We start from the raw sequence: 112616 nt of genomic DNA, 5'->3' as shown, positions 1-112616 counted from the left end.
GGGCGATCTTCATCGAGCAGCTCGATGAGGTGCCGTCCGGCAACACAGTGATATTCAGCGCACACGGCGTCTCCAAGTCCGTGCGCGCCGACGCCGAGGCGCGCGGCCTGCGCGTCTACGACGCAACCTGCCCGCTCGTCACCAAGGTGCACGTGGAAGTCGCGAAGATGCGCGACGAGGGGCTCGACATCGTCATGATCGGGCACAAGGGCCATCCGGAGGTGGAAGGCACGATGGGGCAGGTGGCCGAGGGCATGTATCTTGTAGAAGACATCGCCGATGTCGAGGCGCTCGAGCTGCGCGACCCGCAGCGCGTGGCGTTCGTCACGCAAACCACGCTGTCGGTGGACGACGCGGCCGAAATCATCGCCGCGCTCAAGGCGCGCTTTCCCGCCATTCGCGAGCCGAAGAAGCAGGACATCTGCTACGCGACGCAGAATCGCCAGGACGCCGTCAAGTTCATGGCGCCGCAGTGCGACATCGTGATCGTGGTGGGGAGCCCGAACAGTTCGAACTCGAACCGGCTGCGCGAAGTCGCCGAGAAGCGCGGCATTCCCGCCTATATGGTGGATGCGCCCGAGCAGATCGATCCGCGGTGGCTCGCCGGCAAGCGGCGCATCGGGCTCACGGCCGGGGCGTCGGCTCCCGAGGCGCTCGCGCAGGAGATCATCCGCCGCCTGCACGAACTAGGTGCGCGCAACGTGCGAGCGCTCGAAGGCATCGAAGAGAACATTGCGTTCCCGCTGCCGCGAGGGCTCGGCCAGCCGGCCTGAGACCGCCGTTGCCTGCCTCCCCGCGAAACGCGCCATCGGGCGCGTTTTTTTATGCCTGCGCCGGGAACGCAAGCCCAATAATCGGGGACGTATCATCGGAAAAAGCCGGTTAACCGCTCGGTTGCCGAGGTTTTTATCAGTATTTTCGCTAGCGCGCGGCGCTGAATCGCGTGGTGTGACCCCGAATTTTCGACGCAATTCGATCGGTTTCGGCGACGGTGCACCAGCACGGGGCGAGATTTTTATGCCACCCCTTAAATCTTTTTCAGTGGATCCGATGCCCACCCGACAAGGCATTGCGCCCACAACCCGCAACACATGATGCGGAGCCCGTCGCCATTTGGTGCAACTGATGCACGAAAATGCGGCGCAACCAAGGTGCAACCCGAGCCCTGCCGCTATCAAGAAATATGGTTGCAATGCAGGAAAACCCTGCCGGTTCAACAATATTGCCAGTCGCATAATTGGCGTTACAATGCGCGCGTTCTGAAGGTTGGGCATCGATGAAAAGGCCTTCAGGCAAGCATTCCGGAAGGCGCAGGAGACCTCATTAATGCAATTCGAGTTTGCTTGTGCCGTGTCTTCGGCGACTGTGGTTGCGCCACGCAATGCGTGGCGCGGACGCGGCGCCCGGGCAGGCACCAGCGCAACACCGACCCAAACTGGCATGCAGCTTGCTTTTGCATGCACCGGCGTTGTTGTGCCGGTTCGCCGCTTCGGTGTGACGGATCTCGCGGGCGAGATCGCGGAATGCCTGGGCGGCCCAGAAGAGGGAGTCATGGCGTTCGACGTATTCACGACTGCCGGCCGTGAGGCCTGCCGCGTGTCCATCGCCGCGAATATGACGCGTAGCTGATTGAACCCGACGGCACCGAACCATCCGACGGTGCCGTTTTTGCATCCGCTTCCGGCGAGCCTGCCGCTGCAACACAGCGGCAATGCGAACCAGGGCGGCCAACCGTTACCGGTTTTTACTTCAATACCCGAAAGTGTCGTTGCGGTTCCGTAAAACATCGCCCACCGGCCGATGACGAGCGCGAATCCGGTTGCACGGGCTAAGGAGCATTAAATGGATATTTTCATCCAGCAGATCCTGAATGGGCTGGTGCTTGGCAGCATCTACGCCATCATCGCACTGGGCTACACCATGGTGTACGGGATTCTGGGCATCATCAACTTCGCGCATGGCGATGTGCTCATGGTGGGCGCGATGGTCGCGCTTTCCGCGATCACCGTGATCCAGAATCATTTCCCGGGCCTCGGGCACATTCCCACGCTGTGCATTGCGCTCGTGGTCGCCGCCGTTGTTTGCGCGCTCGTCGGCTACACGATCGAGCGAGTCGCTTACCGGCCGCTGCGCCGCGCTCCGCGCCTCGCGCCGCTCATTACCGCAATCGGCGTGTCGATCCTGCTGCAGACGCTCGCGATGATCATCTGGGGCCGCAATCCGCTCGCCTTCCCGCAGCTGATCTCGACCGACCCGATCAACGTCATCAAGCCGAGCGACACCGGCGTCGGCGCCGTGATCTCGCCCACCGAAATCGTCATCATCGTCGTCGCGTTCCTCGTGATGGCGGGCCTGCTGCTGCTCGTGCACAAGACGAAGCTCGGCCGCGCCATGCGCGCCATCGCCGAGAACCCCGGCGTCGCGAGCCTGATGGGCGTGAACCCGAACTTCGTGATCTCGGCCACCTTCATGATCGGCTCGGCGCTCGCGGCGCTCGCCGGCGTGATGATCGCCTCGGAATACGGCAACGCCCACTTCTACATGGGTTTCATCCCCGGCATGAAGGCCTTCACGGCCGCCGTGCTGGGCGGCATCGGCAACCTCGGCGGCGCGATGGTCGGCGGCGTGGTGCTCGGTCTCATCGAGCAGCTCGGCGCGGGTTACATCGGCAATCTGACCGGCGGGGTGTTCGGCAGTAACTATCAGGACGTGTTCGCATTCATCGTGCTGATCGTCGTGCTCGTGTTCCGTCCGTCGGGGCTGCTGGGCGAACGTGTCGCGGACCGCGCATAAGAGGGAGTAGCACAACATGACTTCAATTCAACCGATCGAGCCGTCCACGACGCTCATTCCCGAAAAGAACACGACGAAGACGCTCGCCGTGGGCATCGTGACGGCCGTCGTCGTGGCCGCGCTGCCCTTCGTGGTAGGCGCCGCGGGCGGCAACTACTGGGTGCGCGTGCTCGACTTCGCGATGCTCTACGTGATGCTCGCGCTGGGCCTGAACGTGGTCGTGGGCTTCGCCGGCCTGCTGGACCTGGGCTATATCGCGTTCTACGCGGTGGGCGCCTATACGGCCGCGCTTTTGACCTCGCCGCACCTCACCACGCAGTTCGCGTGGATCGCCAGCTTGTTTCCGGGCGGCCTGCACACGCCGTACTGGATCGTGGTGCCGTGCGCCATGGCGCTCGCGGCGGTTGCGGGTATCCTGCTCGGCGCGCCGACGCTGCGCCTGCGCGGCGACTACCTCGCGATCGTGACGCTGGGCTTCGGGGAAATCGTTCGTATCTTCATGAACAACCTCGACCGCCCGGTGAACATCACCAACGGGCCGCAGGGGATTACCGGCGTCGCGCCGCTGCAGGTCTTCGGCTTCAACCTCGCGCAGCCGCACGAGGTGCTCGGCTTCACGTTCACGTCGGTCTACATGTACTACTACGTGTTCGTGATCTGCGCGCTGCTCGTGATCTGGGTGTGTACGCGTCTGCAGCACTCGCGCATCGGCCGCGCGTGGGCCGCCATCCGCGAAGACGAAATCGCCGCCAAGGCCATGGGCATCAACACCCGTAACGTCAAGCTGCTCGCGTTCGCGATGGGCGCGTCGTTCGGCGGTCTTTCGGGCGCGATGTTCGGCGCGTTCCAGGGCTTCGTGTCGCCGGAATCGTTCACGTTCTGGGAATCGGTCGTCGTGCTTGCCTGCGTGGTGCTGGGCGGCATGGGCCACATTCCGGGCGTGATTCTCGGCGCCGTGCTGCTCGCCATTTTCCCCGAGTTCCTGCGCTCGACCATGGGCCCGCTCCAGCACGCGCTGTTCGGCCATGAAATCGTCGATACGGAAGTCATTCGCCAGTTGCTCTACGGCCTCGCCATGGTCGTCATCATGCTGTACCGCTCGGAAGGCCTGTGGCCCGCGGCGAAGCACGAAGACAAGATCGCGAAGATCGCCAGGCGCGCCGGCAAAAAGCCGATTCGCGCATAAGGGCAGCCCTGCATGGGACCGGAGTCCGCGCTGAAGCGCGGACTCCGGTCGACACGGAGAACTATATATGAGCAACAAACCTATCCGACTGTCCGTGAAGGGCGTGAACAAGCGCTTCGGCGGCCTGCAGGCGCTCTCGGACGTCGGCCTCCAGATCGAGGAAGGCACGATCTACGGCCTGATCGGCCCGAACGGCGCCGGCAAGACCACGTTCTTCAACGTGATTACGGGTCTCTACACGCCCGATTCGGGCGAATTCAAGCTCGACGGCGTCGAGTACAAGCCCGAAGCCGTCTATCAGGTGGCGAAGGCGGGCATTGCGCGCACGTTCCAGAACATTCGCCTGTTCGGCGGCATGACGGCGCTCGAAAACGTGATGGTTGGCCGCCACGTGCGCACGAAGCACGGCCTGATCGGCGCGGTGCTGCAAACGCCGTCGGAGCGCAAGGAAGAGCGCGAGATCAAGGAGCGCGCGATCGAACTGCTCGAATACGTGGGCATCGCGCAGTACGCGGACTACACGTCGCGCAATCTCTCGTACGGTCACCAGCGCCGTCTGGAAATCGCGCGTGCGCTCGCGACCGATCCGAAGCTGCTGGCGCTCGACGAGCCCGCGGCCGGCATGAACGCGACCGAGAAGGTCGAACTCACGCGCCTGCTCGACAAGATCCGCGCCGATGGCAAGACTATCCTGCTGATCGAGCACGACGTGAAACTGGTGATGGGCCTGTGCAACCGGATGACAGTGCTCGACTATGGCAAGGTGATCGCCGAGGGTCTGCCGCAAGACGTGCAGAAGGACCCGAAGGTGATCGAGGCTTATCTGGGTGCGGGGGTTCACTGATGTCTACGCCAGTTCTGAAAATCAAGGGTCTGCAGGTCAACTACGGCGGCATTCAGGCGGTCAAGGGCGTGGACATGGAAGTCCGCGAGGGCGAGCTCGTCACGCTGATCGGCGCGAACGGCGCGGGCAAGACCACGACCATGAAGGCGATCACGGGCCTGAAGCCCTATTCGGCGGGCGACATCGAATACCGTGGCCAGTCGATCAAGGGCGTGCCGGCGTTCGAGCTGCTCAAGCGCGGCCTCGCGATGGTGCCGGAAGGGCGCGGCATCTTCGCGCGCATGTCGATCCTCGAGAACATGCAGATGGGCGCGTACCTGCGCAACGACAAGGACGGCATCCAGAAGGACGTCGAGCGCATGTTCGGCTTCTTCCCGCGCCTGAAGGAGCGCGCCACGCAGCTCGCGGGCACGCTCTCGGGCGGCGAGCAGCAGATGCTGGCCATGGCGCGCGCCATCATCAGCAAGCCGAAGCTTCTCCTGCTCGACGAGCCTTCGATGGGCCTCTCGCCGATCATGGTCGAGAAGATCTTCGAAGTGGTGCGCACGATCTCGTCGGAAGGCATCACGGTGCTGCTCGTGGAGCAGAACGCGCGTCTCGCGCTGCAGGCGGCGAACCGCGGCTACGTGATGGACTCGGGCCTCGTGACGATGGAAGGCGAGGCCAAGCAGATGCTCGACGATCCGAAGGTGCGCGCGGCGTATCTCGGCGAGTAAGGCGTTGTCATGCGGTCCTCACGGGCCGCATGAAAGCAAAAGCCGCACGGGTTTCGAGCCCATGCGGCTTTTTTTTTATGGCACGAGGGGCGCAGTTCAGTCGACCGTTTCGGACTCCTGCGCGGCGAGCCGCTTGCCGAGACTCACCACGGCATCCGCGCGATAGCCGAGCCGGTCGTAGAACGCGAGCACCTCCGGCTTGTCGTCGAGCACTTGAAGGTTGAGCTTCAGGCATCCCATCGCGGCAAGCGCGCATTCCGCATGACGCACGAGCCGCGTGCCGACGCCGCGGCGCCGCGCTTCGGGCGCGATCGCGACGGAATAGAGCCAGCCGCGATGTCCGTCGTAGCCCGCCATCGCCGTGCCGACGAGCGCACCGTCACCATCGCCGCCGTCAAGAACCGCGACGAAGAACAGCTCCGGCTGCACGCCGAGCTTGTTCGCGATCGACAGACGCGGATTACGGTGCGGCCGGCTCGCGTCGTTGTATTCGGGAAACGCCTGCAGCCAGAGCGCGAGCACCGCTTCGGTATCGGTTTCGCTGAACGCGCGGATCGTGACGGACATCGCTCGTGCTCCGCCCGGTTACAGCGAGTCGAGAATCGTGCGCAGCATCGCCATCATCTGGTCGATCTCCTGGGTCGTCACGTTGAGGGCCGGCATGAAGCGCAACAGATTCGGGCGCGCGGCGTTGAGCAGCAGGCCATCCGGCTGCATGAGGCGCGCCTTCTCGACGATCTGCGGACCGATGTCCTTGCCGAGCAGCAGCGCGCGCAGCAGGCCCTCGCCGCGCTCGCCCTCGAAGCCGCGCTCGGCCGACAGTTCGAGCAGCTTCTCGCGCAGGTACTGGCCGCGCGCGCGCACGCCTTCGAGGAAGCCGGGCGCGACCAGTTGCGAGATCACCGAATAGCCGACCGCCGTCATCAGCGGGTTGCCGTTGTACGTGCCGCCCTGGTCGCCGGCCTCGAACACGGCGACTTCCTTCTTCGCGAGCAGCGCCGCGAGCGGCACGCCGCCGCCGATGCCCTTGCCGAGCGTCATGATGTCCGGTTCGACGCCCGACAGTTCGTAGGCGAAGAGGGTGCCGGCACGGCCGCAGCCGCTCTGCACTTCGTCGACGATGAGCAGGATGCCGTGCTTGTGCGTGAGCGCGCGCAGTTGCTGCATGAATTCGCGCGTGGCGGGGATCACGCCGCCTTCGCCCTGGATCGGTTCGAGCATCACGGCGGCGGTTTTCGCGTTGATGAGCTTTTCGACCGAGGCGATGTCGTTGAGGTCGGCCTTCGGGAAGCCCGGCACCTGCGGCGCGTAGAGCGTGTCCCAGCCGGCCTTGCCGCTCGCCGACATCGTCGCGATCGTGCGGCCGTGGAAGCTGTGGTCGAACGTGATGATTTCGTAGGCGCCGTCGCGATGCTTCCTGCCCCACTTGCGCGCGAGCTTGATCGCGCCTTCGTTTGCCTCGGCGCCGCTGTTGGCGAAGAACACCTTGTCGAAGCAGCTATGCTCGGTGAGCAGGCCCGCGAGCTTCGCCATCGGCTCGTTGTAGAAGGCCGGCGACGGGTTGATGAGCAGGCGCGCCTGTTTCTCCAGCGCCTCGATCATGCCTTCGTTGCAGTGCCCGAGGCTGTTGACGGCCCAGCCCTGGATGAAGTCAAGATAGCGCTTGCCTTCGTTGTCGTAGAGCCACGACCCCTTGCCATGCGTGAAAACGATTTCGGGCCGGTTGGTGATGTACATCAGCGACTCGATCGGGTATTCGGAAAAATTCATGGCGACAGGCTCCGCGTTTGGGCTGCAAAAAAGGTTGAAAAGATACGGCGGAAAAACAAAAAGCCACGGACTGGCCGTGGCTTTCGTGATTCGAACTTGCTGTGCGTTGACATGTGCAACGCGCGTCCGCGACTAGCCAGGCCCTAGAGATGGGGCGAGCGGCGACGTCGAAGGGCGGGCGGGATGCAGTTCATGGGCGCAAGAATACGACAAGCCGAACGGCGATGTAAACCGCCAATGTGCGGGCAGCCGAAGAATTTTTCGTGACGGCTGCCCGCGTTCGCGTGCATTGCACGCGCAACGACCGGCTCGTGTTCCCCTTTAGACCGCGTTCGCGAGGTCCGCGGCGCTCGTGAACGAGTCCGCGTAGAACTCGTTTTCGGGCAGGCCGTGGTGCTGCGTGAAATCGCGCTGCGCCGATTCGACCATCACCGGCGCGCCGCACGCGTAGACCTGGTAGCCCGAAAGATCGGGCAGATCCTCGATCACGGCACGGTGCACGAAGCCCGTGCGGCCCGTCCAGTTGTCGCCGGCGGCGGGCTCGGAGAGCACCGGCACGAAGCGGAAGTTGGGGATGTCCTTCGCCCATTGCTCCGCGAGATCCATCAGGTACAGGTCCTTCTTTTGTCGCGCGCCCCAGTAGAGCGCCATCGGGCGGTTCAGGTTCTTGTGGACCGCGTGCTCGACGATTGCCTTGATCGGTGCGAAGCCGGTTCCCGAGGCGAGCAGCACGATGGGCTTGTCCGATTCCTCGCGCAGGAAGAAAGTGCCGAGCGGCGCTTCGAAGCGCAGGATGTCGCGCTCCTTCATCTGCGTGAAGACGTGGTCGGTGAACTTGCCGCCCGGCATATGGCGGATGTGCAGCTCGAGCGGCCCTTCTTCGTGCGGCGCGGTGGCCATGGAGTAGCTGCGTCGCGTGCCGTCCTTGAGGATGAATTCGAGGTACTGGCCGGCGAGGTACTGCAGGCGCTCGTTGGCGGGCAGTTGCAGCTTGAGGACGATCACGTCGTCGGCCTTGCGCTCGATGGCGGCGACGCGGGTAGGCAGCTTGCGCACCTGCACGTCGCCCACGCCCGCCACTTCGCGGATGTCGATTTCGAGATCGCTTTGCGCCGTCGCGCAGCAGAAGAGGGCCATGCCGCGCGTCTTTTCGTCATTCGAGAGCGCCGAGACCGCGTGAGCGCGCTGCTCGACCTCGCCGCTGCAGACCGTGCCCTTGCACGAGCCGCATGCGCCGTTCTTGCAGCCGTACGGCAGGCCGATGCCCTGACGCAAGGCCGCGTTGAGAATGGGTTCATCGGGCTCGACCTGGAATTGCCGGCCGCTTTGCTTGAGCGTTACGTTGAAAGCCATATTCAGGGAAGCGTAAGTCTGTATCCGAGGGTTGAATCCGGTCGCGGGTCGCTTCCGGGCAGAGTTTCCAGGCAGTTTCCGGTCGGTTCCCGCGTTTCCTTGCCGGCCGTCGCCGCGAGGCCCCAGCCGCTAAAATAGGTCCACCATGATTGCCACACGAACCTTGCGCCGTGCGCGCATCCTGATTGTCGGTTGCGGCGACGTCGGCCTGCGCTGCGTCGCCCGGTTGCGCGGGCGGCCGGACCGCGCGCGCGTTTTCGCGCTCACGCGCAGACCCGAGCGCGTCGAGGCGTTGCGGGCCGGGGGCGCGGTGCCGTTGCGCGGCGACCTCGATGCGCGTGCGAGCCTCGTGCGGCTCGCAGGCCTCGCGAGCGTCGTGCTGCACCTCGCGCCGCCCCAAAAATCCGGCGATGACGACATGCGCACGCGCCGCCTGATCGCTGCGCTCACAGCACGCCGGCGCGCCGTTGCGCGCCCTGCGCCGGCGGGGGTTTCGAGTTTCGCTCGTCGCGCCGCTTCTGGCCACGCTGCAGCTTTGGGACCGCCCGCTATTGTACCCGAGCGAACCAGGCGGCCCCGTGGCGCCCGGCGCAAGCGCCCGACGCTCGTCTACGCGAGTACGACCGGCGTATATGGCGATTGCGGCGGGGCGCGAATCGACGAAACCCGCGTGGTACAGCCCGCCAACGCCCGCGCGATACGCCGCGTATCGGCCGAGCAGCAACTGCGGCGCGCGACCGCGCGCGGCGCGCTGAGCGCCACCATCGCGCGTATTCCGGGTATCTACGCGGCGAACCGCTTGCCGCTCGCGCGGCTCGAAAAGCGCACGCCGGCGCTCGTCGCGCCCGACGACGTCTACACGAGCCACATCCACGCGGACGACCTCGCGGCCGTCCTTCTGCGCCTCGCGACGCACGGCCGGCCCGCGCGCACGGTTCATGCCTCGGACGACAGCGAACTGAAGATGGGCGAGTATTTCGACCGCGTAGCCGATGCCTTCGGCCTCCCGCGCGCGCCGCGCGTGAGCCGCGCCGAGGCCGAGCGCGAACTCGAACCGGTCCTGCTCTCGTTCATGCGGGAGTCGCGCCGGCTCGCCAATACGCGGCTCAAGCGCGAATTGCGCGTGCGTTTGCGTTATCCCGATGTGGATGCGTTCCTGCGCACGCTGCCGCCGCACCCGTGACTTCGGGTGGGCGGCGCGGCGCAAAGCGTGCCGTTCACGTGATGGCCGGCAGCGCTTCGAGCAGGAGGAAGCAGAGCAACGCTCCGATGAGCGCTCCGATCAGGTTCGGATGGTATCGATGCCGCATATGCATCGACGCGAGCAGTCCGCCAATCAGAACCGCTCCAAGCGCCACGAATGCCATCAACACGAATGAAATTTCGAATGTGCCGTTGACGATCATGATGCCCCTCCTTGCAGCTTGTAATCGTTCTTGGAACGAGTATAGGGCGGAACATCAGCGAGGACATGCTGCAGCGCGGCGTAACCGCGGGCCGGCTTGGGGCAGGCGGCGCGGTCCGGTTGGCGAACGCGCGCAGGGCGCGCGCGCGGCGCGGCTGGTGGTTTACCCCTTGTTGCGCAGCGCGTCGAGCGCGGCGGCATCGAGCCACTGCCAGGCTCCCGGGGCAAGACCGGCGGGCAGCGCGAAGCCGCCGATGCGCTCCCGGTGCAGCGTCTCGACACGGTTGCCGGCCGCCGCGACCATCCGTTTGACCTGGTGATACTTGCCTTCGAGCACAGTCAGTTCGAGTTCGCGTTCCCCGCGCGCGCGCGCCGCGACGGCGGCGCTCGGCTCGTGCTCGCCATGTAGCAGAACGCCCTCGCGCAGGGCCTTTAGCTGCGTCTCGTCGAGCGGATGGCGTGTCCCCGCCACGTAGACTTTCGGCACCTTGCGTTTCGGCGACGTGAAGGCGTGAACGAACTGGCCATCGTCGGAGAGCAGCAGGAGGCCTGTCGTATCCTGATCGAGCCGGCCGACGCATTGCACGTTGCGTCCGGCGAACTGGGGCGGCAGCAGGTGGAAAACGCTCAGATGATGCTGCGGATCGCGCGAGCACTCGTAGCCGGCGGGCTTGTTCAGCGCGATGTAGGCGTGCTCGTGAAACGGCCATGGCGTGCCGTCCACGCTGAAGACGAGGCCCGCCGTATCGAACGTCGCGAGCGGGTCGGTGCACGGCTCGCCCGCGACGGCGACGCGGGCGTCGGCGATGAGCGTGCGACACTGGCGGCGCGAGCCGAAGCCCTGCGTAAAGAGAATGCTTTCGAGATTCATGACGGACGGCCAACGGCGTGGAGCGGGGTATTGTAGCCGCGCGAGCTGGCGGCGCCCGCTTTGCCGATCCGTCACGCGCGGCTGGACTACGCGTTTGGGGAGGATGGCGTAACGTAGCGCAGGATTATCGGCCGGTCTGGTCGATCCGGCGGGCTTGCACGCCTGCGATCCACCCCCGTTTTCTTCTCGCGCAGTGCCGGGCCTCGGCGCGCGCTGCGCCGTACGGCTCTCCTGGAGAACACCATGGCGAAGACGATTGCGGATCATCTGGCGAAAACGCTTGAGGCGGTGGGTATCGAGCGCATCTGGGGCGTGACCGGCGACAGCCTGAACGGCTTGTCGGCGAGCCTGCGCAAGCTCGGCACGATCCGCTGGATGCACACGCGGCACGAGGAAGTCGCGGCCTTCGCGGCGGGCGCGGAGGCTGCGGCAACCGGACGGCTCGCCGTGTGTGCCGGCAGTTGCGGCCCAGGCAACCTGCACCTCATCAACGGTCTCTACGATTGCCATCGCAACCGCTCGCCGGTGCTCGCGATCGCGGCCCACATTCCGTCGACGGAAATCGGTCTCGGCTATTTCCAGGAGACGCATCCGACCGAACTCTTTCGCGAGTGCAGCCACTACGTCGAACTGGTGACGAATGCCGCGCAATTTCCACGCGTGCTCGATACCGCCCTGCGCACGGCGATCGACCAGAGGGGCGTCGCGGTCATCGTGCTGCCCGGGGACGTCGCGTTGCTCGAAGCGCCCGACGAGGAACCGGCCTGGGCCCAGGCGGCGCGGCCCGCGACCTTGCCATCGTTGGCGGACATCGACCGGCTTGCCGTGCTGCTGAACCGCTCCGAAGCGGTTACGTTGCTGTGCGGCAGCGGCTGCAAGGGCGCGCACGACGAAGTGGTGGCATTCGCCGACGCGCTCGGCGCGCCGACCGTGCACGCGCTGCGCGGCAAGCAGTACGTCGAATGGGATAACCCGTACGACGTCGGCATGACGGGGCTGATCGGCTTCAGCTCGGGCTATCACGCGATGATGTCTTGCGACACGCTCGTCATGCTCGGCACCGATTTCCCGTATCGCAACTTCTATCCGCCGCACGCGAACATCGTGCAGATCGACCGCGACGCGGCCGCGCTCGGCAAGCGCGCGCCGCTTGCGCTCGGCCTCATTGGCGACGTGCGCGAAACGCTGCGTGCGCTCGCGCCCAAGCTCACGCGCAAGACCGACCGGCGCTTCGTCGAGCACGCGCGCGAGCACTATGCGAATGCGCGCAAGGGGCTCGACGACCTCGCGCGGCCGGCGGCCGCGGGCAAGCCGCTGCATCCGCAGTATGTGGTCTCGCGTATCGACGCGCTTGCCGAAGACGATGCGATCTTCACCGTCGACGTCGGTACGCCCACGCTCTGGGCCGCGCGCTACCTGACGATGAACGGTCGGCGCCGCCTGCACGGCTCGTTCAACCACGGCTCGATGGCCAATGCCATGCCGCAGGCGCTCGGCGCGCAGGCTGCGCATGCAGGGCGCCAGGTGATCTCGCTGTCCGGCGATGGGGGCCTGTCGATGCTGCTCGGCGACATACTGACGGCGCGCCAGCTCGATCTGCCGATCAAGATCGTCGTCCTGAATAATGGCTCGCTTGGCTTCGTCGCGATGGAGATGAAAGCGGGCGGTTACGTCGAGACGGGCACTGATCTCGTGGCCACCAACTTTGCGGATATCGCAAAAGGAGCTGGGCTTTTCAGCGTGCGCGTGGAGACGTCCGAAGCGCTCGACGATGCGCTTCGCGCGGCGTTCTGGCACGCGGGGCCCGCGCTCGTGGACGTGGTGACGACGAGGCATGAACTGGCCATGCCGCCGAAGCTGCAATGGGCGCAGGCGAAAGGGTTCAGCCTCTACATGCTGCGTGCGGTGCTGAGCGGGCGCGGGGACGAAGTGGTTGAACTCGCGCAGACGAATTTGCGCTGAAAAAAACATAAACCCGCGAAGCGTCGTGCTGTCGCGGGTTGGCGCTGCTTGCCGAGGTAGGGCGTACCGGGGTCAGTCGGTGATGGCGATTCGGGTGCTGTCGTCGGGATTGGCGCGAAATTCATCGACGCGGCCCGCACGTACGTCGAGCAGCAGCCGCTCCAGCGCTTCGAGCTTGGCTGACTGGTTGGCGCCCGATTTGATCAACGTCGCGACGGCGTGTCCGGAGAGGGACTCGTGAGCCTCGAGGAGAACACGGATGGCCTCCTCCCGTGTCATGAAAATGCGGTCCATCGTGCGCTTCCCGTTTGCGTTTGCTGTTCAATAATTATCGCAAAAAGTCGATAACGGCGGCACCGGGGCGCTGCGAGGCGCGCCGCTTTCGCAGATTGCTTGATATTCGTCCAACCCCGCGGCGGGCCGGGGCCGCGCGGCAGAAAACCCGCGAAGTTTTGGTTGCGGGTAAGGACGGCGCACAGCCGGCCACGTCATTAGGAATGGCGTCGTGGGCCGATGCTCCGATGCCCGTGCCGCCGGCCGGCTGCGCGGTATTAGCCGCTTTGCCTTGTCGGGTGGGCGTTTATGGGGGATGGGCTGCATTCTGCTGCTGGCTGGAATAATGCCTTCGAATACTAGGGGTTAACCCTGAACCTTAATGCTCCTAGACTTTGTTCATCGGATGCAGACACGTTGTCGCACCGCTCACAAAAGTTGATGGAGGTAGTAATCATGAAGTCCCTGATCCAGGCCGTTGCAGTTGCCGTCGCCCTTGTTGTTCCGGTTGCCTCGTTCGCACAATCGGACGGCCCGGTGACCCGCGCCCAGGTGCGCGCCGAACTCGTCCAGCTTGAGAAGGCCGGTTATCACGTTGGTGATGGCGATCAAGCGCACTACCCGGACGCAATCCAGGCCGCCGAAGCGAAGGTGGCTGCGCAGCAAGTCGCTGCAAATGGTGGCCAAGGTGGTTATGGTGGTGCCGCAAGCGGCTCGTCGGATGCCGGGCAAGCGCGTGACGGCCGGGTTTCGTCGTACTCGGTTCCTGTGTACAACCACCATTAAGCAGTACTTTGTCCAGCAGGCCGCCTGAGCCGCTACCAGACCAGCCTGCCGTTAAGCGTGAACATGCGCGCTCAGGGATGAGCGCGTAGTGCGCCACGCGATACCTCGAATACCTCCCGCCGTCGGTTATCCGATGGCTTCGCTCGGGCCATACGGCCTGGGCGCTTTTTCGGATGAGGTTCGATCAGATCGGTCTGAGGCAGTTTTTTTGCGTGGTCATCTATTGTCCCTGTCGAGGATTGTCAGTGGGCGGCTTTGTCGGCTCCCGGATCTCTCTAACCATGCCGGCGCCGGGAAGCGCTATCGCAAGATGAACGCGTAGGACACCCCCGGAAAACTTCCGCTTGGGGGAGTTGTGCTGATGATAGTTGGGAGTAGAACAACAAAAAACCCGCGAAGCCTTGTGCTGTCGCGGGTTTTTGTACTTCGCCGGAACTTGCTGGAATATTCTTTGGTGCTCGGGCCGGAATGAAATATTGGCGGCAAAGCATTGCCAGATAAGGAAGTTGCTCTCTTTCTTTCTCGGAAAACCCCCAAAACGACCCCCAGTCCAACCCCGCTGCGCACTTCACGATACCGCCTGAAAGTTGGCTCGACACTTCTATAAGTGGGCAGTAATCGTACAATCTCGACTGACAAATCCAAACTTCGGGCTCGGAGAATCTGCATCTTGCCCGTCAGACAAAAACAGACCAACGCAACTGATCGCGCCGATGACCGAATCAATTGAGCCTCGACGGCAGCAGACAATCATTGACGTGGTTCATTGGGAGGCGGACGCTGAATTTGGCGTTTTTCCGCAGGGCGCACGGGCGAAAGAGGCGGTATTTTCACCGGCTGAAGTACCCGATCCCTGCATCACCCCAAAGAAGCGCTATCTGTTCAAGAGGTCTAAGAAAAGCTACCCGGATCAGTTTTGGGGAGAAATCGTGGCCTATCGTGTCGGATGCGCGATGGGCCTGTGGGTGCCCCCAGCATTCGCCGCAGTCAACTCCGGTACGGGCTATTCAGCGGCACTCATTGAATGGTTCTATGACCCGCCGCAACGGTTTGTACATGCTGGCGACTTCATGCAACGGCTCATAAAAGACTTTGATCGAACACGCGGTACTCAGCATAACCTCGCAAGCTCCGAAGTACTGATGCGTGCCTTTGTCAAAGCTGAGCTAATCCAAGAGAATTGGAAGCAGTGGCTGGCGGACATGTTCGTTTTCGACACCGTCATTGGAAATACCGATCGACATCAGGATAACTGGGGCTTCATCTTTGACGGATCGGGAACTTGCAGACTAGCCCCGCTTTTTGACAACGGAACCAGTCTCGGGCATGAGCGATTTATTGAGCGGATCGCCTCATGGGGCGATCGCGAGATCGCAAGCTATGTGGCCAAGGGGCACCATCACATGGGACTTGATCGCGCTGCCGGTTGCATGTCTTCGACGCATATAGCACTAGTTGAACACGCCTTGGCTGAGTGGCCAGAAACGCACACGACAATTGTGGAACGGTTAGACTTGCTTGAAGGATGTCTACCCGACCTCCTGAACGACCTTACTGCCCTGGCAGGTGATGTGCCTCTCATCCGAGGACGCGCGCATTTCATGCTCCGTTTGATAGCACATCGACTTGCCTTGCTTCGGACAGTGACGCAATGAACCTTCTACACGACATCCGCGAACCTAGCCGCCTGTTGCTTACTTGGCAGCCTGGCGAAGCAGAGCCACATGCGCGCACTCGGCGCATAGTCGGCGAAATCGTAGCGGAAGGCGACGAATTGGTGCTTCGATACCTTCACGGGACGCCGGATTACGTAGCTGCCGAGGCATGCGGCTTCCAAGGCTACCCGGCATTCCGCCCTTCTGCGCGAGAGCACCGTCAGGGTGTGCATGAGGCATTCAGTCGACGTCTTCCCCCTAGGAAGCGCGAAGACTTTGGTGATTTTCTTGCAAAGCATCGGTTACCTAATCCGTTTCCGTATTCCGATCTTGCACTTCTCGGTTACACGGGAGCAGCTCTGCCGAGCGACGGGTTCGCTCTTGTCCCCGATTTTTCGGGCACGACAGAGGCTTTTGAGTTCATCATGGAACTGGCCGGGGTACGACATGTCCATGGGCTGAATATGTCGGGGATCCGGAACGGCGACGAAATTAATTTCGCGATCGACCGTGAGAATCCGGTTGATCGAGATGCGGTATTCGCCCTGCATCGTGGAAAGCCGCTGGGATATGTGAACCGTGCGCTTAGGGCGAGCTTGAGCAAGTGGGCCGCGAAGGGAAGTCTGTCCGCAAAGGTGGACAGGCTAAATGGCACGACCGATCGCCCGCGCGTCTTCGTGCGTCTTTCATTTCACCCTTGGAAATAGTGAAGCGGCGCCATGGCACCTTGATTCTTCTGGGATAGCAGGTGCCCCTTTCGTCAGAATCGACCTGACCTACTACTATCCAGTCCGCTACCTAATTGCGAAGGGGCCAATTGCGCCAGTCGAACGGCTCATCGTCTTCCGACGCCGGCAGCCCTAGCGCCCACGCGACGAAATGCGAGGTCAAGCCGTCCGTGCCAAGCTCGGCAATCAACTGAACGGCTTCCTTCCGGTCGATTTCGTCCTGCTCCTCGAGCGAGGGTCGTCCTGGGCGCGGCCGCTCGCCTATCGCTTGCCTCGCAGTTGTTCATATTCTTCCTGTGCCTCGGCTCGGCGCGCATCGATATAGGCGGCCAGATCCACGACATGGACGCCCTTCGCGGCTTTCTGCGAGCTCTCTATGCGAATGACCGGCAGCGCGATTTCCCCGATGCCCACCTTGTGCAGCAGCTTTTCCGGCGTAAGGTGCGAGAAGTAGTCCCGGCACACCACGTCGAGCGGCACGATCGACGTTGCGCCGTATTGCGCTAGCAGTAGGAAGACCGTGTTCACCTCGGTTGGAGCGCGCGGCGCCGGCTGATTGCGCATCGGAGGAGTGCCGGGTTTTGATGTTGAGGTGCCGCGGCGACCGCTATCTGGAACGGGGGCAGCCCCCGAACGTGTCTCCGACCGAACGTGGCCGATGCCTGTGAAAGCCTCGACGCTCTCGGCGGAGATGCGGCTACCCGCCTGGCCGACCTTCACGAGTCGAAGCTTGCCAGCCGCGACCATCCGGTACACGGTCGCGCGCGAGATTCCCAACTGCGACATCACCTCGCTGATCCGGTAGAGCTTCGGAAGTTGGGTCATAGCTAGGCCATAGGTGTCGAAAACGGGGCAGAGGGCGGCTGACGACGGACGGTCCCTGCACTTAAGCATTGGCCGGCGCGCTTATTGTGCTTGTCGCCGCCGCGCGTGGGCGCTGCCCGACTGGTTCGGGGCAAGGCCGGCGTCGCCATCGACCACGCGAGCTGGGCGGCCACGATCCCCATTGCCTTCCTCGTGGCCTCGACCTTCGGGCCCGATCGCCTGGCTCATCGCTGCATGGTGCCTCGTGGCGAGTGCTGTCGTGCTGGGCGCGTCGCCCGCGCGCGCGGGCTGCGCCGGTGTTGCGGGCGCGCTCACGCTCTCGTCAACGTGGAGCTGGCCGCCGCCGAGAGTGTCGGCATGATGGGCGCTGCCGCCGTAGTAATCGCGACCGCAGCGGGAAGGCGCGTCGATGGCGCCGCGGCGACGCCTCTCAACTGAACTCGGCGCGGACGTTCGTCGGAGGTAGTGGCAAATGAAAGCGATTCGAATCAAGGAGGTTGCCGCGAAGGTTGGCCTGGGGCAGTCAACGCTTTACCGCATGATGGCCGATGGCACCTTTCCTAAACCGTTCCACTTCGTGCCCGGCAGAATTGCATGGGTCGAGAGCGACATTGACGAGTGGTTGGCCGGCAGAGTGCGCGGCGGCATATCGGAGGCGGACGCGACGCACGCCACGGAGGAGCCGCCAGCGGCCGCGGGGCAACGCATCTTGTCGGTCACTGACGGGGCGCGCGAAGCGGCACCGCGGTCACTTGACCTGATCGAGCGTAACGACATTGAGGCGCTGGCGCGACGGATCGCTGCGTGGCTGTCGCCACACGCGCTTTGGGATCTCGCCGAAGTGGCGGCATACCTGCACTGCAGCGTGCATTACACGCGGGAGGCGATCATCTTGCAGGATGACTTCCCGCGTCGTATTCGTATTCCATCGGGAGGCGGCGCATCCGAGCGTGTCCGAGGGCTCTGGCGCTCGAAGGAAGTAATCGCGTGGGCGGAATCTCACGCCGAATAGAGGGAGAGCGACTGGCGTTGGTCTCTTGGTACTTACGCTTGACCGGCGCGGGCGATTGATTGAAATCGCCCAGTAGACCCAGTGACACAGTCGCCCTCAGATCGAGATCCTACGCCGGACGGTGGCGCCACGCACCGGCCCTCATACCTGATGCCTCACAACCCCTCGCGTGGGACAGACGAAATGCCGATCGAAATCCTATCGCCCGAGAAGCTCCAAGAAATCACTGGGAAGAGACGTTACTCAGCCCAGATTGCCTGGTGCAAAGAGAGCTTTGGCATCGTGCCGGCGCGTCGTCCCGATGGCTCCATCGTGATGATGCAGTCGGTATTTGAGGCACTCTTGATGAAGAAGATGGGTCTGGGGGCGCCATTGCCTAAGGCGAACGAGATCGAGAGGCCCAAGCTCCGCCCCCGCATTGCCTGATCGACGCTAGGCATTTCCGGTCGGAGGGAACGCGTGGAAAAATTCGGTGACTTGGCTAGACGCCTTCGCGTACGCATGACTCGCAGCACGAACCGGGAGAATTCCCTCGACTGCAGGGCCGCGGACGCCATTAACCAACTCCAGGCAAATAATGAGGCTTTGGAGGCCGAGAATCGGCGTCTTGAGGCTGAAAACCGGACCTTGCGCGAGGGAAAACTGGTGCCAGCGGCCGAAGCAGAACAGCAGGTCGAAGCCCAGGATGCGCTCCTGGCTCTTGCTCCTGCACTCGGTCTGCGCAAGGTAGCCGAGTTGCTCGGCGTTTCCTACACCACGGTTTACGTCCATAAGGAAAAGCTGGGCTTCTTCCAGGTCGGCAATCAGTGGCGCGTGTGGCCGGAAAAATTGAAGGAGATGACGTCGGGTTCCCCCCCCCAGCCGGCCGGCCTCCGCTGAGTCACCGTCTCGCCGGCAAGCTGTGGCGGCGCATACTCCGGTGCCCCAATTGCCGCTGTCGGCTCGCCAGGCGGCGGCCGAGTTCGAGAAGCTTTTGGCGGAGCACCGCAGTGGGCGGGCTAAGCGCCGCGCGTCAAAATGAAGTAGGGGGCTTGACTGCGTGCTCGTGCCGCAGGCATCATCATCTTGCCGTTGAAACAGCAGCGGCCGGGTTTGGCGACCTGACATGCTCTCTGGCGCAAGTAAGCCGCGCCGTCGTTCGACCCGCGGCTTTTCTATTTGCGTCTGCCTTTGCATGCCTTCAATGGGCGGGCCTGGGTGGGGAGACCTTCGGGTCTGCCGGTATCCAGAGACGCCGGTTCGCCAACCCCGCTCAGTGCCCGCTCACCCCGTTTGGCGACGGGGGCGGGTTACCCAACCTGTCTCTGGAGGCCGCACCATGCGCCAAGCCCTCGCTCGTCCCGAGCAAACCGAATCCCCCCTTGAAATCATCCGCGCCGCGCTGCGCGACGCTGCAACGGCGCCGACTGTGTTCGATGCGCTCGACGCCTGCGGCGAAGCGTTGCGTCGTCTCGCCGAGATCGCCAGCGCGGGGGTGGCGCGATGATCTCTGAAAACTTCCTCGACGACCGCTTTTCGATCTTCACCGATGCGGCGATCGAAGCGTCCGGCCGCGGCGCGTTCGTTCGTGCAGAGCCGTTTCTCCATGAGATCGACCGCGCTTTCCTCGTGACCCGCGGTATGCGCGAGATCATGAACATCACGCGCGCCAACCTGATTCGCGAAACCGTCTATTGCGCTGGTTCGAATGCCGGCCTTGAGCCGCCTCTCAATCGCGCTTCGATCGAGGCCCTGCTTGGCCTCGGCGTGGCTGTTTCCGAGATGTTCGAAGAGAGCCTTGAAGACACGGCGGCGTGGGTCGAGAGGCAGGCGGATAGTGCCGGCGAGACGGGCGCGAAGCGCAGCGATGGCTGAGCGCGATACGGCATAATCGTTTCAACCGCGCCTAGCCCGACGGGGCGAAAACCGGGCTCCCTTACCCGGTCGGCGCGGCCCAACATAAGGGGTTTTGCGTGAGGGCGCAATCTATGGGTGCTGAAGGCCCACGTTCATTCTCGGAAATCATCGCGGCGAAGCGAGCCGAGTTCATCAGCTATCGCGAGGCAGTAACCAAGCTTGCGGAATATTGTGGCGATTCTCTGGCGGCAGTTGCAGAGGGCTTGAAGCAACACGATATTCAGATGCTCAACGGCGCGTTTCTGGAGGGCTCTGAACGCTCGGTTGTCTTGGTACACAGTTGTACCGCGCTAAACGGCCTTCTGGATGAAACCATAAAAACAGGTGAAATTCCTGACTCTGTGTCGTTTTGGGACGAGCCGAACGCGACTGCGGATGGCGATGGCTGGATTCGGAAAAGGTTCATCGAGTTGTTGCGCGCCGTAGACCTTCCATGCCCAGAGTCTCTTGAAACGCCGGGGATGGCCGAAGCTATTGGAGTCGTCAAGCCACCTGCCGAGGTCGCCGCTGCGCGTTGGGCAACAGCACTGCGTGGTATGTCTTCGTTCCATCTGTGGGAGGCGGCGAGTGTGCTCGCGGGCATTGATCCATATGAGCCGGATTGGGGTACTGCGCCGGAAGAGGACGCGGAGATTCGCCGATGCAAGCGTTTGCTAGTCTCGGCGATAGATGCCGGCGAACTCCCAAACAACACGTGGGGGAGCACACGGGATGAACAGGAAATTCCGCACGCTTCACTTCGAGCGTGGTGCCGCGAAAATGGGTACGACTGGCCGATTCCTCAGCGGGGCTCGCTGGCGACAATCGGCGTCGAAGACCCGGCCGAGATCGATCGACTGAGGGCTGTCGAAATGGAATCCGTTGAGCTAAGACGGCATCTTGATGCCGCTATCGCGAGTCTCGCGGATGCTAACGCACGGCTCGCCAAACTGGATCCGAGTACCGATGTTCTGGCCGAGATGCGCGCCTTGCAGGACGAGATTAACCGTTTGAAGGGACTTGCGCCGCCGCGCCCGGAATTCCTGATTCCCATTGTCGTCGCGGTACAAAAGCAATTTTGGGCCGATTGGGACGAGAGCAAACCGAGGCCGAAGGCAGAGGAAGAGATCCAGCCTTGGATTAGATCGAACTTCCCGCAAATCTCGGACAGCAACGCTCTGGTGCAAGCGGTTGAGAAGGTTGCCTGTCCATTCAACAGGAATCCCGCCGCTAAAAAATGACCCTAACGGCCTCCGTAAAACCACCCTGAGGCCGACGGTAGCGGCTCGAAAAAAGTACAACCCTAAGGGTTCCCTGCGCATTGCTGGGCGTGGATTTGAGCAACGCAGAGGGTCCAGAAATGGTGTCAACCCTTAGCCCTTTGGGTGTTGCCCTGAGGGTGGGCTAAGCCATCACCATTCGTTCACCAATCCCCACCAAGAACGGTGAACGAATGAAGAACACTACTGCCGCCCCCGTCGTTTCCCCCTCCATCGACACGGCGCCGCCGCCGACCCTCCCAGCGATCGGTCTCTCCACGTGGGCGCAGATCGACCCGTTCCTTCCAATCGGGCGCGAAACGTGGCGCAAGCTCGTGCGAGCAGGAAAAGCACCACAGCCGATCCGCTTGTCGCTCACGTGTGTCGCCTACCGTAACGAAGAAGTCCACAAGTACCTTGCCGATCCGCTCGGCTATCGCGCATGAGGGATTGCCTCATGAGAACGAAGGCGGATCGAGCATCCCCGTCCAATGCTCGTAGGCGATTCGGCGGCCCCGGCGCCGCGCCGGTCGGTTTCCATGTAGTGCGCGGCCCTTGGGTTGTCCAGAAGGATCTGACCTGGCCTGCTGTCGCATGGAACGATGGCCGCTGCTGGGCCTACCTGCACGACATGACGCCATCGGCTGTCCAGCACGTCCTCGAATGTTTGCGTGAGGCCGAGCTGGACCGCTGCCAGCCGCATGGCTTGCTCACGGGGTGGTGATATGAGCGCGAAAACCATGGCGGCCACGCCTGAAGCGCCCGCACTGACGAAGGCGCGCTATCGAAAAATCGAGGTGCGCATGTGGGGCGACGAGAAATTCCGCGCGCTGTCTCCCATTCAACCGTCTGCGCAGGCTCTCTGGATCTTCCTGCTCACTGGCCCGCACACAGGCCCGATTCCCGGGCTTTTCCGGTCGGGCCGGGCGGCAATGGCGGAAGAACTCAGCTGGGATCTGGAAGCCTTCGAGGAAGCCTTCCGGGAAGCCTTTCAGCAAGGGATGGTGAAAGCCGACTGGAAAGCGAAAGTCGTGTGGATTCCCAACGCCATCAAGTGCAATCGGCCCGAGTCCCCGAACGTCATCCGCTCGTGGGCAAGCGAGTGGGTGCTGATCCCTGAGTGCGACCTCAAACGAGAGGCCTATGAATCGCTGCGAGCCAATATCCACGGGCTTGGAGAGGCTTACGGAAAGGCTTTCGATGAGGCTTTTGGGAAGCCTTCCGGGAAGGCTTCCGCAAAGCCTAGCGGGAAGACATGCGGGAATCAGGAACAGGAACAGGAGCAGGAGCAGGAGCAGGAGAAAAGCATGGCGGCTAACGCCGCTGTCGACAACGGCGCTGGCGCGCCTTCCGTCGACCTGCTTGGAGCAGCGATCGGAAAGATCGAGCCAGAAGCAGGAGGCGCGGGCGTTACACAACTTCTTTGCCCAGCGGATCGCCTCATTCGCGCCTATCACGAGCTGATGCCAGACAACCCACGAGTCAAGGTGCTGAATGACGCCAGGCGACGGAGCATTACCGCCCGGTGGCGTGAGGCGGCGCGGCTCAGTTGCAAGCCGTTCGGCTATAGCACGGTCGCTGATGGTGTCGCGGCGTGGCGCGCATTCTTCGAGGTCTGCGCACAGTCCGAATTCCTGACGGGTAAGTCGAAGCCACAGCCTGGCAAGCCACCGTTCGTCGCCGACATCGACTTCCTGATGTCGCCTACGGGCTTCTCGAAGTGCCTTGAGAACAAATATCACAGGGACGCAGCATGAACGCACCTCACGAACTTGATGACCTCGGCGTGCGCGTGCCGCCAGCCGCGATCGAGATGGAGCAATCCGTGTTGGGCGCGCTGCTGCTCGATAACGACGCCATCGACCGCCTCGGCGATTTGCGAGCGGAGCATTTCTATCGCTACGAGCATCGCCTCATCTTCGAAACGATTCAGAAAATGGTGATGGCCGCGCGCTCGGCCGACGTGATGACGGTCTTCGAGTGGATGCAGTCGGCCGGGACGCTCGATCGCGCCGGCGGCTTGCCGTACCTGAACGCGCTGGCGGGCAACGTGCCGGGCTCCGCGAACATCGCGCGCTACGCGCAGATCGTCGTGGACCGATGGAAGCTGCGTGGCGTGCTGGCGGCGCTCGATGAGGTGGGCGCGATGGTCCACAACCGCAACGGCCGGGAAGTCGACGAGATCATCGCCGAGGCGCAGACGCGGCTCGAATCGCTCGCCGACGCTGCTGTGCAGGCGCCGCAATTGGCGGCGGCCAGCCTCGCCGAACTCGTCACAGAACTGGACGCCCAGTTTCACGGCGAGCCCTCTCGCGCGACGATCGTTCAGACCGGATTCACGGACGTTGACCAGAAGCTTGATGGCGGGATGCGCGGTGGTGATCTGGTTGTTGTTGCGGGGCGCCCATCAATGGGCAAGACGGCGTTCTCGATGGGAATTGCCGACCACGTCGCCGGGCACGTCGGCCCGACGCTGGTGTTTTCGATGGAGATGCCGACCACGCAGCTCAACATGCGGCTGCTGGCTCGCGCCGGAAACCTGCCGATCGCGAAGCTGAAGGACGGATCGAAGATGGTGGACGGGGACTGGCCGCATCTGACACGGGCAGTCGAGCACATGACGGACTTGCCGCAGTACGTTGACGAGTCCGGCAGCGTCTCGCTTCCCGACATCGTTAGCCGTGCCCGCGCGCTGAAGCGCCGGGAAGGCCTCTCGCTGATCGTCGTCGACTACCTGGGCCTCGTGAAGCTCGGCAAGGAAGAGCGCCACGACCTACAGATCGCCGCGGTGACTCGCGGGCTCAAGGAGCTGGCGAAGCAGCTCGACGTGCCGGTGGTGCTGCTGTGTCAGTTGAGTCGCGGCGTTGAAAACCGGCCGAACAAGCGCCCCCAGATGTCCGACCTGCGCGACTCCGGGGCGATCGAACAGGACGCCGACGTGATCCTTTTCCTCTACCGGGACGAGGTCTACAACCCGGACACGGCGGACAAGGGAGTCGCGGAGGTGATCTTTGCCAAACAGCGAAACGGCTCGCTCGGAAAAGTGGGGCTGGCATTTTTCGGCGACCGCGCGAAGTTTGCGGATCTCGATGCGGGACGTCTGTTCGGCGGGCATGAGCCGAAGCCCGCAAGGGCGCGCGGCTTCGACTAGCGGCGGATGAGTAGGAAGGTGGGCTTTGAATTGCCAATCGAAAGAGGACTGGAAATGACCGAGAAAATTCTTGATAGAGGTGGGGCCGACGAGTCCGCGTTGGCTCCGAGCGGAGGAGTCCGGCGCGAAAAAATCGAGGCGCTTGAGCGCGAAATCCAGAAACTGCCACAGGTGGACTGCCCCGTATGGCATTACTTCGCCCCAGGCCTTTACGCGCGCAAGATGCTCATTCGGAAGGGGACTGCGCTCACTGGCGCCGTGCATAAGACAGAACACCTGTGCCTCATTTCGGGCGACATCACGGTGACGACGGACGAGGGCGTGAAGCGAATTACCGATGCACATGCTGTTCTATCGTCGAAGCCAGGCGCAAAGCGCGCAGGCTACGCATACGAGGACACATATTGGACGACTGTGCACGCAACCTGTGAAACGGATCTGGACAGGCTCGTATCTGAGCTGACCGAATCACAGAGTTCCGAACTGCTGGGTGGAATCGACAACTTGCAGGCGATTAATAACCGGTTGGAGGGCAAATCATGAGCTTCGGAATTACAGCAGCTGTTGTCGGTGGCGTCGGCTCGATCGTCGGTGGCGTTATCGGTGGTAATGCATCCAAGAGCGCGGCAGAGACGCAGGCGAATGCAGCGAACTATGCCGCCGACCTGCAAAAGCAGGCGATCGACCAGGAGCGGCAGGATCTCCAGCCGTTCACGAATCTGGGCACGTCGTCGATCAATCCATTGTTGAGCGCGCTTGGTTACAACGTCACGCAGAACGACGACGGAACCTATACGTTCAACGGCACGAACGCATCGAATCCGCTTCAGCAGACATTCAATTACGCCGGTTTCACGGCTCCGACGGCCGCTGAAGCCGCCGCCACGCCCGGCTATCAGTTCACGCTTCAGAATGGCCTCAAGGCGGCGCAAAACAGCGCATCGGCGCGCGGGCTCGGCTCGTCGGGAGCGGCACTGAAGGGTGCATCGGCGTACGCGACTGGCCTCGCGGATAGCACCTACAACGACGTCTACAACCGCGATCTCTCGACCTATACGACAAACCGCAATAACGCGGCGAACAATTTCGCGACGAACTACAGCTCGGCCTCGGACAACGCGAACCGGCTGCTCGGGCTCGTGAACCTCGGCCAGAACTCGGCGGCGATGCAGGGTGCCACGGGCGTGTCTGGATCGAATAGCGTCGCGAATACACTCACGTCGGGCGCTGCGGCGCAAGCTGCCGGCACGGTGGGTAGCGCGAACGCCATTACGGGCGGCCTTTCGTCTGCGCTGAACGGCGGCACAAATGCGCTGCTGCTCAACAGTCTGCTGGGTAAGGGGGCGACCGCGACCGACGCGTGGGGTAGCTCGTATGGCGCGGTCAATGCCAACAATCCGAGCGGTTACAACATCGGCAGCAACCAATACGGCTTCACTGCGGGGTAACCATGGCACTCGATCCTTCGATCTCACTTCAGACGCAGCCGGTTCAGATCCAGAACCCGCTCACGCAATATGCCAACGTTGCGGCAATCCAGAATGCGCAGCAGCAGAACGCGCTGACCGGCCTTGCCATTCAGAAGGCACAGCGCGATCAGTCTCAGGCCGATGTGCTCAACTCTGCATTCAAGGCACCGGGTGCTGTGAATGCAGATGGTTCGCTCAATTCGAACGGCATCCTGACGAATGTCGCGAATGCAGGCGCGGGCTCGGCCATTCCTGCGCTCTCGAAGCAGCTAACCGAAGCCACGACCGCACAGCTCGCACAGCAGAAGGCCCGTATAGAAGGCGCAACCACACAGCTCAATGCGGTCGGCCAAGTGCTGAATGGCGTGCACGATCAGGCATCGTGGGACGCCGCGCGCGTTTGGGCGCACACCAATCTCGGGGCCTCGTCGCTCGACAATGCGCCGGCCGAATACAACCCTGGCCTCGTCGAGCAGGCGAAGAACCAGGCGCTCACCGCACAGCAGGCGCTCGACCAGCACAACAAACAGCTCGATTATGAGCTTCAGACTCGCAATGCCGACGAGACGCAGCGCCACAATCTGGCGACTGAGCAAACCGGAGCGGGGCAATTGGCAGTCGCGCGGGACAACGCGGCGACGAACCGCGGCACGCTGGCGGTCGCGCAGCAGAACGCCAACCGCCAGCAGCAGACCGCGACGCAGGCGAACCAGCAACAGCAAGCCGTATTGCAAGGCGGCCTCGCTACTTACGACCAGGCGCTCCACACGCTTGACGGCTTGGAGAAGAGCCCGGGGCTGTCGAAGGCCGTTGGCTTCGCATCCAGCTTTCCGACGTTGGGCGGCACAGACGCGGCTAATTTCGAGGCCCAGCTCGACACGTTCCGGGCGCAGAATTTCCTGCCGATGGTGGCGAATCTGAAAGGCATGGGCGCTCTCTCGGATGCTGAAGGCAAGAAGCTCACGGACGCTGTCGGCGCGCTGAGCACGAAGCAAAGCGAACCTGCGTTCCGTGCGTCGCTGGCCGGAATCAAGGACACCCTGATGCAAGCTCGCGCGCGTCTCGCGGGCCAGCTCGGCACAGTCGCGCCGGGCGTTTCGACGGCACCCGCCAATCCCGTGGGTTCCGCAGTCACGGCTGGTACCGTCAAGCAGGCCGGCGGGAAGTCCTATCGGTTCGATGGCCACGGCTGGACGGAGGTGCAATGATGTCGAACTACGTCACCGATCCCTCGATTCTTGCGCAGCTCAATGGGGGCGCCGCCGCGCCGGCGAGCACCACTCCGGCTTCGTTCGCGGCGCAGTACGGCGACCTCGCGCAGGCGGTCGGGCAAAAGCTGGGCGTTGACCCGAGCCTGATCCTTGGTCACCTCGGGCTCGAAACCGCCTGGGGCAAATCCGTTGTGCCCGGAACGAACAACCTCGGGAACATCAAGGATTTCTCGGGCAGCGGCGTGGCCGCGCGCGACAACCAGACGGGGTCGACGGACCGCTACCGCACGTATGCCGATCCGCAGGCCTTCGCCGATGACTATGCCGGGCTGCTCGCGCGCAAGTATCCGGGCGTCGTCGGCGCAGGCTCGGATGTCCAAAAGTTTACGAGCGGGCTTTCGGGCTATGCGGAGGACCCGCAGTATGCCTCGAAGGTCGCGGGCGCCACAGCGGCCGTAAAAAGGGCCTCTCCGGGCTTTCTCGCTCGCGTGGGTGATGCGGTTGCTAGTGCCGTCTCGGGGAGCTCGAACGCAGCGGAGCCATCGCGCTACGTCACCGCCCCCGCGTTGCTCGCTCAGCTTAATGGCACGTCCACCAGCCAGACGAGTGCTATGTCTAGCGCCGGAGGTCCGTCTGCGCCGAACTATGTGACCGATCCTGCGTTGCTCGCGGAACTCAATGGCTCGTCGCCGAGCAGTTCGCCGGAGCCGGAGCACACGGCATTGCAGCAGCTTGGCGATGCCGCCAGCGCGTTCGGCCACCATGTGATGGCGCCGCTTCACGGCGGCGCGCAGCTCGTGGAGCATGGCGCGAATGCTGTTGTGCAGGCAGTCGCACCGAACACGGCGTTCGCGCGGTCTGTCCAGGGCACCGTGGCCGCTGACGACGCTGCGCTTGCCAAATGGGAGCGCGATTATCAGCAATCCACGCCGGATAACGCAGGCTCGTACGCGGGCGCGGTCGCCGGTGAAATCGCACCAGTTCTCGTGGCTGGCGGCGCGCGCGCGGTGCAGGCCGGCGCTGATGTGGCTTCGGGACTCGCAGCGCGCCTGGGGCTCACGGGCGCGCCGGCGTCGGTCGCGACGATGGCTGGAAGGGCAGCAGGAAGCGCCGCCGTGGGCGCTGGATACGGCGCCGCTCAACCCGTACTGGGTGACGGCGGGTACTGGGGCGACAAGGGCACCCAAGCTGGCATCGGTGCAGCGGCGGGCGCCGCGGCTCCGGTCGCTGGCGCAGCCGCCCGCCTGGCCGGAAGCTACGCGGGCAATGTGGTCGGCTCGCTGGCGGCTCCCTTCACGGGCGCGGGCCAACGGCAAATTGCGGAGAACACGCTGCTGCGTTTTGCTCGAGGTGGGCCAACTGCGGTAAATGGCGCGCAGATCGTCCCCGGCTCGGAGCCGACCCTTGCGGAAGCAACGGCTAATCCGGGCATCGCGACACTGCAGCGCACGGTGCGCGATCTCGAGCCAAATCCCTTTGTCGCGCGGGAACAGCAGAATGCGGCCGCACGAACGGAGGCGCTTGCCGACGTCACTGGCACCGCAGGGGATCTGGAGGCAGCGCGCGCCGCGCGCTCCGCCGATGCCTCCGACAACTACCTTGCAACGAACGTAGGCATCCCCACGTCGGACACAGCCTACGCCGCGCTGAAGCAGTACCCGGCATTCCAGAAGGCGATGAAGGATGCCACGCAGATGGCGAAGAACGCCGGCGTGCGGTCCATCGAGACGGACGTGCCGCGTAACCAGTCTATGGGTGGCGCCGTCGGTCAGTTGCCGCCGGAAACGTATGTGTCCGGGCGCGGCCTCCAGTGGATCAAGCAGTCGCTCGACGACCAGATTAATTCCCAGCTTCGCGCCGGCAACAGCAGCATGGCGCGCAACATCCTCGGCGCGAAGGAGCAACTGCTTGGCCTGATGGACAACAACATCGAGGGCTACGCGGCCGCGCGACAGCAGTACGCGCAACAGTCCGGCTCGATCGATGCGGTGCAATATTTGCAGGGGCTCAACCTGACAGATGCGGCCGGGAACGTCACGCTCGCCAAGGTGCAGAACGCGCTGCGCGGATTGCAGAAGCAGCAGGCGCAGGCCGGCGTCAATGCAGCCAAGTCGGTAACACCGGCGCAGATCGGCGTTCTGACGCAGATACGTGACGACCTGCTGCGCGCGTCGAACGTCGGGCTCGGTCGCTCGGCCAGCGGGACCAGCACCGCGCAGAATCTCGCCTTTCAGAACATTCTGTCGTCGATGCTTCCCGGGCGTGTGGGAGCTGCGGTCGGGAGCATTGGCCCATCGGGCCTCGGCTCAGCAGTGGGAGGCGCGCTCGGATTCGGAGTCGGCGGCTTGCCTGGCGCCGCGGTCGGTGCTTCGGCGGGAGGCTTCATCGGCCGCGCGGCTGGCGGTCTGCTACGAGGCCAGAACGACGCCATCCAGAACCAGTTGATGGGCCTGTTACTCGACCCGGCTGCCGGGGGCGCGGCTCTCAACGGTGTGACTGGTCCGACGCAGCAGACGATTCGCAATGCGCTTGTGAACCGGCTCTTGCCATACGGGGTGCCATCCATCACTGGCGCGGCGACGGCTGCGGTTACGCGACCACCCCTGCGCGAAGCCAACTAGGAAGTTGACGGCTACGCAGCCCGCCAAGCCCAGCAATACCTTGTGCAGCAAATCGCCCATTGAAAATCTCCAGGAGGGGAGACCGGCAATCACCAGCCGGTCGCCCAGATTGCAGATGCGCTCAATTGATGCTGTGATGTCGATAGGGAGCCGCAATGAATCGCGGACAAGCACCGCTGGCGACTACTACGCGCGTGCGCGCGCGAGTTCCACGAACCTTCCGCCCGAAAAGGAGGCGTCGCGTGTCGGACCACAGCACTGAAGAATTCGAACGGACATTGACATCGCCCCAACTTCACATGAAACAACTTGCCCCGACACCGGCCACGAAAGTTGACTGGTTCCGCGTGCTGACGGACATATGCCGCGACGGCTACTCGCTTTACGAGCTCGCCCGAGATACCACCATCCCGCGCAGTTCCCTCAATGCCTACAAGAACGGTGCCGAGCCCGCGCACGCCATCGGCATGTGCATCCTCGCTCACTGGTCGATCAAGACTGGCAAGCCCGGCCACGACGCTCCGATCACGAGACGCATGCCTTCGCATATCGTGCGCCACTCGACGTAGCCAAGAGTTTTCTTACACCTACGCGCGCGCACGCGCGTGAGACTCTACGCGCCGCCTGCCGCCGTAAGAGGGATGACCTGCGCCCCCGCCTTGATGCGGTCGAGGTAGTCGGCCCACTTCTGCATCATCGCGCGCCGTTCCTTGATGAATTTCGTGCGGTTGTACGCGCCGCCTAGGTTGTCCGCGACGGTGTGCGCGAGCTGGTGCTCGATGACTTCCGGCTTTTGCTCCAGCTCTTCGTGGAGGATCGTGCGCGCCATTGCTCGGAAGCCGTGTCCGGTGATCTCCGTCCGGGTGTCATAGCCAAGCCGGCGCAGCGCGGCATTGACCGTCGCCTCGCTCATCGGGCGCTTGCGATCGCGCACGCCAGGGAAGACATAGCGGCCCGCGCCCGTCAACGCGTGCAACTCGCGCAGGATGGCGACGGCTTGGGCGGCGAGCGGCACCAGATGCTCCGTCTTCGTCTTGCTGACGTGGTAGCGCCATTCTCCCTTGTCCAGATCGAACTCCGTCCATTCGGCCCGCCGCAGCTCGCCGGGGCGGACGAACAGCATGGGCGCCAGCCTGAGGGCGCACAGCACCGGAAACGTCCCGGTGAAGCCATCGAACGCGCGCAGCATTTCGCCCACCTTCGCCGGCTCGGTGATCGAGGCGAAGTGCGTCGTCTGTGCTGGCGGAATCGCGCCTTGCAGGTCGCGCGCCGGATCAGTCTTGCAAAAACCTTCCTTGATCCCGTAGCGGAACACACGGCTGATCTCTCCGCGCAGGCGGTGGGCTGTGAAGCGCGCGCCGCGGCTGTCCACGCGCTTAAGCGCGTCGAGGATCTCGGGGGCGTCAATCTCCGCGATAGGCCGCTTGCCGAGCCATGGGAAGGCATCGTTCTTGAAGCGCGCCAGCGTCTTGTCGTACTGTGCCGGCTCGACGTAGGGGCGTCGCTCGTCCATCCATGCGAGGGCGACGGCTTCGAACGAGTTGGCAGCCGCCAGCTTTGCCGCACGCTTGTCTGCCTTCTTCGCTTCGCCCGGGTCCGTGCCGGCCGCCAGCTTCTCGCGCGCGGCGTCGCGGCGCTTGCGCGCTTCGACCAGTGAGACTTCGGGATAGGTGCCGAGCGCGAGGCTCTTCTCCTTGCCGCTGATCCTGTACTTGAGCACCCAGCGTTTGCCGCCAGCGGGCGTGACGAGAAGGAACAGACCGCCAGCATCGAACAGCTTTTGCTGTTTCTCCGCGGGCTTGGTGTTGCGGATCGCAAGGTCGGTGAGAGCCATGGAGTGCTCCGGCAGCATTCGCGGGGGTGTTTTCGGGGGTCTTTTTCACCACCGATTTGTCCGAATGCTGGACAACCCCCGGAAGAACCCCCGCTTGGGGGTTGTTGGCGCTGGTGAAAGCTGGGAGTAGTTTGCAACAAAAAACCCCGCGAGACTAGGTCTGGCGGGGTTCTTTGGGGGAACGTTGTGAACGTTCGGATATTCTTTGGTGCCTCGGGCCGGAATCGAACCGGCACTCCTTTCGGAACCGGATTTTGAGTCCGGCGCGTCTACCAATTTCACCACCGAGGCGTACATCATTGCCCAAACGCCAGTAAGCGAACGTTCGGAGTAGCCGCAAATTATGACGTAAATTGCCTGCCGAGGCAACCACGCACCGGCCGGTCAGATCGTTCGCGAAAAGCGCTCCGCCTGCTGCGCGCCAAGGTAGCGGTCGAAGACCATCGCGATGTTGCGCACCAACATGCGCCCGGCCGGCAGCACTTCGAGCCGGTCGGTGCTGCGTGCCACGAGCCCGTCGCGTTCGAATTCGCGCAGACGTTCGAGTTCGGCGGCAAAGGCTGCCGGGAAGCGCACGCCGTAGGCCGCTTCGAACTCGTCGTAGCGCAGTTCCAGATTGCACATGAGTTCCGTGATGATGTCGCGGCGCAGGCGGTCGTCGGCGGTGAGCCGCACGCCTTTCGTGATGGCCAGCTTTCCTGCGCCGATTGCCGTGCCGTAGCCGATCAGGTCTTTGGCGTTTTGCGCATAGACGTCGCCGACCTTGCCGATGGCCGACGCGCCGAAGCCGATCAGGTCGCAATCGGCGCGCGTGCTGTAACCCTGGAAATTGCGGTGCAGCGTGCGTTGCGCCTGGGCGCGCGCGAGTTCGTCGGTGGGCAGCGCGAAATGGTCCATGCCGATGTAGACGTAGCCGGCCTCGGTCAACTGCTCGATTACGAGCTGCAGCAACGCGAGGCGCGTGGCCGGCGTGGGCAGTGCGTCGGCGGCCATCTGACGCTGCATCTTGAACAGATGCGGCATGTGCGCGTAGCCGAATACCGAGATGCGGTCGGGCGCGAGCAGCAGCATCGTTTCGAGGGTCCGGCGAAAGGTTTTGACGTTCTGATGCGGCAGGCCGTAGATCAAATCCACGCTGACCGATTCGAAGCCGTTCGCACGCGCGGCGTTCATGACGTCGACGGTCAACTCGAGCGGCTGGATGCGATTGACCGCCTGCTGCACGACCGGGTCGAAGTCCTGGACGCCGAGGCTCAGCCGGTTGAAGCCGAGCGAGCGCAGATGCGCGATGGTCTGCGCCGTGGCTTCGCGCGGGTCGATCTCGATCGAGTACTCGCCTTCGTCGTCGGGCCGCAGCGCGAAATGGTCGCGCGTGGCGGCCATGAGCGCGCTCATCTCGTCGAGTGAGAGGAAGGTCGGCGTGCCGCCGCCCCAATGCAACTGCGAAACCGGCCGCTTCGTGTCGAACAGCGCGGCCTGCAGCTCCAGTTCGCGGATCATCTGTTCGAGATACGGCTTGGCGCGCGCCCGGTTCTTCGTGATGACCTTGTTGCAGCCGCAATAGAAACAGACGGTGTCGCAAAATGGGATGTGGAAGTACAGCGAGAGGTCGGTTTCGCTTGCGCCCGGATCGGCGGCGGCGCGGCAATAGTCGGCGGGATCGAAGTCGTCGCGGAACTGCAGGGCGGTGGGATAGGACGTGTAGCGCGGGCCGTTGGCGCCGTATTTGGCGAGCAGGTCGGGGCGAAAGAGCAGGTCAGCGTCGCTCATGCAAGGCTCTCGTGGAAAAGCGGCGCCTGGGCAGGCAGCAGCGTCCGGCGCCGCCGTCGGCTGCGCGCAGGTGGCGTGTCCTACAGCGCCAGAAGTACAAAGTGTAAGAGGGCGTCCGAACCCGCGATTGTGTAAAAAGGTCGCATGCGGCGATGGCACAATGCGTCTGGTTCCCCGCGGCGTTCATGGCCGCGCGCGGCGGACATGTTTTTTTAGATTCATCCCGAATTTTCATTCCGAGTGTCAGGAAACCGAAGTGAGCGCCGTTTTTTCATCCGATGTCTCAGCCCCTGCTTGCCGCCCCGGGTGCGGCGCGTGCTGCATCGCGCCGTCCATCACGACCCCCATCCCGGGCATGGCCGATGGAAAGCCCGCGGGCGTGCGATGCGTGCAACTCACCGCCGACAATCGCTGCAAACTGTTCGGTGATCCGCGCCGGCCGGCCGTTTGCGGCAATCTGGTCCCGTCCATCGAAATGTGCGGTGAAAATCGCGGCGCGGCCATCTCGTGGCTAGCGCGGCTTGAAATGCTGACTTCACCTTGACGGCGCAGATTCGAGGCAACTGACAATGACTCCGGCAACGGTTGAAGCAACCAGGCTCGTGGCGACCAGACACGATGCAGGCGACTTTCCGCGCTCGCTTCCGAAACCCGGGTTTCTTCCTCGAATCAAAAAGATTTCTCAGAAGCGCCCTGCCTTATGGTTATTGCCTGGCGAATCCAGCTGGCAACCCTTTCCGTGTATTGCATGGCGGGCTTTTCAATGCAATTAAACGTTGTAAAACTAATCAGGATCAGCACGGGGGTCGTCAATGAAATTGAAGTCCAGTATTCCACGGGGGATAGTAATCTTGCGTTATAGTTGCCAATAATGAAATGGAAAAGCGTAAATAAAACAAGTCCATGCAAAAGATATATGCTGTAAGCCATCTCTCCCAGCATGCGGGAGAGCGGGTTGGTCAGTGTGCCGAACAATGTGGCGCCTCCTGCGATCAAAGCAAAGCCAACGGAGAGGAGAACGAGCGGGATGCGGGAATAAGTTGTCGGGAATAAAATCAGTGCCGAGAATACAACGGCGATCGCGATGAGCGAGGATATTCTTCTTTCGGCAATTTGGCGGAACCAGATTCGGCGAACGAGCAGCGCTACAAGAATTCCGCTAAAAAATGGCGCCACAAATATCGGCAGCGCGTGAATCTTTATAAAGCACAACGTGCCGGCGAATCCAATCGCCAGAATGGGAAACGGCGGTATGGCGCCGATCAAGATCGACAACAAAGGCAGGCAAAGATAGAAAGCCCATTCATAGGCAAGCGTCCATGGCACTCCGGCCAAAATGAGCTTCGTGCTTTCCACTCCGTTTAGATCTGGTTCTCCGAGGACCGTAAATCCTATCCATTTCAATGCATTGATCGCCAATGTGACAGGTGAGTCGATGAGCGCGAATCCCGAAACCGCCGCGACCGATATAAAAAGCAGCGCCATTGCGAACGCGTATAGAGGTGCAAGCCGCAAAAATCGGGAGACATAGAGCCTTATCCAGTCCATCCCTTTTGTTTTTGCGTCAATTATTTTGGTCGCAAACAGAAAGCCGGTAATCATGAAAAACAGGGCTACGCCGGCTCTTCCAATATTGGCGAAGAAGTTCGACGGAGGGGATTCGAACGCGGAAGTCCTGAGGTAAAAATACCATATACAGGAATGGTGTAAGAAAACAAGAAGCGCCAGATATCCTCTCAATCCGTCAATAGTTGCGAATCGCCCTTGCGTATCGGGTGCGCCGAATTGACGAATCAATACTTTGGCTGTAGCCAGTGCGAGAAGCAGGGCTACGATAACCGAAACAGGATTAGTAGGGCTTATCATTTTATCCGGTTCGACCTGTAACAGGAGCTGCAGACGCAGGGCCAAAACCAGCATACCCGCGTTCCCCGGTAAAGAGTCGAGGAGATGAACCGAAGTGTTGGCGAGCGCTCATTGGCCTGTACTTGATCCAGAGGCAGGGGCGGCCGCGCCCCGGGATGTGCGCTGAATCGCGCGCAACATGTCAGCGCCCGCCGGGATGCGCCAGAATGACGGCGGCGCGCAGATATTGGCGCAAACCGCCGACCAGACCCGGCCAAACAAGGAGATTTCGCATGATCCACCACGCAACGCGCGTTTCCCGGCGCGCCTTCCTGCTCGCGGCCTGTGCCGCGACGGGTACGGCCATGTCGCTGGGCGCGTGTGCGACGGGGATATTCCCGTTCATTCCCGACCACTACACGTTTTCGCAGCAGCAGGTGCAGGACGCGGTACAGCGCAAGTTTCCGTATCGCCGCTCGATGCAGCAAATCTTCGACGTCTCGCTCACGAACCCCGTCGTGACGCTGCAGCCCGATCGCAACCGCGTGGCGGTGCGGCTCGACGCGCACCTCGAAAGCCCGCTCATGCAGCAGCCCGTGAGCGGTGCGTTTACGGTCTCGAGCGAGCTTGCCTACGACAGCGCGAGCCGCGCCGTCGTGCTCAGGTCGCCCTCGGTCGACGGCGTCGACATGGCCGGCGGTGCCGCCGCCTATGCGCCCCAGGTGGGGGCGGTCGCGGCGCTCGCCGCCACCCAGTTGCTCGACAACTATCCCGTCTATACCTTCAAGCCGGATCAACTGCAATTTGCCGGCGTCAATTACGAACCCGGTACAATCACCATCCTTACAAACGGCATACGCGTGCAGATCGTCGAGAAGTAAGCGGACAAAACGCTGGCGCGCGCGGCCGTTGTCGGTCGCGCGGCGCGGCGTGCGCGCCGTTCCGACGCCCGTTCTCGCGAAGAAGAGGAAGAAAAGGGATGGACTGGATTTTGACCTGCAAGGCCTTGATTCTCGGCATCGTCGAGGGGCTCACGGAGTTTCTGCCGGTGTCGAGCACGGGGCATCTGATCGTTGTCGGCAGCGTGCTCGATTTCGAGGGCGAATATGCGAAGACTTTCGACGTCGTGATCCAGTTGGGCGCGATTCTCGCGGTGTGCTGGGAGTTTCGGCGCAAGATCGGCGACGTCGTCGTGGGCCTGCCCAGCCGGCCCGATGCGCGGCGCTTCGCGCTGAACGTGATCGTCGCCACGATCCCGGCGGTCGTGCTTGGCCTGATGTTCGAGAAAGCCATCAAGTCGGTCTTGTTCGCGCCGGTGCCGGTGGCATTGGCGCTGGTCGGCGGCGGGCTAGTCATCCTTTGGGTCGAAAGCCGCATGCGCGGCCCAAAAGGGCTACCGGTCGCAGCGCAGCACAGCGCGCGCGTGAAGTCGCTCGACGAGATCACGCTGCTCGATGCGTTCAAAGTCGGTTGCGCGCAGTGTTTCGCGCTGATTCCGGGCATGTCGCGGTCGGGCTCGACCATCATCGGCGCGATGCTGTTCGGCCTCGAACGGCGCGTCGCGACCGAATTCTCGTTTTTTCTTGCGATTCCGGTGATCTTCGGTGCGACGGTCTATGAACTGCACAAGAACTGGCAGGCGCTCTCGGTGGACTGGCTGGGGTTGTTCGGCGTCGGGTTCGTCGCCGCGTTCGTGAGTGCGTTCGCGTGCGTGCGCTGGTTGCTGCGCTTCGTCGCTTCGCACGATTTCACGGCCTTCGCCTGGTACCGCATCGCTTTCGGCCTCGTGATCCTGCTGTTCGGCTATGGCGGCGGGCTCGGCTGGGACGATTAAAAGCACGACGGGCGCCGTACGACATCGCGGCGCCCGTGTTTCATTGCGACCGGCGGTTTCAGTCCGCGCGGCGGCGGAACACCAGATCCCAGACGCCGTGGCCAAGCCGCAGGCCGCGTCGCTCGAACTTCGTCACCGGACGGTAGTCGGGGCGCGGCGCATAGTCGGCGGCCGTATTTTCGAGCGCGGGTTCCGCGCCGAGCACTTCCAGCATCTGTTCGGCGTAGTTCTGCCAGTCGGTCGCGCAATGGAGATAGGCGCCCGGCTTCATGCGCGAGACGAGCTGTGCCACGAACTTCGGCTGAATCAGGCGGCGCTTGTGGTGGCGGGCCTTGTGCCACGGGTCGGGGAAGAAGATGTGCACGCCGTCGAGGCTTGCGGGCGCGATCATGTGCTCGAGCACCTCCACCGCGTCGTGCTGGATGATGCGGATGTTCTCCAGCTTCTGCTCGCCGATCAGCTTGAGCAATGCGCCGACGCCCGGCTCGTGGACTTCGACGCCGAGAAAGTCATCTTGCGGCCGCAGCGCGGCAATCTCCGCGGTGCTCGCGCCCATCCCGAAACCGATCTCCAGCACGCGCGGCGCGTGGCGCTCGAACACGGCGTCCCAGTCGGCGGCTTCGGGCGCGTACGGCACGACGAAGCGCGGACCGAGTTCGTCGAGCGCGCGACGCTGGCCGGTCGAGACGCGGCCGGCGCGGGTCACGAAACTGCGGATACGGCGGTGGTGCAGCGCGTCGCCGGCGGGGGCGTCGGAGTGCGCGTTCGTATTGGCGGCGGCGTCCGGTGCGTCGGACGGCGTGCAGTCGGGTCCGACTGTGTCGTTGGGATCGTGAGTCATCTTCGCGGATGGATATGAGAGCGGCGGATTTCGCGGCTGGCGATAACTGGGGCGGGATGCGCCTTTGGCGCAAAGGGGCCTGGCGCGAGATGCGCTGCCTTGGCCGGGCCACTGCGGGCCGCGTGCCATACGGCCGATGTTCCCGCTTGTTGCCGCGTGGTCCCGTTTGTTTCCGCTCGTTTCCGTTTGCCCGAAACGGCTACGGCCTTCGGTCGACGGGGCGGGTGCGGCGCGCTCGAAGCCCAGCGGCTCCGAAGCCGTCGCGCATTATATCAGCGCGGCCCGATGGTTCCGGCGGGGGGCAGGCGGGCCATCGGCTTGCCTTTTTCGTGGCGTTTCACCGGCGCGCTCAATCGGCGGAAATGAAGACCCGAATCCGCGCAGGGTTGTTCAGCTCGAACGTATTCACTCGACCGGCGCGCACGTCGAGCAGCAGTTGCGTGAGATCCGCGGCGGCGGCGTGCATGCGTTCTGCGTCGGCGGGCATGCGCTCTTCGGCGTCGGCGAGGAGGGCGTTGCGCGAGCGCACAATCAAGGTGATCGCGCTGCGCCGGGACATGAAAAATTCTTCCATCGGGGGGACCGGTGCACCGTAGGGCGCACAGCGAGTCGTTAAGCGGCAGTCGTGCCTAATGAGCGAATCGGAGAATTGGTGACCGGCTCACGGCGCGTCGGGGAGGACCCGAGGCGCGCCAGAATGCATTGTGCAACGGAGGAGTTCAGGTCTGCCCGGCAGGTGCCGGCGAGGCGGAGATGGCGTCCTGGGAGGGGCGCTCGACGCCTCGAAGAGAGGTCAGCAAGCCGACGTGGAGCGGGCGATGGGAATCGAACCCACGTCTCCAGCTTGGGAAGCTGGGGTAATAGCCATTATACGACGCCCGCAGAGCGCGCCATTTTACGCGGTTTCAGCCCGGTTGCGCAATGATGTGGCCACAGAAGCGGCGCGCGCCGCGCCGCTGGGTGAGCGGATCGGCGCGAACAGACCCAATCTGCGCTCAAATGCCGAACAACGTGAGCGAAACCGCCGCGCGCGTGACCACCATCAGCAGCACCTGCACGATCACGAAGAGCAGAATCGGCGAGAGGTCGAGTCCGCCCAGGTTCGGCAGGATGCGGCGCAGCGGGTTGAGGAACGGCGCCGTCAACTGGTAGAGCACAGGCATCGCCGCAGAACGCGGATTGAGCCAGGAAAGCAGCGCCATCAGGATGGTCAGCCAGATCAACAGGTTGAGCGCCCATTTCACGAGCGTGAGCAGCGCAACGACCAGAAGCGTCGGCAGAAGGCCAAGCGGATCGACGCCCGCGATCCACACCATCAGCAGCACATAGGCGATGGCCGCGATCAACGCCGCGACCACGCTGGCCCAGTCGATGCCGCGCACGCCGGGAATCACGCGCCGCAGCGGCAAGACGAGCCAGTTGGTGACCTGCTGGATGGCGTGGGTCACGGGGTTGTACGGCGGCACACGCACGAACTGAAGCCAGGCGCGCATCAGCAGGGCCGCGCCGAACAGCGTGAAGACCGTATTGAGCAGAAAGCGGGCGATATCGCCGAACATCGGTGTTGTTTCCTTCGTGTGTTGAGTGGCGGGGCGTTTGGCGTGTGGCGGCCGAACCGGGTTTGTCGAGCGTGGTCCAGGTCCGCTCAGCCAGGTTCAGTCGAGCGGGGCAGGTCAAACGGAAACCTTGACCTCGCTGACCAGAATCGTGCCATTTCCGCCGTCGGTGTAGTTGGGAATGTCGTCGATGAGCGTGCCGGCGTGCGGCTGGAACGCCGCGTAGAACGCGTCCATCGTCTCGAACAGGAAGTGTCCGGCTGCGACGTATGGCGGCGGCGTGCCAGGCGGCCCGGCATTGATGCCGATGTCGACCGACCAGCCCTTGAGCGCGCTGCCGAACAGGTTCGCCGCGAGCGGCATGTGATGCGTGCAGTAGTACCCGGTGTCGAAACGCCCGTTCTCGCGATACGGATAGAGGATGCTGACCTTGATCATTGTGCGTTCTCGTCGGTGAGTCCTGTGGCGCACGTTGCGTATGGTTGCCACATGGGCGCCGTCGCCACATTACCACGGCTTACGCCTTGCCAGGACCCGCAATCGATGCTCCGGCGCGGGGCCAGCGGATGGCGCGGAGCCGTCTCTCTCGCCTCGGCATCGCGAAAGTTGGCTGTTCTCGCGTCAGGTTTTTCCGTGAACCGTTACAGTGAATCCGACAGATTGCGCATGAGGGGATACTGCCGCGATAACGCGTGTTGCGCCGATGCCTCGCGCTGCGCGAAATGTTCGCTTTCGTACCGATGACGTGTCGGCGGTGCGGCTACATATGACGATGTGATGGCCGCGGCATCGCGTCCGGCGCTTGAGAAGCGCGGAACGATATCCGGCACGATTTCTGCTGAAGTCTTTGTGAAGCGTACGGATATGCCATAGCCCGAGCGCAGCATGAGGAAGTCGCAATGAATGGTGCATTACGCATAGGCGGCAAAGGTGCGACTATCTCGCAACACCGCAATTTTTGTCGCGAAATCTGAGCACAATATTTGGCATCGTTTCGGTTTTGTTGCTGCAGTCGTGCAATTGGGTTTGTTCCTGTCGGTAGTCCGATTCGGGGAGTTCACCATGAGCATCTTCGCTTACCGAAAGCATTTGCGGTTTCTTACGCCCGTTCAACGCCGCCGCTGGTGGGATCAGAAGAAGCGTCTTACGCCGCGCGTGCGGATCAGCGGCGCCTATGTGCCGCCGAACGTCACGCGCGAGTTCACTTACGTCAAGGTCGGATAGCGGAGCGTTCGCCGCCCGCCGACGACCGTGCGCGCGCCGTCGGCTGACAGGATGAGGGATGAGATGCCCGGTTCGAGGACCGGGCATCGTCGTTTACGGCCTGACGACCGTAGAACTCGTCCAACCAATTTGTAATCAAACATTACCGGGAAAGTTGCGTCGCGACGCCGTTTTGCCGGTAAGAATGACGGGTTCGGCCTTCTGGCGGCGAATGACCCCATCGTCTGCCGGGTTTGCAGCGTTTTTCCCGCGCAGGCGCGTCTGCCGGGCTTGACGCACGACCGGGAGGCCCCCAGTTGGGATTGCAATTCGAAACAAATGGCTACCAAGGTCGGCCGCCGTTTTCGATACATTAAACAGGTGGGCTGTGCCCGTCATACGCGCGTCGCCATTCGCGGCCGCCAGGAGAAGAGAAGTGAAAAAGACCGTTTCGTTCCTCGTTGCCGCCGCGCTGGGTGTGGGGTTTGTCAGCGCGGCCCAGGCGCATGTGTCGGTGGGCATCGGCATCGGCATTCCGGTGGCTCCCGCTTACCCGGTCTATGCCGCGCCGGTCTACGCACCGCCGCCCCCTCCCGTGGTCTATGCGCCGCCGCCGGTGGTCTACGCGCCGCCGCCCGCCGTTGTCGTCGGGGGCTACTATGGTGGCCGTCCGTACTGGCATCACGGCTACTACCGCGGTTACTACGGCCACGGCTATTACCGCCATTGAGCGTGATGGGCGGTGCGGGCCGCCCTGGCTTTGATTTACCGAACGGCGCAGCGTCGGCTAATGTCGCGTTGCGCTGTTTGTTTTGGGCGCCCGGTTTGGTGATGCCGCCAAGTCGCGCTCGCCTTAGCTCGCCGCGCCCTGCAGGATCAGATCGCGATAGCCGTGCACGATCACGCTGTACGAGAAGTATGCGAACAACAACGCCGAAAGCACGTGGCAGGCGCGCAGCAACCCCGTGCCGGCGCGCTTGCGTCCATGGCTCGCGAGCCCGCAGAGGAAGAGGGTCCAGCCGAGTCCGCCCGCAAAAAATCCCAACAGGAAGCGCGACGCCGCACCGGCGCTCGTTGCTCCCGCCTTCGCGATAAGCGCGCCGCCGACGGCCGCAAACCACAGAATCGCGCTCGGCGACGACAGCGCGAGCAGCACGCCGCGCAGGAAGCTGCGCCACGGCAAGGGCAGCGGCGCAGCACTATCGGCTTCGCCCTCCACGGGTGGCGCCGATGCCGGATTGAGCGCTTCGCGCGCCATCTTCCACGTGAGCATGAGCAGCAGCGCCGAGCCGCCGATCCACACGACCCAGCGCACCGCCGAAAACTGCAGTAGCGCGGCCATGCCCGCGAGCGCGAGCGCCGCATAGACGAGGTCGCCGAAACACGATCCGAGGCCCAGCCAGAAGCCCGCGCGGAAGCCGTGCGTGAGCGTGAGCGAGATGATGGCGACGTTGACGAGACCGATGTCGAGGCACAACGAAAGCGACAGAAAAAAGCCGTCGGAAAGCAGGGAAACGTGAGACATGAAAACGATTTCTTGTTGGTATGGACTGCGTGCCGCAGCCGCCCGCCTGCCAAGAAGCGGGCGCTGCGAGTCAACGGCTCAAACGCCGATGCACAGGTACTTGAGTTCGACGTATTCGTCGATGCCGTACTTCGAGCCCTCGCGCCCGAGGCCCGATTGCTTGACGCCGCCAAACGGGGCGACTTCGTTCGAAATGAGCCCGGTGTTGATGCCGACCATGCCGTATTCGAGCGCTTCGGCCACGCGCCAGACGCGGCCGATATCGCGGCTGTAGAAGTACGAAGCGAGGCCGAACTCGGTATCGTTGGCGAGACCGATCACCTCGGCCTCGTCGCTGAAGCGGAACACGGCGGCGACCGGGCCGAAGGTTTCCTCGCGCGAGATCAGCATCTCGCGCGTGACGTCGGCGAGAACGGTCGGCTCGACGTAGCGCCCAGCGCCGACCTTGCCCCCCGTGACGAGCTTCGCGCCCTTCGAGGTCGCGTCGCCGATGTGTTGCGCGACTTTGGCGACGGCCGCGTCGTCGATCAGCGGCCCCTGGTTCACGCCTTTCTCGAAGCCGTTGCCGACCTTGATCTTGCTCGCGGCCGCGGCGAGCTTTTCGACGAACGCGTCGTGGACCTTGTCGTGCACGTAGAAACGGTTTGTGCAGACGCAGGTCTGGCCCGCGTTGCGGTATTTCGAGATCATCGCGCCTTCGACGGCGGCGTCGAGGTCGGCGTCGTCGAACACGATGAAGGGCGCGTGGCCCCCGAGCTCGAGCGCGATCTTCTTCACCGTGGGCGCGCACTGCTGCATGAGAATGCGGCCCACCGGCGTCGAGCCCGTGAACGAGAGATGGCGCACGACGTCGCTCTCGCACAGGGCCTTGCCGACTTCGATGGAGTTCGCCGAGTCGGCGGTGACCACGTTGAACACGCCCTTGGGCACGCCCGCGCGCTGCGCGAGTTCGGCGAGCGCGAGCGCGCAGAGTGGGGTCTGCTCAGCCGGCTTCACGACGATCGTGCAGCCGGCGGCGATGGCGGGCGCGACCTTGCGCGTGATCATCGCGATCGGGAAATTCCAGGGCGTGATCGATGCGCAGACGCCGATCGGCTGCTTGAGCACGACGAGCTTGCGGTCGTTCGCCGGGCTCCCGAGCACGTCGCCGTTCACGCGCTTGGCCTCTTCCGCGAACCATTCCAGGAACGACGCGCCGTACGTCACTTCGCCGCGCGCTTCGGCGAGCGGCTTGCCTTGCTCGGCGGTCATGATCGCGGCGAGGTCGTCGGCGTGCTCGATCACGAGTTCGAACCAGCGGCGCAGCACGGCCGCCCGCTCCTTTCCCGTCTTCGCGCGCCACGCCGGCAGCGCGGCGTTCGCGGCGGCGATGGCGCGCCGCGCTTCGTCGGCGCCGAAGTCAGGTACCCGCGCGATCTCGGCATTGTCGGCGGGGTCGAGCACGGCGAACGTGGCCGCGCCGCCGCTCCACTCGCCGTCGATGTACGCGCGCGTCTTGAAGAGGGCGGGATCGTTCAGTTGCGTCAGGCGCTCCGATGCGGACAAGCTCATCTTCGAGTCTCCTCAGGTTCACTGGCGTCGCGGCTCATGCCGTGCAAGAGCCGCGACGCGGTAAGCGCGGCGTCGCGAAAAGGCGTCGCGGATGAATCGGCCGGCGCGCCGCAGGAGGCGCTGCGCCGGAGCGTTAGCCGCGGCTAAAGCCCAGCTCGTCGTACAGGCGGTCGACGCGCGTCTTCACGGCCGCGTCCATCTCGATCGCGCGGCCCCATTCGCGGTCCGTTTCTCCGGGCCACTTGTTGGTCGCGTCGAGCCCCATCTTCGAGCCGAGACCGGCCACCGGCGACGCGAAATCGAGATAGTCGATCGGCGTGTTTTCGACCAGCACCGTGTCGCGCGCCGGATCGATACGCGTGGTGATCGCCCAGATCACTTCCTTCCAGTCGCGGATGTCCACATCATCGTCGACCACCACGATGAACTTTGTATACATGAACTGGCGCAGGAAACTCCATACGCCGAACATCACGCGTTTTGCGTGCCCGGGGTAGCTCTTCTTTATCTGCACGATCGCCATGCGGTAGCTGCATCCCTCGGGCGGCAGATAGAAGTCGGTGATCTCGGGGAACTGCTTCTGCAAGAGCGGCACGAACACTTCGTTGAGCGCCACGCCGAGCACGGCCGGCTCGTCGGGTGGCTTGCCGGTGTATGTCGAATGGTAGATGGCGTCGCGCCGCATCGTGATGCGCTCGACCGTGAATACGGGAAACCATTCCTGCTCGTTGTAATAGCCCGTGTGGTCGCCGTAGGGGCCTTCGAGCGCGTGTTCGTAGGCCGCGCTCGCGCCCCTGGAAGGGCGCGGCGGCGCGCCAGTCGGCGCGGCGCCGGGCTCGCCCGTCTGCGGATAGATGAAGCCTTCGAGCACGATTTCGGCGCGCGCCGGCACCTGGAGCGTGTCGACGCCGGGCGTGAGGCATTTTGCGAGCTCGGTGCGGCCGCCTCGCAGGAGGCCCGCGAACTGGTATTCGGAGAGCGTGTCGGGTACGGGCGTGACCGCGCCGAGGATCGTCGCCGGGTCGGCGCCGAGCACGACCGCCACGGGGTACGGTTTGCCCGGGTGCTTCAACGCGAACTCACGGAAGTCGAGTGCGCCGCCGCGGTGCGCGAGCCAGCGCATGATGAGCTTGTTGCGCCCGATGAGCTGCTGGCGGTAGATGCCGAGATTCTGGCGCGTCTTGTTCGGCCCGCGTGTGACGGTCAGGCCCCACGTGACGAGCGGCCCGGCGTCGCCGGGCCAGCAGGTCTGGATGGGCAGTTTCGCGAGATCGACGTCGTTGCCTTCCCAGACGATCTCCTGACAGGGCGGCGAGCTCACGGTCTTCGGCGCCATGTCCCACACGGCCTTGACCAGCGAGAAGAGCTTGCCCGCGTCCTTCAGGCCGCGGGGCGGCTCGGGTTCCTTTAGCGTAGAGAGCAGGCGCCCCACGTCGCGCAGCGATTCGAGCGCGGCGCCGTCGCCGCCCTGGCTGTTTCGGGGTGCGTCGATGCCCATGCCGAGCGCGACGCGCCGTGGCGTGCCGAACAGATTGCCGAGCACCGGGAACGCATGGGTCGAACGGTTCTCAAAAAGGAGAGCCGGGCCGCCGGCGCGCAGGACGCGGTCGCACAGCTCGGTCATCTCCAGCACCGGGGAAACGGCTTGCGGGACGCGGCGCAATTCGCCGAGCGTCTCCAGGCGACCAACGAAGTCGCGCAGGTCTTTGTATTTCATCGGGAGCCAGTCTTGGGCAACTCGGTGGGGCAACTCGGTGGCCCGTTCGCGCGGCCAAAACCGGAGGGCGCGTGGGGCGGCGGCTGCGGGGTCCGCGACCGGCGCTGGAGGCCGGACCAAACGCGGCGTGACGATTGTCGATTTTACCTGTGTTGGCTGGCGCACGGTGGCACCCACCCCGCATAACTGGCCGCAGACGCGCTTGGCGCGCGGTTTTCGGCGGTTTAAACGGTGTTCATTATTACAATTAGTTATAGATTTGACATTCTATAGTATTGACGATCTATAAAACGCTGCTAGAATCCGTCCACACTGGTTGCAGGGTTTGAAAATTTTAGCCACCTTCCCGGTCCTTCAGACGCAACGCGTCGCCGTTTTGCCGAATCCCCTGCACGGCTTGCATACGGTCTAGATTGGTTGTCCTCGTCAGCGCGCCTTTGCGCTGGCTGTTCGCGTGAGAGCTCCCGGGCGCGCATGTCGCGTGCCTGTCCATGAGGAGTTCCACCACGGCGTACATGCCGTTTTCCCGACGCCGCTGCCGCACCAGCCAGGGCGCGCGGTGTCTTGATCCTGCGATTGGCCGTCTGCCTCGTGCCGACTCCCGCGCCGGGTCATGCCACATGGGAGATCTGTAGATGAATACCTGGTTATCGTGGTGGCGCGCCGACGAGCGTCTCGCTCCGGGCCTACGTGCGCTGCTGCGTCGTGGCACCCGCATGAGCCATCACCTGTTCAGCGTCGTCGGCGGCTGCGCCGTCGTGCTCGCGTTCGCCGTCTGGCTGCTGCCCACGTGGCGCGGCACGCTGGCCGCGCGTCTGATGCCGTTCGTTTCGGCGGCCGTGCAAGCCGGTCCGGCACGTCTGCTGCAAGGTAATCCGCTGCCTTCGTTCGCACCGGCGGGCGTGGCGACCAACGAGAACAACGCCGACAGCGCGATGCTGCCCACGGCGCTCGTGTCCGATGCCGGCAATTCAGGCAACCCCGCAGGCAACCTGGCAGGCAACCTGGCCGTTTCGCCCGCGGGTTCCCACGGCGCTATCGCGAAGGTCGCGACGTCGGTGTCGAACGGCGGCATCGCCACGCTCGACGCCGTGACGCTCAACGGCCTCGATCCGCGTGCGCTGCCGAGCGTCGGCACGCTTGCGCGCATGATTCCGCCCCAACGCATCACGCCCGACGCCCGCGACGACCGCGTGCTCGTCTCGGCGCGCGAACAGGCGCTCGTCGCCACCTATCTGGCGCGACGCTACCGCGTGGCGCAGGAGCCGGTCGGCGAACTCGTGAAGGCGGCGTTCGATACGGGCCGCGAAGTGGGGCTCGATCCGCTGCTGCTGCTCGCGGTAATGGCGATCGAATCGGGCTTCAATCCGTACGCCGAGAGCGGGGTGGGCGCGCAGGGGCTCATGCAGGTCATGTCGAAAGTTCACTCGGACAAGTTCCAGTACTTCGGCGGCAAGAGCGCGGCGCTCGATCCGCTCGCGAACATCAAGGTCGGCGCGCTGGTGCTGAAGGACTGCATCGCGCGCGGCGGTTCGCTCCCGGGCGGTCTGCGCCTCTATGTCGGCTCGAGTTCGCAGGACGACGGCGGCTACGGCGCCAAGGTGATGGCCGAGCGTGGGCGTCTGCGCGACGTGGCGCGCGGCCGCAACGTGCCGATCAACGCGCCGCAAGCGCCCGTCACCACCGCGGCCAGCACGCCTGCGCCGCAGAAGGTGGCGAGCCTCAACGGCGAGAAGCGCGTGCACGTGACGCTCGACAGCGCTCACGCGCTGGTCGAGAAGACGTCGTCTGAGAAGGGCGCGTCCGACCAGGACGACGCCAGCACGAGCGCCGCGGCTCAGAAGCACGGTTCGCCCGAATTGGGCGCCTGAGTTTTCTGGCTGAACGGCTGGACCGAACGAAAAAGAAAAGGCACCCTCGGGTGCCTTTTCTTTTTCCGCGAACGGAACGCGAGCCGCTTTGCTCAGCGTCCGAAGAACGCGTGCAGCCGGCTGACCGCTTCTTCCAGACGCTCGTAGGCCGTTGCATACGAGAGGCGCACGTATTGACGCGGGGCGGCTACGCCGAAGTCCATGCCCGGTACCATCACCGTGCCTGCGTCGTGCAGCATGGCGCGCGTGAGCGCGTCGCTGTCGCCGGCGGCGGGGTGGGCGACGTTCGAGCAGTCGGCGTAGACGTAGAAGGCGCCGTCGGGCATCACGGGCACCGTGAAGCCGAGCGATTCGAGCGCGGGCGCGATGAAGTCGCGACGGCGTTTGAATTCGAGCCGGCGCGCTTCGTAGATCTTCAGCGTGTCCGGCTCGAAGCATGCGAGCGCGGCGTGCTGCGCCAGTGCCGACGCGCAGATGAACAGGTTCTGCGCGAGCTTCTCGAACGCGCCGACGAGCGCGGGCGGGACCACGAGCCAGCCCAGCCGCCAGCCTGTCATGTTGAAGTACTTCGAGAAGCTGTTGACGGTCACCACGTCGTCGCCGAACGAAAGCGCGGAAACGGGCGGAGCGTCATACGAAAGCCCCTGGTAGATTTCGTCGACGATCGTGAAGCCTCCGCGCGCGCGCACCGCCTGCACGATGCGCTTGAGCTCGTCGGGCGCGATCGACGTGCCGGTGGGGTTCGACGGCGACGCGAGCAGCACGCCGCGCGTGCGCGGCGTCCACAGGCGCTCGACATCGGCGGCGGTCAACTGGAAGCGCGCTTGCGGGCCGCTTGGCACGAGCACGGGCTTGCCTTCCGCAGCCGCCACGAAGTGCCGGTTGCACGGATAGCTAGGGTCGGGCATGAGCACTTCGTCGTCGCGGTCGACGAGCGCCGTGCACGCAAGCAGCAGCGCTGCCGAGGCGCCCGCCGTGACGACGATGCGCGCCGGGTCGACGGCGAGGCCGTACGCGTGCCGATAGTGCGCGGCGATCGCCTCGCGCAGCGCATGTATGCCGAGCGCGCTCGTGTATTGCGTGACGCCGCGGCGCAGCGCGGCGGCCGCGGCCTCGACGACGGGCTCGGGCGCCGTGAAGTCCGGCTCGCCGATGCCCATATGGATGATGTCGCGTCCGGCGCGCTCGAGCGTCGCGGCTTCCTTCGCCAGTTCCATGACGTAGAAAGGCTGGATCTCGTCGACGCGCGCGGCTAGCCGCAGCAGCGGTTCGGCAACGGTGTTCATGCAGGTGTTTCCAGTACTGACGGATTGCGCGGTGCGGGGGCGGGCGGGGCGCTCGAGTGCGTTCGGGCGTTCCCGCCGGCCCCTGCGGCTCGCGCCATTACGACTTGCGGGCGTTTTGCGCTTCGGTGGCGCGCAGTTGCGCCGCGAGCTTGTCGAGCACGCCGTTCACGTACTTGTAGCCGTCCGAGCCGCCGAAGGTCTTCGTGAGCTCGACCGCTTCGTTGATGACGACGCGATACGGAATGTCGACGTGATGCTTGAACTCGTAGGTCGCGACGAGCAGCACCGCGCGTTCGACGGGCGAAAGCTGCTCGATCGGGCGGTCCAGACACGGCGTGATGGCGGCGGACAGCTCGTCCGACTCGCGGATCACACCGTGCAGGATCGCTTCCAGATGCTCGTGGTCGGCCTTGTCGTAGCCCTGCGAACCGCGCAGCTGCGCGTCGATCTCGCCGGCGGGCACACCCGACAGCAGCCACTGATACAACCCCTGCGTGGCCAGTTCGCGGGAGCGGCGGCGCGCGCTCTTCATTGCTGTTCCTCTTCGTCTTCCTCGTCTTCCTCGTCGTCGTCGCCGCCGTCGAGCTGCTCCAGCGCGACCGTCAGGTTCGCCATTTCGACGGCGACGCGCGCCGCGTCACGGCCCTTCTCGGTCATGCGCGCGACGGCCTGCTCGTCGTTCTCGGTGGTGAGCACGGCGTTTGCGATGGGCACGTTGAAGTCGAGCGAGACGCGCGAGATACCGGCGCCGCTTTCATTCGAGACGAGCTCGAAGTGATACGTTTCGCCGCGCACGACCGCGCCGAGCGCGATCATGGCGTCGAACTGGCCGCTTTCAGCGAGCTTTTGCAGCGCGAGCGGGATTTCGAGCGCGCCCGGCACGGTGACGAGCAGCACGTCTTCGCCCGTCACGCCGAGGCGTTCGAGTTCTTCGATGCAGGCGTCGGCGAGGCCGTTGCAGACGGGTTCGTTAAAGCGCGACTGGACGATGCCGATGCGCAGTCCGTCGCCGTCGAGGTTCGGTTGATATTGTCCGATTTCCATGTGGTGTCCGTAGGTTCGGTTGAGCGTGGTGACGCGTGAAAGGAGCGCGATGCGACTTCAGGCGCGCGACGAAGTGTCGGCCGCGCGTTCGACTGCTTCCGGCGCGCAAGGCGCTTGCGCCTCGCTGCCCGGCATCGGCACGAAGCCCGTGACTTCGAGGCCGTAGCCCGACATGCTGCCGAGCCGCCGCGGCTTCGAGAGCACCTGCATGCGGCCCACGCCGAGTTCGCGCAGGATCTGGGCGCCGATGCCGTAGGTCTTGAAGTCCACGGGCCGGCGTGAGAGCGCCTCCGCGCGCTCTTTCTGGTCGAACGCCTTGAAGACGTCGATCAGGTGTTCCTTGGTGTCGCCGCAGTTGAGCATGACGATCACGCCCACGTCGCGCGCGGCGATTTCGCGCATGGCGGCGTCGAGCGTCCACGAGTGCGTGGACGCGCCCGTTTCGAGCAGGTCCAGTACAGAAAGCGGTTCGTGCACGCGCACGGGCGTGTCTTCGCCGGGCCTCGGCGTGCCGCGCACGAGTGCGATGTGCGGCGTGCGCGTGGGATGGTCGACGTACATGATCGCGCGGAACTGGCCATGCGCGGTTTGCATGGTGCGTTCGGCCACGCGCTCGACGATCGATTCGGTGCGGCTGCGGTAGTGGATCAGGTCGGCGATCGTGCCCACCTTGAGGCCGTGCTCCTGCGCGAACTCCATCAGATCGGGCAGGCGCGCCATCGTGCCGTCGTCCTTGATGACCTCGCAGATCACCGCGGCCGGCGTGAGGCCCGCAAGCGCCGTGAAGTCGCAGCCGGCCTCGGTGTGGCCCGCGCGCACGAGCACGCCGCCCGGCTGCGCCATGATCGGGAACACATGACCCGGCTGTACGATGTGCTCGGCGCGCGCGTCGTGCGCGACGGCCGCCTGGATCGTGCGGGCGCGGTCGGCCGCCGAAATGCCGGTCGTGACGCCTTCCGCCGCCTCGATGCTGACCGTGAACGCCGTGCCGTACTGGGTCCCGTTGCGATAGGTCATGAGCGGCAGGTTGAGCAGCTTGCAGCGCTCCTGCGTGAGCGTGAGACAGATCAGGCCGCGGCCGTACTTCGCCATGAAGTTGATGGCCTCGGGCGTGACGAACTCCGCAGCGATGACGAGGTCGCCCTCGTTTTCCCGGTCTTCTTCGTCGACGAGGATGACCATTTTGCCGGCTTTGAGGTCGGCGATGATCTCAGGGGTGGAGGCGAGCGTCATGTTGGGATTCTGGCTGGAAAGCGCACATTTTACGCCACGCGGGCGCACGCGTCGCCCAGAACGCTGTCCGGCGCAGTGCCCGCGGGTTGACCGCTGGGTCGGCCTTTGAGCCGGCAGCCCGCCGCGCCGGGGCGGCGGGGCGTGGCCGTCGATGCCGGCCGAGCGGCCGGCCTGCTCGCGGAAATCCCGCCGCACGCGCATGCCGCGCCCGCCTGAACGGTCTCGCGGCGCGAGCGTGCGCGGCCTCGGGCGGGCGAAGGACGAGACCAGGGGTAGGAGCGAAGGGGGGCGTCAACGGAAGATGACGTCGTCGGCGAGGCCCTTCGTCAGCTCCAGCGCCTGGCGCTCGAACAGGCGCCGGTACAGGCCGTTTTCGCGGCGCACGAGCGCGTCGTGCGTGCCTTCCTCCGCCACGCGTCCGCGCTCCAGCACGAGCAGGCGGTCGAGCGTGCGCACGGTCGAGAGCCGGTGCGCGACCACCACGGTCGTGCGCCCCTCCATCAGCCGCTCCATGGCTTGCTGGATCAGCAATTCGCTTTCGCTGTCGAGGCTCGAGGTCGCTTCGTCGAAGATCAGGATCGGCGCGTTCGCGAGAAACGCGCGGGCAATGGCCACGCGCTGGCGCTCGCCGCCCGAAAGCTTTACGCCGCGCTCGCCCACGAGCGTGTCGTAGCCGTGCGGCAGCGCCATGATGAAGTCGTGGGCGCTCGCGAGCTTCGCCGCGCGTTCGATCTCGGCGCGCGTCGCGCCAGGCCGGGCGTAAGCGATGTTTTCGGCGAGCGAACGGTGGAACAGCACGGGCTCTTGCTGCACGATCGCGATCTGCGAGCGCAGCGACGCCTGCTGCACGCGCGCGATGTCCTGGCCGTCGATCGTGATGCGGCCGCCCGACACGTCGTAGAGGCGCTGGATCAGCTTGATGAGCGTGGTCTTGCCGGAGCCGGAATGGCCGACCAGCCCCACGCGCTCGCCCGGTGCGATGCGCAGCGAGAGGTTCTCGTACAGCGGTCTTTCGTGCGCGCCATAGCGGAACGTCATGTTCTCGAACCGGATGTCGCCCTGGTCGATCACGATGGGCGGCGCGCCAGGCGGGTCTTCGATGCCGAGCGGTTCGGCGTCGAGCGTCACGAGCTCTTCCATGTCGTTGACCGAGCGCTGCAGGTTGCGCACGTGCATGCCCACGTCGCGCAAATAGCCTTTGAGCAGGAAGAACAGCGTGAGCGCGAACGTGATGTCGCCGACGCTCGCAAGCCCGCGCGACCACAAGAGCAGCGCGGCGCCGAGTATGGCCGCCTGCATGCCCACGAGCAACGCGCCCTGTACGCCGCCGTTGAGCGTGCCGCGCCGCCAGGTGCGCCGCGTGCGCTCGCTCCACTTCGTCACGACGCGCGCGAGCCGCGCCTCTTCGCGCGTTTCCGCGCCGAAGGCCTTGACGACGGCGTTGCACGAAATGGCGTCGGCGAGCGCGCCGCCCATCTTCGTGTCCCACCGGTTCGCGAGCCGGGCCGAGGGCGCGACGTAGAAGAGCGAGAGCGAAACCGTGATCGCCAGATAGATGGCCGAGCCGAGGCCGACCACGAGGCCCATCACGTGCCATTGCACCGCGAGCAGAACCGTCGAGCCGACCAGCATGACGAGCGACGGAAAGAGGGCGACGAGCAGCGTGTCGTTGAGCAGGTCGAGCGCCCACATGCCGCGCGTGACCTTGCGCACGGTGGAGCCCGCGAAGCTGTTCGCGTGCCAGTCGGTCGAGAAACGCTGCACGCGGTGGAACGCGTGCGTGGCGATCTCGCTCATCATCCTGAGTGTGAGCACGATGATGTTGCGGTAGGCGGCCTGGCGCATGACCGTGCCGCCGAGCCCGAGCGCCGTGAGCGTCCAGAACGCGACGACGGCCGCATGCCAGGGGGCGGCGCTGCTGGCCGCGGCGTCGTGGGTAAGGGCGTCGACGAGCTCGCCTGCGTAGTGCGGCGTGAGCACGTCGGCGAGCGCGCCGAGGAGCGACGCGAGCGCCACGGCGCCGACGCGCACCGGCTGGCGCGACCAGTGCCGGAATGCGAAGCCGAGGACCTTGCGGAACGTTTGTCCGCCCGAATCGGGTTGGTTGTTTGGCTCTGTCATGGGCAGCGTGCTCCGGACGCGATGCCCGAAGACTCTCCTGAATGAAGCATCAAGCAAGCATCAGCGTTAGGCGGAAAACGGGCCGCGCACGCCCTGGCCTGCGTCGCCGGGCGGCTCGATCCTGAAATCGCGGAATTGCAGAATGGCGGCGCGGCGGTTCGACGACATGCCGCGCGCGGCGTGCGCTATGGCTGCGCTGGAAGCGGGAAGGTCGCGCCACGAGACGCAACAGGCAGCATCACCGGGACCATCGGCATGGCGGCGTTCGTTTCAGGCGTTGCCAACTCTGCCTCCTTGCTCGAATCGGGTGAGGGGAACGCGGCGCGCCGTGTGGCGAGCGCGTAAGGAAAGCATGAATTCTATCAGCGCCCCGGCGGACGTGCTTGCGTTCGCCGGGGCGCGCCGCGGGCCGGCTCAGCGGCTTTCGGCTGTCACGGCGGCTTTGTCGGCGGACAGCATCCGCTCCACATACCGCGCGATCAGATCGATTTCCAGGTTCACCTGGCTTCCCGCCGCAAGATGCTTGAGCGTGGTCACTTCCACGGTATGCGGAATCAGGTTGATCGAGAATTCGCAGCCGTCCGCGCGATCGTCGACCGAATTGACGGTGAGGCTCACGCCGTTGACGGTGATCGAACCCTTGTAGGCGAGATAGCGGCCGATCGCGGCCGGAGCGAGAATGCGCAGTTCGTGCGACTCGCCCACGGGCGCGAAACGGGTGACCGTGCCGAGACCGTCCACGTGGCCGGAGACGATGTGGCCGCCCAGGCGGTCGTTCGCGCGCAGCGCCTTTTCGAGGTTCACTTCGCCCGTCGCCGACAGACCCACGGTGCGGTTCAGGCTTTCGCGCGAGACGTCGACGTCGAAGCTCGTCGCCGACTTTTCGATGACGGTCATGCACGCGCCCTGGATCGCGATGCTGTCGCCGAGCTGCACGTCGTCGAGGCCGAGGCCGCCCGCGTCGACGCTGAGACGCACGCCGGCGCCGGCGTCGCTGCCGAGCGGGCGGATCGATTCGATGCGGCCTACCGCCGCGACGATTCCGGTAAACATCGTGCTGTTCCTTGTGTTCAGTGCATCAATGAGGGTCAGGCGTCTTGCGCCGTGACGACGCGCGCGAGAATGCGCAGGTCGTTGCCGAGACGATCGACGGAATGGAAAGCGAGGCGCGTGCGCCCCTCGAGCGTCGCGGGCGCGGCGATGTCGATCATGCCGAGCGAGCTGGTGCCGAGGAGCGACGGCGCCACGTAGACGAGGAGTTCGTCCACGCAGCCTTCGCGCAGGAGCGAGCCGTTGAGCTTATAGCCGGCTTCCACGTGCAGCTCGTTCACGCCGCGCTCGGCGAGTTCGCCGAGCATGGCCGGCAGGTCGACCTTGCCGTGCTCGTTGCCGAGCGCGACGAGCTCGGCGCCGCGCGCGCGCAGTGCTTCGGCGCGTTCGGCGTTGCTCTCGTCGAGCGCGGCGCAGAACACCAGCGTCGGCGCGCCCACGAAAATTTGCGCGAGCGGCGAGGCGTCGAGGCGGCTGTCGATCAGTACGCGTTTGGGCTGGCGCGGCGTGTTGACGGCGCGCACGGTCATGCGCGGATCGTCTTCCTTCACCGTGCCGATGCCCGTGAGGATGGCCGAAGCGCGCGCGCGCCAGGCGTGGCCGTCGGCGCGCGCGGCTTCGCCCGTGATCCACTGGCTCTCGCCCGAGGGCAGACCCGTGCGGCCGTCGAGCGACGCCGCCACCTTCATGCGCACCCATGGCCGCTTGCGGGTCATGCGCGAAACGAAGCCGATGTTCAGTTCGCGCGCTTCGCTGGCGAGCAGGCCGCAACGCACGTCGATGCCCGCGTCGCGCAAAATCGCCAGCCCGCGCCCGGAAACGAGCGGATTCGGGTCCTCCATGGCGGCGATCACGCGCGCGACCTTCGCCTCGATCAACGCATTCGCGCACGGCGGCGTGCGGCCGAAGTGACTGCACGGCTCGAGCGTGACATAGGCGGTTGCGCCGCGCAGTTCGTGGCCGCGTGTGCGGGCGTCTTTCATCGCCTGGATTTCGGCGTGATCCTGGCCGGCCGGTTGCGTGTAGCCCTCGCCGATCACCACCCCGTCCCTCACCAGCACGCAGCCGACGCGCGGGTTCGGGTCGGTCGTGTAAAGGCCGCGCTGCGCGAGGGCGAGCGCGCGCTCCATGTGGACGAAATCGGATTGCGAGAACATCGTCGGGCTTTCTCTCGGGCGGCGGTCAGGGGAGGGCCGGCGGGGCGCGCGCCCCGCCTTCGGGTAATGGCGTGACGCGTTACTGCGTCACGTTTTCCGCCGCCGCTTCCGCGGCGAACGCGCGGCGCGCCGCGGCGATCGTCTCGTCGAGGATCGCGTCGTCGTGTGCGCTCGACACGAAGCCCGCCTCGTAAGCCGAGGGCGCGAAGTAGACGCCCGCGTCCAGCATGCGGTGGAAAAAGCGGTTGAAGCGCGCGATGTCGCTCTTCGTGACCTCCGCGAAGCTGCCCGGCACGGTGTCCGCGAAATAGAGGCCGAACATGCCGCCCACCGAGTCCGCGACGAACGGCACGTTTTCCGCGCGTGCCGCCGCGCTCAAACCCTGGGCGAGGCGCGCGGTCTTCGCCGTGAGCTGCTCGTAGAAGCCCGGTGCCTGAATGAGCTGAAGCGTCTTCAGGCCCGCCGCGACGGCGATCGGGTTTCCCGAGAGCGTGCCCGCCTGGTACACCGATCCGTTGGGCGCCAGATGATCCATGATCTCGCGGCGGCCGCCGAACGCCGCCGCCGGCATGCCGCCGCCGATCACCTTGCCGAGACACACCATGTCCGCCTCGACGCCGTAGAGCGCCTGCGCGCCGCGCAGGCCGACGCGGAAGCCGCACATCACCTCGTCGAAGATCAGCACGCTGCCGTGCTTTGCCGTGAGACTGCGCAAGGCGCCGATGAACTCGGGCGTGGCCTTCACGAGATTCATGTTGCCCGCGACCGGCTCGACGATCACGGCCGCGATCTCGTCGCCGAATGCCTTGAAGGCTTCTTCGAGCGCCGCGACGTTGTTGTACTCGAGCACCGTGGTGTGCTTCGCGATATCGACGGGCACGCCCGCCGAAGTCGGGTTGCCGAACGTGAGCAGGCCCGAGCCGGCTTTCACGAGCAGGCTGTCGGCGTGGCCGTGATAGCAGCCCTCGAACTTCACGATGCGGTCGCGCTTCGTGTAGCCGCGCGCGAGACGCAGCGCGCTCATGGTCGCCTCGGTGCCGCTCGACACCATGCGCACCTGCTCCATCGACGGCACGATCTTGCAGATTTCCTCGGCGATCTCGATCTCGGCCTCGGTCGGCGCGCCGAACGAGAAGCCGTGGGCGAGCACGCGCTGCACGGCTTCGAGCACTTCCGGATGGACGTGGCCGACGATCATCGGGCCCCACGAGCCGATGTAGTCGATGTAGCGCTTGCCTTCTGCGTCCCAGAAGTACGGGCCCTGGGCGCGCGCGATGAAGCGCGGCGTGCCCCCGACCGAGCGGAACGCGCGCACGGGCGAATTCACGCCGCCCGGAATGGTGCGCTGGGCGCGTTCGAAAAGGGCTTCGTTCCGGTTTGGCGTGCTGGACTGGGTGTTGGACATGAGTGCTGGACCTGCGAAAGTGGTGTGGCTCGCGGCGCGAGGCGCTGGCGGCCGTCGCCGGAGTGCGCCCGCAGTACCTGGGGCGGACCCATGCGGCGCCGCATGAGCGCGGGCGATGGGGCTGTTCTCCCGAAATTGTACCGGAGTCACGCGGATCGGGCCGGAGCCCGGGGTGGACCGGGCGAGGCTTCGCAGGCCACCCTGGCGAGCGGCGCGGCGGCTGACATATGCGCCTTCGGCCCGGGGATTCAGCGTGTTCGCGGCCCGCGCCTGGCGGAAGGCGGTGCGGGATGCGGCGCCGTGCCGCGCGACGTGCCTTGCGAGGCGGCCCGCTTGCGGGCGGGGCGCGCCGCGCCCGGCGTTTGACCGGGCGCCGGTGCGGCCGCCGGCGCCGTTTGCGCATCGTGCAGCGCCTGCATGGCCGCGAGCACCGGCGCGGGCATCGGCCGCCGTCCGGTCAGTTCCGCCCAGCGTTTTTCCAGTGCGCCTTCGGCAACGGGCTTGATGACGGTGCCCGAGCTCTGCGCGTCCCAGGTCTGGACCGAAAACGGGTGGATTCGCAAGTCGTCGCGAGCGATGACCACGTCTTCGCCCGCATCGACGAGCCAGTCGTAGACGAAGTCGATGCACAGCCGGTAGCCGCGCTTATAGGCGGTGTCGGGCACTTCATAGGGCGCTCGCGTGACGTAACCGGAGCCGAAGAGCCCGCGCGGCTCCGCGGCGACACGGTGCAGGAACACGCGGTCGCCCGGCAGGATGCCGCGTGCGAAACCGCAGCCCCACGTGTCGGCGACGGTTTCACCGGCGCGCACGCGGCGCGCGAAGTCGGGCAGTTCGGGCCAGGGCCACTTCTTGGGACTCCAGATCAGCAGGAAGGCGGTCATGAGGGCAGCGTACGAAACCGGACGAAAGCGGGCAGCTTAGCGTAAAGCGTCGGCGATGCCACGTGCGAGCCGTCGTCTGGCAGCCGATGGCCGTCAGGTACAATTCGGCGGCATCGTTGCCGCTTGTTTGCCGCTTGTTTGCCATTCCGGGCGCGCCATGTGCCGGCGGACCCGGGGATCGGCGGACAAAGCGGCCGACCAAGCCGCCGACAAAGCGGCCCGAAAAATCGGCCCATGACCTCGAGACCGTGCCAACCGCGCGTGCCTCGCCGCCACTCACACCCCATGTCCCATTCTCCGCGCCGCCGGCCCGATGGCCGGCTGATCCTGTTGCTGGGCGCACTCGCCGCCTGCGGTCCGCTCGCCACCGACATGTACCTGCCGAGCCTGCCGGCCATCGCCCAGTCGTTCGGCGTGAGCGCCGCCGCCGCTGCCTCGACGCTCACGAGCTTCATGGCCGGCTTCTCGATCGGCATGCTGCTCTACGGTCCCGTATCCGACGCCTACGGCCGCCGGCCCGTGCTGCTCGGCGGCATCGCGCTCTTCGCGGTGGCCAGCGTCGCGTGCTGGTTTTCGTTCTCGGTGGGCGAGCTCGTGATCGTGCGTTTCCTGCAGGCGCTCGGCGCCGGCGCGGCCTCGGTGCTCGCGCGGGCGATCGCGCGCGACGCCCACGAGCCGTCCGACGCTGCCAAAGTGCTCTCGATGGTCGCCATCGTCACGTCGATCGGGCCGCTGCTCGCGCCGCTGATCGGCGGGCAGTTGCTGCTGATCGGCGGCTGGCGTGTGGTGTTCGTCGCGCTCACGCTGTTCGGCCTCGCGTGCGCCGCGGCCGCTTACCTGCGCGTGCCCGAGACCTGGCCGCCCGAAAAGCGCGAAAGCGCGGCCGTGCTGCGCTCGTTCGCGGCTTATGGGCGATTGCTGCGCGACCCGCTCGTATGGGGGCACATGCTCTGCGGCGGCATGGCGTTCGCGGCGATGTTCACCTATATCTCGGCCACGCCGTTCGTCTATATCGAGTATTTCCACGTTTCGCCGCAGCACTACGGGCTGTTCTTCGGCGCGAACGTGTTCGGCATCATGCTCGGCAACTTCCTCAATACGCGCTTCATCGGGCGTTTCGGCACGTTGCGGATGGTGTCGATCGCGTCGTGCGTGAGCGTCGCCGCGTCGCTATTCGTTGCGCTCATGTGCGTCACGGGCTGGGGCGGCTTGTGGTCGATCGTGTTCGGCCTCTTCTTCGTGGTGAGCGTGGTGGGCCTGCTCGGCGCCAACTGCGCGACCGATCTCATGTACCGCTATCCGAAAAACGCGGGCGCGGCGGCAGCCGTGTTCGGCGCGACGCAGCTTGGCCTCGGCGCGCTTGCGAGCGCCGCTGTCGGCTGGTTCCCGGGCGTCTCGCCGTTGGGCATGGGCGTGACGATCGGCGTATGCGGGGTGCTCACTTGGGTTGGGCGCGCGCTCGTCGTGAAGTGGCACGGCACGCCCGCGCCGGGTGCCACGCAAACGGCTGCGCCGTGAGCGAAACGTAGCGCGCAAAAGAAACGGGACGCCGAGGCGTCCCGTTTTTTCGCCGCCGGCAGGCGCGCCTCAGTCGCGTGCCGTCGACGAAGCGCCGTGGCTCAGCCAGTCGAGCACGGCCGATGCGTCGTCGTCGGCGTGTTCGCGCGCGCGCGCCACGGCGTCGTGCAGGTCGGCGTCGGGCGACGCGCGGCGGATCGCGACGCCCACCGCGAGGATGTCGATCATCAGCAGATGCAGGATGCGCGAGATCATCGAGAGCTGCGACTCGCGCATCTCGATGTGATCGGTTTCGAGCGCCACGGTCGCGCGTTTCGCGAGCGGCGTGTTGCTCGACGTGATCGCGATCACCTGCGCGCCGGCCTGCATCGCGACGTCGAGCACGCGCAGCAGTTCGGGCGCGCGGCCCGACTTCGAGACGGCCACGATCACGTCGCCCTTGCCGAGCAGCGCGGCCGAGGCGGCCTGCATGTACAGGTCGCCGTAGGCGATGGTCGGGATGCCGAAGCGGAAGAACTTGTAGTGCGCGTCCTGCGCGACGATGTGCGAGTTGCCGAGCCCGTAGAACTCGATGCGGCGCGCGCCGTTGAGCAGCGTGATGGCCTGCTCGACGTGTTCGAAGTTCAGGTGATCGCGCAACTGCAGGATCGCGGAAACCGTGTTGTCGAGCACCTTCGCGCCGAAGTCGGTGGCGGTGTCGCCGAGATGCACCTGGCTGTGGCTGACCGGAATCGTGCCCGTGAGACCCGTGGCGAGCTTGAGCTTGAAGTCGGAGAGGCCCTGGCAGCCGAGCGAGCGGCAAAAGCGGATCACCGTGGGCTGGCTCACGTCGGCCTTGCGCGCGATGTCGACGATCGGGTCGTTGATGATCGAGCGCGGGTGATTGAGCGCGAGGTCGGCCACGCGGCGCTCGGCCGGCGTGAGCGCGTCGCGCATCTGGCGGATGCGCTCGAACACGGCCGACGAGCCGCCGCCCGCGCGGTTCGACAACTGCTCCGCGAGGATCGCCGAAACGCCGAGGAACGCCGGATATTCGGCCGTGATGACGTAGGTCGGGACGTTCGCGAGATAGGCGTCGAAGCGGCCCTTGGCCTCGAAGCGCTGGCGGAACGACGAGCGCGTGAACAGGTCGCCGAGGCGCGGCACCACGCCGCCGCCGATGTAGATGCCGCCGAGCGAGCCGAGCGTCATCGCGATGTTGCCCGCGAAGCTGCCGAGAATGCCGCAGAAGCATTCGACGGTTTCGAGCGCGAGCGGCTCGCCTTCGTGCGCGCGTTTCACGACTTCGGCCGTGCCGAGGTTGGCTGGCAGCTTTTTTTTGTCGCGTGCGGCGAGCGCGCGATAGATGAGCTCGAGGCCGGGCCCCGCGCACACGCGCTCGAACGAGACGTGCGGCCAGTTCTTGCGCGCGAACTGCAGCACGAGGTCTTCGCGCTCGTCCTGCGGCGAAAAGCTCGCGTGGCCGCCTTCGCTGCCGAGCGCGATCCAGCGGTCGTCGGCGGGGATGAGGCCAGAGACGCCGAGGCCCGTGCCCGGCCCGAGCAGGCCGATCACGCTGTTCTGGCGGCGCTGGCCGCCGCCCACCTGGGTGCGCTGCGAATCCGTGAGGCCCGGCAGCGCCATGGCGAGCGCGGTGAAGTCGTTCACGACGAGCAGCGTGTCGAAGCCGAGCGCGCGGCGCGTGGCTTCGATCGAGAAGGTCCAGTCGTGATTGGTCATGCGCACCTGGTCGCCGTCGACCGGATTCGCAATCGCGATCGCCGCGTGGTTCACGCGGCCGATCTTCGTGTCCTTCAGATACTGCTGGATCACCTCCGCCACGCCCGGATACTGCGCGCACGGATACACGCGCACCTGGCCGATGTCGCCGTGCGCCGTTTCGAGCGCGAAGCGCGCATTGGTCCCGCCGATGTCGGCGAGCAGCCTCGGTCCGTCGGCGTGCTGGCCCGCGCCAGGGGCGTTTTTATTAGGCGCACCAGTAGACATCGAGTCTTACTCCCTTGTCGTTCGCCAGCTTCGAGATGGCATTGTTTTGTTCGGCCGCGGCGGCCTGTTGCAGCACTTCGAGCTTGCGCTCGCCGGCGATCAGCAGGAACAGTCGATCGACCTGGCGCAGCGCCTGCATCGACCACGAGACGCGCGCGTGCGGCGCGGCCTGCGGATGCACGGCCACGAACGGGCGGGCCGTCGTGAGGGCCTCGTGCCATTCGGGGGCGTCGGCGAAGATCGAGGCGGTGTGGCCGTCCTCGCCCATGCCGAGCACCGCGACGTTCGGCAGCTTGCGGGCCGGGTCGGCGTTGAGCGCGGCGACGTGCGCGTCGAGATCCTGTGCGACGTCCACGAGCGGCAGGAAGTGCGCGCCGGCCGCCTCGTGCGTGAGCAGCATCTCGCGCACGAGGCGCGCATTGCTCGCGGAATCGGTGTCCGGCACCCAGCGGTCGTCGACGAGCGTGACGTCGATGTGCGCCCAGTCGAAGCGGTGCGTCGAAAGGGCTTCGAGGAACGGTCGCGGGCTCGTGCCGCCCGAGACGGCGAGCGTCGCGCGGCGCGCCGTCGTGCCGGGTGCGGCTTGCTGAGCGGCGAGCGACGCCTGTAGCGCGTCGCCCACGGCCCGCGCCAGCGCGTCGGTCTGCACGCGCGGGTCGTCGAATACATGAAGCTCGATCACTTCTCCTCCATGCTGCTTTCTTGTAGGTGTGCGGGGTAGTTCATCTGTCCGTTCCGGCGGCGCGCCACGCCATGCGCTCGCGCGCCGCCATGCAATCCCATCAGTTCAATTCTCTTCCTCGAGCCAGCAGGTGCCGTGCTGCGCCAGCATCGCGCTCGCCGCCGCCGGTCCCCACGTGCCCGCCGCGTACGGCTTGGGCGCGCCCGGCGAGGCGGCCCATTCGTTCAGGATCGGCTCGACCCACTTCCAGGCCGCTTCCTGCTCGTCGCGGCGCACGAAGAGCGCGAGCCGCCCGTTTATCACGTCGAGCAGCAGGCGCTGGTAGGCCTCCATCTGGCCTTCGCGGAAGAACCGGTCGAACGCCAGATCGAGGTAGACGCTGGCGAGGTTCATGCCTTCGCCCGGCTGCTTGGCGAGGCAGTAAAGGCGGATCGTTTCGTTCGGCTGGAGCCGGATGACCAGACGGTTGGCACCCGGGCGCAGCGCCGGCGCGCCGAGCGCCGAATGCGGCACGGGGCGGAAGTTCACGACGATCTCGGCCACGCGGTCGGCAAGACGCTTGCCGGTGCGCAGGAAGAAGGGCACGCCCGCCCAGCGCCAGTTCTCGATCTCCACCTTGAGCGCGACGAAGGTTTCGGTGCGGCTGTCGGGCTTCACGCCGTGCTCGGTCGCATAGCCCGGCACCGACTGGCCGCGAATCACGCCCGCATGGTACTGCCCGCGCACCGCGACCTTGCTGATGTCGAGCGGATTGACCGGCTTGAGCGCGCGCAGCACGCGAAGCTTTTCGTCGCGCACCGAATCCGAATCCATCGAATGCGGCGGCTCCATGGCGACGATCGAGAGCAACTGCAACAGGTGATTTTGCACCATGTCGCGCAATGCGCCCGTGTTGTCATAAAAATCGCCGCGCGCCTCGACGCCCAGTTCCTCCGCAATCGTGATCTGAATGCTCTCGACCCATTCGCGGCGCCACAGCGGCTCGAAGAGCGCATTGCCGAAACGCAGCGCGAGCAGGTTCTGCACCGGCTCCTTGCCGAGGTAGTGATCGATCCGGTAGATCTGGCCTTCGGCGAAGATCTCGCCCACGGCGTCGTTGATCGCGTTCGACGACTTGAGATCGTAGCCGAGCGGCTTTTCCAGCACGATGCGCGCGTTCTCGTTCAGGCCCACGGCGGCGAGCGCGCGGCAGATCGGCACGAACAGCGACGGGCCCGTGGCCAGATAGAACACGCGGATGCCGGGCAGCGCCGCGATGCCGTCGCGCAGATGCGCGAAGTCTTCGGCGCGCGAGAGGTCGAGCTTCACATAGACGATGCGCTCGAGAAAGCTGGCCCACGCATTTTCGTCGAAGCTGCCGTTCTTCGAGACGTGTGGCTTGACGTGCTCGTCGACCCACTGGAGATAGGCCGCGCGATCGTCCTCGTGACGCGCGACGCCCACGATCTTGCCGGCCTGGGAAAGCAGGCCTGAACGGTGCGCCTCATACAGGGCCGGGAGAATCTTGCGCATCGACAGGTCGCCGGTGGCGCCGAAGAGCACGAACGTGAAACCTGAATCGGTCTGGTTTTGCATGAGTCTCCGTCACAGTCCTGGGTTGGCCGCAGCAGGGTACATCGGGCGCCTGCGGAAGTGGTCGCCCGGACGGCCGTAGTCCGATAAAATTTTTTTTGACACTGAATTGTAGTTTAACTACAATCCAAATCAAGAGGTAACGTTCATTCGATGAAAAAAGCGTCAGGCGCGGCCCGCAAGGCGGTCTTGCGCGGTTTCCCGAGTGGACGGATTGCCCCCACATGGTAATGGAGAACAATGCGCAACCCGGCCCGGCTTGACAGCGGGCGGGACGCCCGCATCGCCACATGTCGGGGCTTCAAGGCTGCGTGACGCAAGCGGCGCCTCGGCCGGCCAGGTGGCCGGTGAAAATCAAAAGAGGAGACAGTCAAGTTGCATTCCGAACCACTCATCTCTTGAGCGTCCTGCGGCCGGTAACCGGCACGCGGCCCGCGCGCATCCCGTGAAAAGCACGCGCGCGGCACTCCGGCGCCCGTCCGTCCAGTGTTTTGCCTGTTTTGCCTGTTTGACCAACCACCGCACCCTGGCGATCAGGGGCCAATCGTTTTTTGTTCAGGTGTCTGGAGGAGATAAGCAATGAAATTCCGCGCGATCATGGGCGCCCTGTGCGCCGCAGGTCTGATGGGCGGCGTCGCCACGGCGCAAGCGGCCGAGTCCCTCGAAGTGCTGCACTGGTGGACTTCGGGGGGCGAGTCGAAGGCCGTCGGCGTGCTCAAGGACGACATGCAGAAGCAGGGTTACGTGTGGAAGGACTTCGCGGTCGCCGGGGGCGCGGGCGCGGCGGCCATGACCGCACTGAAGACGCAGGTGATCTCCGGCAACGCCCCGACGGCTGCCCAGATCAAGGGCCCGCTGATCCAGGAATGGGCCGAGCAGGGCGTGCTGGTGCCGATCGACGCCGCCGCGACCGACTGGAAGGCCAATCTCCCGCCGCAGATCGACAAGATCATGCACGCGGATGGCCACTATGTCGCCGCTCCGTTCTCGGTGCACCGCGTGAACTGGGTGTGGATCAACAAGGCCGCACTCGACAAGGTGGGCGGCAAGGTGCCGACCACGTGGCCGGAGTTCTTCGCGCTGGCAGACAAGCTCAAGGCCGCGGGCATCCAGCCGGTCGCGGCCGGCGGCCAGCCCTGGCAAGACCTGACGCTGTGGGAAGACGTGGTCCTCTCGCAGGGCGCGGACTTCTACAAGAAGGCGCTCGTCGACCTCGACCAGAAGACCCTCACGTCGCAGCAGATGGTCAACGTGTTCGACACGGTTCGCAAGATCGAGTCGTACATGGATAACGGCCGCACGGGCCGCGACTGGAACCTCGCCACGGCCATGGTCATCAACGGCAAGGCCGGCATGCAGTTCATGGGCGACTGGGCCAAGGGCGAGTTCGCGAACGCGAACAAGCAGCCGGGCTCGGACTACATCTGCGCGCCGGTGCCGGGTACTTCGAAGGCCTACACTTTTAACGTCGACTCGTTCGTGTTCTTCCAGCAGAAGGGCCAAAAGGCGGCAACGCCTGGCCAGCTCGCGCTCGCGAAGACGATCATGAGCCCGGCGTTCCAGGAGCAGTTCAGCCTGTACAAGGGATCGATCCCGGTGCGTCTGGGCGTGGACATGAGCAAGTTCGACGAGTGCGGCAAGAAGTCGTACGCGGATGAGCAGGCCGCGATCAAGGCCGGCGGCTATGTGCCGTCGCTCGCGCACGGCATGGCCCAGCCGGACGCCACGGCGGGTGCGATCACCGACGTCGTGACGAAGTTCATGAACTCGAACCAGGATTCGAAGAGCGCGGTGGACGCGCTCGCGAAGGCCGCGAAGACGAAGTAAGTCAGGCAGGTTTGTGAAGTAAGACGGGGCGTGCCGCGAAACGGTGCGCCCCGGGCATGACGGTTCGCCTTCTGAACCCCATCATCGTGCGGAACCTGTTTTCGCACCGTACCAGGAGTTGCGCAGTGACTGCTTCTCTTAGCGGCAACAGCAAGGCGGCCACGCCTGCTCCGCGCCGCGCGTCGCCGATGGCGGCGCTCGCAGACCGCTGGATCCCGAAGCTGGTGCTTTCGCCCAGCATCCTGATCAGCCTCGTATTCGTCTATGGTTTCATCCTCATCACCGGTTATCTGTCGCTCTCCACCTCGCGACTGATGCCGCGCTATGAATTCGCGGGCCTCGACCGCTATCGCGAGTTGTTCTCGAACGACGTCTGGTGGACGTCGGCGCAGAATCTCGGCTGGTTCGGCATTCCGTTCATCGCGATTTGCGTGGCGCTCGGCCTGTTCCTCGCGATCCTGCTCGACCAGCAGATTCGCCAGGAAGGCGCGCTGCGCGCCGTGTTCCTCTATCCGATGGCGCTTTCGTACATCGTGACGGGCACGGCCTGGCAGTGGATCTTCAACCCCGATCTCGGCATTCAGCAGGTGATGCACAGCATCGGCTGGACGAGCTTCCAGATCGACTGGCTCAACGACCCGGACAAGGCCATTTTCTGTATCGTGGTCGCCGCCGTCTGGCAGTCCACGGGCTTTTGCATGGCGCTCTTTCTCGCGGGCCTGCGCGGCGTGGACAGCGAAATCTTCAAGGCCGCCCAGGTGGACGGCGCGACGCTGCCCACGATCTATCGCAAGATCGTGATTCCGAGCATGCGTCCAGTGTTCTTCTCCGTGCTGCTGATCCTGTGCCACATCACGATCAAGACGTTCGACCTCGTCGTCGCGCTCACCGCGGGCGGCCCGGGCACCTCGTCGTCGCTGCCGGCCATCTTCATGTACACGTTTTCGTTCAACCGCGGGCAGCTCGGTGTCGGCGCAGCTTCGTCGATGATGATGCTTGCGACGGTGGTGGCCGTGCTCGTGCCGCTCATGTATCTGGAATCGAGGAGCACGCGCAATGCAGCCTAATATGAAGGTGAGCCGCGTGTTCGTCTACGCGGCGCTGATCCTGTTCGCGTTGTACTTCCTGTTCCCGCTCTACGTGATGCTGTCGACGTCGTTCAAGTCGCTCGACCAGATTCACTCGGGCACCATGCTCACGCTGCCTTCGCACCCGACATTCGCGCCGTGGGTCAAGGCGTGGAGCGAGGCCTGCACGGGCGTGCGCTGCGACGGCATGCAGCCGTTCTTCATGAACTCCGTGAAGATGGTGATTCCGGCCGTGCTGATCTCGTCGATCATCGGCGCGTTCAACGGCTACGTGCTCACGCACTGGCGCTTTCGCGGCGCGGACGCGCTCTTCACGATGCTGCTGGTGGGCTGCTTCATTCCGTTCCAGGCCATCCTGCTGCCGATGGCGCGCCTCGAAGGCTTCTTCGGCCTCTCGAACACGATCGGCGGCCTCGTGCTCGTGCACGTCGTGTACGGCATCGCGTTCACGACGATGTTCTTCCGCAACTTCTACGTGAGCGTGCCCGCCGAACTCGTGAAGGCCGCGCGCATCGACGGCGCCGGTTTCTTCACGATCTTCACGCGCATCATGCTGCCGATCTCGCTGCCCATCTTCATGGTCTGCCTGATCTGGCAATTCACGCAGATCTGGAACGACTTCCTGTTCGGCATCGTGTTCTCGGGCGTCGATTCGATGCCGATCACGGTGGCGCTGAACAATCTCGTGAACACGTCCACGGGCGTGAAGGAATACAACGTCGACATGGCCGGCGCGATCATCGCCGCGCTGCCCACGCTGCTCGTCTACGTGATCGCCGGCCGCTACTTCGTGCGCGGCCTCACGGCGGGCGCGGTGAAGGGCTAAAACCCATTTTTTAAGGATTCACGGCATGGCAAGCCTTTCCATTCGCGACGTCTACAAGACCTACCCGAACGGGGTGCCCGTCCTGAAGGGCGTCAACATCGACATCGAGGACGGCCAGTTCCTGATTCTCGTCGGCGGTTCGGGCTGCGGGAAGTCGACGCTGCTCAACATGATCGCCGGCCTCGAAACCGTCACCAAGGGCGAGATCGCCATCGACGGCAAGGTGGTGAACAACCTCTCGCCGAAGGACCGCGACATCGCGATGGTGTTCCAGTCGTACGCGCTCTATCCGTCGATGACGGTGCGCGAGAACATCTCGTTCGGCCTGAACATCCGCAAGGTGCCGAAGAACGAGCAGACGGAAATCGTCGGCCGCGTATCGAAGCTGCTGCAGATCGAGCATCTGCTCGACCGCAAGCCGGGCCAGCTCTCGGGCGGCCAGCGCCAGCGCGTGGCGATGGGCCGCGCGCTCGCGCGCGACCCTGTGATGTTCCTGTTCGACGAGCCGCTCTCGAACCTCGACGCGAAGCTGCGCATCGAGATGCGCTCGGAGATCAAGCTCCTGCATCAGCGCGTGGGCACGACGATCGTCTACGTGACGCACGACCAGATCGAGGCGATGACGCTCGGCGACCGCATCGCGGTAATGAAGGACGGCATCGTCCAGCAGTTCGGCGCGCCGCAGGACATCTACGATTCGCCGTCGAACCTGTTCGTGGCGGGCTTCATCGGCGCGCCGCCGATGAACTTCATCAACGGCAGGCTGGTGGAGCAGGGCGCGGGCGTCGGCCTCGAACTCGACACGGGCGTGGCGCGCGGCGTGCTGAACCTGCCGTTCGAGGCGAACAAGGTGCGCGGGCACGTGGGCCAGGACGTGGTGCTGGGCCTGCGCCCCGAGCGCATCACCGACGCGCGCAGCTCGCACGACGGCCACGGCCACGAACTGCAGCGCCACACCGTCAAGGTGGACGTGATCGAGCCGACCGGCCCGGACACGCTCGTGTTCGCGCAGGTCAACGGCAAGCGCATCGTGAGCCGCGTGCACCCGGGCGCGAATCCGCAGCCGCTCAGCAACATGGAACTGCTGTTCGACGTTTCGAAGGCCGTGCTGTTCGATCCGAAGACGGAAGAGCGCCTCGCCTGACCCGCTTCGCCTGATCCTTTCGCACTGGCGTTCACGGTGCGACAAAAAACCCCGTCGCGGCTCACGCAGCGAACGGGGTTTTTTCTTGTCAGGATGCCGCTGATGGAGCGCTGTCAGCGCACGGGTGGCGAGTGGTGCTGACCGTGCCCGACCGGATGCGGCTGCAGCAGCACGAGCACCGCGCCCGCGCCGCCGTCGTGCGGCCGCGCCTGGCAGAACGCGATCACTTCCTCCTTCTGCACGAGCCATGCGCGCACCTTGCCCTTGAGCACGGGCTCCTTGCCGACCGAGCCGAGGCCCTTGCCGTGGATCACGCGCACGCAGCGCAGCCCGCGCTTGCCCGCCTCGCGGATGAAGTTCTGCAGCGCCTCGCGCGCTTCCTCGCGGCGCAGACCGTGCAGGTCGAGCTGCGCCTGGACGATCCACGTACCGCGCCGCAGCTTCTTCACGACCTCGGCGCTGACGCCGGGACGGTGGTAGTAGAGCGAGTCGTCGGTGTCGAGGAGGGTTTCGGGATCGAAGTCGTCGGAGATCGCTTCGTGCAGCACGGCCTGCTCGTCGAGCCGCGTTTGCAGCGGCAGCGGCACCGGCGCCTCGCGGCGCGGCTGCACGCGCGGCGGCTGCTTGAGCGGCGCCACCTGGCCGATTTCGCGGCGAAAGAGGTCGCTATCGGCGGCGGCTTCGACGCGCGCGGCCTGGGCCGCCGCGCGTTCACGCTCGCGCTGGCGGGTCTGCGCCTTGAGCGCGTCGCGCAGGCTGCCGAGCCCGGCGAAGCCGGCAGCGGCCTTGCCGGAGACGGCGTCATCGGCTGCGGGAGCAGGGGCCGGCGCCGCGGCGGGGCGCGTTGAGGAGGGGCGCTTGGGCTCGCCCGGATGGGGCACGTTCTTGGGCATGGCGAAAGACGCTGGATAAATCGTTTGGCTGCGCGCACGGCGCAACGCCGGGGCAACGCCTCGCGGCCCGCCCGCAACTTGCGTTCGGGGCTGCCGCAAAACGAAAGGGCCGCCGGCTGGTTGGCCGCGGCCCTCCTTGTCGGTGCGTTGCCGGGCTTGCGGCCACCATTTTAGCGGCGCGGCGCCTGCCTGTTCCCGGCCGCCCGGAACGGCGGCCCGGGGCGCTTGCCGCTGTGCCTGGTTTAGCGATCGGCTTCGGCGCTCAACACGTGGGCCTGGCCGAGCTCGCTGACGGTTTCCAGATAGCGCTGCGCGTCGAGCGCGGCCATGCAGCCCGTGCCGGCGCTCGTAATGGCTTGGCGATAGACGTGATCCTGCACGTCGCCGGCCGCGAACACGCCGGGCACGCTCGTGCCGGTGGCGTTGCCGTTCAGGCCGCCGTTCGTGACGATGTAGCCGTTCTTCATCTCGAGCTGGCCTTCGAAAATGTCCGTGTTCGGCTTGTGGCCGATCGCGACGAAGAGGCCCTGCAGATCGAGGTCAGTGGTCTCGCCCGTTTTCACGTCCTTGATGCGCAGGCCGTTCACGCCGCCTTCGTTGCCCTTCACTTCGTCGAGCACGTGATTCCACTTGATCTCGACCACGCCTTCTTTCTGCTTCTCGAGCAGACGGTCGATCAGGATCGGCTCGGCGCGGAACTTGTCGCGGCGGTGGATGACCGTGACCTTGCTGGCGATGCCGGCGAGGTACAGCGCTTCTTCGACGGCCGTGTTGCCGCCGCCGATCACGGCGACGTGCTGGTTGCGGTAGAAAAAGCCGTCGCAGGTCGCGCAGGCCGAGACGCCGCGGCCCATGTAAAGCTCTTCGCTCGGCAGGCCGAGGTATTGCGCCGACGCGCCGGTCGCGATGATGAGCGAGTCGCAGGTGTACTCGCCCGAGTCGCCGATCAGGCGGATGGGTTTTTCGTCGAGCCTGGCGGTATGGATGTGATCGAACACGATTTCCGTATTGAAGCGCTCGGCGTGCTCGAGGAAACGTTGCATGAGTTCGGGGCCTTGCACGCCGTTCGCGTCTGCGGGCCAGTTCTCGACATCGGTCGTGGTCATGAGCTGGCCGCCCTGGGCGAGGCCCGTGATGAGCAGCGGCGAGAGATTCGCGCGCGCTGCGTAGACGGCAGCCGTGTAGCCGGCGGGGCCGGAACCGAGAATCAGGACTTTGGCGTGTTTGGTTGCAGACATGATCGAATTCCGTAGAAGGACGCTGCGTGGCGCGATATATCGGCCGCCCGGCGTTGCGGCGGGGCTTACGCATGAGTTGGGCATCAGCCGGCAATTATAAAGGCCGGGGAGATTCGCCGCGTCATGAAGCTTGTTGATTGGCGCGATAGCCGCCGGCCTTGCGGCGGGCAAGCCAGGCGCAAGGCCCGCGGGCGGCAAGAAGCGGGGCAAGAAGGAGCACGGAACACCCGGGACCACCCGGGACGCGACCGGACGTCGCGCCCGCAGCGTTGTCAGTTACCGTCATTTACAGCACGGGGCAGCCGGGGCCGAAACAACGCGTTTACAATAAGCCGGATCGGACGACGGCGGCCGCGCCCGTCTGCCCGCGGTGCCGGGCGGCGCGCGGACCGCAAACGCATCAAGAATCAGCACCAGGATTCAATGGCCAAAGCTCCCTTTTCCGCGCCGGCGCAGGCATTGCCTCACCGCATGTCGCGCCTTCTCACCGAAATCCGCTGGATTTTGCAGGTCGCGCTCGGCGTGTTCCTTCTGATGGCGCTCATCAGCTACAGCCGCCATGACCCGAGCTGGACCCACGCGGCCCAGGTCGATCACATTTCGAACTGGGCCGGGCGCGTCGGCGCCCGCACCTCGGACATTCTTCTGCTGCTGTTCGGCCTCTCCGCATACTGGTGGATCGTGCTGCTCGGGCGCCTCATTTCGGCGAACTACCAGCGCATTACGCGCCAGGAGGCGGTTTCCGACGATGACGACGACAAGCCGCGCGACATCAGCTGGGTCGCCGAAGCCTTCTCGTTCGTGCTCGTCGTGCTTTCGAGCTGCGGCATCGAGGCGCTGCGCATGTGGTCGCTCAAGGTGCAGTTGCCCCAGACGCCCGGCGGCGTGGTCGGCGGGGCCGTCGCGCGCGGGGTCTCGCACGCGCTCGGCTTCACGGGCGGCACGCTCGCGCTCCTGCTGGCGCTTGCCATCGGTCTCTCGCTGTACTTCCGGTTTTCGTGGCTCTCCGTGGCCGAGAAGGTCGGCGAATCCATCATCAACGCCGTGACCATGGCGCGGCTGCGCCGCGAGGCGGGCCGCGACCGCAAGCTCGGCGAGGCGGCGGCCGTGAAGCGCGAAGGCAAGGTCGAGCGCGGGCGAGTGAAAATCGAGGAGCACGAACCGGTCACGATCGTGCCGCCCGTGGTCACGCCGCAGCGCTCCGAGCGCGTGGAGAAGGAGCGCCAGGTGCCGCTCTTCAAGGATTTGCCGGGCGATTCCACGCTGCCGGCAATTTCGCTGCTCGACCCTGCGCCGGCCACGCAGGAGACCGTCTCGGACGACACGCTCGAATTCACCTCGCGCCTCATCGAGAAGAAGCTCAAGGACTTCGGCGTGGACGTGGCCGTCGTTGCCGCGTATCCGGGGCCGGTCGTCACGCGCTACGAGATCGAGCCCGCCACGGGCGTGAAGGGCAGCCAGATCGTGAACCTCGCGAAGGACCTCGCGCGCTCGCTGTCGCTTGTCTCGATCCGCGTGGTGGAAACGATTCCGGGCAAGAACTGCATGGCGCTCGAACTGCCGAACCAGCGCCGCCAGACCGTGCGCCTTTCCGAGATCCTCGGCTCGGCCGTCTATGCCGACGCGCCCTCGGCGCTCACCATGGGCCTCGGCAAGGACATCGGCGGCAAGCCCGTCTGCGCCGATCTCGCGAAGATGCCGCACCTGCTCGTGGCCGGCACGACCGGCTCGGGCAAGTCGGTGGGGATCAACGCGATGATCCTCTCGCTGCTCTACAAGGCGAGCGCCGAGCAGGTCCGCATGATCCTGATCGACCCGAAGATGCTCGAAATGAGCGTCTACGAGGGCATTCCGCATCTGTTGTGCCCCGTCGTGACCGACATGCGCCAGGCCGGCAACGCGCTGAACTGGACCGTCGCCGAGATGGAGCGCCGCTACAAGCTCATGAGCAAGCTCGGCGTGCGCAACCTCGCGGGCTACAACAACAAGATCGAAGAGGCGAACAAGCGCGAGGAAAAGATTCCGAATCCGTTCAGCCTCACGCCCGACGACCCGGAGCCGTGCCAGAAGCTGCCGCACATCGTCGTCGTGATCGACGAACTGGCCGACCTCATGATGGTGGTCGGCAAGAAGGTCGAGGAACTGATCGCGCGCATCGCGCAGAAGGCGCGCGCGGCCGGCATCCACCTGATCCTCGCGACGCAGCGGCCGTCGGTGGACGTCATCACGGGGCTCATCAAGGCCAACGTGCCGACGCGCATCGCGTTCCAGGTGTCGTCGAAGATCGACTCGCGCACGATCCTCGACCAGATGGGCGCGGAGTCGCTGCTCGGCATGGGCGACATGCTCTATCTGCCGCCGGGCTCGGGCCTGCCCGTGCGCGTGCATGGCGCGTTCGTCGGCGACGACGAGGTGCACCGCGTCGTCGAGAAGCTCAAGGAGCAGGGCGAGCCGAACTACATCGAGGGCATCCTCGAAGGCGGCACGGCGGGCGAGGGCGACGAGGGCACGGCGGCGGGAACCAGCGGCACCGGCGACGAGTCCGATCCGCTGTATGACCAGGCCGTCGAAGTGGTCATCAAGAACCGCCGGGCGTCGATCTCGCTCGTGCAGCGGCATTTGCGCATCGGCTACAACCGCGCGGCGCGGCTGCTCGAACAAATGGAGCAGTCCGGGCTCGTTTCGGCAATGTCGTCGAGCGGCAACCGCGAAATCCTCGCGCCCGGCCGCGACGCCGAATAAACCGCGCCAGGCCGCCGCGTTTTCGTGCCTTCCCCTGCGGCAGAAGAACTTCCCTCTTGGAGAACGATAGATGCAGTATCCGGCAGGACTTCCGACCCGCCTTGCGCGCACGGCGCGCCGCGCGCTCTTTGCCGTGCTCGGCGCGTCGGTCATGATGGCTTCGCAGGTTTATGCGAGCGGCACCGATCAACTGAAGCAGTTCGTCTCGCAGGTCCATGCCGCGCGCGGCAGCTTCGTGCAGCGCGAGCTCAGGGCGCCGTCGGGCGCGAAGAACGCCAGCGACGCCATCGCCACGGCCACCCTGAACGCCAGGACGTCGAGCGGCACGTTCATGTTCGCGCGGCCCGGCAAGTTCATCTGGTCGTATGAGAAGCCGTATCAGCAGGTGCTGCAATCGGACGGCGACAACCTCTATGTCTACGACAAGGACCTGAACCAGGTTACCGAGCGCAAGCTGGGCGGCGCGCTCGGCGCGAGTCCGGCGGCGATCCTGTTCGGCAGCAACGATCTCGAGAAGAACTTCACGCTCTCCGACGCGGGCGTGAAAAACGGTATCGACTGGCTGGAGCTGATCCCGAAGTCGAAGGACACGCAGTTCAAGAGCGTGGGCATCGGCTTTCGCGATGGCAGCCTGGAGGCGATGGAACTGCACGACGTGTTCGGCAACGTGACGCTGCTCACGTTCTCCAACATCGAGAAGAATCCGTCGTTGCCGGTTTCGACGTTCAGGTTCGTGCGGCCGCAGGGCGCCGATCTCATCACGGGCGGCGCGAACTAGCGCGGTTTTCACGCATCGCACTGCAGAAAGGGCGACTCGCAGGAGCCGCCCTTTTTCGTTGCGCGTTCGACGATGCGCGCGTGCTCAGGCAGCCGCGGCCGCTGCGGCCTCGAACCGGATCACCCCGTCCGTGCCGGTCGCACGCGCGATCTTGCCTGCGAGCCACAGCAGATGCAGGTGCGCAAGCGCTTCCCCCATCGCGAAGGTCATCTGGTGGATGTCGAGTTCGCGTTTGAACATGAGCGGCACGATGTCGGCGGCGCTTTGCGGCGCGCGCTCGCATGCCGCCATGACTTCCGCGAGGCGCGCGTCATGGTGCTCGCGCAACTGCGCGATGCGCGTGTGCACGCCGCGAAACGGCTTGCCGTGCGAGGGCAGTACGAGCGTGTTCCCGGGCAGCGTTTCGTAGCGGCCGAGCGATTCGAGGTAGAGGCCGAGCGGATTGCCTTCCGGCTCCATGTCGAACACCGAGACGTTGGTCGAGATGCGCGGCAGCACCATGTCGCCGGAAATCAGCACGCCGGTCGCTTCGCAAAAGAGCGCGCAGTGCTCAGGCGAATGGCCGTAGCCGGTGATGACGCGCCAGTCGCGACCGCCGATCGCCACATTGTCCGCTTCGCGCAGGCGGCGGTACTGCGAAGGCAGCGCGGGCACGAGGTTGCCGTAGTAGCCGCGGCGGTTGCGCAGCTTGTCGAGCGAGGCTTCGTCCGCGAGCCCGTGGCGCGCGAAATGGCGCGCCGCGCCTTCGCCGCCCGCGTTCGAGCCGTCGCCGGCCGCCATCACGCGCGCCTGCATGTATTCGCCGAGCGTGATCCACAGGCGCACGTCCCAGCGCTTGTTCTCTCCGCCCGCGCAGATCCAGTGCGCGAGGCCGATATGGTCGGGGTGGCAGTGCGTGACGAGCACGCGAAGCACCGGCAGGCCTTCCAGCTGATTTTCGAACACCGCTTCCCAGCGGGCCTTGATGGTGTCGTTGGCGATGCCGCAGTCCACGACGGTCCAGCCTTGTCGGCCGTCGATTTCGTCGCGCAGCAGCCAGAGGTTGATGTGGTCGAGCGCGAACGGCAGCGGCATGCGCAGCCATTTCACGCCCGGCGCGACGTCGAAGGCGAGGCCGGGCTCGGGCAGCGTATCGGCGTAGGGATAGTCGAGCTGATGTTCGAGGGCGTTCATCGAGGGTGTCTTCTCCTTTTATGGCTCACTCCGGCCCATGTAAAGCTGTCGCCGGTTGCGCAACCGCGTGCTTGACGATAACGTAAACGTCGATTCTATCGTCCCTCGCGCCGTCGCGCTGACCGCGTCGGGCCAGCCGCTCTCTCACCATGACGACCCAGTACACGATCACCGAACTTGCCAGGGAATTCGACGTAACGCCGCGTGCGATCCGCTTCTACGAGGACCAGGGCCTGCTCGCGCCCAGCCGCGAAGGCGCCGGCGGCCTCAAGCGCGTGTTTTCGGGGCGCGATCGCACGCGGCTGAAACTGACGTTGCGCGGCAAGCGGCTCGGCTTCACGCTTTCGGAGATCCGCACGCTGCTCGACCTCTACGAGTCGCCGACAGACACGCTCCCGCAGCTCCAGGCGTTCCTCGACACGGTTGTGCATCACCGCGAAATACTCGAGCGCCAGCGCGCCGACCTCGACGCGACGCTCGAAGACCTCGCGCAGTACGAGTCGCAGGCGCGCGTGCTGCTCGACAAGAGTGCGGACGGCGAGCGCGAAGCGGCCGAAAGCGCGCCGCGCTCCGCTCGCGCGAAAACCTGACGCTCGCGCGACGAAACGGGCACGGCCGCCATGAAACACTTCCCGAAACTGCTTTCCTCGCAAATCGGTTTCGATGTCGCGCAGACCATGCTCGACGGCTTCGAGCGCCATTACCGCAACTTTTGCGACGCGGCGGCGCGCGCGAGGGCGTTCTTCGAGGCCGCCGACTGGCACGCCCTGCAGCAGCTCGCGCGCGAGCGCATCGCTTCCTATGACGACTGCGTGAAGGAGTGCGTCGTCGCGCTCGAAGACGAATACAGCGCCGAGACCATCGACGACGAAGTCTGGCAGCAGATCAAGCTGCACTACATCGGCTTGCTCACGACGCACCGGCAGCCCGAATGCGCGGAGACGTTCTTCAACTCCGTGTGCTGCAAGATCCTGCACCGCTCGTACTTCAACAACGATTTCATCTTCGTGCGGCCCGCCATCTCGACGGAATACATCGAGAACGACGAGCCTGCCGCGAAGCCCACGTATCGCGCGTACTATCCCGGCAAGGACGGACTCGCGGCGACGCTCGCGCGCATCGTCACGAACTTCCAGCTCGAGACGCCCTTCGAGGACCTGCCTCGCGACGTCGACTGCATCATGCAGACGATGCTCGACACGTTCGGCGTGGTCGAGCCGAAGCCGAACTTCCAGATTCACGTGCTTTCGTCGCTGTTTTTCCGGCACAAGAGCGCGTATATCGTCGGGCGCATCATCAACGGCGATCTGCTCGCGCCGTTCGTCGTGCCGGTCCGTCATGTGCAGGCGGGCAAGCTCGCACTCGATACGGTGCTGCTGCGCACCGAGCAACTGCTGATCCTGTTCAGCTTCTCGCACTCGTATTTTCTTGTGGACATGGAAGTGCCGTCCGCCTACGTGGAGTTTCTGCGCACCATCATGCCGCGCAAGGCCAAGGGCGAGATCTACACGTCGCTCGGGCTGCAGAAGCAGGGCAAGAACCTGTTCTATCGCGACTTGCTCCATCACCTCTCGCATTCGAGCGACCGGTTCATCATCGCGCCGGGTATTCGCGGCATGGTGATGATCGTATTCACGCTGCCTTCGTATCCCTACGTGTTCAAGGTCATCAAGGACAGCTTTCCGGCGCCGAAAGAGACCACGCGCGAGCAGGTCGAGGCGAAGTATCAGCTCGTCAAGCGCCACGACCGCCTGGGGCGGCTTGCCGACACGCTCGAATACTCGAGCGTGGCGCTGCCGGTTGCGCGGCTCGACGAGGGGCTCGTGCGCGAGCTGGAAACGCTCGCGCCCTCGATGATCGAATACGAAGGCAACAACCTCGTGATCCGCCACGTGTACATCGAGCGGCGCATGGTGCCGCTCAACCTCTATCTGCAGAACGGCAGCGACGAGGAGGTCGATCACGGCATTCGCGAATACGGCAACGCGGTGAAGGATTTGCTGCGCGCGAACATCTTTCCGGGCGACATGCTCTACAAGAATTTCGGCGTGACGCGCAACGGCCGCGTGGTGTTCTACGACTACGACGAAATCGAATATCTCACCGACTGCAATGTGCGAGCCGTGCCGCCGCCGCGTAACGAGGAAGACGAACTGTCTGGCGAGCCGTGGTACGCGGTCGGTCCACGCGATATTTTTCCGGAAACGTATGGCGCCTTTTTGCTCGGCGACCCGCGTGTCAAGCGCGCGTTTCTTGCGCATCACGCGGACTTCTTCGATCCTGCGCTCTGGCAGGACAGCCGCGCGCGGCTCATCGCCGGCGAGGTGCCGGACTGTTTTCCCTATGACGCATCGATTCGTTTCAGCGTGCGCTACGCCGCACGTTTCGAGCGCGACGACGCGCCGGCCGTGCGCGTTGCGTAGCGCGTGACGACGACGTTCAAACCGGATTCATCGAGGAGCACGAACATGAGTGAGACGCAAAAGCAGGACGCCATCGTGATCGTTTCGGCGGCGCGCACGCCGATGGCGGGCTTCCAGGGAGACTTCGCGACGCTCGCCGCGCCGCAGCTTGGCGCCGTCGCGATCGCGGCGGCCGTCGAACGTGCGGGCCTGAAGCCCGAGCAGGTCGACGAGGTCGTGATGGGCTGCGTGCTGCCCGCGGGACAAGGCCAGGCGCCCGCGCGCCAGGCGGCGCTGGGCGCGGGCCTGCCGTTCGCCGCAGGCGCGACGACCGTCAACAAGATGTGCGGATCGGGCATGCGTGCGGCGATGTTCGCGCACGACATGCTGCTGGCGGGTTCGGCCGAGGTGATCGTGGCGGGCGGCATGGAGAGCATGTCGAACGCGCCGTATCTCCTGCCGAAGGCGCGCGCGGGCATGCGCATGGGCCACGGCCAGGTGCTCGATCACATGTTCCTCGACGGCCTCGAAGACGCCTATGACAAAGGCCGCTTGATGGGCACGTTCGCGGAGGAGTGCGCGGGCGAGTTCGACTTTTCGCGCGAGCGCCAGGACGCCTTCGCGATCGAGTCGCTCAAGCGCGCGAAACGCGCCAACGAAGACGGTTCGTTTTCGTGGGAGATCGCACCGGTGAAGGTGGCTTCGCGCACAGGCGAGGCCACCATCGGGCGCGACGAGCAGCCGTTCAGGGCCAACCCCGACAAGATCCCCACGCTCAAGCCCGCGTTCAGCAAGACCGGTACGGTCACGGCCGCGAACTCGTCGTCGATTTCGGACGGCGCGGCGGCGCTCGTGATGATGCGCGAGTCGACCGCGAAGCTGCTCGGCCTCGTGCCGCTTGCGCGCGTGACGGGGCATTCCACCTTCGCGCAGCAGCCCGCGAAGTTCACGACGGCGCCCGTCGGGGCGATGGCGAAGCTGTTCGAAAAGACCGGCTGGAAGGCGAGCGACGTCGATCTCTACGAGATCAACGAGGCTTTCGCCGTGGTCACGATGGCCGCGATGAAGGCGCACGACCTGCCGCACGAGAAGGTCAACGTGAACGGCGGCGCGTGCGCGCTCGGCCACCCGATCGGCGCTTCGGGCGCACGCATTCTCGTCACGCTGATCGGCGCGTTGCGCGCGCGCGGCGGCAAGCGCGGCGTGGCGACACTGTGCATCGGCGGCGGCGAAGCCACGGCGATGGGCGTCGAACTGCTGTAGGCTAGCGCCTGATGGCGCGCGCCACGGGGAGGCGGCGCGCCGCGGCGGTTTCGTGGCAAACGGGAGAGGTGGCGAGATGAAAACAGCGTTGATCGTGGGCGCGTCGCGCGGCCTCGGTTTCGAGTTCGCGCGGCAGTATGCGAAGGCCGGCTGGCGCGTGCTGGCCACGGCGCGCGGGCCCGAAGCGCTCCAAGCCCTGCGCGATATCGGCGCGCAGCCGTTCCAGCTCGACATCGCGCGCCCCGAGGAAATCGCCGCGCTCGGCTGGAAGCTCGACGGCGAGCGGCTCGACGTGGCGCTTGTCGTCTCGGGCGTCTATGGTCCGCGCACGGAAGGCGTCGAGACCATCACGGCCGAAGACTTCGAATACGTGATGAACACCAACGTGCGCGGGCCGATGCAACTGATCCCGATCTTGCTGCCGCTCGTCGACGAAGCTCACGGCGTGCTCGGCGTGCTGTCGAGCCGCATGGGCAGCATCGCGCAGACCACGGGCACGACGGGCTGGCTCTATCGCGCGAGCAAGGCGGCGCTCAACGACGTGCTGAAGATCACTTCGCTGCAAACGCGCCGCGCCACCTGCGTCGCGCTGCATCCGGGCTGGGTGCGCACCGACATGGGCGGCGCGCATGCGGCGATCGACCCGGCGGCGAGCGTTGCGGGCATGCGCGAGGTAGTGGCCGAGGCCGCCGCCGCGCGCGATGTCTTCAACGGCCGCTTTTTCCAGTTCGACGGGGCCGAACTCGACTGGTAAAGCGCCGTCCGTCTGCGCTACGCTTGCTGCCTCGCGAAGCGGGGCGATGGCGCCCCGCGCGACGCGGGCCTGCATTGCGCGGCCTCCCGCAACGGAACCACGACCCGATGAACGCTGAAACTCCGCGCGCCGCCCGGCCCGCCGACTGTCCCTGCGGCGGCGCCGCACCCAACCAGAAAGCCGGCACCAGGGCGCCGCGCTACGCCGACTGCTGCGGCCGCTTCATCGACGGCGCCGCGGTGCCCGCCACCGCGCTCGAACTGATGCGCTCGCGCTACACCGCCTACGTGCTGGGCATCGAGGCTTATTTGCGCTCGACCTGGGCGCCCGAGACCTGTCCCGCCGATCTCGACGTCGATCCCGCAGCCGAAGGCGCGCCGCACTGGCTCGGACTTGCCATCAAGCGTCACGAGCAACGCGACGAAACGCATGCGATCGTCGAATTCGTCGCGCGCTACAAAACCGGCGGACGCGCGTTCCGCCTGCACGAAACGAGTCGCTTCACGCGCGGCGCCGACGACCGCTGGCGCTACGTTGACGGCGACGTTTCGCCGAGCTGACGAAACGCTAACGCCAACGGCTGCAATGGCGCCGATAGTGGTGCTGGTGCAAGCAGGCATTTACTGCATTTATTTCCTCACTGTTGCCTCCGCGCGACGCTCATCCTGAGTCCTTTTTACCGATCCGCCGTCACGACTCGCCTGGCATGCCTTATGCCGGGTTACCCCTGAATTGCACAACAAATATTTGTCGTGCGAGTATCTAATCACGGTGCCCGGCACGGTAGGTAAGCGCATAGCGAAGACGTTTTTTCGCACACGCCTATGCCGATGCAAACGGGTGCTGGCGGCGGGTCTGATCGACGATAGAACTGCGCCGCGCAGGTGTTCCGATCGATGTACTCCCCCGTTACGGGTCACATGCCCGCGCATGGCTTCGCGGCCAGGCGCAACGGTGTCTCGTTGCGCCTGTGAACGGCGCGCGGCAGAAGCCGGGCAGGAGTGCGGGTCGGACGGTAGTCGGATTGACGGCAGGTCTTTTGCAGGTGGTGTAGCGCATGGCGTTCAGAAAGCTCCTTACCGGGTGGGTCGTAGCCGGCACCGCGTGTGTGCTTTCGGTCGCGCACGCAGCGTCGCTTTCCGATCCGGCAGGTGCGCCGGCGAACGCGCAACTCGCCGCCAACGCCCCGGCAACGCACGCCGCCGACGCATCCCGTTCGAACTTCGCGGGCGGTCCCCTCGGCAGCGCCAATGTCCCGCGTCTTGCGCTCGACGACGCCTATCTTCCCGTCGTTCGCGCCGACATGAACGCCCAGGTGATCCGCGTTCCGGCGGATGCCGCTGGCGACGTCACGCTCGAAACCACGGTTTACCGCCCGGACGGTCCCGGCCCGTTCCCGATGGTGATCTTCAACCACGGCAAGATTCCCGGCGACCCCCGCTTCCAGGCGCGCAGCGATCCGCTTTCGTTCGCGCGCGAGTTCGTGCGCCGCGGCTATGTGGTCGTCGCGCCGAACCGCCAGGGCTTCGCGGATTCGGGCGGCTCGTATCAGCAGGATGGCTGCGACGTTGCGAGCAATGGCCTCGGCCAGGCAGCCGACGTCGCCGCAACCATCGGGTACATGTCGAAAGAGCCGTACGTCGACGCGGGGCAGATCGTCGTCGCGGGCACCTCGCACGGCGGCCTCGCCACCATGGCCTACGGCACCGAAGCGGCGAAGGGCGTGCGCGCGCTCATCAACTTCTCTGGCGGCCTGCGCCAGGACGCCTGCACGGGCTGGCAGGACAACCTGACCCAGGCGTTCGGCGACTACGGCGGCAAGGCCCGCGTGGCTTCGCTCTGGCTCTACGGCGACAACGACTCGGTCTGGTCGCCCGACCTCGTCTCGAAGATGTTCGCCGCGTACCGCGACGCGCAAACGCGTGGCGATCGCCCGGCCGTGACGGCGAAGCTCGTGGACTTCGGCTCGTACAAGAACGATGCGCATCGCCTCGTGGGCGACCGCGACGGCGTGAAGATCTGGTGGCCCACGGTCGAGGCGTTCCTCGCGAGTCGCGGCCTTCCCACGGCGGTCCAGTACCGCGTGGCGACGCAGGCCGCGCCGCATGGCACGGGCTACGCGCAGATCGATTCGGTCGGCGCCGTGCCTTACGTCGATCAGGCGGGCCGCGACGGCTATCGCAACTTCCTCAAGCAGTATCCGAGTCGCGCGTTCGCGGTGTCCGACTCCGGCGCGTGGTCGTGGGCCGAAGGCGGCGACAACCCCATGGCCGTCGCCATCTCGAACTGCGAGAAGCACAGCTCCGATCCGTGCCGCCTCTATGCGGTGAACAACACCGTGGTGTGGAACAACGGCGGGACGCAGACCGCGCAGAATGGCGACGGCGGCGACAACGCCCGCGCCACGGCGGAAAACGACAACGCCGACGACAGCGGCCACTCGCTGGCGAGTCGATAACGCGGCACCTGGCGCCCGGCGGCTTCGGCAGGACTCGAATTCTCTCCCCAGCGCATCAGAAACGGCGGCCCGGCAACGGGCCGTCTGGCTTTCGTCTGCCTTTCTTCGATCGCCCGCGTGCCCGCGCAGCCTGTGGGTACGCGCCCGCGCGTCGCCAAAAATGCCCCGCGTGCCGTCCCCGATCTGCGAATTCGCATGGCCTCGCAGATTTTTTTGCACAAGGCGGGTTCACTTTGCCGTCGTCATCTCCGCGCATTTGAGCGCTTTCCTTCCGATTGGCGTCGAGCTGTTTCAAACCGCGCGCAACGCCGCGCCGGCGCGCTTTCGGCGGTCATTTTGGGGGTAGTGCATTGCGGCGGCTAACACGTTAATCTCGGTCCCGCTGTCGTATCGGGAGTCGTATTTGAATTCGCAATCGAACCTTGCCCGCGAAGATCGCGCCGCGACCGACTGGGTCGCTCGCAGCCTGCGCGCCGTGTGGCATCCCTGCACCCAGATGAAACATCACGAGCGCTTGCCGCTGGTGGCGGTCGCGCGCGCCGAGGGGCCGTGGCTCCACGACCGCGAAGGCCGCCGCTATCTGGATGCGATCAGCTCGTGGTGGGTGAACCTGTTCGGCCACGCCAATCCCTCGATCAACGCCGCACTCAAGGCGCAGCTCGACACGCTCGAGCACGTGATGCTCGCGGGCTGCACGCACGAGCCCGCCGTCGAGCTTGCCGAACGTCTTTCGGCGCGCACCGGCGGCGTGCTCGGTCATGCGTTCTTCGCTTCCGATGGCGCATCCGCCGTCGAAATCGCGCTCAAGATGAGCTTTCACTCGTGGCGTAATCGCGGCGAGAACGGCAAGCGCGAATTCGTTTGCCTTGCCAACAGCTACCACGGCGAAACCATCGGCGCGCTCGGCGTGACCGATGTGAAGCTCTTCAGGGATGCGTACGATCCGCTGCTGCATCACGCGCACGTCGTCGCTTCGCCCGACGCGCGCGCGGCCCAGCCCGGCGAAAGCCCGGCCGACGTCGCGCGCCGCGCGCTCGCCGATGTCGAACGCCTCTTCGTCGAGCGCGAAGGCCGCATCGCCGCGCTGATCGTCGAGCCGCTCGTGCAGTGCGCGGCCGGCATGGCGATGCACGATCCCGCCTATCTCAAGGGCCTGCGCGCGCTGTGCGGCCGTCATCGCGTGCACCTGATCGCCGACGAAATCGCCGTGGGTTGCGGGCGTACCGGCACGTTTTTCGCGTGCGAGCAGGCGGCCGTGTGGCCCGATCTGCTCACGCTCTCGAAGGGCATCAGCGGCGGCTATCTGCCGCTCTCGATCGTGCTCTCGCGCGACGCCATCTACGAAGCGTTCTACGACGACGACACCGCGCGTGGTTTCCTCCATTCGCATTCGTACACCGGCAATCCGCTCGCGTGCCGCGCGGCGCTCGCCACGCTCGATCTGTTCGAGCGCGACGACGTGATCGCCGCGAACGCACGCAAATCGGCGCGTTTGCGCGAACTGTTCGATCCGTTCGCCGCGCATCCGCTCGTACGCAACCTGCGTCAGTGCGGCACGATTCTCGCGTTCGACGTCGCGCTCGGCGACCCGCGGCGCGCGGCCACGTTCTCGCGCCGCTTCTTCGAGAACGCGCTGCAGCGCGAACTGCTGCTGCGCCCGATCGGCACGACGGTCTACGTCATGCCGCCGTACATTCTGGACAACGAAACACAGGCGCTCCTCGCTGCACGCACGCGCGAGACGTTCGACGCCACCGTGGCCGAGGATCTCTGATATGGCACTGCTCGATACTCTCGAACGCGGTCTGCGCGACATCGACGCGCGCGGCCTGCGCCGCCGCCGCCGGACCGCCGACACGCCGTGCAGCGCGCACATGCAGGTGGACGGCCGCGCGACCATCGGCTTCGCGAGCAACGACTATCTCGGCCTTGCCGCGCATCCGCAACTGGTCGCCGCCATTGCCGAAGGCGCGCAGCGCTACGGCGCGGGCAGCGGCGGCTCGCACCTGCTGGGCGGCCACTCGCGCGCCCATGCGCAACTCGAAGACGATCTCGCGGCGTTCGCGGGCACCTTCGCCGACGCGCCGCGCGCGCTGTACTTCAGCACGGGCTACATGGCCAATCTCGCGGTGCTCACGGCGCTCGCGGGCCGCGACACGACGATCTTTTCCGATGCGCTCAATCATGCGTCGCTGATCGACGGCGCGCGGCTCTCGCGCGCCGACATCCAGATCTATCCGCATGCCGACATGGCCGCGCTCGCCGCGCTGCTCGAGGCGTCGGAGGCAAGCGCGAAGGTAATCGTGAGCGACACGGTGTTCAGCATGGACGGCGATGTGGCGCCGCTCGCGCGTCTCGTCGAGCTTGCCGAAAAGCACGGTGCGTGGCTCGTGGTCGACGATGCGCACGGTTTCGGCGTCCTCGGTCCGCAGGGCCGCGGCGCGCTGGCTAATGCCGGGCTGCGCTCCGGGCATCTCGTGATGGTCGGCACGCTCGGCAAGGCGGCAGGCGTTTCGGGCGCGTTCGTCTGCGCGCACGGCACCGTGATCGAATGGCTCGTGCAGCGCGCGCGTCCCTATATCTTCACGACGGCTTCGTCGCCGGCGCTCGCGCATGCGGTGTCGGCGAGCCTGCGCCTGATCGGCGGCGAGGAGGGCGACGCGCGGCGCGCGCACCTGAAGCACCTGATCGCGCGCACGCGTTCGCTGCTCGGCGAGACCTGCTGGCAGCCCGTCGATTCGCATACCGCCGTCCAGCCGCTCGTGATCGGCGCCAACGAGGCGACGCTTGCGCTGCAGGCCGCGCTGGAACACGACGGCCTGTGGGTGCCCGCCATCCGGCCGCCCACCGTGCCCGAGGGCACCTCGCGGCTGCGCATCTCGCTCTCGGCTGCGCATTCGGATGCGGACCTCGACCGTCTCGACGCCTCGCTGCAGCGCGCGAGCCTTGATGCACGCACAAACGCCCGGGAGGCCGTGCAGTGACGGTCTCGCTCTTCGTCACCGGCACCGATACGGAGATCGGCAAGACCTTCGTGAGCGCCGCGCTGCTGCGCGGCTTCGCGCGTGCGGGGCTGCGCGCCACGGCGCTCAAGCCGATTGCCGCGGGCGCGTACGAGCGCGACGGCGTTTGGCGCAACGAGGACGCCGATCAGCTCGATGCCGCCTCCACCGTGCTGCTGCCGCCCGAAATTCGCACGCCGTTCCTGCTCAGGGAGCCCGCTGCGCCGCACATCGCCGCCGCGCTCGAAGGCGTGACGCTCGACATGGCGCGCATCGTCGAATGCCACGCGCAAGCGTGCCGGCGCGCGGACGCCGTCGTCGTGGAAGGCGTGGGCGGTTTTCGCGTGCCGCTCACGGCGACTGCGGACACCGCCGATCTGGCCGTCGCGCTCGGCCTGCCCGTGGTGCTCGTGGTCGGCATGCGGCTCGGCTGCATCAGCCACGCGCTGCTCACCGCCGAAGCGATCGCCGCGCGCGGGCTGAAGCTCGCGGGCTGGGTCGCGAACCGTATCGATCCGGCCATGACGTTCCCCGAAGAAAACATCGACGCGCTGCGCGAGCGCCTCGCCGCCCGGTACGGTGCGCCGCTCGTCGGCGTCGTGCCGCACCTGCCCGGCGCGAGCGCCGACGATGCCGCAGGACACCTGAATATCGACGCGTTGCTCGCGCGCCTTCGCGCGCACGCCAGCGCTTGAGCGCGCGCGTCATCACCATACCGTCACCGTCTCGAAGGACCACGACACCATGACTCAAACGCAAACCGTCAACGTTCCCGTCACGAAGGCCGCCGCGGCCGCCCAGGCGCAAAGCGAGACCGCTTCGCGCTGGCGTGTCGCCGACGTCGCCGCGCTCTACGAGCTGCCGTTCAACGACCTGATGTTCCGCGCCCAACAGGTGCATCGCGAGCATTTCGACGCCAACGCCGTGCAGCTTTCCACGCTTCTCTCGATCAAGACCGGCGGTTGCGAGGAGGATTGCGCGTACTGTCCGCAGTCGTCGCATCACGACACGGGCCTCGACGCGAGCAAGCTGATGGAAGTCGACGCCGTGCTCGCCGCCGCGCGCAACGCGAAGGCCAATGGCGCGACGCGCTTTTGCATGGGCGCGGCGTGGCGCAACCCGAAGGACCGCCATCTCGAGCCGATCAAGGACATGATCCGCGGCGTGAAGGCAATGGGCCTCGAAACCTGCGTGACGCTCGGCATGCTCGAAGACCATCAGGCGAAGGCGCTCGCCGACGCGGGCCTCGACTACTACAACCACAACCTCGACACGTCACCGGAGTTCTACGGCCAGATCATCTCGACGCGCACCTACCAGGACCGCCTGGAGACGCTCGAGCGCGTGCGCGACGCGGGCATCAACGTGTGCTGCGGCGGTATCGTCGGCATGGGCGAGTCGCGCCGCGAGCGTGCGGGCCTGATCGCGCAGCTCGCGAACATGGAGCCGTATCCGGAGTCGGTGCCCATCAACAATCTCGTGCAGGTGAGCGGCACGCCGCTCGAAGGCACCGAGCCGCTCGATCCGTTCGAGTTCGTGCGCACGATCGCCGTGGCGCGCATCACGATGCCCAAGGCGATGGTCCGTCTCTCGGCGGGCCGCGAGCAGATGGACGATGCGCTTCAGGCGCTGTGCTTCATGGCGGGCGCGAACTCGATCTTCTACGGCGACCAGCTCCTCACGACGGCTAACCCGCAGGCGCAAGCCGACCGCGAGCTGCTGCAGCGCCTCGGCATCACGGCGCAGGCCGCGCAGCATCTGCCCGCCGACGACCATGCGCATCACGGGCATCGCGGCGGCTGCGGCCACTGCGAGTAACGCTTCACGCCTCGCCGAAAGCAAAAACGCCACGCTGCGAAGCGTGGCGTTTTTTATTGCGCCGACGACCTGGCGTGCGGCGCCTCAGGCGTAAGCCGCGCGCCGGCGCCCGGCGAGCACGAGATAGCAGACCGCGCCGACCACGAGCGCGGGCAGCGTCGCGCCGAGAGTCGGCAGCCACTGGTTGAGCGCGTGATATGCGCCGATGCCGAGCGCCCACGCGATGAACGCGCTCACGTGCCAGCCGCCCGAATAGCCGTAGGCGCCGTTCAGGTCGGCGAGCGCCTGCGCGTCGATGCGGCGGCGGCGCACGACGAAGTGATCGGCGAGCACGACGCCAAAGAGCGGCGCGAACACCGAGCCGATGAACAGCAGGAAGTTCTCGTATTTTGCCATCGGCACGACGAGGCCGATCACCGTGCACAGCGCGCCGAACGCGGCCGAGAGCCACGGCACGCTGGCGCGCGTCCAGAGCGTGCCGGTGGAGACGGCGGCCGAGTGGATGTCGGCGAACGCGTTGTCGATTTCGTCGATCAGCACGAGCAGCAGCGCGAGGCCGCCGCCCGCCTGCGCGAGCGCCGTGGTGAGGAGCGCGTCGCCGCCGCCGGCCGCGAGGCCATAGATCGCGCCGAGCGCATAGAACCAGAGGTTCGCGATGCCATAGCCGAACAGCGTGCCGCGGAACGTCTCGCCCGCGCGGCGGCCGAAGCGCGTGTAGTCGGCGATGAGCGGCAGCCACGAAAGCGGCATCGCCACCACGAGGTCGATCGCGCTGCCGAACGGCATCTCGCCCGTGCCGGGACGGCGCATCATCGCGCCGAGATCGTGCTGCGCGAGCAGGCTCCAGGTGAGCCAGGCGGCGCCCGCGAGCAGCAGCCAGATGCCCCACGTGCGCAGGAACCGCCGGACGAACGAGAGCGGGCCGCTCACGGCGAGCAGCGTGGCGAGCACGCCGAAGATCACGGTCCAGACGAGCGGCATCGAGAGATGGAACGCCTGCCGGGCGAGCGCATCGGCGGAATCGCGCATCACGATGATCTCGAACGCGCCCCAGCCCACGAGCTGCACCATGTTGATGACGGCCGGAATCGACGCGCCGCGGATGCCGAGCGTCGGCCGCAGCGACGACATGGCGGCAAGCCCCGTGTCCGTGCCGATCACGCCGGCGAGCGCGAGCAGCACCACGCCGATCACGCTGCCGACGACGATGGCCGTGAGCGCGTGCGGCAGCGAGAGGCCGGGCACGAGCAGCGCCCCCGCCTGGGCGACCAGCAGGCCGATGCCGAGCGAGAACCACAACGCGAACGCGTCGCCGGTGCGGAACTGGCGGCGCGCATCGGGCACGGGCGCGTTCGGCGCGTAAGTGGAGCCGGCCTCGCCGGCGTGCGAATCTTGAGTCATGTGGAACGCTTTCCTCTCTATCGTCGGTTTTGTCCGTTTTATCCGGCTGCGTCGGCTTGAGCGATGGAGCACGCGTCTCGCGTCGCCGCGCACGCTGTCATAATGCACGACTACATCCGGCGTGGCGGACCGTTTTGCGGGGGAAGCAGGGGCTCCGTCCCCGAATCCAGGGCAAGTGCGCAATCCGCCGGAAAGCCGTCATTATCGCGAAAACGTCATGTTTGAAGAAACCCGTGCCAACGTTCCGCTCGCCGAGCGGCTGCGCCCGCGCTCCATCGACGAGGTCATCGGCCAGAAGCACCTGCTCGGGCCGAACAAGCCGCTGCGCGTCGCGTTCGAGTCCGGCGAAGCCCATTCGATGATCCTCTGGGGGCCGCCCGGCGTCGGCAAGACCACGCTCGCGCGCCTCATGGCCGACGCCTTCCACGCCGAGTTCATCGCGCTTTCCGCGGTGCTTTCGGGCGTGAAGGACATACGCGAGGCGGTGGAGCAGGCGCAACTGAATCGCGCGCACGGGCATCAGACGCTCGTGTTCGTCGACGAGGTCCATCGCTTCAACAAGAGCCAGCAAGACGCCTTCCTGCCGCACGTGGAGTCGGGCCTGTTCGTGTTCATCGGGGCGACGACGGAGAATCCGTCGTTCGAGGTGAACAGCGCGTTGCTCTCGCGCGCGGCCGTGTACGTGCTCAAGAGCCTCGACGAGGAAGAGCAGGGCGAGCTGCTCGCACGCGCGAGCAAGGAACTGGGCGGCCTCACGTTCACCGACGAAGCGAAGAAGGCGCTGATCGGTTCCGCCGACGGCGACGGCCGCAAGCTCCTGAACAACCTCGAAATCGTCGCGCGCGCGGCCGCGCAGCAAAAGAAGAGCGAGATCGACGGCGAACTGCTCGGCAGCGCGCTGGCCGAGAACCTGCGCCGCTTCGACAAGGGCGGCGACGCGTTCTACGACCAGATCAGCGCGCTGCACAAGTCGGTGCGCGGCAGCAATCCGGACGGCGCGCTCTACTGGTTCTGCCGCATGCTCGACGGCGGCGCGGACCCGCGTTATCTCGCGCGGCGCATCGTGCGCATGGCCTGGGAGGACATCGGTCTCGCCGATCCGCGCGCTGCGCGCATCACGCTCGACGCCGCCGAAACCTATGAGCGCCTGGGGTCCCCGGAAGGCGAACTCGCGCTCGCGCAGGCGGTGATTTATCTCGCCGTCGCGCCGAAGTCGAACGCGGGCTACATGGCGTACAACGAGGCGCGGCGCTTCGTCGGCAAGGACCAGTCGCGCGCGGTGCCGATCCATTTGCGCAACGCGCCGACGCGGCTCATGAAGGAGCTGGGCTACGGTCACGAATACCGCTACGCGCACGACGAACCCGACGCCTACGCGGCCGGCGAGACCTATCTGCCCGACGGCATGCGCGAGCCGCGCTGGTATCAGCCCACGCCGCGCGGGCTCGAAGGCAAGATCGGCGAAAAGCTCGCGCGCCTCGCCGAACTCGACGCGCAATGGCGCGACGAGCATCGCGACGAAATCCGCGAGAGAAAGCGCAAGGGCTGAATCTCCGCAGATCGCGGTGATGCCGCTCACGCCGGGATGCCCCGGCCGGTGCGCTAAAATTGTCCCTTCATACAACGACACTGCGTCTCACAATCCCATGCTCGACATCCAGCTGCTGCGCAAAGACCTCGAAGGCGTCGCGAAGCGCCTCGCCGACCGCGGCTACACCCTCGACGTGGCGGCCTTCTCCGCGCTCGAAGCGGAACGCCGCGCCATCCAGACCCGCACCGAAGAACTGCAGGCGCGCCGCAACAGCCTGTCGAAGCAGATCGGCGCGATGAAAGGCCGCGGCGAGGACACCTCGGCGGTCATGGCCGAAGTGGGCGGCATTGGCGACGAAATGAAGACGTCGGCCGCGAAGCTCGATGAGATCCAGTCGAAGCTCTCGGAACTGCTGCTCGGCGTGCCGAACCTGCCGCACGAAAGCGTGCCGGCGGGCAAGGACGAAACGGAGAACGTGGAAGTCCGCCGCTGGGGCACGCCGCGCGCGTTCGACTTCGAGGTGAAGGATCACGTCGATGTCGGCGGCCCGCTCGGCCTCGACTTCGAGACGGGCGCGAAGCTCTCGGGCGCGCGCTTCACGATGCTGCGCGGCCAGATTGCGCGCCTGCACCGCGCGCTCGCGCAGTTCATGCTCGACACGCACACGCTGCAGCACGGCTACACGGAGGCGTACACGCCCTACATCGTCAATCCGGAAATCCTGTACGGCACGGGCCAACTGCCCAAGTTCGCCGACGACATGTTCCGCGTGGAGAAGGGCGGCGGCGAGAACACGGTCACGCAGTACCTGATCTCGACCTCGGAGATCTCGCTGACGAACACGGTGCGCGAGAGCATCGTGGAAGGCAGCGCGCTGCCGATCAAGCTTACGGCGCATTCGCCGTGCTTCCGGTCGGAAGCCGGTTCGTATGGCCGCGACACGCGCGGCATGATCCGTCAGCATCAGTTCGACAAGGTCGAGATGGTGCAGATCGTTGCGCCCGAAACGTCGTACGATGCGCTCGAGCAGATGGTCGTCCACGCGGAAACCATCCTGCGCAAGCTCGGGCTGCCGTACCGCGTCATCACGCTGTGCACGGGCGACATGGGCTTTTCGGCCGCGAAGACCTACGACCTGGAAGTGTGGCTGCCGGCGCAGAACACCTATCGCGAGATTTCTAGCTGCTCGAACACGGAAGCCTTCCAGGCGCGCCGCATGCAGGCGCGGTACCGGAACGCGCAGGGCAAGCCGGAACTGGTGCACACGCTCAACGGCTCGGGTCTCGCGGTCGGCCGCACGCTCGTGGCGGTGCTGGAGAACTATCAGGAAGCTGACGGCTCGGTGACCGTGCCCGAGGTGCTCCGCCCGTATATGGGGGGCGTGGCGCGCCTCGAAGCGAGCGCTTGAGGCGTCGTCCGGCGCACAGGACGCGTGAATTCCTTGTCCTAAAACTTTTTTCACGCGAAGGCTTGCATAATTCAAAACATGTTCTATAATCTTCGCTTCTCTGGTCGCCGACCAAGACCGGAGATGCAGTAACAACGCGGTATCCGGAGAGGTGGCAGAGTGGTCGAATGTACCTGACTCGAAATCAGGCGTACGGTTTCCCCGTACCGTGGGTTCGAATCCCACCCTCTCCGCCAGATTCAGAGGCAAAAAGCCCGTAAGTTCAAAGACTTACGGGCTTTTTGTTTTTTCTGGCCCATCAGGCAGCCATCATTGGGCGCGAGTGAAGTTCCCCCGGGGCAGGGGCGGCGGCTTCGGCGAGAGAGCGCACGTTGCAAAACGTATCGGAAAGTCAGACAGGCGCTGGGGTTGCTTCCTTTTAGTCCCATAGTTCTCGCAGCAGCTAGACGGGGTTGCACGATAACAAACCGTGGTGGCTCGTGTGCGGGGCAATACCGCATGCTGTTGGATTGACGGGGTAAAGGGGGCGGACAGAACGCAATAGAGTGGTCTGCCCGGCGATTGGCAGGTGTGCCAGCTCCCAGAGAAGCCAGCCCGTACCGAAAATTTCAAGTTGGCGAGCACCTGCACCTTATACCAGGCGGCCCAACTGATAGCCTTGTACGCATACAGGCTGTTCAGCCATGCGGCGTCGTCTGGAACTGGCCGTTTTTCAGGGATGAAAAATGGCTACGAAAGTTATCCGCTTTCCGGGCGTGCTCGCCGCCGTGGGCATCAAAAAAGTACGGTTTATAAGTAGATTCGGGAAGGCACGTTCCCGGCTCCCGTTCGCCTGGGCGTCCAGTCGGTCGGCTGGCGCGAGGCCGACATTGAGGCGTGGCTCGCCGCGCGCGAATCCGCTCGCACCGAAGCGGAGGGTGTATGAACCCGTCCTCTCCCGTTTCCGGCACGCCTTACCGCGATCTGGACGCTGCCCTGGCGGCGTTTCGTAATGAGGCTGGCAATCCGCGCCGCGCCCGCACGGCTGAGGAGCTTTGCGCCTCGGCCGATACGTTGCTCGCTTGCGAACTGGCGCGCTGCCGCTCACGCATGACGGCGCAGCAGTGGGCCGAGCATCGCGAATGGATCGAGGAAAACGCGCGCGCGTCGCTGCGCGGCACTCTACGAACGCGCGGACCGGGGGCTGCTATGAAAACCCCTCCCCCGGATATCAAGGTCGATCCTGTGTTCCCCGGTGACGAGGCGGGCGTGCTTGTGGCGCGCAGTGCATTCTCGCGGCGCGGGATCGAGAAGGCCGCGCAGCGCCGCGCGGAGCATGGTGACGTTCAGGCGCAGCGTGAAGCGTCGTTCGGCCGTGCGCGTGACGCAGCGAATGACGCGCCGCCAGCCTGGCCCGCCATCACGCCGTTACCGGACGGCGAGCTTGCCGCGGTCCAATCCTTCGACATGATGCTGCTGCCGGGTGCGCTGCGCCCTTGGGCGGAGGATATCGTCAGCCATATGCAATGCCCGCCTGACTTCGTGGGCGTCACAATCATGGGCGCACTCGGCATGGTGATCGGGCGGCGCGTGGGCATCCCCCCAAGGCGTGCGACGACTGGACCGAATACGGCAACCTGTGGGTCTGCGTGGTGGGCCGTGCCTCCGTGATGAAGTCGCCCGCCATGCGCGCGGCGCTCGCGCCGATGTACCGTTTGCAACTCGAGGCGGACAAGGATTTCGACTTCGCCATGCAGGGTTACGCCGAAGCCAGGCACCTGTACGACCTACGCCAGGACGCCGTTGAAAAGAACCCGCGCGCCGCGCTGAAGAAGAACCCGCACGCCAATGTGCCGCGTACCGACATCGAGGAACCGGATGCGCCTGTCTTGCGCCGCTACTTGGTGAACGATGCAACGGTCGAAGCGCTCATGGATATCTGCATCGAGAATCCACAGGGCGTGGGCATGTTTCGCGACGAACTGGTGAGCCTGCTCAAGAGCCTGGACCGCGAGGGGCAGGAGTCGGCGCGGGGCTTCTATCTGACCGCCTGGAACGGGAACGATCCCTATACGCGGTGGACCGCATCGGGCGGGGCTGCAATCTGCGCGCGGAGGCCGTGTGCGTGTCGATAGCGGGCAACACGCAGCCAGGCGCATTGGTGAGTATCTGCGCGAGGCCACGCAGGACGCCGCCGCCAATGACGGGCTGATGCAGCGTTTCGGGCTGCTGGTCTGGCCGGACGTTCCGCCAGCGTGGGAGGACGTGGACGACTGGCCGGATGGCGAGAAGAAGCGCGCGGCCTTCGCCGTGTTCGAACGGCTGGCGCACGCGGACCCGCTGGCGGACTGGAACGCCGAAGCCGTACTCGATCATGCGGGCGAGATGGACACGGCCATGCCGCCGTTTTTGCGGCTTGACGGGGAAGCGCTTGCGATGGCCCGCGAGTGGCGCGCGCAGTGGGAAGCGATGCTGCGTGGCAGGCGATCTGCATCCGGCGCTGGAGGCGCACGTCGCGAGGTACCAGAAGCTGGTGCCGTCGCTTGAGCTGGTCTGCCACCTGGCGGATGGTGGGCGCGGCGCGGTGGGCGTCGAGTCGATGGCTCGGGCGCTCGCGTGGAGCGAGTACCTGGCGACGCACGCGCGCCGCGCCTACGGCACGGGCATCGTCACACCAATGGACCGCGCGCGGGCGCTGCTGAAGAAGCTGACGGACGGCAGGCTGCCCGAAGGCGCATTCGCGCTCAAACAGGTGTACCGCAACGAATGGTCGATGCTGGTGGACCGCGAATATGCCGCCGAAGCTGTCCCCATTCTGGTGGAACACGGCTATCTGGTCGAGTTGGAGGCGGACAACAGCGCACGAGGCGGGCGACCGCGCGAGCCGCGTTACATGCTCAATCCGGAGGCGACGAAATGAACCGCTACTGGAACTGCTGAAGGGCATGAAATCAGAAAAGGGCCTACCCCACGACCCGCCAAAACTGCCAAAACCCGCTGAAGGAGGTTTAGGCGGTTTTGGCGGGTGCCAGGATGCCCCCATTCTGAAAAACGATCCGCCAGCCAGTGATCTTGCCGACGATTGCGCCGGGGCGCTGATCGACCCGGACGGCGGCGCATATCTGTCGAGGGGGCCATATCTTGCGGCGGACAATGTGCGGCGACTGCGTGCCGAACTGTTCGCAATGGTGGACGAACAGGCGCGCGCCGAAGGCTGGACGCCCAGGCGTTACGCCGAGACCTTGAGCCGCGCAGTAGACGGGCCACGGTGACTTGCTGGGCAACGTCGAATACTTCAACGCGAAATGCCTTGTGCCCGGCCACCCCGATTGGCGTCGGGGCGTTGGGTGATTGAAGCCGACAAAGGAGGTCGCGTAATGCGCCACATCCCCACTCATCCCGAGCAAATACGGTTCCTAATACTTCCCGAGTCTGCACTCGACGAGGCCCGTCCGCCTTGATCAAATCCGCGCGCTGGCTGGCCTGTTGAGTCTTGAGGAAGTCGCGGCAGAGTTCGCCCGCCAGGAATTGTTCACATAGGTTGCGATTTTCGGATTATTCGAAGGAGCACTTAGAGATGCGCGCGCTTCCTTGATGCAACGAACTGGCGTTGAGCCGTAGCGGCGTAACTTCGCCGGTCGCGCGTCGTACCACCAACCGAGGAGCCGCCCACCGGGTGGCTCTCTTACATTTCTGACTCCCCCACTTTCGAATTTCTCTGATATCGAATCGCACCAGCTTTGTGAACGATTGGACTGTATAACCGCCTGGATTACGCGAACCCAAGGGCGCAGGAGGCGCGCTCGCGCGAAGTGTTGCCTGCGACGTTCACTCAGGATGGAAAAACGGCAATGTCGGAGAATCAAAAGCAAGAAACGATGTATCTGTTCGCAACCCTTGGCTCGCGTACGGCGCGCGGTGGACGCGTAAGCCGGGTAGCAACGAAGGTTGACGTACAGGGCCACAGGCTGGCCTGTGTCGGCGATACCGTCACTACGAGGACGGGACCGAGTCGGTTATTACTGACGGTGCCGGGTTTGCCGCGATGTGGGGTGGTAAGCCATACGCGCTCGTTGGCAGCCATCTGAGCAACGGCGACACGATCACGGAGACGCTACAGAACCGCCTGCGGCTTGAGCCACGTCCAGACAAGCCAATCCACGGCCTATTCGATCCGGCCTATGTGTCCACCTCGTCAGAGGGGACAAATCCATGATGCGAAGAATCGCCGTTGTCGGAGACACACTGGAACGAGGTGGCGAAGTCCTTCCGTATCGTGGCCCAGTGCTTACCTGGGGTGACGCCGGGCATCAGTCCGCCCGTATTGGTGGTCAAGCGTTCTGTGCACAATGCAAGAGTACTGGTGTAATCGCCAAGGCTGGCGGGCCGAGCCGCCTTAATTTCGAGATGGGCGAGGTAGCGCTCGACGGCGACATTGTGCTGTGCAAGTGTCCAGCCCCACCACGAATCGTCGCGAAACTTTCCGGCGAATCGTGGTGCGAAGATGACACTCAGGGGCTCGGCACCGTTGCATCGAGCCGCACAGTAGGCGGCGTCGCTTCAGTTTTAGTCGGCCCGTTTGACGAACAGGTGAAGGCTACAGGTCGCGGTGCATCCGACAGTTACCCGTATTACATAGAAACCGCTGACGGCCGCATTGAGTCGGGACGCTTGGGCGCTTCGGGCGTGCTACCACGCATTCACACCGACAACGCCGACACCTACACAATCCATTGGGGCGAGGAAGCCCTGGCGCATGAGGATTGGAAATAATGCCGAACAAAAAGACGGTCGTTAAGACAAACTCTACGCCGGGATCAGTAAAAGAGGTGCCACTAAATGCCGTAACGTTTCAGGAATTGTGGTCCAACTATCCATCGGGCGATCCATATGACAACCCGGCATACAAGGATCAGTGTGCGATTCGAATGAGCGTCACATTTCATCGAGTTGGCATACAAATGAAGTCGTTTTCGGAAAAGCTAATTAAGCCGCTTTCCGGTCAGAAGAGCATAGGGCGTATCGTGCTCGACGGATTGCCTACGGCGACGCGCGCGGATGAGTTGGGAGAATGGTTGAGATTGCAACCGTTTGCCGGACTACCGAAAGCCGAAGATATTACTGGGCCGGAATGGGAATCCAGGGTCAAGGGGCGAACCGGTATTATCCAATTTTCGCGTTACTGGGCCCGTGAAGGCGAAGGTGCGGCGAATGCAACGGGCGGTCATATCGACCTGTAGAACGGATCACGGCTAACGATAAGCGGTGGCTTCGATGCACTAGCAACAATTGGGAGAGGACTTGGTATGAATTCGTTCAGGCAAGGCGCGACATTCGTCTCTGATGCAAGTTGGTCGGATCTTCGAGGCTCAAAGTCAATTCTCTTTTGGGAAATCAAGTGAAACGATGCGCAGTTAGCGTAGCCGGGCTCGTTTATGGATTTTGGCTAACATGGGCTTGTATGCTCGTGCTAAGCCGCTTCGACTGGTTTCGCGATCCGCATAAAGTTGCTACGGGATGCCATGAACTCGGAAAATGCGCGACCCCGTGGTGGGTCGGCCCGTTTCTTTTCGGATATTTTTTGGGACCTGCAATTTTGTTCGCAGCAGTGAACGCCTACGCGTGGTGCAAGTGGACCGTAAAGCGGTGGACGTATTACACGATTGGGCTCACGGTGTTAGCTGTCGTGCTTTATTTCTTAGATGCGCGTGTGTAGTGCCTGGCACTTCGGAGGCCCCGCTTCGGCGGGGCTTTCTATTGGTGCGACCACAACAATTACAACGGTTGGACGTGCTGCGCCCACGTTTCCATCATCGGGCGGCGCTGTTCCAACAGATCGGATCTGTGATAAGCCGCTTCCGTCCTGTTCGCGATGGTATGCGCGAGCGCACGTTCGGCTAGGTCGCGGGCGTAGCCGCTTTCGCTACACCAATCGTGAAGCGAACTTCGAAAGCCATGCAGTGTTGCGACTCGCTCCGGCGTGTCGCTCTTTGCCTTAACCCGGCGCAACATCGCCGTCAGGGCCATGTCCGATAGCACCTTCCCACGGAGGGAGGGAAACACCAGGGACTCGTGCCGCCTCTGTTCTTTGAGCGTCTTGAGTATGGCAATGACAGGGGCCGCCAGCGGGACGCGGTGCGGTTCCTTCGCTTTTATGCGCTCGCCGGGAATCGTCCAGATACCGGCGTCGAGGTCGAACTTGCCCCACGTCGCGCCGCGCACTTCGCCGCTTCTCGCGCCCGTCATGGTCGCGAATAACATCGCGGCGCGGGTGGAATCGCCGGGGGCTAACTCGTTGAGGTGGGCTTTCACGAACACCGGAATGTCGCGCCACGGCATGGCGGGCTGATGCTCTTTCTTCGCATTCTGTTTCGGCAGCAGGTGATCGACCACGCTAACGGGTTGGCCGCGTTATGGCCGTGCGCCCACGCCCATTGCATGACGGCGTGCATCCGCTGACGGGTGCGGCTGGCGGTCTCGGCTTTCTCCAGCCAGACAGGACGCAGCACGTCTGCGCAGCCGGCGGGCGTGAGTATATCGAGCGGCTTGCTGCCAATCTTCGGGAACACATAAGTCTCCAGTGTGCCGATCCACTGCGCGGCGTGCTTCTCGTTTTTCCAGCCGGGTTTGAGTTCTTCGTGGACCGTGCGCGCCGCCTTCTCGAAGGTGAGCGCGGCGGCGGCAATGCTGGCGGCTTGCTGTTCAAGGTTGCGTTCGTAAATGGGGTCTTTGCCCGCGTCAAGCTGGCGGCGTATGGCGAGCGCCTTCTCGCGTGCGTCCGCAATCGTGACTTCGGGATAGGCGCCGAGGCTCGCGTCCCGGCGCTTGCCCGTTACAGGGCTGCTGAATTGCAAGGTCCACTTGCTGCCCGTTTTGTCGGGCGTCAGCAGTAGCCCCGTTACCTTGCCGTCGAAAACCGGCTTGTCGCCCGATTGGAGTGCTTTTGCCTGTTTGTCGGTGAGCGCCATTCGGCCTATCAGTCTGCCCATCAAAAAGTCTCGGATGGGGATGGTCTAATATAGATCGATGTGCACTGGAGGATGGTGTAAGTGACTGATATATTGGTGATTCGTGAACTGACGCGCACTAGCTCGCACTTCAATTTGGAGGTCACCCTCTCCGCCAGATTTTAAAATCCCCTGCATGCTTAACCGCTGCAGGGGTTTTTGCTTTTTCCGGCCCGTTCGAAGGTGCCGCAGTCACGCGAACCATCAGGCCAACCACCAGGCCAACCACCAGGCCAACCACCAGGCCAACCACCAGGCCAACATCGCAGAAACGATGTCGCCGGCAAAACCGGCAAACCATAAGAGCGGCGGGCGAAAACTGTCCGCCACATCGCACGCAATCACACCGGCTACGCGCCGCCTCCCGCCGCTACGCGTCCGCCTGCATCACGGGCTGCGGTCGCCGATACCTCACCGCGTACACGACGCTCAGCGCTATCAGGAACGGCACGCCGAAGATCAGCGTCATATGGAACTCGGGTATGAACAACGTCGTCGCCATCACCGCGAGCATCAGCGCTGCGCCGAGCAGCGTCAGCACCGGGAAGCCGCGCATGCGGAACGCGGGCGCCGGCCGACCGCTCGCAGTCCAGCGACGCCGGAAGAAGTAATGCGTCACGAAGATCATCATCCACGTGAAGAGCGCGCCAAACATCGACACCGACATCATGATCGTGAACGACGCATCCGGATACAGCACGCTCAGCACGGTTGCGAGTGCGATGCCGAGCGTCGAGAGCAGCAGCGCCCCAAGCGGAATCCCACGCGCGTTCACTTCGCCCAGCACGCGCGGCGCATGGCCGGCGCGCGACAGGCTGAACAGCATCCGCGTCGTGATGTAGAGCTGGCTGTTCATCGCGGACAGTGCGGCGATCAGCACGACGAAGTTGATCACACCCGCCGCGGCGCGCAGATGAATCGCCTCCATCACTTTCACGAACGGGCTTTCATCGCGCGCCGCATTGGTCCATGGCACGATGGCGAGCATCAGCGCGAGCGTGGCCAGATAGAACAGCGCGAGCCGCACGATAGTCGAGCGGAACGCGCGCGTGACCGCGCGCTGCGGGTCCTCTGCTTCGCCGGCCGCGACCGCGATCATCTCGATGCCCAGGTAGCTGAAGATCGACACGATCACCGCGGCCCACATCCCCCACACGCCCTTCGGAAGGAAGCCGCCGTGCGATAAATAGTGATGGAGGCCCGCTCTGCCGTTCGCGTCGCCGCCGACGAGTTCGGGATTCACGAACACGACGTACGCGCCGAGCGCGATGAAACCGATGATCGCGGCAATCTTCACGACCGAGAAGCCGTATTCGACCGAGCCGAACACGTCGACGCTGCGCGCGTTGACGAGCACGAGCAGCGACGAAAAGCCGACGATCCAGATCCAGCCCGGCACCGCCGGAAACCAGTACTTCATGTACAGCGCGGTCGCGGTGACCTCGGCGCCAACCGCCAGCACGATGCAGGCCCAGTACGCGTAGCGCACGAGAAAGCCCGCCCACGGGCTCACGTAATACTCGGCATACGCGCCGAACGAGCCCGACGTCGGATGTGCGACCGTCATCTCGGCGAGACAGCCCACGAGGAGCAGCGAGATGAACGCGCCAATTGCGTAGCTCACGAGCACGCTCGGCCCCGCGAAGCCGATCGCGAACCCGGAGCCGAGAAATAGCCCGGTGCCGATCGCGCCGCCAATCGCGATCATCGCCATCTGCCGCGCGGACAGCGTGCGATGCAGCCCCTGCTCGCGCGCCGCGATCTGCTGGAATTGCCCTTCTGAATGCATGGTGAGCCCTCTTCGAATCCGGTAATCGTGGCAAATCTGAAGTTGTCTCCGCCCGGTCGCCTTGCACTCGTGCGCGCAAACGTCGAAAGGCAGAGGGTGGACACGGCGCTCGGCCCGGAAGGCCGGTTCGCCGCGGTTGCGTCGCCGGCTCGTCCAGCCATCGGTTGGCCGCATGTTATCGAGGACGAAATAGAATGGGATTCATATTTCACAGACAAATGCGAAGAATTGCAGTAGAGTCTGCGAATATTTCGACAAAAAAACACGAGATCTTCGACATGACCCTCGACCGGACCGACATGCGGATCCTGCGGCAGCTCGAGCAGGACGGACGCATCAGCAACCAGGATCTCGCGAACGCGGTCGCGCTTTCGCCGTCCGCCTGTCTGCGGCGCGTGAAACTGCTTGAGGCGCGCGGCGTGATCGACGGCTATCGCTGCGCGATTTCGCCGAAGAACGTCGGCGTCGCATTCGAAGCGCTGGTCTATGTATCGATGCGGCCCGAAGTGCCCGAGTGGCACGAAAAGTTCGTCGAGGCGATCCGGGAGTGGCCGGAGGTGGTGTCCGCACAGGTTGTTACCGGCGCGTCCAATTACGTGCTGGTCGTGCGCACGCGCGACCTCGACCATTACTCGGATTTCGTGATGCACAAGCTGCACCGCGCGAGCGGCGTCATGTCGATCAATTCGAGCGTCGTGCTGTCGACGCTCAAGCGCGACGGCTCGATCCTCGATCTGGTCGCGCCATCGGCCGGTGGGCACGGCGGGTGACGCGGGCGGTCCGCGCACGCGTCCGGAAGCCGCGACATGGCCGTTATCGGCGAGCCGGCAATCTTTGCGGGCATCGGCTACCTGTCGCCGAAGCGCGGCTTTCCGGCCGCAAACACGACTTCGCGCACCGTGTCGCCGCCGTGACCGCCAGTCGTTTCAGAAAGCCGTTCCAGCCATGCGACCTGCCTCGCGATGTAAGATATTTCTCATTCGTGACGGCGGTCTGCGCTCGAACAATCGGGAATATTCGAGAATTCGGCGCCCGGCTGTGCGCGGGCCGTACACGGTTCGCGCGCTACCGACGCTGCGCGGCCGTTACAATCGCTCCTTTGAATTTGCGGCGAAGCGCCTTGCGCGCCGCCGCGCCCACTTCGGTCTATTGATGCCTATCACCTACAAGTCTGCCGACGATCTCGCCCGCCTGCGCGTTTCGGGCCGGCTCGCCGCCGACGTGCTCGCGATGATCGGCGAGCATGTGAAGCCCGGCGTCTCCACCGACGAGCTCGACGCCATCTGCAACGACTACATCGTCAACACGCTCAAGGCCGTGCCGGCCAACGTCGGCTACCTCGGCTTTCCGAAGACGATCTGCACTTCGGTCAACTCGGTGGTCTGCCACGGCATTCCGAACCGCAACGAGGTGCTCAAGGACGGCGACATCATCAACATCGACGTGGCCGTCATCAAGGACGGCTATTTCGGGGACACGAGCCGCATGTACTGCGTCGGCACGCCGAGCACCGTGGGGCGTCAACTGATCGACACGACCTACGAGGCGATGCTCGCGGGCATCCGCCAGGTGAAGCCGGGCGCGACGCTCGGCGACGTCGGCAGCGCCATCCAGAAGCGCGCGCAGGCGGACGGCTTCTCGATCGTGCGCGAGTATTGCGGTCACGGCATCGGCAAGGTGTACCACGAGGAGCCGCAGGTGCTGCACTACGGCCAGCCGGGGCAGGGCATTCGCCTGAAGCCGGGCATGGTCTTCACGATCGAGCCGATGGTCAACGCGGGCCGCGCCGGCACGACGGTGCAGCGCGACGGCTGGACGGTCGTCACCAGGGACCGCTCGCTCTCGGCGCAGTGGGAACACATGGTCGCGGTCACCGACGACGGCTACGAACTGCTCACGCCCTGGCCGGACGGCACAGGTGCCTACGAGGCCCCGTGAGCGCGGCTGTGCGGCCTGTGCGGCCGTCTGTCAAGGCTTGCGCGCGCGGCGTCGTGCGCCGGCAATTGTCAAATAAGGATTTGACTCTCAAGCCAGTTCGGTTAAAGCTACGCGTTAGCGCTTTATTGGGGTTTACGACTGCATGAGTCCGTCACTGACCGTTCGCCGAATCGCCGCCGATCAGGGTGCCGTGCTCCGCGAACTTCGAACCGCTTCGCTGCGCGACGCGCCTTATGCTTTCGGCGATACGCTCGAAGACGCGCTGTCAGCCGATGCAGCCGTCTTCGACGCCGCGGCGGCCCGGCATGCGGTTTCGCACACGGGCACGTCGTTCATTCTTTACACCGAGGGCCATCCCGCCGGCCTGATCGGCGCGAGTTTCGAGAGCGCGCCGGCGCGCCGCGCGTTCGTCTCGGCGCTGTGGGTCGCGCCCGCGGTGCGTCATCTGCGCGGCGGCGAGCTGCTGCTGAACAGCGCCCTCGACTGGCTCGTGAGCGAAGGCGCCGCCCAGGTCTACGCCTGGGTGACCGACACCAATACCACGGCCATGCGTTTCTACGAGCGCCTCGGCTTCGTGGCTACCGGAGATCACGCGCGCAGCCAGCAACAGCCCGAGCAGTGGGAAACGCTGCTCATGCGCGCTATTGGCGAGCGCGCGCAATCCGCTTCCCTGCCGTAACGGCGGTCATTCGCGCTGCTGCGCGTGCGGCGGCGCTCGCGCGTCCTTTTCCTCGATACGGCATACCCGGCGGCATCGACGGTATCGTTTGCGCCCGCGCAGCGCACCTCGTCTTCGCGCGCTTTTTTGTGCCAGTTTTGTTTGCGCGTAGCTGATCGCGAATTTGGTCGAAGGCCCCATTAAAAATAATGGCCGCGTCCGTGCGCGCCTGTAAAATACGCAAAATTTTTAGCCGAACGCCATGTCGCCCAGGAAATCGCCATTTTTTGAACTGAAGAGCGGTTCAGTCGATACGCTTCTGTTCGTGGTCAAGACTACCGAGCTCGACGCCATGCGCGCCGAGCTCACGCGGCGCTTCGAGGCGACGCCCGAATTCTTCGCGAACGACACCGTCGCGATCGACGTGCGGCGTCTCGCCGACGGCGAGCAGGTCCCGCTCGGCGACATCGCGCGTCTGCTCGAAAGCGTGCGCATGCGCCCCGTGGGCGTGGTTGCGCACGCCGAGCAACACGGCTGGGCCGCGGCGGCCGGCCTGCCGTTTCTCGAGGCGCGCGATCGCCGCGGCGCGAGCGCGAAGCCGCCCGCCGAAGAAGCGGCAAGCGCGAGCGAGGCGTCGAACGCGGCTGTCACGGCATCTGCCACCGATCTTGCCGCGGCACCCAGCGCCGCGCAGCCCGAACTCTTTTCCACCGACGCGGATTCCACCGCCGAAAGCGCCGCAATGGCGAGCGCGACGCTCGACGCAGGCGCACCCGGCGCGCGCGCCGAGCCCACGCTCGTGATCGACCGTCCGCTGCGCTCGGGCCAGCGCATCTACGCGAAAGGCGACGTGGTCGTGCTCGGCCTCGTTTCCAACGGCGCCGAAGTGATCGCCGAAGGCAACATCCACATTTACGCGCCGCTGCGCGGCCGCGCGCTCGCCGGCGTGCACGGCAACCACGACGCACGCATTTTCTGCACGTGTCTCGAGGCGGAACTGATTTCGATCGCGGGCATCTACCGTACGACCGAAGTCCCGCTGGCGGCGGACGTGCAGGGCAAGCCGGTGCAGATCCGGCTCGACGAAGAAAAGCTGCTGATCGAACCGTTGAGGCTCACCTGAGTCGCAGCTCGAGCATCTGCACAGACTGGCGCGCGGATGAGCGGCACGCGATGAGACCAAACTGGGAAACTGACGAACGCAAGGTAAGGGAATGGCAAAAATCATTGTGGTGACTTCGGGCAAGGGTGGCGTCGGCAAAACGACCACGAGCGCGAGTTTCGCATCGGGCCTCGCGTTGCGCGGCCACAAGACCGCGGTCATCGACTTCGACGTGGGCCTGCGCAATCTCGATCTCATCATGGGTTGCGAGCGCCGCGTCGTGTACGACCTGATCAACGTGATCCAGGGAGAGGCGAACCTCAATCAGGCGCTCATCAAGGACAAGAAGTGCGAGAACCTGTTCATCCTGCCCGCTTCGCAAACGCGTGACAAAGACGCGCTCACGAAGGAAGGCGTGGAGAAGGTGATCGAGGACCTGCGCAAGATGGACTTCGAGTACATCGTCTGCGATTCGCCGGCGGGCATCGAGTCGGGCGCGCTGCTCGCGATGCACTTCGCCGACGAAGCGCTCATCGTGACGAACCCGGAAGTGTCGTCGGTGCGCGACTCGGACCGCATTCTCGGCATTCTCTCGTCGAAGACGAAGCGCGCGATCGAAGGCAAGGACCCGATCAAGGAGCACCTGCTCATCACGCGCTACAACCCGAAGCGCGTGAGCGAAGGCGAGATGCTCTCGCTCAGCGACATTCAGGAGATTCTGCGCATCGAACTGATCGGCGTGATTCCCGAGTCGGAAGCGGTGCTGCACGCATCGAACCAGGGCTTGCCGGCCGTGCATCTGGACGGCACCGACGTCGCCGAGTCGTACAAGGACGTCGTGGCACGCTTTCTCGGCGAGGACAAGTCGCTTCGCTTCACCGATTACCAGAAGCCGGGCCTCTTGCAGCGCCTCTTCGGTAGCAAGTAAGGGAGGCGCACGTCATGTCGTTTCTTTCGTTTTTTCTCGGCGAGAAGAAGAAGTCCGCCTCGGTAGCGAAGGAACGCCTGCAGCTCATCATTGCTCACGAGCGCGCAGGCGGCCATCCGCCCGCCGACTATCTGCCGGCCCTGCAACGCGAACTGGTCGCGGTGATCTCCAAGTACGTGAAGATCTCCGACGAAGACATTCGCGTGAGCCTCGAACGTCAGGACGATCTCGAAGTGCTCGAGGTCAAGATCGAGATTCCGCAGGCTTGAGATTCAGCGCGCGCAGCCGCCGCGCTGCGCGTGCCTTGCCTGCCGACATTTCCCGTTTCGCTTCACCCTTCGCGGCTTGCCCCGCCGATGTCAGCGCAACGCTGTACGTGAGGCCCGCGCCGGTCGTGATCTACCAGTCGTTGCCCCTGTTCGTCGAGCCCGGCATACGTTTGGGCGAGCGCTTCCGATCGCAGGTGAAGATGCGAGGCAAAGGGACAGATGGGCTGCGTGCGCGGCTGTCGCTTTCGCAGGTTGCCGCAAGCTTCGTCCGCTAAAATCTCCGGACATCCTGCAGACTGGAACATCGGGCCCCGCGGTCCTCAGCACAATGAAACGAGTTTTGATTGTCAAAGTGACTTCGCTTGGCGACATCGTCGAAGCGCTTCCTGTCGTTGCCGACGTGCAACGCGCCTTTCCTGGCGTCAAGGTCGACTGGGCCGCGGACGAAGCCTTCGCCGACATCGTGCGCTGGAACGCGGGCGTCGACCGCGTGCTCTGCGCGCCGCTGCGCCGCTTCAAGAAGGCGCGCCGATGGAGCGACTTCAAGGCGATCTGGGCGTCGATCGCGGAACTGCGCGCGGAGCGTTATGACGCCATCGTCGATATTCACGGTGTGTACAAGAGTGCGATCATCGCGTTTCTCGCGCGCGGGCGCCGCCGTTTCGGCTATCGCTCGCAGGATCTCGGCGAGCGCGGCGCGGCCTTCGCGTACAACGGGCGCTTCGGCCCGCGTCCCCGCTGCGATGCGTGGCACGGCATGCGCATCAGCGCAGGCGAGGCGCTCGGCTATACGGTCGACACGCCGCCCGAATTCCAGATGCGCATTCCGCGCGACGGCACCGCGCTGCCGGCGCCCGACGCGCCCACGGCGCTCCTATTTCACGCAACTTCGAAAGACGAGAAGAAGTGGCCAGTCGCGCATTGGGGCGAGCTCGGCAAGGCGCTGATTGCGCGCGGGCTGCGCATCGAACTGCCGTGGGGCTCCGATGCCGAGCACGCGACGGCGCGCGAGATCGCGGCGCTGGTGCCCGGCGCCACGGTGCTGCCGCGTCTGACGGTTTCGCAGGTCGCGCAGCGCATCGAGGATTGCGCGCTCGTGGTCGGCACCGACACGGGGTTCGTGCATCTGAGCCATGCGCTGCTCAAGCCGACGGTGATGATCTTCGTTTCGACGGATGCGGAGCACAGTGGCGTACGCGCGCCTAATCGCTCGATCTCGATCGGCGACGGCCATCACGTGCCGCCCGTGCAGGTGGCGATCGACGCCGTCGATCGCATCTATCCCGCGCGCGACGGCGGCGCCGGCGCGCAGCCACCGCTTATCTTCGCCGCCTGATTTCTGGCGTTCCCCGCGCGCGCTTTCCCGCGGTTTGCGCCGCGGTTTCCCTGCGGTTTCCCATTACGAGCTTGTTAAAAGTGTCGCGCTTGTATTGCATGCGCGCATCGAACCGCGCATGCGAAAGCGATTGGCGCGAATGCTGTTACACGGGCCACATCGCTGCTTACAAATTGCAACGCCTCACACGTTCGCCCTCGTGTTCAATCGAAACCGTCCAGCCCGCATCGAATGGCCGGACACGGACATTGACCTGAAGGGAGAACACTGTGAAACGATTGACGCTTACCCTCATCGCCGGCGTTTTGCTCGCGGCTTCGCTGGGCGGCTGCGTCGTGGTGCCGGCCGGCGGCTATTACGGCGGCGGCTACCATCACGGCTATTACTATCGCTGACCGCGGCGCGAGGAGATGGCCATGGCGCGGCGGCCGTCAGGCAAGCAGCATTTCGATCGCGACGACTGCGGCAATCGCCGCGGCGTTTGCCGCCAGCGCTTCGAGCACGACCGCGCGCCAGCTCGCGGTGCGCAGGCGAAACGCAAACAGGAGCGAGATGCCCAAGGCGAGGGCGACGATCAGCACAATGTCGGCGTTGCTCAGATGGAGGTTCATCGTCGGCTCCTCCGGGAAATTTCTCCGCGCCAGCTGAACCGAGTATAGATACGCATCGCGCGTACCCAAAGTGGACAAAAAAAGCGGAGTCCGGCCGGCGGACGCCGCTTTTGCGTTGATGCGCGGAGGCGTTACGTGAGCGACGTATGGCGCGTCTCGCGCATGCACAGGACACCGAACAGGCTCACGGCGGCTGCGATCGAGACATAGGCGCCGACCCACGAGAGGCCGCCGCGCGCGGCCAGCACCTGCGCGATATACGGCGCGACCGAAGCGCCGAGAATGCCGCCCAGGTTGTACGCCACGCCGGCGCCCGTATAGCGCACGCTCGTCGGGAAAAGCTCGGGCAACAGCGCGCCCATCGGCGCGAAGGTGGCGCCCATCAGGAATAGCTGGATGACAAGGAAGAGCAGCACGAGCGGCGTCGCACCGCTGCCGAGCAGCGGCTCCATCGTGAAGCCCGAGAGGATCGCCAGGATGCAGCCGACGATCAGCACGGGCTTGCGGCCGAAGCGATCGGAGAGCGAGGCCGAGATTGGCGTGGCGATGCCCATGAACACCACGGCGATGCACAGCATGCCGAGGAAGGTCGGACGCGGAATGTGCAGCGCCGTCACGCCGTGCGAGAGCGAGAACACGGTTGCGTTGTAGAAAAGCGTGTAGCACACGACCATCGCGAGCGCGCCGAGCAGCGTCGGCACCCAGTGCTTTGCGAGCAGCGTCGCGACCGGCACGCGCACGCGCTCCTCGCGTTCGACGGCGGTCTTGAAGGCAGGTGTTTCGGCGATCTTCAGACGCACGTAAAGGCCGAGCGCGACGAGTACCGCCGAGACGATGAACGGCACGCGCCAGCCCCAGTCGCGGAACTGCTGGTCGGAGAGCGTCGAGGCGAGGCCGAAAAAGAGGCCGTTCGAGGCCAGGAAGCCAACCGACGGCCCGAGCTGCGGGAACATGCCGAACCAGCCGCGCTTGCCTTGCGGTGCGTACTCGGTCGCGAGCAGCGCCGCGCCGCCCCATTCGCCACCGAGACCGATGCCCTGGCCAAAGCGCAGGACGCACAGCAGGACCGGCGCGAGACTGCCGATCGCGTCATAGCCGGGCACGAAGCCGATCAGCGTGGTGGAGAGGCCCATGACGAGCAGCGACGCCACCAGCGTCGATTTGCGACCGATACGGTCGCCGAAGTGGCCGAACAGGAACGAGCCGATCGGCCGCGCGACGAAGGCGATGCCGAACGTGACGAACGCGGAGAGCGCTTGCGCCGTGGCCGAGCCATGCGGGAAGAACACAGGGCCGATCACGAGCGCGGCGGCCGTTGCGTACACATAGAAGTCGTAGAACTCGATCGCGGTGCCGATGAAGCTCGCGAAGATCACGCGCGCGGTGCTTTGCTGCTTCGCTGCGTCTGCCTGATCGGCGTGCGCGGGCGAAATGGGCGAGGTGGACATGCAAGGGTCTCCAGTTGTTGTGACGCGCGCGGGTGCCTGGGGTTTTTGCCAGGGCGGCGCGGACGTCTTTGTTCAGGCTCGAAGCGTGACGGGGCGCGAGGTTGGTGCTGGACGCAACGGCTGCGTCCGTCAGCCGGCGACGCTTCGGCAGTATGCATTGCACAGCGCCGGCTGTGCGCGCGAATTCCGGACCGGCCCTGGCGCGCGCCGATAGGCGCAAGACGACTGAAGGGCGGTCAAGCCCGGCGCGTCGGCGCGGATGGCGCGTGGCGAAAGGCATGGCCGGCGGGCGCCGGCGAGGGATAGCGAAAAATTATAACGATCGTGCGTGTTGTGCAACAAGGCGAGCGTGGCGCGCGCCGGTTACTGGAAGTTCTGCGCTTGCGGCGAGGCGAGCGTGCGCAACTGGAACTTGCCGTTGTCATTGAAGAGCCAGTCCTCGAACATCTCGACCTGACCCACGGAATCAAGCAGGCGGCCGGGCGGCGGGGGCAGCGGCGCCGCCCGGCGCAGCGTCGAGAGCGCGGTGGTTTCGGCGTCGTCGTCGCCGTTGGTGCGATAGACCGCGGACTTCACGATCTGACCGTTGCGATCGACCGTGAACGAGACGACCACCAGCGAGCGCAACATGGCCTGCGGCGGGCCGCGCAAGATGTAGGCCGGATTGCGCTCGACGATGCGCCTCGCTACTACGGTGCGGTATTCGTCGAGTGTGGTGCTGTTGATCGCAGCGGGCGGAATAACGAGGAGCGGCTTTGGCGGCGGCGTGATCGTGCAGGCGCCGAGGCACCCGAGGAGGCCGAGCAGCAAAGCCAGGCCGAAGCGCGTGGCCAGGGGCGCGCGAGGTGCGGACGAACCGTAAGACGACGGAGCGCAGATGAGCATGTCGAACAAGCTCGGAAGCGAAGCCTCATTCGAGCTTAGTCGATACGCTGCGGGATGCAATCAGCAGTGTCCCGCGCACGTTACGCCATGCGCGGAATGGCGAAGGGCTTATTCGACGGGGAACTGCGCGCAGGGATCCGAGGCCGTGGTTGCGCAAGCGTACGAGTACTCGCCGCTCTTCAGGAACAGCTCCTTGCCGACCTGGAAGTTCTCGCGCAGATTGGGCGAGCTTTCCCAAGCGATATAGCTGGAGCACATCACGGCGAACAGGACGACGAGCGAAAACGCGAGCTTTTCGAGCAGTTGATATTGGTGCGGCATGGTGATTTTTCCCATCAACAGACGGAATTTTACCGCATTATCAGGGTTTTTACCTAGGTATTTGTGCTGACCGGCTTGGCAGCGGCCGAGTGTCCGCGCATGCGTTTCTTCCGCCGTTGAGACATGCGCGGCAGTTTGCCTCGATCGGGCAAGTGTGAGCGCAACGATTGGGGGGATTCGGCTGAGGGGGCTGCCGGGATGCCGCCGATCAAGACGTGGGTCGTTTCGTGGTCGAAAAAGACGAACGCAACGTAGTGCATTGACTATACGGGGCTTTTTATTCTGTTCTGGCGGAGGCGGTGAGATTCGACGCCATGGTTTTAACTTGATTAATTATCAATGACTTACGCGGTGCCGCGCAAGTCGATTTGTACCAGTCGTTCGCACCACAACTTGTACCATGGGTTCAGCAGGGGCCGGGGCCGCGCGGCCAGAGCGCAGGCAGACTCCAGCTGGCCGACCGCGTTGCACGACGAAGATGGTATGGCCTGTAACGCATTGTCCAACAGACCGCCCGAGCCACACGTCTGGTCGAGGGCGCTACACAGCGGCGAGCAGGTCCTTCACGAACGGGAATTCCATACCGCACACGTCTTCAATCTGCTGTCTGACAGTGGCATGGGTGGCCTTGTCGTGAGTACAGATGGTGAGGTAGTAGTTCTGGTCTTCGTGCCTCGCATATATCAGCCATTCACCGGCCAACCGGTTTTCATCATGCAGGCGCATGTAGTTCCCATGCACGACGTCTGACGCCAGCGCCGCTACGTCTTCCACTTGTACGTAACGAACTTCTCCAGCGGCTTGCGCTTCCTTCATGCGTTGTTCAAACAGCGGCATCCCATGAATGTCCATGCCGCGTTTGATGTTCTTTGCGAGCGACGGCAGGGACATGACCTGGTAATGCTTGTGCCACAGTCCCTTGAGCGGCAGGTGATTCAGCGGGCGCCCCGGCTTGAAGCCGCTATTCTTGCCGCCTTCCAGCGCTTTGATTTCACGGACGACGCACGACGGCTCCATGACGCCGGCCATTGATGCTGCGAACAGGTTCAGGAGCAGCAGCGCACTGAAACGCCCCGGGGCGATGGTATCCAGCCCGGTACGCTGAATGAATGCCTCTACGTCGTCGGCGCGGCTGGTGCCATCCTGGTCGTGGGCTTCTATCTTCCAGCGACGGCTCAGGGCGGCGGAAGGTGTCTCCGCGCTATCGGCAGCTTCAGGATTCGAACTGGTCATAAGGCTCCTGTCGGGTAGTGGCGACGAACCAATGTAGCATCGAAACGAATCCCCTTTTTGACCGGCGCGCGAAGCAGGAAAGTCGCTTCCGAAGGAACCTTTGCATCAGAAGGTTTGCTAGGCGTTTGGCGCATCGCACTCGACTCATTCGTAGGTCACTTGGTTTGCCACTACTGCCGCGGAGGCGCCCACTGGCCATTCACATCAAAATTGATGGAACGGGGCATGCCAGCTGCCTGCCACACCAAGTCAAACATCGGTTTCAGTCCTTCGTGCGCCGGTGCATCCGCGGGTATCAGGACATCGGGTAAAACGACTACCCGGCGGTCAAAGCGACCTTGGTCTGCATTTGCGTCCCATCTAAACCGGTCGAAGCCCAGCGAGATGTGGTCCGCGCCTAGTAGTGACATCATCGCTGTGACTTCCGGCTGAAAGCCGGCGTGCGCGAGTTCGGCCCGCGCACGAACAAGAAATTGTGCCGCTTGGTCTTCGTACACGGTGCCCGGCAGCACGCGACCGCCGTGTGGCGCGCCTTGGAGTACGTACACCCCTTCTATGAAACCGTTCCTGAAAAGCTGCGTGTAGCCGTGGACCACACCATTCACCTCGTTTCGGAGGCCGAGTGCACCGTCAAGGTTGATTCGCGAGTTCGTCGCCATGGCCCCGATGGCGGGAACCTGCCTCGTAAAATCCAGATATGGAAGGGGGTCGATACTGCCTGTCCCGAGTACGGCTTGGGTCGGAATCAAGTGGAGTATCCAGATTGAACCTTCAGCGAGCCGGGCGGGTGCCTCGCCCGCCAGCAGTTTGCCCAGTCGGTCCGTGCGGAAGTCTCGGACCTTCTGCTCTTGGTCGTCTGAGCGGACGAACATCCCGCGAATCTCTGGCACATTTAGTTCTCGCTTGCGGTTACCTTCGCGAACGAAGAACTTGAAATTTGAGCGCACGCGATGCGGTGCGGCCCAGCTCTGCGGGATTCGGATGATGATGGCGAAGCCGTCAACGCCATTTACGGAGAGCGCCACCGGCTGCACTTGCACCCCTGGCATGCGCGGCTCCACGCCGTTGAGGAGCAAGTCCTGCATCCTAAGCGCAATGTCATCTGGATTGACTTGCTGCGGGACCAGCGCAGCAGCCTGGCCTTGTGCATCTTCGTCAATGCCATAAATGAGGTCTCCGCCGCCAGCGTTCGCGAAGGCGGAGGCATCTGCGTACAACTCGTGCTTCGCTGCGTCGTTCCATGCCGCCGGCAACTCGCGCTTGAAGTCGATGTGTGCACCTTCCTGCGTCTGCTCCTGAATAAGTTGGTCCAGATGTGCCTGAGAGGTGTCTGCGAGTTTGGAGGGGAGTGGCATAGTCGGTCTCCGCGTGTCGGTGAACAGAAAGTCTAAGACGTGTCGCGCCCTAGTGTTCCGGCGTGTATCAGAGCCGCTTGGTGCGCATGCCGCGGTCTCTGAAGCCCTTGACGGGGCATGGGCACAGAGATGATACTGCTCGCGCACCATTAGCTCTCAACTGCCGGTACGCACCCAAAGTCCGGCAGGCTATTGTCCTGGCTCCTTTCTGGAGTTCCGTGTCGTTACCGTGGGCCTGCCAATCCGAGCAGCCAACCCGCGTTTGTGCGCAGTCGCCTAACTGCAACTCCAAGACCATTGTCTTGAGACTCGAGGCGACTGGTTTCGCACGCCTGTCCACTACCTGCAGGCACACGACACTTTGCGACTGGGAGCATGATTATGGTGATGATGAGACTCGTAGCCGGGACGGATGTTACCGGCATTCCCTCCGGACGACTGCGCGCTAAGCGGGCATCGTCGACCCGCACGATTCCGAACCTTAGACTCGTACATACAAGGGTGGCGCTGGCGTCCCCGTCTGATGTTCTCGAAATCTCCCCGGTAACTCGGCGTCGACGCACAGACCCGCTGAAGCCTATGAAGGCCGAAGCGCGAGCAGCTTTAAGAAGCCTCACTCTTCCCGGAGAGAGTAGAACGCTCAAGAACATGCTGGATGAAATGACAGTAAGCGATCCATTGTCGACGTCGCTCTGAGCGACGGGTCGAGCGCCATGATTCACTGAGAGGCGTGCGTGTGCTCAGCGCAGGGTAACAGGCAT

108 protein-coding genes, 3 tRNA genes and 1 pseudogene (1 of these 112 running past the window's edge) are annotated in these 112616 nt (G+C 64.8%); 68 read left to right on the top strand and 44 right to left on the bottom strand.

The features are described from left to right. From ispH to BLU17_RS07895, 6 genes are all read left to right on the top strand, one after another. Positions 1-773 carry the 3' portion of a 4-hydroxy-3-methylbut-2-enyl diphosphate reductase gene (ispH, locus tag BLU17_RS07920; protein WP_091996179.1) on the top strand. Its footprint begins 199 nt before the window's first position, so the window shows 773 of its 972 coding nt (coding positions 200-972); the start codon falls outside the window, past its left edge; its stop codon occupies positions 771-773. Positions 774-1326: 553 nt separating this feature from the next. Next, positions 1327-1629, top strand: coding sequence for a hypothetical protein (locus BLU17_RS32240; protein WP_143189195.1), 303 nt, complete (start codon positions 1327-1329; stop codon positions 1627-1629). A 213-nt stretch (positions 1630-1842) separates the two neighbouring features. Next, on the top strand, positions 1843-2793 hold the full coding sequence (locus tag BLU17_RS07910; protein ID WP_091996177.1) for a branched-chain amino acid ABC transporter permease: 951 nt from the start codon (positions 1843-1845) through the stop codon (positions 2791-2793). Positions 2794-2809: 16 nt separating this feature from the next. After that, complete coding sequence (locus tag BLU17_RS07905) at positions 2810-3979, top strand: ABC transporter permease subunit (protein ID WP_091996176.1); 1170 nt, start codon at positions 2810-2812, stop codon at positions 3977-3979. 67 nt (positions 3980-4046) lie between these two features. Then, positions 4047-4823 (top strand): ABC transporter ATP-binding protein, encoded by a 777-nt coding sequence (locus BLU17_RS07900; RefSeq protein ID WP_091996175.1) that lies wholly within the window; start codon positions 4047-4049, stop codon positions 4821-4823. Next, complete coding sequence (locus BLU17_RS07895; RefSeq protein WP_091996174.1) at positions 4823-5539, top strand: ABC transporter ATP-binding protein; 717 nt, start codon at positions 4823-4825, stop codon at positions 5537-5539. Before BLU17_RS07900 ends, BLU17_RS07895 begins: the two co-directional genes overlap by 1 nt. A gap of 96 nt (positions 5540-5635) precedes the next feature. Here the strand turns inward: BLU17_RS07895 and BLU17_RS07890 are convergent, their stop codons facing one another. The 3 genes from BLU17_RS07890 to BLU17_RS07880 all read right to left on the bottom strand — a co-directional run bounded on the left by BLU17_RS07890 (position 5636) and on the right by BLU17_RS07880 (position 8662). Continuing rightward, positions 5636-6106 carry a GNAT family acetyltransferase gene (locus BLU17_RS07890; RefSeq protein ID WP_091996173.1) on the bottom strand — a complete coding sequence of 157 codons (471 nt, stop codon included), beginning with the start codon at positions 6104-6106 and terminating at the stop codon, positions 5636-5638. A gap of 18 nt (positions 6107-6124) precedes the next feature. Continuing rightward, a complete protein-coding gene (locus tag BLU17_RS07885) occupies positions 6125-7309 on the bottom strand; it encodes an acetylornithine transaminase (RefSeq protein ID WP_091996172.1) in 1185 nt (394 codons plus the stop codon). A 321-nt stretch (positions 7310-7630) separates the two neighbouring features. Beyond that, positions 7631-8662 (bottom strand): CDP-6-deoxy-delta-3,4-glucoseen reductase, encoded by a 1032-nt coding sequence (locus tag BLU17_RS07880; protein WP_091996171.1) that lies wholly within the window; start codon positions 8660-8662, stop codon positions 7631-7633. Between the two features lie 145 nt (positions 8663-8807). Here BLU17_RS07880 and BLU17_RS07875 point away from each other — a divergent pair, with 145 nt between their 5' ends. Next, positions 8808-9845 carry an NAD-dependent epimerase/dehydratase family protein gene (locus tag BLU17_RS07875; RefSeq protein ID WP_091996170.1) on the top strand — a complete coding sequence of 346 codons (1038 nt, stop codon included), beginning with the start codon at positions 8808-8810 and terminating at the stop codon, positions 9843-9845. A gap of 34 nt (positions 9846-9879) precedes the next feature. Here BLU17_RS07875 and BLU17_RS07870 read toward each other — a convergent pair whose 3' ends face one another. Next, positions 9880-10068: a hypothetical protein gene (locus tag BLU17_RS07870; RefSeq protein ID WP_091996169.1), complete on the bottom strand. Its 189-nt coding sequence runs from the start codon at positions 10066-10068 to the stop codon at positions 9880-9882. Positions 10069-10230: 162 nt separating this feature from the next. After that, on the bottom strand, positions 10231-10938 hold the full coding sequence (locus tag BLU17_RS07865; RefSeq protein ID WP_091996168.1) for a pseudouridine synthase: 708 nt from the start codon (positions 10936-10938) through the stop codon (positions 10231-10233). A 243-nt stretch (positions 10939-11181) separates the two neighbouring features. Here BLU17_RS07865 and poxB point away from each other — a divergent pair, with 243 nt between their 5' ends. Next, a complete protein-coding gene (poxB, locus tag BLU17_RS07860; protein WP_091996167.1) occupies positions 11182-12900 on the top strand; it encodes a ubiquinone-dependent pyruvate dehydrogenase in 1719 nt (572 codons plus the stop codon). Between the two features lie 72 nt (positions 12901-12972). Here the strand turns inward: poxB and BLU17_RS07855 are convergent, their stop codons facing one another. Further along, positions 12973-13194, bottom strand: a complete 222-nt coding sequence (locus tag BLU17_RS07855; RefSeq protein WP_091996166.1) for a hypothetical protein — start codon at positions 13192-13194, stop codon at positions 12973-12975. Positions 13195-13629: 435 nt separating this feature from the next. On the opposite strand from BLU17_RS07855, the gene BLU17_RS07850 reads away from it, so the two are divergent. The 3 genes from BLU17_RS07850 to BLU17_RS32235 all read left to right on the top strand — a co-directional run bounded on the left by BLU17_RS07850 (position 13630) and on the right by BLU17_RS32235 (position 16321). Then, positions 13630-13959, top strand: coding sequence for a DUF4148 domain-containing protein (locus BLU17_RS07850; RefSeq protein WP_091996165.1), 330 nt, complete (start codon positions 13630-13632; stop codon positions 13957-13959). A gap of 713 nt (positions 13960-14672) precedes the next feature. After that, positions 14673-15614, top strand: coding sequence for a HipA domain-containing protein (locus BLU17_RS07845; RefSeq protein WP_091996164.1), 942 nt, complete (start codon positions 14673-14675; stop codon positions 15612-15614). Continuing rightward, entirely contained in the window at positions 15611-16321 is a 711-nt protein-coding gene (locus BLU17_RS32235) for a hypothetical protein (RefSeq protein WP_143189194.1), read from the top strand. Before BLU17_RS07845 ends, BLU17_RS32235 begins: the two co-directional genes overlap by 4 nt. Before the next feature lie 282 nt (positions 16322-16603). On the opposite strand, the gene BLU17_RS34515 is transcribed toward BLU17_RS32235, so the two are convergent. After that, a complete protein-coding gene (locus tag BLU17_RS34515) occupies positions 16604-17167 on the bottom strand; it encodes a pyocin activator PrtN family protein (protein ID WP_176928969.1) in 564 nt (187 codons plus the stop codon). Positions 17168-17639: 472 nt separating this feature from the next. Here BLU17_RS34515 and BLU17_RS34380 point away from each other — a divergent pair, with 472 nt between their 5' ends. From BLU17_RS34380 to BLU17_RS07755, 14 genes are all read left to right on the top strand, one after another. Next, positions 17640-18179 (top strand): helix-turn-helix transcriptional regulator, encoded by a 540-nt coding sequence (locus tag BLU17_RS34380; protein ID WP_091996159.1) that lies wholly within the window; start codon positions 17640-17642, stop codon positions 18177-18179. Between the two features lie 183 nt (positions 18180-18362). After that, entirely contained in the window at positions 18363-18605 is a 243-nt protein-coding gene (locus BLU17_RS07815) for a DUF4224 domain-containing protein (protein ID WP_176928967.1), read from the top strand. Positions 18606-18680: 75 nt separating this feature from the next. Then, positions 18681-19058, top strand: a complete 378-nt coding sequence (locus BLU17_RS07810) for a helix-turn-helix domain-containing protein (RefSeq protein ID WP_091996157.1) — start codon at positions 18681-18683, stop codon at positions 19056-19058. 439 nt (positions 19059-19497) lie between these two features. Further along, a complete protein-coding gene (locus BLU17_RS33050) occupies positions 19498-19665 on the top strand; it encodes a hypothetical protein (protein WP_176928966.1) in 168 nt (55 codons plus the stop codon). Next, on the top strand, positions 19662-20033 hold the full coding sequence (locus BLU17_RS07800) for a hypothetical protein (protein ID WP_091996156.1): 372 nt from the start codon (positions 19662-19664) through the stop codon (positions 20031-20033). The genes BLU17_RS33050 and BLU17_RS07800 overlap by 4 nt, the downstream gene beginning before the upstream one ends. Before the next feature lie 113 nt (positions 20034-20146). Next, complete coding sequence (locus tag BLU17_RS07795) at positions 20147-21295, top strand: hypothetical protein (protein ID WP_091996155.1); 1149 nt, start codon at positions 20147-20149, stop codon at positions 21293-21295. Positions 21296-21507: 212 nt separating this feature from the next. Then, a complete protein-coding gene (locus BLU17_RS07790; RefSeq protein ID WP_091996154.1) occupies positions 21508-21759 on the top strand; it encodes a helix-turn-helix transcriptional regulator in 252 nt (83 codons plus the stop codon). Positions 21760-22038: 279 nt separating this feature from the next. Then, positions 22039-23070 (top strand): hypothetical protein, encoded by a 1032-nt coding sequence (locus BLU17_RS07785; RefSeq protein WP_245746763.1) that lies wholly within the window; start codon positions 22039-22041, stop codon positions 23068-23070. Further along, positions 23067-24464 carry a replicative DNA helicase gene (gene dnaB, locus BLU17_RS07780; RefSeq protein WP_091996153.1) on the top strand — a complete coding sequence of 466 codons (1398 nt, stop codon included), beginning with the start codon at positions 23067-23069 and terminating at the stop codon, positions 24462-24464. The genes BLU17_RS07785 and dnaB overlap by 4 nt, the downstream gene beginning before the upstream one ends. A gap of 54 nt (positions 24465-24518) precedes the next feature. After that, positions 24519-25007 (top strand): hypothetical protein, encoded by a 489-nt coding sequence (locus BLU17_RS07775; protein ID WP_091996152.1) that lies wholly within the window; start codon positions 24519-24521, stop codon positions 25005-25007. Beyond that, positions 25004-25912 (top strand): hypothetical protein, encoded by a 909-nt coding sequence (locus BLU17_RS07770; protein WP_091996151.1) that lies wholly within the window; start codon positions 25004-25006, stop codon positions 25910-25912. Before BLU17_RS07775 ends, BLU17_RS07770 begins: the two co-directional genes overlap by 4 nt. A 2-nt stretch (positions 25913-25914) precedes the next feature. Then, a complete protein-coding gene (locus tag BLU17_RS07765) occupies positions 25915-27141 on the top strand; it encodes a hypothetical protein (protein WP_091996150.1) in 1227 nt (408 codons plus the stop codon). Next, positions 27138-29765, top strand: a complete 2628-nt coding sequence (locus tag BLU17_RS07760) for a glucosaminidase domain-containing protein (RefSeq protein WP_091996149.1) — start codon at positions 27138-27140, stop codon at positions 29763-29765. Before BLU17_RS07765 ends, BLU17_RS07760 begins: the two co-directional genes overlap by 4 nt. Before the next feature lie 299 nt (positions 29766-30064). Beyond that, entirely contained in the window at positions 30065-30334 is a 270-nt protein-coding gene (locus tag BLU17_RS07755) for a hypothetical protein (protein ID WP_143189193.1), read from the top strand. Positions 30335-30378: 44 nt separating this feature from the next. Here the strand turns inward: BLU17_RS07755 and BLU17_RS07750 are convergent, their stop codons facing one another. The 3 genes from BLU17_RS07750 to hemN form a co-directional block, all read right to left on the bottom strand. Further along, entirely contained in the window at positions 30379-31599 is a 1221-nt protein-coding gene (locus BLU17_RS07750) for a tyrosine-type recombinase/integrase (RefSeq protein ID WP_091996147.1), read from the bottom strand. 206 nt (positions 31600-31805) lie between these two features. Continuing rightward, a tRNA-Leu gene (locus tag BLU17_RS07745) sits at positions 31806-31890 on the bottom strand. A 93-nt stretch (positions 31891-31983) separates the two neighbouring features. Then, entirely contained in the window at positions 31984-33369 is a 1386-nt protein-coding gene (gene hemN, locus BLU17_RS07740; protein WP_091996146.1) for an oxygen-independent coproporphyrinogen III oxidase, read from the bottom strand. Between the two features lie 256 nt (positions 33370-33625). On the opposite strand from hemN, the gene BLU17_RS07735 reads away from it, so the two are divergent. Then, positions 33626-33913 (top strand): YkgJ family cysteine cluster protein, encoded by a 288-nt coding sequence (locus BLU17_RS07735; protein WP_091996145.1) that lies wholly within the window; start codon positions 33626-33628, stop codon positions 33911-33913. A gap of 125 nt (positions 33914-34038) precedes the next feature. On the opposite strand, the gene BLU17_RS07730 is transcribed toward BLU17_RS07735, so the two are convergent. Beyond that, on the bottom strand, positions 34039-35289 hold the full coding sequence (locus BLU17_RS07730; protein ID WP_091996144.1) for an acyltransferase family protein: 1251 nt from the start codon (positions 35287-35289) through the stop codon (positions 34039-34041). Positions 35290-35507: 218 nt separating this feature from the next. Between BLU17_RS07730 and BLU17_RS07725 the strand changes: the two genes are divergently transcribed. Together BLU17_RS07725 and BLU17_RS07720 are read left to right on the top strand one after the other, a co-directional pair. Then, complete coding sequence (locus BLU17_RS07725; protein ID WP_091996143.1) at positions 35508-36095, top strand: DUF1439 domain-containing protein; 588 nt, start codon at positions 35508-35510, stop codon at positions 36093-36095. 98 nt (positions 36096-36193) lie between these two features. Then, positions 36194-37048 carry an undecaprenyl-diphosphate phosphatase gene (locus BLU17_RS07720; RefSeq protein WP_091996142.1) on the top strand — a complete coding sequence of 285 codons (855 nt, stop codon included), beginning with the start codon at positions 36194-36196 and terminating at the stop codon, positions 37046-37048. Positions 37049-37106: 58 nt separating this feature from the next. Here the strand turns inward: BLU17_RS07720 and trmB are convergent, their stop codons facing one another. The 5 genes from trmB to BLU17_RS07695 form a co-directional block, all read right to left on the bottom strand. Beyond that, entirely contained in the window at positions 37107-37889 is a 783-nt protein-coding gene (trmB, locus tag BLU17_RS07715) for a tRNA (guanosine(46)-N7)-methyltransferase TrmB (protein WP_091996141.1), read from the bottom strand. A 349-nt stretch (positions 37890-38238) separates the two neighbouring features. Next, positions 38239-38448, bottom strand: coding sequence for a hypothetical protein (locus tag BLU17_RS07710; RefSeq protein WP_143189191.1), 210 nt, complete (start codon positions 38446-38448; stop codon positions 38239-38241). A 248-nt stretch (positions 38449-38696) separates the two neighbouring features. Next, a tRNA-Gly gene (locus BLU17_RS07705) sits at positions 38697-38771 on the bottom strand. A 113-nt stretch (positions 38772-38884) separates the two neighbouring features. Then, on the bottom strand, positions 38885-39448 hold the full coding sequence (locus BLU17_RS07700) for a YggT family protein (protein ID WP_091996139.1): 564 nt from the start codon (positions 39446-39448) through the stop codon (positions 38885-38887). Between the two features lie 114 nt (positions 39449-39562). Continuing rightward, entirely contained in the window at positions 39563-39883 is a 321-nt protein-coding gene (locus tag BLU17_RS07695; protein ID WP_091996138.1) for an EthD family reductase, read from the bottom strand. Positions 39884-40507: 624 nt separating this feature from the next. Between BLU17_RS07695 and BLU17_RS33045 the strand changes: the two genes are divergently transcribed. Together BLU17_RS33045 and BLU17_RS07685 are read left to right on the top strand one after the other, a co-directional pair. Beyond that, on the top strand, positions 40508-40669 hold the full coding sequence (locus tag BLU17_RS33045; RefSeq protein WP_176928964.1) for a hypothetical protein: 162 nt from the start codon (positions 40508-40510) through the stop codon (positions 40667-40669). Between the two features lie 415 nt (positions 40670-41084). Beyond that, positions 41085-41378, top strand: coding sequence for a hypothetical protein (locus tag BLU17_RS07685; RefSeq protein WP_091996136.1), 294 nt, complete (start codon positions 41085-41087; stop codon positions 41376-41378). A 123-nt stretch (positions 41379-41501) separates the two neighbouring features. On the opposite strand, the gene BLU17_RS07680 is transcribed toward BLU17_RS07685, so the two are convergent. The 3 genes from BLU17_RS07680 to BLU17_RS07670 all read right to left on the bottom strand — a co-directional run bounded on the left by BLU17_RS07680 (position 41502) and on the right by BLU17_RS07670 (position 45441). Continuing rightward, positions 41502-42173 (bottom strand): LysE family translocator, encoded by a 672-nt coding sequence (locus tag BLU17_RS07680; RefSeq protein ID WP_091996135.1) that lies wholly within the window; start codon positions 42171-42173, stop codon positions 41502-41504. Between the two features lie 78 nt (positions 42174-42251). Then, entirely contained in the window at positions 42252-43724 is a 1473-nt protein-coding gene (locus BLU17_RS07675) for an NAD-dependent succinate-semialdehyde dehydrogenase (RefSeq protein ID WP_091996134.1), read from the bottom strand. Positions 43725-43857: 133 nt separating this feature from the next. After that, the gene (locus tag BLU17_RS07670) at positions 43858-45441 is read right to left on the bottom strand and encodes a UbiD family decarboxylase (protein WP_091996133.1); all 1584 of its coding nucleotides are present in this window, start codon (positions 45439-45441) and stop codon (positions 43858-43860) included. A 635-nt stretch (positions 45442-46076) separates the two neighbouring features. Here BLU17_RS07670 and BLU17_RS07660 point away from each other — a divergent pair. Beyond that, complete coding sequence (locus BLU17_RS07660; RefSeq protein ID WP_091996131.1) at positions 46077-47312, top strand: transglycosylase SLT domain-containing protein; 1236 nt, start codon at positions 46077-46079, stop codon at positions 47310-47312. A 92-nt stretch (positions 47313-47404) separates the two neighbouring features. Here BLU17_RS07660 and BLU17_RS07655 read toward each other — a convergent pair whose 3' ends face one another. The 9 genes from BLU17_RS07655 to BLU17_RS07615 form a co-directional block, all read right to left on the bottom strand. Beyond that, positions 47405-48598, bottom strand: coding sequence for a pyridoxal phosphate-dependent aminotransferase (locus BLU17_RS07655; RefSeq protein ID WP_091996130.1), 1194 nt, complete (start codon positions 48596-48598; stop codon positions 47405-47407). A gap of 97 nt (positions 48599-48695) precedes the next feature. Further along, the gene (nusB, locus tag BLU17_RS07650; protein ID WP_091996129.1) at positions 48696-49130 is read right to left on the bottom strand and encodes a transcription antitermination factor NusB; all 435 of its coding nucleotides are present in this window, start codon (positions 49128-49130) and stop codon (positions 48696-48698) included. Next, on the bottom strand, positions 49127-49642 hold the full coding sequence (gene ribH, locus BLU17_RS07645) for a 6,7-dimethyl-8-ribityllumazine synthase (RefSeq protein WP_091996128.1): 516 nt from the start codon (positions 49640-49642) through the stop codon (positions 49127-49129). Before ribH ends, nusB begins: the two co-directional genes overlap by 4 nt. Positions 49643-49699: 57 nt before the next feature. Beyond that, complete coding sequence (ribBA, locus tag BLU17_RS07640) at positions 49700-50875, bottom strand: bifunctional 3,4-dihydroxy-2-butanone-4-phosphate synthase/GTP cyclohydrolase II (protein WP_091996127.1); 1176 nt, start codon at positions 50873-50875, stop codon at positions 49700-49702. A 291-nt stretch (positions 50876-51166) separates the two neighbouring features. Continuing rightward, the gene (locus tag BLU17_RS07635) at positions 51167-52996 is read right to left on the bottom strand and encodes an ABC transporter ATP-binding protein (RefSeq protein WP_091996126.1); all 1830 of its coding nucleotides are present in this window, start codon (positions 52994-52996) and stop codon (positions 51167-51169) included. A 414-nt stretch (positions 52997-53410) separates the two neighbouring features. Continuing rightward, positions 53411-54049, bottom strand: coding sequence for a riboflavin synthase (locus tag BLU17_RS07630; RefSeq protein WP_091996125.1), 639 nt, complete (start codon positions 54047-54049; stop codon positions 53411-53413). A 35-nt stretch (positions 54050-54084) separates the two neighbouring features. Continuing rightward, entirely contained in the window at positions 54085-55203 is a 1119-nt protein-coding gene (gene ribD / locus BLU17_RS07625) for a bifunctional diaminohydroxyphosphoribosylaminopyrimidine deaminase/5-amino-6-(5-phosphoribosylamino)uracil reductase RibD (protein WP_091996124.1), read from the bottom strand. Between the two features lie 79 nt (positions 55204-55282). Beyond that, positions 55283-56608: a glutamate-1-semialdehyde 2,1-aminomutase gene (gene hemL / locus BLU17_RS07620; protein ID WP_091996123.1), complete on the bottom strand. Its 1326-nt coding sequence runs from the start codon at positions 56606-56608 to the stop codon at positions 55283-55285. Between the two features lie 248 nt (positions 56609-56856). Further along, positions 56857-57492, bottom strand: coding sequence for a hypothetical protein (locus BLU17_RS07615; RefSeq protein ID WP_245746762.1), 636 nt, complete (start codon positions 57490-57492; stop codon positions 56857-56859). Between the two features lie 285 nt (positions 57493-57777). Here BLU17_RS07615 and BLU17_RS07610 point away from each other — a divergent pair, with 285 nt between their 5' ends. After that, positions 57778-59010, top strand: coding sequence for a Bcr/CflA family multidrug efflux MFS transporter (locus BLU17_RS07610; protein ID WP_091996122.1), 1233 nt, complete (start codon positions 57778-57780; stop codon positions 59008-59010). Positions 59011-59079: 69 nt separating this feature from the next. Here the strand turns inward: BLU17_RS07610 and BLU17_RS07605 are convergent, their stop codons facing one another. The 3 genes from BLU17_RS07605 to zwf all read right to left on the bottom strand — a co-directional run bounded on the left by BLU17_RS07605 (position 59080) and on the right by zwf (position 63253). After that, on the bottom strand, positions 59080-60996 hold the full coding sequence (locus BLU17_RS07605; RefSeq protein WP_091996121.1) for a bifunctional transcriptional regulator/glucokinase: 1917 nt from the start codon (positions 60994-60996) through the stop codon (positions 59080-59082). Beyond that, positions 60977-61678, bottom strand: a complete 702-nt coding sequence (pgl, locus tag BLU17_RS07600; protein WP_091996120.1) for a 6-phosphogluconolactonase — start codon at positions 61676-61678, stop codon at positions 60977-60979. Before pgl ends, BLU17_RS07605 begins: the two co-directional genes overlap by 20 nt. Positions 61679-61783: 105 nt before the next feature. Beyond that, complete coding sequence (gene zwf, locus BLU17_RS07595) at positions 61784-63253, bottom strand: glucose-6-phosphate dehydrogenase (protein ID WP_091996119.1); 1470 nt, start codon at positions 63251-63253, stop codon at positions 61784-61786. 576 nt (positions 63254-63829) lie between these two features. Here zwf and BLU17_RS07590 point away from each other — a divergent pair. From BLU17_RS07590 to BLU17_RS07575, 4 genes are all read left to right on the top strand, one after another. Continuing rightward, on the top strand, positions 63830-65077 hold the full coding sequence (locus BLU17_RS07590) for an ABC transporter substrate-binding protein (RefSeq protein ID WP_091996118.1): 1248 nt from the start codon (positions 63830-63832) through the stop codon (positions 65075-65077). Positions 65078-65202: 125 nt separating this feature from the next. Beyond that, entirely contained in the window at positions 65203-66144 is a 942-nt protein-coding gene (locus tag BLU17_RS07585) for a carbohydrate ABC transporter permease (protein ID WP_091996117.1), read from the top strand. Then, positions 66134-66991, top strand: coding sequence for a carbohydrate ABC transporter permease (locus BLU17_RS07580; protein WP_176928962.1), 858 nt, complete (start codon positions 66134-66136; stop codon positions 66989-66991). The genes BLU17_RS07585 and BLU17_RS07580 overlap by 11 nt, the downstream gene beginning before the upstream one ends. A 25-nt stretch (positions 66992-67016) precedes the next feature. Continuing rightward, the gene (locus tag BLU17_RS07575; RefSeq protein ID WP_091996115.1) at positions 67017-68135 is read left to right on the top strand and encodes an ABC transporter ATP-binding protein; all 1119 of its coding nucleotides are present in this window, start codon (positions 67017-67019) and stop codon (positions 68133-68135) included. Positions 68136-68248: 113 nt separating this feature from the next. Here BLU17_RS07575 and BLU17_RS07570 read toward each other — a convergent pair whose 3' ends face one another. Together BLU17_RS07570 and trxB are read right to left on the bottom strand one after the other, a co-directional pair. Continuing rightward, positions 68249-69028, bottom strand: a complete 780-nt coding sequence (locus BLU17_RS07570; RefSeq protein ID WP_091996114.1) for a Smr/MutS family protein — start codon at positions 69026-69028, stop codon at positions 68249-68251. Between the two features lie 242 nt (positions 69029-69270). Continuing rightward, positions 69271-70266 (bottom strand): thioredoxin-disulfide reductase, encoded by a 996-nt coding sequence (gene trxB / locus BLU17_RS07565; RefSeq protein WP_091996113.1) that lies wholly within the window; start codon positions 70264-70266, stop codon positions 69271-69273. A 423-nt stretch (positions 70267-70689) separates the two neighbouring features. Here trxB and BLU17_RS07560 point away from each other — a divergent pair, with 423 nt between their 5' ends. Next, positions 70690-73008 carry a DNA translocase FtsK gene (locus tag BLU17_RS07560; protein ID WP_091996112.1) on the top strand — a complete coding sequence of 773 codons (2319 nt, stop codon included), beginning with the start codon at positions 70690-70692 and terminating at the stop codon, positions 73006-73008. 70 nt (positions 73009-73078) lie between these two features. Continuing rightward, positions 73079-73786, top strand: coding sequence for an outer membrane lipoprotein chaperone LolA (gene lolA, locus BLU17_RS07555; RefSeq protein WP_091996111.1), 708 nt, complete (start codon positions 73079-73081; stop codon positions 73784-73786). Between the two features lie 84 nt (positions 73787-73870). Here the strand turns inward: lolA and BLU17_RS07550 are convergent, their stop codons facing one another. Then, positions 73871-74959: an MBL fold metallo-hydrolase gene (locus tag BLU17_RS07550; RefSeq protein ID WP_091996110.1), complete on the bottom strand. Its 1089-nt coding sequence runs from the start codon at positions 74957-74959 to the stop codon at positions 73871-73873. 149 nt (positions 74960-75108) lie between these two features. Between BLU17_RS07550 and BLU17_RS07545 the strand changes: the two genes are divergently transcribed. From BLU17_RS07545 to bioB, 10 genes are all read left to right on the top strand, one after another. After that, positions 75109-75549 (top strand): MerR family transcriptional regulator, encoded by a 441-nt coding sequence (locus tag BLU17_RS07545; RefSeq protein ID WP_091996109.1) that lies wholly within the window; start codon positions 75109-75111, stop codon positions 75547-75549. 30 nt (positions 75550-75579) lie between these two features. After that, positions 75580-77382: a bifunctional isocitrate dehydrogenase kinase/phosphatase gene (gene aceK / locus BLU17_RS07540; RefSeq protein WP_091996108.1), complete on the top strand. Its 1803-nt coding sequence runs from the start codon at positions 75580-75582 to the stop codon at positions 77380-77382. 45 nt (positions 77383-77427) lie between these two features. Continuing rightward, positions 77428-78624 carry an acetyl-CoA C-acetyltransferase gene (locus tag BLU17_RS07535; RefSeq protein ID WP_091996107.1) on the top strand — a complete coding sequence of 399 codons (1197 nt, stop codon included), beginning with the start codon at positions 77428-77430 and terminating at the stop codon, positions 78622-78624. Between the two features lie 76 nt (positions 78625-78700). After that, entirely contained in the window at positions 78701-79378 is a 678-nt protein-coding gene (locus tag BLU17_RS07530) for an SDR family oxidoreductase (protein ID WP_091996106.1), read from the top strand. A 107-nt stretch (positions 79379-79485) separates the two neighbouring features. Beyond that, the gene (locus BLU17_RS07525) at positions 79486-79938 is read left to right on the top strand and encodes a YchJ family protein (protein WP_091996105.1); all 453 of its coding nucleotides are present in this window, start codon (positions 79486-79488) and stop codon (positions 79936-79938) included. Positions 79939-80435: 497 nt separating this feature from the next. Beyond that, entirely contained in the window at positions 80436-81836 is a 1401-nt protein-coding gene (locus tag BLU17_RS07520; RefSeq protein ID WP_091996104.1) for a dienelactone hydrolase family protein, read from the top strand. Between the two features lie 403 nt (positions 81837-82239). Continuing rightward, positions 82240-83610, top strand: a complete 1371-nt coding sequence (gene bioA, locus BLU17_RS07515; RefSeq protein WP_091996103.1) for an adenosylmethionine--8-amino-7-oxononanoate transaminase — start codon at positions 82240-82242, stop codon at positions 83608-83610. Between the two features lies 1 nt (position 83611). After that, entirely contained in the window at positions 83612-84820 is a 1209-nt protein-coding gene (gene bioF, locus BLU17_RS07510; RefSeq protein ID WP_091996102.1) for an 8-amino-7-oxononanoate synthase, read from the top strand. Next, a complete protein-coding gene (bioD, locus tag BLU17_RS07505) occupies positions 84817-85533 on the top strand; it encodes a dethiobiotin synthase (RefSeq protein WP_091996101.1) in 717 nt (238 codons plus the stop codon). Before bioF ends, bioD begins: the two co-directional genes overlap by 4 nt. 49 nt (positions 85534-85582) lie before the next feature. Next, entirely contained in the window at positions 85583-86656 is a 1074-nt protein-coding gene (bioB, locus tag BLU17_RS07500) for a biotin synthase BioB (RefSeq protein ID WP_091996100.1), read from the top strand. Between the two features lie 84 nt (positions 86657-86740). Here the strand turns inward: bioB and cytX are convergent, their stop codons facing one another. Then, positions 86741-88057 (bottom strand): putative hydroxymethylpyrimidine transporter CytX, encoded by a 1317-nt coding sequence (cytX, locus tag BLU17_RS07495; protein WP_091996099.1) that lies wholly within the window; start codon positions 88055-88057, stop codon positions 86741-86743. 217 nt (positions 88058-88274) lie between these two features. Between cytX and BLU17_RS07490 the strand changes: the two genes are divergently transcribed. The 11 genes and pseudogenes from BLU17_RS07490 (at position 88275) to BLU17_RS07445 (ending at position 96377) form a co-directional block, all read left to right on the top strand. After that, positions 88275-89606, top strand: a complete 1332-nt coding sequence (locus BLU17_RS07490) for a replication-associated recombination protein A (protein WP_091996321.1) — start codon at positions 88275-88277, stop codon at positions 89604-89606. A gap of 97 nt (positions 89607-89703) precedes the next feature. Then, positions 89704-90996, top strand: coding sequence for a serine--tRNA ligase (gene serS, locus BLU17_RS07485; protein WP_091996098.1), 1293 nt, complete (start codon positions 89704-89706; stop codon positions 90994-90996). A 145-nt stretch (positions 90997-91141) separates the two neighbouring features. Further along, positions 91142-91232 (top strand) — tRNA-Ser (locus BLU17_RS07480). 563 nt (positions 91233-91795) lie between these two features. After that, entirely contained in the window at positions 91796-91921 is a 126-nt protein-coding gene (locus BLU17_RS33685; protein ID WP_342713815.1) for a helix-turn-helix transcriptional regulator, read from the top strand. Between the two features lie 164 nt (positions 91922-92085). Beyond that, positions 92086-92646, top strand: coding sequence for a DUF3987 domain-containing protein (locus BLU17_RS07470; RefSeq protein ID WP_143189190.1), 561 nt, complete (start codon positions 92086-92088; stop codon positions 92644-92646). After that, on the top strand, positions 92646-93110 hold the full coding sequence (locus BLU17_RS34205; protein ID WP_281247805.1) for a DUF3987 domain-containing protein: 465 nt from the start codon (positions 92646-92648) through the stop codon (positions 93108-93110). The genes BLU17_RS07470 and BLU17_RS34205 overlap by 1 nt, the downstream gene beginning before the upstream one ends. Further along, entirely contained in the window at positions 93097-93522 is a 426-nt protein-coding gene (locus BLU17_RS34200; RefSeq protein WP_091996095.1) for a DUF3987 domain-containing protein, read from the top strand. Before BLU17_RS34205 ends, BLU17_RS34200 begins: the two co-directional genes overlap by 14 nt. After that, a complete protein-coding gene (locus BLU17_RS07455) occupies positions 93452-93895 on the top strand; it encodes a DUF3987 domain-containing protein (RefSeq protein ID WP_176928958.1) in 444 nt (147 codons plus the stop codon). Before BLU17_RS34200 ends, BLU17_RS07455 begins: the two co-directional genes overlap by 71 nt. Positions 93896-93920: 25 nt before the next feature. Further along, a complete protein-coding gene (locus BLU17_RS32230; protein ID WP_143189188.1) occupies positions 93921-94247 on the top strand; it encodes a hypothetical protein in 327 nt (108 codons plus the stop codon). A 940-nt stretch (positions 94248-95187) separates the two neighbouring features. Then, positions 95188-95748, top strand: a complete 561-nt coding sequence (locus BLU17_RS07450) for a PAAR domain-containing protein (RefSeq protein WP_091996093.1) — start codon at positions 95188-95190, stop codon at positions 95746-95748. Then, a pseudogene (locus tag BLU17_RS07445) lies at positions 95748-96377 on the top strand (type VI secretion system amidase effector protein Tae4). Before BLU17_RS07450 ends, BLU17_RS07445 begins: the two are co-directional and overlap by 1 nt. Positions 96378-96750: 373 nt before the next feature. On the opposite strand, the gene BLU17_RS33675 reads toward BLU17_RS07445, so the two are convergent. The 3 genes from BLU17_RS33675 to BLU17_RS07435 all read right to left on the bottom strand — a co-directional run bounded on the left by BLU17_RS33675 (position 96751) and on the right by BLU17_RS07435 (position 99771). Continuing rightward, positions 96751-97314, bottom strand: coding sequence for a tyrosine-type recombinase/integrase (locus BLU17_RS33675; RefSeq protein WP_245746761.1), 564 nt, complete (start codon positions 97312-97314; stop codon positions 96751-96753). Continuing rightward, entirely contained in the window at positions 97284-97943 is a 660-nt protein-coding gene (locus tag BLU17_RS33670; protein WP_245746760.1) for a tyrosine-type recombinase/integrase, read from the bottom strand. Before BLU17_RS33670 ends, BLU17_RS33675 begins: the two co-directional genes overlap by 31 nt. Before the next feature lie 409 nt (positions 97944-98352). Next, a complete protein-coding gene (locus tag BLU17_RS07435) occupies positions 98353-99771 on the bottom strand; it encodes an amino acid permease (protein WP_091996092.1) in 1419 nt (472 codons plus the stop codon). A gap of 278 nt (positions 99772-100049) precedes the next feature. Between BLU17_RS07435 and BLU17_RS07430 the strand changes: the two genes are divergently transcribed. From BLU17_RS07430 to BLU17_RS34195, 9 genes are all read left to right on the top strand, one after another. Continuing rightward, complete coding sequence (locus BLU17_RS07430; RefSeq protein ID WP_091996091.1) at positions 100050-100541, top strand: Lrp/AsnC family transcriptional regulator; 492 nt, start codon at positions 100050-100052, stop codon at positions 100539-100541. A 382-nt stretch (positions 100542-100923) separates the two neighbouring features. Beyond that, positions 100924-101709, top strand: coding sequence for a type I methionyl aminopeptidase (gene map, locus BLU17_RS07425; protein WP_091996320.1), 786 nt, complete (start codon positions 100924-100926; stop codon positions 101707-101709). A gap of 142 nt (positions 101710-101851) precedes the next feature. Further along, positions 101852-102388, top strand: a complete 537-nt coding sequence (locus tag BLU17_RS07420) for a GNAT family N-acetyltransferase (RefSeq protein ID WP_091996090.1) — start codon at positions 101852-101854, stop codon at positions 102386-102388. Between the two features lie 241 nt (positions 102389-102629). Then, on the top strand, positions 102630-103490 hold the full coding sequence (gene minC / locus BLU17_RS07415; protein WP_091996089.1) for a septum site-determining protein MinC: 861 nt from the start codon (positions 102630-102632) through the stop codon (positions 103488-103490). A gap of 91 nt (positions 103491-103581) precedes the next feature. After that, complete coding sequence (gene minD / locus BLU17_RS07410; RefSeq protein ID WP_091996088.1) at positions 103582-104397, top strand: septum site-determining protein MinD; 816 nt, start codon at positions 103582-103584, stop codon at positions 104395-104397. A gap of 14 nt (positions 104398-104411) precedes the next feature. After that, the gene (gene minE, locus BLU17_RS07405; protein WP_027795398.1) at positions 104412-104666 is read left to right on the top strand and encodes a cell division topological specificity factor MinE; all 255 of its coding nucleotides are present in this window, start codon (positions 104412-104414) and stop codon (positions 104664-104666) included. Then, complete coding sequence (locus BLU17_RS07400; RefSeq protein WP_091996087.1) at positions 104663-104941, top strand: hypothetical protein; 279 nt, start codon at positions 104663-104665, stop codon at positions 104939-104941. The genes minE and BLU17_RS07400 overlap by 4 nt, the downstream gene beginning before the upstream one ends. A gap of 53 nt (positions 104942-104994) precedes the next feature. Beyond that, entirely contained in the window at positions 104995-106002 is a 1008-nt protein-coding gene (waaC, locus tag BLU17_RS07395) for a lipopolysaccharide heptosyltransferase I (RefSeq protein ID WP_091996086.1), read from the top strand. Between the two features lie 269 nt (positions 106003-106271). Then, positions 106272-106397 (top strand): hypothetical protein, encoded by a 126-nt coding sequence (locus BLU17_RS34195; RefSeq protein WP_281247804.1) that lies wholly within the window; start codon positions 106272-106274, stop codon positions 106395-106397. A 36-nt stretch (positions 106398-106433) separates the two neighbouring features. On the opposite strand, the gene BLU17_RS07390 is transcribed toward BLU17_RS34195, so the two are convergent. The 6 genes from BLU17_RS07390 to BLU17_RS07365 form a co-directional block, all read right to left on the bottom strand. Continuing rightward, positions 106434-106613 carry a hypothetical protein gene (locus BLU17_RS07390; RefSeq protein ID WP_091996085.1) on the bottom strand — a complete coding sequence of 60 codons (180 nt, stop codon included), beginning with the start codon at positions 106611-106613 and terminating at the stop codon, positions 106434-106436. Between the two features lie 131 nt (positions 106614-106744). Then, on the bottom strand, positions 106745-108061 hold the full coding sequence (locus BLU17_RS07385) for an MFS transporter (RefSeq protein WP_091996084.1): 1317 nt from the start codon (positions 108059-108061) through the stop codon (positions 106745-106747). Positions 108062-108424: 363 nt separating this feature from the next. Continuing rightward, positions 108425-108946 carry a TonB family protein gene (locus BLU17_RS07380; protein WP_091996319.1) on the bottom strand — a complete coding sequence of 174 codons (522 nt, stop codon included), beginning with the start codon at positions 108944-108946 and terminating at the stop codon, positions 108425-108427. 108 nt (positions 108947-109054) lie between these two features. After that, positions 109055-109267, bottom strand: coding sequence for a hypothetical protein (locus BLU17_RS07375; RefSeq protein ID WP_091996318.1), 213 nt, complete (start codon positions 109265-109267; stop codon positions 109055-109057). A gap of 540 nt (positions 109268-109807) precedes the next feature. After that, positions 109808-110500 carry a hypothetical protein gene (locus BLU17_RS07370; RefSeq protein ID WP_218136996.1) on the bottom strand — a complete coding sequence of 231 codons (693 nt, stop codon included), beginning with the start codon at positions 110498-110500 and terminating at the stop codon, positions 109808-109810. A gap of 170 nt (positions 110501-110670) precedes the next feature. Continuing rightward, the gene (locus BLU17_RS07365) at positions 110671-111855 is read right to left on the bottom strand and encodes an AlbA family DNA-binding domain-containing protein (RefSeq protein WP_176928956.1); all 1185 of its coding nucleotides are present in this window, start codon (positions 111853-111855) and stop codon (positions 110671-110673) included. Positions 111856-112616: the final 761 nt, after the last annotated feature.

The organism is Paraburkholderia lycopersici, assembly GCF_900096975.1.
Lineage (GTDB): Bacteria > Pseudomonadota > Gammaproteobacteria > Burkholderiales > Burkholderiaceae > Paraburkholderia > Paraburkholderia lycopersici.
This window is presented reverse-complemented; position numbering and strand designations above follow the sequence as displayed.

Coding starts and splice junctions, on each gene's coding strand:
- BLU17_RS32240 (WP_143189195.1), top strand. CDS start 1,327: ATGCAATTCGAGTTTGCTTGTGCCGTGTCTTCGGCGACTGTGGTTGCG.
- BLU17_RS07910 (WP_091996177.1), top strand. CDS start 1,843: ATGGATATTTTCATCCAGCAGATCCTGAATGGGCTGGTGCTTGGCAGC.
- BLU17_RS07905 (WP_091996176.1), top strand. CDS start 2,810: ATGACTTCAATTCAACCGATCGAGCCGTCCACGACGCTCATTCCCGAA.
- BLU17_RS07900 (WP_091996175.1), top strand. CDS start 4,047: ATGAGCAACAAACCTATCCGACTGTCCGTGAAGGGCGTGAACAAGCGC.
- BLU17_RS07895 (WP_091996174.1), top strand. CDS start 4,823: ATGTCTACGCCAGTTCTGAAAATCAAGGGTCTGCAGGTCAACTACGGC.
- BLU17_RS07890 (WP_091996173.1), bottom strand. CDS start 6,106: ATGTCCGTCACGATCCGCGCGTTCAGCGAAACCGATACCGAAGCGGTG.
- BLU17_RS07885 (WP_091996172.1), bottom strand. CDS start 7,309: ATGAATTTTTCCGAATACCCGATCGAGTCGCTGATGTACATCACCAAC.
- BLU17_RS07880 (WP_091996171.1), bottom strand. CDS start 8,662: ATGGCTTTCAACGTAACGCTCAAGCAAAGCGGCCGGCAATTCCAGGTC.
- BLU17_RS07875 (WP_091996170.1), top strand. CDS start 8,808: ATGATTGCCACACGAACCTTGCGCCGTGCGCGCATCCTGATTGTCGGT.
- BLU17_RS07870 (WP_091996169.1), bottom strand. CDS start 10,068: ATGATCGTCAACGGCACATTCGAAATTTCATTCGTGTTGATGGCATTC.
- BLU17_RS07865 (WP_091996168.1), bottom strand. CDS start 10,938: ATGAATCTCGAAAGCATTCTCTTTACGCAGGGCTTCGGCTCGCGCCGC.
- poxB (WP_091996167.1), top strand. CDS start 11,182: ATGGCGAAGACGATTGCGGATCATCTGGCGAAAACGCTTGAGGCGGTG.
- BLU17_RS07855 (WP_091996166.1), bottom strand. CDS start 13,194: ATGGACCGCATTTTCATGACACGGGAGGAGGCCATCCGTGTTCTCCTC.
- BLU17_RS07850 (WP_091996165.1), top strand. CDS start 13,630: ATGAAGTCCCTGATCCAGGCCGTTGCAGTTGCCGTCGCCCTTGTTGTT.
- BLU17_RS07845 (WP_091996164.1), top strand. CDS start 14,673: ATGACCGAATCAATTGAGCCTCGACGGCAGCAGACAATCATTGACGTG.
- BLU17_RS32235 (WP_143189194.1), top strand. CDS start 15,611: ATGAACCTTCTACACGACATCCGCGAACCTAGCCGCCTGTTGCTTACT.
- BLU17_RS34515 (WP_176928969.1), bottom strand. CDS start 17,167: ATGACCCAACTTCCGAAGCTCTACCGGATCAGCGAGGTGATGTCGCAG.
- BLU17_RS34380 (WP_091996159.1), top strand. CDS start 17,640: ATGAAAGCGATTCGAATCAAGGAGGTTGCCGCGAAGGTTGGCCTGGGG.
- BLU17_RS07815 (WP_176928967.1), top strand. CDS start 18,363: ATGCCGATCGAAATCCTATCGCCCGAGAAGCTCCAAGAAATCACTGGG.
- BLU17_RS07810 (WP_091996157.1), top strand. CDS start 18,681: ATGACTCGCAGCACGAACCGGGAGAATTCCCTCGACTGCAGGGCCGCG.
- BLU17_RS33050 (WP_176928966.1), top strand. CDS start 19,498: ATGCGCCAAGCCCTCGCTCGTCCCGAGCAAACCGAATCCCCCCTTGAA.
- BLU17_RS07800 (WP_091996156.1), top strand. CDS start 19,662: ATGATCTCTGAAAACTTCCTCGACGACCGCTTTTCGATCTTCACCGAT.
- BLU17_RS07795 (WP_091996155.1), top strand. CDS start 20,147: ATGGGTGCTGAAGGCCCACGTTCATTCTCGGAAATCATCGCGGCGAAG.
- BLU17_RS07790 (WP_091996154.1), top strand. CDS start 21,508: ATGAAGAACACTACTGCCGCCCCCGTCGTTTCCCCCTCCATCGACACG.
- BLU17_RS07785 (WP_245746763.1), top strand. CDS start 22,039: ATGAGCGCGAAAACCATGGCGGCCACGCCTGAAGCGCCCGCACTGACG.
- dnaB (WP_091996153.1), top strand. CDS start 23,067: ATGAACGCACCTCACGAACTTGATGACCTCGGCGTGCGCGTGCCGCCA.
- BLU17_RS07775 (WP_091996152.1), top strand. CDS start 24,519: ATGACCGAGAAAATTCTTGATAGAGGTGGGGCCGACGAGTCCGCGTTG.
- BLU17_RS07770 (WP_091996151.1), top strand. CDS start 25,004: ATGAGCTTCGGAATTACAGCAGCTGTTGTCGGTGGCGTCGGCTCGATC.
- BLU17_RS07765 (WP_091996150.1), top strand. CDS start 25,915: ATGGCACTCGATCCTTCGATCTCACTTCAGACGCAGCCGGTTCAGATC.
- BLU17_RS07760 (WP_091996149.1), top strand. CDS start 27,138: ATGATGTCGAACTACGTCACCGATCCCTCGATTCTTGCGCAGCTCAAT.
- BLU17_RS07755 (WP_143189193.1), top strand. CDS start 30,065: ATGAAACAACTTGCCCCGACACCGGCCACGAAAGTTGACTGGTTCCGC.
- BLU17_RS07750 (WP_091996147.1), bottom strand. CDS start 31,599: ATGGCTCTCACCGACCTTGCGATCCGCAACACCAAGCCCGCGGAGAAA.
- hemN (WP_091996146.1), bottom strand. CDS start 33,369: ATGAGCGACGCTGACCTGCTCTTTCGCCCCGACCTGCTCGCCAAATAC.
- BLU17_RS07730 (WP_091996144.1), bottom strand. CDS start 35,289: ATGCTGGTTTTGGCCCTGCGTCTGCAGCTCCTGTTACAGGTCGAACCG.
- BLU17_RS07725 (WP_091996143.1), top strand. CDS start 35,508: ATGATCCACCACGCAACGCGCGTTTCCCGGCGCGCCTTCCTGCTCGCG.
- BLU17_RS07720 (WP_091996142.1), top strand. CDS start 36,194: ATGGACTGGATTTTGACCTGCAAGGCCTTGATTCTCGGCATCGTCGAG.
- trmB (WP_091996141.1), bottom strand. CDS start 37,889: ATGACTCACGATCCCAACGACACAGTCGGACCCGACTGCACGCCGTCC.
- BLU17_RS07710 (WP_143189191.1), bottom strand. CDS start 38,448: ATGTCCCGGCGCAGCGCGATCACCTTGATTGTGCGCTCGCGCAACGCC.
- BLU17_RS07700 (WP_091996139.1), bottom strand. CDS start 39,448: ATGTTCGGCGATATCGCCCGCTTTCTGCTCAATACGGTCTTCACGCTG.
- BLU17_RS07695 (WP_091996138.1), bottom strand. CDS start 39,883: ATGATCAAGGTCAGCATCCTCTATCCGTATCGCGAGAACGGGCGTTTC.
- BLU17_RS33045 (WP_176928964.1), top strand. CDS start 40,508: ATGAGCATCTTCGCTTACCGAAAGCATTTGCGGTTTCTTACGCCCGTT.
- BLU17_RS07680 (WP_091996135.1), bottom strand. CDS start 42,173: ATGTCTCACGTTTCCCTGCTTTCCGACGGCTTTTTTCTGTCGCTTTCG.
- BLU17_RS07675 (WP_091996134.1), bottom strand. CDS start 43,724: ATGAGCTTGTCCGCATCGGAGCGCCTGACGCAACTGAACGATCCCGCC.
- BLU17_RS07670 (WP_091996133.1), bottom strand. CDS start 45,441: ATGAAATACAAAGACCTGCGCGACTTCGTTGGTCGCCTGGAGACGCTC.
- BLU17_RS07660 (WP_091996131.1), top strand. CDS start 46,077: ATGAATACCTGGTTATCGTGGTGGCGCGCCGACGAGCGTCTCGCTCCG.
- BLU17_RS07655 (WP_091996130.1), bottom strand. CDS start 48,598: ATGAACACCGTTGCCGAACCGCTGCTGCGGCTAGCCGCGCGCGTCGAC.
- nusB (WP_091996129.1), bottom strand. CDS start 49,130: ATGAAGAGCGCGCGCCGCCGCTCCCGCGAACTGGCCACGCAGGGGTTG.
- ribH (WP_091996128.1), bottom strand. CDS start 49,642: ATGGAAATCGGACAATATCAACCGAACCTCGACGGCGACGGACTGCGC.
- ribBA (WP_091996127.1), bottom strand. CDS start 50,875: ATGACGCTCGCCTCCACCCCTGAGATCATCGCCGACCTCAAAGCCGGC.
- BLU17_RS07635 (WP_091996126.1), bottom strand. CDS start 52,996: ATGACAGAGCCAAACAACCAACCCGATTCGGGCGGACAAACGTTCCGC.
- BLU17_RS07630 (WP_091996125.1), bottom strand. CDS start 54,049: ATGTTTACCGGAATCGTCGCGGCGGTAGGCCGCATCGAATCGATCCGC.
- ribD (WP_091996124.1), bottom strand. CDS start 55,203: ATGTTCTCGCAATCCGATTTCGTCCACATGGAGCGCGCGCTCGCCCTC.
- hemL (WP_091996123.1), bottom strand. CDS start 56,608: ATGTCCAACACCCAGTCCAGCACGCCAAACCGGAACGAAGCCCTTTTC.
- BLU17_RS07615 (WP_245746762.1), bottom strand. CDS start 57,492: ATGACCGCCTTCCTGCTGATCTGGAGTCCCAAGAAGTGGCCCTGGCCC.
- BLU17_RS07610 (WP_091996122.1), top strand. CDS start 57,778: ATGTCCCATTCTCCGCGCCGCCGGCCCGATGGCCGGCTGATCCTGTTG.
- BLU17_RS07605 (WP_091996121.1), bottom strand. CDS start 60,996: ATGTCTACTGGTGCGCCTAATAAAAACGCCCCTGGCGCGGGCCAGCAC.
- zwf (WP_091996119.1), bottom strand. CDS start 63,253: ATGCAAAACCAGACCGATTCAGGTTTCACGTTCGTGCTCTTCGGCGCC.
- BLU17_RS07590 (WP_091996118.1), top strand. CDS start 63,830: ATGAAATTCCGCGCGATCATGGGCGCCCTGTGCGCCGCAGGTCTGATG.
- BLU17_RS07580 (WP_176928962.1), top strand. CDS start 66,134: ATGCAGCCTAATATGAAGGTGAGCCGCGTGTTCGTCTACGCGGCGCTG.
- BLU17_RS07575 (WP_091996115.1), top strand. CDS start 67,017: ATGGCAAGCCTTTCCATTCGCGACGTCTACAAGACCTACCCGAACGGG.
- BLU17_RS07570 (WP_091996114.1), bottom strand. CDS start 69,028: ATGCCCAAGAACGTGCCCCATCCGGGCGAGCCCAAGCGCCCCTCCTCA.
- trxB (WP_091996113.1), bottom strand. CDS start 70,266: ATGTCTGCAACCAAACACGCCAAAGTCCTGATTCTCGGTTCCGGCCCC.
- BLU17_RS07560 (WP_091996112.1), top strand. CDS start 70,690: ATGGCCAAAGCTCCCTTTTCCGCGCCGGCGCAGGCATTGCCTCACCGC.
- lolA (WP_091996111.1), top strand. CDS start 73,079: ATGCAGTATCCGGCAGGACTTCCGACCCGCCTTGCGCGCACGGCGCGC.
- BLU17_RS07550 (WP_091996110.1), bottom strand. CDS start 74,959: ATGAACGCCCTCGAACATCAGCTCGACTATCCCTACGCCGATACGCTG.
- BLU17_RS07545 (WP_091996109.1), top strand. CDS start 75,109: ATGACGACCCAGTACACGATCACCGAACTTGCCAGGGAATTCGACGTA.
- aceK (WP_091996108.1), top strand. CDS start 75,580: ATGAAACACTTCCCGAAACTGCTTTCCTCGCAAATCGGTTTCGATGTC.
- BLU17_RS07535 (WP_091996107.1), top strand. CDS start 77,428: ATGAGTGAGACGCAAAAGCAGGACGCCATCGTGATCGTTTCGGCGGCG.
- BLU17_RS07530 (WP_091996106.1), top strand. CDS start 78,701: ATGAAAACAGCGTTGATCGTGGGCGCGTCGCGCGGCCTCGGTTTCGAG.
- BLU17_RS07525 (WP_091996105.1), top strand. CDS start 79,486: ATGAACGCTGAAACTCCGCGCGCCGCCCGGCCCGCCGACTGTCCCTGC.
- BLU17_RS07520 (WP_091996104.1), top strand. CDS start 80,436: ATGGCGTTCAGAAAGCTCCTTACCGGGTGGGTCGTAGCCGGCACCGCG.
- bioF (WP_091996102.1), top strand. CDS start 83,612: ATGGCACTGCTCGATACTCTCGAACGCGGTCTGCGCGACATCGACGCG.
- bioB (WP_091996100.1), top strand. CDS start 85,583: ATGACTCAAACGCAAACCGTCAACGTTCCCGTCACGAAGGCCGCCGCG.
- cytX (WP_091996099.1), bottom strand. CDS start 88,057: ATGACTCAAGATTCGCACGCCGGCGAGGCCGGCTCCACTTACGCGCCG.
- BLU17_RS07490 (WP_091996321.1), top strand. CDS start 88,275: ATGTTTGAAGAAACCCGTGCCAACGTTCCGCTCGCCGAGCGGCTGCGC.
- serS (WP_091996098.1), top strand. CDS start 89,704: ATGCTCGACATCCAGCTGCTGCGCAAAGACCTCGAAGGCGTCGCGAAG.
- BLU17_RS07470 (WP_143189190.1), top strand. CDS start 92,086: ATGACGGCGCAGCAGTGGGCCGAGCATCGCGAATGGATCGAGGAAAAC.
- BLU17_RS34205 (WP_281247805.1), top strand. CDS start 92,646: ATGAAGTCGCCCGCCATGCGCGCGGCGCTCGCGCCGATGTACCGTTTG.
- BLU17_RS32230 (WP_143189188.1), top strand. CDS start 93,921: ATGAAATCAGAAAAGGGCCTACCCCACGACCCGCCAAAACTGCCAAAA.
- BLU17_RS07450 (WP_091996093.1), top strand. CDS start 95,188: ATGATGCGAAGAATCGCCGTTGTCGGAGACACACTGGAACGAGGTGGC.
- BLU17_RS33675 (WP_245746761.1), bottom strand. CDS start 97,314: ATGCCGTGGCGCGACATTCCGGTGTTCGTGAAAGCCCACCTCAACGAG.
- BLU17_RS33670 (WP_245746760.1), bottom strand. CDS start 97,943: ATGGCGCTCACCGACAAACAGGCAAAAGCACTCCAATCGGGCGACAAG.
- BLU17_RS07435 (WP_091996092.1), bottom strand. CDS start 99,771: ATGCATTCAGAAGGGCAATTCCAGCAGATCGCGGCGCGCGAGCAGGGG.
- BLU17_RS07430 (WP_091996091.1), top strand. CDS start 100,050: ATGACCCTCGACCGGACCGACATGCGGATCCTGCGGCAGCTCGAGCAG.
- map (WP_091996320.1), top strand. CDS start 100,924: ATGCCTATCACCTACAAGTCTGCCGACGATCTCGCCCGCCTGCGCGTT.
- BLU17_RS07420 (WP_091996090.1), top strand. CDS start 101,852: ATGAGTCCGTCACTGACCGTTCGCCGAATCGCCGCCGATCAGGGTGCC.
- minC (WP_091996089.1), top strand. CDS start 102,630: ATGTCGCCCAGGAAATCGCCATTTTTTGAACTGAAGAGCGGTTCAGTC.
- minD (WP_091996088.1), top strand. CDS start 103,582: ATGGCAAAAATCATTGTGGTGACTTCGGGCAAGGGTGGCGTCGGCAAA.
- minE (WP_027795398.1), top strand. CDS start 104,412: ATGTCGTTTCTTTCGTTTTTTCTCGGCGAGAAGAAGAAGTCCGCCTCG.
- waaC (WP_091996086.1), top strand. CDS start 104,995: ATGAAACGAGTTTTGATTGTCAAAGTGACTTCGCTTGGCGACATCGTC.
- BLU17_RS07390 (WP_091996085.1), bottom strand. CDS start 106,613: ATGAACCTCCATCTGAGCAACGCCGACATTGTGCTGATCGTCGCCCTC.
- BLU17_RS07385 (WP_091996084.1), bottom strand. CDS start 108,061: ATGTCCACCTCGCCCATTTCGCCCGCGCACGCCGATCAGGCAGACGCA.
- BLU17_RS07380 (WP_091996319.1), bottom strand. CDS start 108,946: ATGCTCATCTGCGCTCCGTCGTCTTACGGTTCGTCCGCACCTCGCGCG.
- BLU17_RS07375 (WP_091996318.1), bottom strand. CDS start 109,267: ATGCCGCACCAATATCAACTGCTCGAAAAGCTCGCGTTTTCGCTCGTC.
- BLU17_RS07370 (WP_218136996.1), bottom strand. CDS start 110,500: ATGACCAGTTCGAATCCTGAAGCTGCCGATAGCGCGGAGACACCTTCC.
- BLU17_RS07365 (WP_176928956.1), bottom strand. CDS start 111,855: ATGCCACTCCCCTCCAAACTCGCAGACACCTCTCAGGCACATCTGGAC.